Annotated in this window: 95 protein-coding genes and 2 tRNA genes; 52 read left to right on the top strand and 45 right to left on the bottom strand. The window is 68.5% G+C overall.

Annotated elements, in window-relative coordinates; translation table 11 throughout:
• The first annotated feature begins 363 nt into the window (after positions 1-363).
• Positions 364-702 (top strand): CBS domain-containing protein, encoded by a 339-nt coding sequence (locus AB0395_RS24635; protein ID WP_366284203.1) that lies wholly within the window; start codon positions 364-366, stop codon positions 700-702.
• Positions 703-809: 107 nt separating this feature from the next.
• Positions 810-2519 carry a GAF domain-containing sensor histidine kinase gene (locus tag AB0395_RS24630; RefSeq protein ID WP_366284201.1) on the top strand — a complete coding sequence of 570 codons (1710 nt, stop codon included), beginning with the start codon at positions 810-812 and terminating at the stop codon, positions 2517-2519.
• Positions 2520-2536: 17 nt separating this feature from the next.
• On the opposite strand, the gene AB0395_RS24625 is transcribed toward AB0395_RS24630, so the two are convergent.
• Positions 2537-2944 (bottom strand): pyridoxamine 5'-phosphate oxidase family protein, encoded by a 408-nt coding sequence (locus tag AB0395_RS24625; RefSeq protein WP_366284199.1) that lies wholly within the window; start codon positions 2942-2944, stop codon positions 2537-2539.
• A 52-nt stretch (positions 2945-2996) separates the two neighbouring features.
• The gene (locus tag AB0395_RS24620; RefSeq protein WP_366284196.1) at positions 2997-4124 is read right to left on the bottom strand and encodes a hypothetical protein; all 1128 of its coding nucleotides are present in this window, start codon (positions 4122-4124) and stop codon (positions 2997-2999) included.
• A gap of 311 nt (positions 4125-4435) precedes the next feature.
• On the opposite strand from AB0395_RS24620, the gene AB0395_RS24615 reads away from it, so the two are divergent.
• Positions 4436-5425 carry a nitroreductase family protein gene (locus AB0395_RS24615; protein WP_366284193.1) on the top strand — a complete coding sequence of 330 codons (990 nt, stop codon included), beginning with the start codon at positions 4436-4438 and terminating at the stop codon, positions 5423-5425.
• Between the two features lie 6 nt (positions 5426-5431).
• On the opposite strand, the gene AB0395_RS24610 is transcribed toward AB0395_RS24615, so the two are convergent.
• Complete coding sequence (locus tag AB0395_RS24610) at positions 5432-6187, bottom strand: DUF2127 domain-containing protein (protein ID WP_366284190.1); 756 nt, start codon at positions 6185-6187, stop codon at positions 5432-5434.
• A gap of 186 nt (positions 6188-6373) precedes the next feature.
• Between AB0395_RS24610 and AB0395_RS24605 the strand changes: the two genes are divergently transcribed.
• Positions 6374-7915 (top strand): NAD(P)-binding domain-containing protein, encoded by a 1542-nt coding sequence (locus tag AB0395_RS24605; RefSeq protein ID WP_366284187.1) that lies wholly within the window; start codon positions 6374-6376, stop codon positions 7913-7915.
• Positions 7916-7924: 9 nt separating this feature from the next.
• Here the strand turns inward: AB0395_RS24605 and AB0395_RS24600 are convergent, their stop codons facing one another.
• Entirely contained in the window at positions 7925-9112 is a 1188-nt protein-coding gene (locus tag AB0395_RS24600) for a glutamate--cysteine ligase (RefSeq protein ID WP_366284184.1), read from the bottom strand.
• A gap of 93 nt (positions 9113-9205) precedes the next feature.
• On the bottom strand, positions 9206-10336 hold the full coding sequence (locus AB0395_RS24595; RefSeq protein WP_366284182.1) for a M20 family metallopeptidase: 1131 nt from the start codon (positions 10334-10336) through the stop codon (positions 9206-9208).
• A gap of 338 nt (positions 10337-10674) precedes the next feature.
• Here AB0395_RS24595 and AB0395_RS24590 point away from each other — a divergent pair, with 338 nt between their 5' ends.
• From AB0395_RS24590 to AB0395_RS24570, 5 genes are all read left to right on the top strand, one after another.
• A complete protein-coding gene (locus AB0395_RS24590; RefSeq protein ID WP_366284179.1) occupies positions 10675-11940 on the top strand; it encodes an MFS transporter in 1266 nt (421 codons plus the stop codon).
• A 131-nt stretch (positions 11941-12071) separates the two neighbouring features.
• Positions 12072-13181, top strand: a complete 1110-nt coding sequence (locus AB0395_RS24585; RefSeq protein ID WP_366284177.1) for a ferritin-like domain-containing protein — start codon at positions 12072-12074, stop codon at positions 13179-13181.
• A gap of 246 nt (positions 13182-13427) precedes the next feature.
• Positions 13428-13553 carry a hypothetical protein gene (locus AB0395_RS24580; protein WP_366284175.1) on the top strand — a complete coding sequence of 42 codons (126 nt, stop codon included), beginning with the start codon at positions 13428-13430 and terminating at the stop codon, positions 13551-13553.
• Positions 13550-14242 (top strand): HAD family hydrolase, encoded by a 693-nt coding sequence (locus tag AB0395_RS24575; RefSeq protein WP_366284172.1) that lies wholly within the window; start codon positions 13550-13552, stop codon positions 14240-14242. The genes AB0395_RS24580 and AB0395_RS24575 overlap by 4 nt, the downstream gene beginning before the upstream one ends.
• 79 nt (positions 14243-14321) lie before the next feature.
• Complete coding sequence (locus AB0395_RS24570; RefSeq protein WP_366284170.1) at positions 14322-14858, top strand: NUDIX domain-containing protein; 537 nt, start codon at positions 14322-14324, stop codon at positions 14856-14858.
• A gap of 2 nt (positions 14859-14860) precedes the next feature.
• On the opposite strand, the gene AB0395_RS24565 is transcribed toward AB0395_RS24570, so the two are convergent.
• The 3 genes from AB0395_RS24565 to AB0395_RS24555 form a co-directional block, all read right to left on the bottom strand.
• Positions 14861-15934 (bottom strand): polysaccharide deacetylase family protein, encoded by a 1074-nt coding sequence (locus AB0395_RS24565; RefSeq protein WP_366284168.1) that lies wholly within the window; start codon positions 15932-15934, stop codon positions 14861-14863.
• A 138-nt stretch (positions 15935-16072) separates the two neighbouring features.
• Entirely contained in the window at positions 16073-16471 is a 399-nt protein-coding gene (locus AB0395_RS24560) for an ATP-binding protein (RefSeq protein ID WP_366284167.1), read from the bottom strand.
• A gap of 226 nt (positions 16472-16697) precedes the next feature.
• The gene (locus AB0395_RS24555; RefSeq protein ID WP_366284165.1) at positions 16698-17072 is read right to left on the bottom strand and encodes an STAS domain-containing protein; all 375 of its coding nucleotides are present in this window, start codon (positions 17070-17072) and stop codon (positions 16698-16700) included.
• A 479-nt stretch (positions 17073-17551) separates the two neighbouring features.
• Here AB0395_RS24555 and AB0395_RS24550 point away from each other — a divergent pair, with 479 nt between their 5' ends.
• From AB0395_RS24550 to AB0395_RS24535, 4 genes are all read left to right on the top strand, one after another.
• Complete coding sequence (locus tag AB0395_RS24550; RefSeq protein ID WP_366284163.1) at positions 17552-17836, top strand: GNAT family N-acetyltransferase; 285 nt, start codon at positions 17552-17554, stop codon at positions 17834-17836.
• A 68-nt stretch (positions 17837-17904) separates the two neighbouring features.
• Complete coding sequence (locus tag AB0395_RS24545) at positions 17905-19614, top strand: pentapeptide repeat-containing protein (RefSeq protein WP_366284213.1); 1710 nt, start codon at positions 17905-17907, stop codon at positions 19612-19614.
• Positions 19615-20303: 689 nt separating this feature from the next.
• Positions 20304-20423 (top strand): DLW-39 family protein, encoded by a 120-nt coding sequence (locus AB0395_RS24540; protein ID WP_013130296.1) that lies wholly within the window; start codon positions 20304-20306, stop codon positions 20421-20423.
• Between the two features lie 29 nt (positions 20424-20452).
• Positions 20453-21193, top strand: a complete 741-nt coding sequence (locus AB0395_RS24535) for an HAD-IA family hydrolase (protein ID WP_366284161.1) — start codon at positions 20453-20455, stop codon at positions 21191-21193.
• A gap of 243 nt (positions 21194-21436) precedes the next feature.
• Here the strand turns inward: AB0395_RS24535 and AB0395_RS24530 are convergent, their stop codons facing one another.
• Positions 21437-21634 carry an excalibur calcium-binding domain-containing protein gene (locus AB0395_RS24530; RefSeq protein ID WP_366284160.1) on the bottom strand — a complete coding sequence of 66 codons (198 nt, stop codon included), beginning with the start codon at positions 21632-21634 and terminating at the stop codon, positions 21437-21439.
• Positions 21635-21988: 354 nt separating this feature from the next.
• On the opposite strand from AB0395_RS24530, the gene AB0395_RS24525 reads away from it, so the two are divergent.
• The 4 genes from AB0395_RS24525 (at position 21989) to AB0395_RS24510 (ending at position 23793) form a co-directional block, all read left to right on the top strand.
• A tRNA-Ala gene (locus tag AB0395_RS24525) sits at positions 21989-22064 on the top strand.
• Between the two features lie 239 nt (positions 22065-22303).
• Positions 22304-22636 carry a DUF6247 family protein gene (locus AB0395_RS24520; protein ID WP_366284157.1) on the top strand — a complete coding sequence of 111 codons (333 nt, stop codon included), beginning with the start codon at positions 22304-22306 and terminating at the stop codon, positions 22634-22636.
• Positions 22637-22882 carry a hypothetical protein gene (locus AB0395_RS24515; RefSeq protein ID WP_366284154.1) on the top strand — a complete coding sequence of 82 codons (246 nt, stop codon included), beginning with the start codon at positions 22637-22639 and terminating at the stop codon, positions 22880-22882.
• 554 nt (positions 22883-23436) lie between these two features.
• The gene (locus AB0395_RS24510) at positions 23437-23793 is read left to right on the top strand and encodes a helix-turn-helix transcriptional regulator (RefSeq protein ID WP_366284151.1); all 357 of its coding nucleotides are present in this window, start codon (positions 23437-23439) and stop codon (positions 23791-23793) included.
• 27 nt (positions 23794-23820) lie between these two features.
• On the opposite strand, the gene AB0395_RS24505 is transcribed toward AB0395_RS24510, so the two are convergent.
• From AB0395_RS24505 to AB0395_RS24495, 3 genes are all read right to left on the bottom strand, one after another.
• Positions 23821-24411 carry an ATP-dependent Clp protease proteolytic subunit gene (locus AB0395_RS24505; protein WP_366284149.1) on the bottom strand — a complete coding sequence of 197 codons (591 nt, stop codon included), beginning with the start codon at positions 24409-24411 and terminating at the stop codon, positions 23821-23823.
• On the bottom strand, positions 24408-25034 hold the full coding sequence (locus AB0395_RS24500) for an ATP-dependent Clp protease proteolytic subunit (RefSeq protein WP_366284146.1): 627 nt from the start codon (positions 25032-25034) through the stop codon (positions 24408-24410). The genes AB0395_RS24505 and AB0395_RS24500 overlap by 4 nt, the downstream gene beginning before the upstream one ends.
• A 361-nt stretch (positions 25035-25395) precedes the next feature.
• Positions 25396-25647, bottom strand: coding sequence for a tyrosine-type recombinase/integrase (locus AB0395_RS24495; protein WP_366284144.1), 252 nt, complete (start codon positions 25645-25647; stop codon positions 25396-25398).
• A gap of 27 nt (positions 25648-25674) precedes the next feature.
• On the opposite strand from AB0395_RS24495, the gene AB0395_RS24490 reads away from it, so the two are divergent.
• A complete protein-coding gene (locus AB0395_RS24490) occupies positions 25675-25959 on the top strand; it encodes a hypothetical protein (RefSeq protein ID WP_366284141.1) in 285 nt (94 codons plus the stop codon).
• Between the two features lie 299 nt (positions 25960-26258).
• Here the strand turns inward: AB0395_RS24490 and AB0395_RS24485 are convergent, their stop codons facing one another.
• Entirely contained in the window at positions 26259-27071 is an 813-nt protein-coding gene (locus AB0395_RS24485) for a TetR/AcrR family transcriptional regulator (RefSeq protein WP_366284139.1), read from the bottom strand.
• 70 nt (positions 27072-27141) lie between these two features.
• Here AB0395_RS24485 and AB0395_RS24480 point away from each other — a divergent pair, with 70 nt between their 5' ends.
• Positions 27142-27873, top strand: coding sequence for a hypothetical protein (locus AB0395_RS24480; RefSeq protein WP_366284136.1), 732 nt, complete (start codon positions 27142-27144; stop codon positions 27871-27873).
• A 312-nt stretch (positions 27874-28185) separates the two neighbouring features.
• Here AB0395_RS24480 and AB0395_RS24475 read toward each other — a convergent pair whose 3' ends face one another.
• Positions 28186-29076, bottom strand: coding sequence for an aminoglycoside phosphotransferase family protein (locus tag AB0395_RS24475; protein ID WP_366284211.1), 891 nt, complete (start codon positions 29074-29076; stop codon positions 28186-28188).
• A 372-nt stretch (positions 29077-29448) separates the two neighbouring features.
• Complete coding sequence (locus AB0395_RS24470) at positions 29449-29877, bottom strand: MerR family transcriptional regulator (protein WP_366284134.1); 429 nt, start codon at positions 29875-29877, stop codon at positions 29449-29451.
• 22 nt (positions 29878-29899) lie between these two features.
• On the opposite strand from AB0395_RS24470, the gene AB0395_RS24465 reads away from it, so the two are divergent.
• Both AB0395_RS24465 and AB0395_RS24460 read left to right on the top strand, forming a co-directional pair.
• On the top strand, positions 29900-30610 hold the full coding sequence (locus AB0395_RS24465) for an SDR family oxidoreductase (protein WP_366284132.1): 711 nt from the start codon (positions 29900-29902) through the stop codon (positions 30608-30610).
• Positions 30611-31214: 604 nt separating this feature from the next.
• A complete protein-coding gene (locus tag AB0395_RS24460; protein WP_366284129.1) occupies positions 31215-31427 on the top strand; it encodes a hypothetical protein in 213 nt (70 codons plus the stop codon).
• Between the two features lie 25 nt (positions 31428-31452).
• Here the strand turns inward: AB0395_RS24460 and AB0395_RS24455 are convergent, their stop codons facing one another.
• Positions 31453-31767: a hypothetical protein gene (locus AB0395_RS24455; protein ID WP_366284128.1), complete on the bottom strand. Its 315-nt coding sequence runs from the start codon at positions 31765-31767 to the stop codon at positions 31453-31455.
• 634 nt (positions 31768-32401) lie between these two features.
• Between AB0395_RS24455 and AB0395_RS24450 the strand changes: the two genes are divergently transcribed.
• Positions 32402-33178, top strand: a complete 777-nt coding sequence (locus AB0395_RS24450) for a hypothetical protein (protein ID WP_366284125.1) — start codon at positions 32402-32404, stop codon at positions 33176-33178.
• A 69-nt stretch (positions 33179-33247) separates the two neighbouring features.
• On the opposite strand, the gene AB0395_RS24445 is transcribed toward AB0395_RS24450, so the two are convergent.
• Both AB0395_RS24445 and AB0395_RS24440 read right to left on the bottom strand, forming a co-directional pair.
• Positions 33248-33850, bottom strand: a complete 603-nt coding sequence (locus AB0395_RS24445) for a response regulator transcription factor (RefSeq protein WP_366284123.1) — start codon at positions 33848-33850, stop codon at positions 33248-33250.
• A complete protein-coding gene (locus AB0395_RS24440; protein WP_366284120.1) occupies positions 33847-35112 on the bottom strand; it encodes a histidine kinase in 1266 nt (421 codons plus the stop codon). Before AB0395_RS24440 ends, AB0395_RS24445 begins: the two co-directional genes overlap by 4 nt.
• Before the next feature lie 189 nt (positions 35113-35301).
• Between AB0395_RS24440 and AB0395_RS24435 the strand changes: the two genes are divergently transcribed.
• A complete protein-coding gene (locus AB0395_RS24435; RefSeq protein WP_366284117.1) occupies positions 35302-35877 on the top strand; it encodes a hypothetical protein in 576 nt (191 codons plus the stop codon).
• A 159-nt stretch (positions 35878-36036) separates the two neighbouring features.
• Here AB0395_RS24435 and AB0395_RS24430 read toward each other — a convergent pair whose 3' ends face one another.
• Positions 36037-36381 (bottom strand): GNAT family N-acetyltransferase, encoded by a 345-nt coding sequence (locus AB0395_RS24430; protein WP_366284115.1) that lies wholly within the window; start codon positions 36379-36381, stop codon positions 36037-36039.
• 179 nt (positions 36382-36560) lie between these two features.
• Here AB0395_RS24430 and AB0395_RS24425 point away from each other — a divergent pair, with 179 nt between their 5' ends.
• The 3 genes from AB0395_RS24425 to AB0395_RS24415 all read left to right on the top strand — a co-directional run bounded on the left by AB0395_RS24425 (position 36561) and on the right by AB0395_RS24415 (position 39373).
• Positions 36561-36968 (top strand): hypothetical protein, encoded by a 408-nt coding sequence (locus AB0395_RS24425; protein ID WP_366284112.1) that lies wholly within the window; start codon positions 36561-36563, stop codon positions 36966-36968.
• Positions 36969-37068: 100 nt separating this feature from the next.
• A complete protein-coding gene (locus AB0395_RS24420; protein ID WP_366284109.1) occupies positions 37069-37875 on the top strand; it encodes an SAM-dependent methyltransferase in 807 nt (268 codons plus the stop codon).
• Positions 37876-38410: 535 nt separating this feature from the next.
• A complete protein-coding gene (locus AB0395_RS24415; protein ID WP_366284107.1) occupies positions 38411-39373 on the top strand; it encodes a helix-turn-helix domain-containing protein in 963 nt (320 codons plus the stop codon).
• Between the two features lie 3 nt (positions 39374-39376).
• On the opposite strand, the gene AB0395_RS24410 is transcribed toward AB0395_RS24415, so the two are convergent.
• On the bottom strand, positions 39377-42781 hold the full coding sequence (locus AB0395_RS24410; protein WP_366284104.1) for a S8 family serine peptidase: 3405 nt from the start codon (positions 42779-42781) through the stop codon (positions 39377-39379).
• A 483-nt stretch (positions 42782-43264) separates the two neighbouring features.
• On the opposite strand from AB0395_RS24410, the gene AB0395_RS24405 reads away from it, so the two are divergent.
• On the top strand, positions 43265-43984 hold the full coding sequence (locus AB0395_RS24405; protein ID WP_366284101.1) for a hypothetical protein: 720 nt from the start codon (positions 43265-43267) through the stop codon (positions 43982-43984).
• 2 nt (positions 43985-43986) lie between these two features.
• Positions 43987-45099, top strand: a complete 1113-nt coding sequence (locus AB0395_RS24400; protein WP_366284209.1) for a CapA family protein — start codon at positions 43987-43989, stop codon at positions 45097-45099.
• Positions 45100-45120: 21 nt separating this feature from the next.
• On the opposite strand, the gene AB0395_RS24395 is transcribed toward AB0395_RS24400, so the two are convergent.
• Both AB0395_RS24395 and AB0395_RS24390 read right to left on the bottom strand, forming a co-directional pair.
• Positions 45121-45378 (bottom strand): cell division protein SepF, encoded by a 258-nt coding sequence (locus AB0395_RS24395; protein WP_366284098.1) that lies wholly within the window; start codon positions 45376-45378, stop codon positions 45121-45123.
• An 83-nt stretch (positions 45379-45461) separates the two neighbouring features.
• Positions 45462-45896: a nuclear transport factor 2 family protein gene (locus AB0395_RS24390; protein ID WP_366284097.1), complete on the bottom strand. Its 435-nt coding sequence runs from the start codon at positions 45894-45896 to the stop codon at positions 45462-45464.
• A 145-nt stretch (positions 45897-46041) separates the two neighbouring features.
• Between AB0395_RS24390 and AB0395_RS24385 the strand changes: the two genes are divergently transcribed.
• Positions 46042-46893, top strand: a complete 852-nt coding sequence (locus AB0395_RS24385; RefSeq protein WP_366284095.1) for a DUF72 domain-containing protein — start codon at positions 46042-46044, stop codon at positions 46891-46893.
• Between the two features lie 172 nt (positions 46894-47065).
• Here the strand turns inward: AB0395_RS24385 and AB0395_RS24380 are convergent, their stop codons facing one another.
• The 3 genes from AB0395_RS24380 to AB0395_RS24370 form a co-directional block, all read right to left on the bottom strand.
• Complete coding sequence (locus tag AB0395_RS24380; RefSeq protein WP_366284092.1) at positions 47066-47950, bottom strand: cation:proton antiporter; 885 nt, start codon at positions 47948-47950, stop codon at positions 47066-47068.
• 463 nt (positions 47951-48413) lie between these two features.
• On the bottom strand, positions 48414-49076 hold the full coding sequence (locus AB0395_RS24375; protein ID WP_366284090.1) for a response regulator transcription factor: 663 nt from the start codon (positions 49074-49076) through the stop codon (positions 48414-48416).
• The gene (locus AB0395_RS24370; protein ID WP_366284088.1) at positions 49073-50272 is read right to left on the bottom strand and encodes a sensor histidine kinase; all 1200 of its coding nucleotides are present in this window, start codon (positions 50270-50272) and stop codon (positions 49073-49075) included. The genes AB0395_RS24375 and AB0395_RS24370 overlap by 4 nt, the downstream gene beginning before the upstream one ends.
• A gap of 854 nt (positions 50273-51126) precedes the next feature.
• On the opposite strand from AB0395_RS24370, the gene AB0395_RS24365 reads away from it, so the two are divergent.
• Positions 51127-52719, top strand: a complete 1593-nt coding sequence (locus AB0395_RS24365; RefSeq protein WP_366284086.1) for an alpha/beta hydrolase — start codon at positions 51127-51129, stop codon at positions 52717-52719.
• A gap of 295 nt (positions 52720-53014) precedes the next feature.
• Positions 53015-53626 (top strand): hypothetical protein, encoded by a 612-nt coding sequence (locus tag AB0395_RS24360; RefSeq protein ID WP_366284085.1) that lies wholly within the window; start codon positions 53015-53017, stop codon positions 53624-53626.
• 66 nt (positions 53627-53692) lie between these two features.
• Here the strand turns inward: AB0395_RS24360 and AB0395_RS24355 are convergent, their stop codons facing one another.
• The 3 genes from AB0395_RS24355 to AB0395_RS24345 are packed head-to-tail and all read right to left on the bottom strand — an operon-like array spanning position 53693 to position 56334.
• Positions 53693-54328 carry a GNAT family protein gene (locus AB0395_RS24355; protein ID WP_366284082.1) on the bottom strand — a complete coding sequence of 212 codons (636 nt, stop codon included), beginning with the start codon at positions 54326-54328 and terminating at the stop codon, positions 53693-53695.
• Positions 54329-54358: 30 nt separating this feature from the next.
• Entirely contained in the window at positions 54359-55645 is a 1287-nt protein-coding gene (locus tag AB0395_RS24350; protein WP_366284079.1) for a HAMP domain-containing sensor histidine kinase, read from the bottom strand.
• A gap of 35 nt (positions 55646-55680) precedes the next feature.
• On the bottom strand, positions 55681-56334 hold the full coding sequence (locus tag AB0395_RS24345; RefSeq protein ID WP_366284076.1) for a response regulator transcription factor: 654 nt from the start codon (positions 56332-56334) through the stop codon (positions 55681-55683).
• A 166-nt stretch (positions 56335-56500) separates the two neighbouring features.
• On the opposite strand from AB0395_RS24345, the gene AB0395_RS24340 reads away from it, so the two are divergent.
• From AB0395_RS24340 to AB0395_RS24305, 8 genes are all read left to right on the top strand, one after another.
• A complete protein-coding gene (locus AB0395_RS24340; protein ID WP_366284073.1) occupies positions 56501-57049 on the top strand; it encodes a hypothetical protein in 549 nt (182 codons plus the stop codon).
• Positions 57046-58107 carry a peptidoglycan-binding protein gene (locus AB0395_RS24335; RefSeq protein WP_366284071.1) on the top strand — a complete coding sequence of 354 codons (1062 nt, stop codon included), beginning with the start codon at positions 57046-57048 and terminating at the stop codon, positions 58105-58107. The genes AB0395_RS24340 and AB0395_RS24335 overlap by 4 nt, the downstream gene beginning before the upstream one ends.
• Positions 58104-58967: an ABC transporter ATP-binding protein gene (locus tag AB0395_RS24330; RefSeq protein WP_366284069.1), complete on the top strand. Its 864-nt coding sequence runs from the start codon at positions 58104-58106 to the stop codon at positions 58965-58967. The genes AB0395_RS24335 and AB0395_RS24330 overlap by 4 nt, the downstream gene beginning before the upstream one ends.
• Positions 58964-60163, top strand: coding sequence for an ABC transporter permease (locus tag AB0395_RS24325; RefSeq protein WP_366284066.1), 1200 nt, complete (start codon positions 58964-58966; stop codon positions 60161-60163). Before AB0395_RS24330 ends, AB0395_RS24325 begins: the two co-directional genes overlap by 4 nt.
• Before the next feature lie 248 nt (positions 60164-60411).
• A complete protein-coding gene (locus tag AB0395_RS24320) occupies positions 60412-61692 on the top strand; it encodes a lysozyme (RefSeq protein ID WP_366284064.1) in 1281 nt (426 codons plus the stop codon).
• Positions 61693-61825: 133 nt separating this feature from the next.
• On the top strand, positions 61826-62437 hold the full coding sequence (locus AB0395_RS24315; RefSeq protein WP_366284061.1) for a PadR family transcriptional regulator: 612 nt from the start codon (positions 61826-61828) through the stop codon (positions 62435-62437).
• Positions 62415-62855 carry a hypothetical protein gene (locus AB0395_RS24310; protein WP_366284059.1) on the top strand — a complete coding sequence of 147 codons (441 nt, stop codon included), beginning with the start codon at positions 62415-62417 and terminating at the stop codon, positions 62853-62855. The genes AB0395_RS24315 and AB0395_RS24310 overlap by 23 nt, the downstream gene beginning before the upstream one ends.
• A gap of 71 nt (positions 62856-62926) precedes the next feature.
• On the top strand, positions 62927-63895 hold the full coding sequence (locus tag AB0395_RS24305; protein WP_366284057.1) for a GNAT family N-acetyltransferase: 969 nt from the start codon (positions 62927-62929) through the stop codon (positions 63893-63895).
• Here AB0395_RS24305 and AB0395_RS24300 read toward each other — a convergent pair.
• Genes AB0395_RS24300 through AB0395_RS24290 form a run of 3 tightly spaced genes read right to left on the bottom strand, consistent with a single transcriptional unit; the run spans position 63879 to position 66496 of the window.
• Complete coding sequence (locus AB0395_RS24300) at positions 63879-64286, bottom strand: Rieske (2Fe-2S) protein (protein WP_366284055.1); 408 nt, start codon at positions 64284-64286, stop codon at positions 63879-63881. The two genes, AB0395_RS24305 and AB0395_RS24300, sit on opposite strands and share 17 nt — an antisense overlap.
• A 46-nt stretch (positions 64287-64332) precedes the next feature.
• Positions 64333-65826: an ATP-binding protein gene (locus AB0395_RS24295; protein ID WP_366284052.1), complete on the bottom strand. Its 1494-nt coding sequence runs from the start codon at positions 65824-65826 to the stop codon at positions 64333-64335.
• A gap of 1 nt (position 65827) precedes the next feature.
• Positions 65828-66496, bottom strand: a complete 669-nt coding sequence (locus AB0395_RS24290) for a response regulator transcription factor (protein ID WP_366284050.1) — start codon at positions 66494-66496, stop codon at positions 65828-65830.
• Between the two features lie 127 nt (positions 66497-66623).
• On the opposite strand from AB0395_RS24290, the gene AB0395_RS24285 reads away from it, so the two are divergent.
• Complete coding sequence (locus AB0395_RS24285) at positions 66624-67478, top strand: hypothetical protein (RefSeq protein WP_366284049.1); 855 nt, start codon at positions 66624-66626, stop codon at positions 67476-67478.
• Positions 67479-67931: 453 nt separating this feature from the next.
• Here AB0395_RS24285 and AB0395_RS24280 read toward each other — a convergent pair whose 3' ends face one another.
• Entirely contained in the window at positions 67932-68471 is a 540-nt protein-coding gene (locus AB0395_RS24280) for a hypothetical protein (RefSeq protein ID WP_366284047.1), read from the bottom strand.
• Positions 68472-68722: 251 nt separating this feature from the next.
• Between AB0395_RS24280 and AB0395_RS24275 the strand changes: the two genes are divergently transcribed.
• Both AB0395_RS24275 and AB0395_RS24270 read left to right on the top strand, forming a co-directional pair.
• On the top strand, positions 68723-69247 hold the full coding sequence (locus AB0395_RS24275; protein ID WP_366284206.1) for a peptidylprolyl isomerase: 525 nt from the start codon (positions 68723-68725) through the stop codon (positions 69245-69247).
• A gap of 299 nt (positions 69248-69546) precedes the next feature.
• Positions 69547-70302, top strand: a complete 756-nt coding sequence (locus tag AB0395_RS24270; protein ID WP_366284045.1) for a rhomboid family intramembrane serine protease — start codon at positions 69547-69549, stop codon at positions 70300-70302.
• Positions 70303-70360: 58 nt separating this feature from the next.
• Here AB0395_RS24270 and AB0395_RS24265 read toward each other — a convergent pair whose 3' ends face one another.
• Positions 70361-70606, bottom strand: a complete 246-nt coding sequence (locus AB0395_RS24265; protein WP_366284043.1) for a cell division protein CrgA — start codon at positions 70604-70606, stop codon at positions 70361-70363.
• Positions 70607-70812: 206 nt separating this feature from the next.
• Here AB0395_RS24265 and AB0395_RS24260 point away from each other — a divergent pair, with 206 nt between their 5' ends.
• The 3 genes from AB0395_RS24260 to AB0395_RS24250 are packed head-to-tail and all read left to right on the top strand — an operon-like array spanning position 70813 to position 72187.
• Entirely contained in the window at positions 70813-71448 is a 636-nt protein-coding gene (locus AB0395_RS24260; protein ID WP_366284040.1) for a class E sortase, read from the top strand.
• A complete protein-coding gene (locus AB0395_RS24255; protein ID WP_366284038.1) occupies positions 71445-71618 on the top strand; it encodes a hypothetical protein in 174 nt (57 codons plus the stop codon). Before AB0395_RS24260 ends, AB0395_RS24255 begins: the two co-directional genes overlap by 4 nt.
• Positions 71615-72187 carry a gamma-glutamyl-gamma-aminobutyrate hydrolase family protein gene (locus AB0395_RS24250; protein ID WP_366284036.1) on the top strand — a complete coding sequence of 191 codons (573 nt, stop codon included), beginning with the start codon at positions 71615-71617 and terminating at the stop codon, positions 72185-72187. The genes AB0395_RS24255 and AB0395_RS24250 overlap by 4 nt, the downstream gene beginning before the upstream one ends.
• 129 nt (positions 72188-72316) lie before the next feature.
• On the opposite strand, the gene groL is transcribed toward AB0395_RS24250, so the two are convergent.
• Positions 72317-73942: a chaperonin GroEL gene (groL, locus tag AB0395_RS24245; protein WP_366284034.1), complete on the bottom strand. Its 1626-nt coding sequence runs from the start codon at positions 73940-73942 to the stop codon at positions 72317-72319.
• Between the two features lie 232 nt (positions 73943-74174).
• On the opposite strand from groL, the gene AB0395_RS24240 reads away from it, so the two are divergent.
• The gene (locus tag AB0395_RS24240) at positions 74175-74786 is read left to right on the top strand and encodes a TetR/AcrR family transcriptional regulator (protein WP_366284032.1); all 612 of its coding nucleotides are present in this window, start codon (positions 74175-74177) and stop codon (positions 74784-74786) included.
• Between the two features lie 134 nt (positions 74787-74920).
• Here AB0395_RS24240 and pknB read toward each other — a convergent pair whose 3' ends face one another.
• The 7 genes from pknB to AB0395_RS24205 form a co-directional block, all read right to left on the bottom strand.
• Complete coding sequence (gene pknB / locus AB0395_RS24235; RefSeq protein WP_366284031.1) at positions 74921-76789, bottom strand: Stk1 family PASTA domain-containing Ser/Thr kinase; 1869 nt, start codon at positions 76787-76789, stop codon at positions 74921-74923.
• Between the two features lie 82 nt (positions 76790-76871).
• Entirely contained in the window at positions 76872-78329 is a 1458-nt protein-coding gene (locus AB0395_RS24230; protein ID WP_366284029.1) for a serine/threonine-protein kinase, read from the bottom strand.
• Positions 78326-79783, bottom strand: a complete 1458-nt coding sequence (locus tag AB0395_RS24225; protein WP_366284027.1) for a penicillin-binding protein 2 — start codon at positions 79781-79783, stop codon at positions 78326-78328. Before AB0395_RS24225 ends, AB0395_RS24230 begins: the two co-directional genes overlap by 4 nt.
• Positions 79780-81156, bottom strand: a complete 1377-nt coding sequence (locus tag AB0395_RS24220) for an FtsW/RodA/SpoVE family cell cycle protein (protein WP_366284025.1) — start codon at positions 81154-81156, stop codon at positions 79780-79782. Before AB0395_RS24220 ends, AB0395_RS24225 begins: the two co-directional genes overlap by 4 nt.
• Positions 81157-81160: 4 nt before the next feature.
• Complete coding sequence (locus tag AB0395_RS24215) at positions 81161-82492, bottom strand: Stp1/IreP family PP2C-type Ser/Thr phosphatase (protein ID WP_366284024.1); 1332 nt, start codon at positions 82490-82492, stop codon at positions 81161-81163.
• Positions 82489-82956, bottom strand: a complete 468-nt coding sequence (locus AB0395_RS24210; RefSeq protein ID WP_366284022.1) for an FHA domain-containing protein — start codon at positions 82954-82956, stop codon at positions 82489-82491. Before AB0395_RS24210 ends, AB0395_RS24215 begins: the two co-directional genes overlap by 4 nt.
• 17 nt (positions 82957-82973) lie before the next feature.
• Positions 82974-83714, bottom strand: coding sequence for a DUF3662 and FHA domain-containing protein (locus tag AB0395_RS24205; RefSeq protein WP_366284020.1), 741 nt, complete (start codon positions 83712-83714; stop codon positions 82974-82976).
• A gap of 155 nt (positions 83715-83869) precedes the next feature.
• Between AB0395_RS24205 and AB0395_RS24200 the strand changes: the two genes are divergently transcribed.
• A tRNA-Leu gene (locus AB0395_RS24200) sits at positions 83870-83952 on the top strand.
• Between the two features lie 427 nt (positions 83953-84379).
• Here AB0395_RS24200 and AB0395_RS24195 read toward each other — a convergent pair.
• A complete protein-coding gene (locus AB0395_RS24195; protein WP_366284018.1) occupies positions 84380-85414 on the bottom strand; it encodes a hemolysin family protein in 1035 nt (344 codons plus the stop codon).
• Complete coding sequence (locus AB0395_RS24190) at positions 85411-87039, bottom strand: hemolysin family protein (protein WP_366284015.1); 1629 nt, start codon at positions 87037-87039, stop codon at positions 85411-85413. The genes AB0395_RS24195 and AB0395_RS24190 overlap by 4 nt, the downstream gene beginning before the upstream one ends.
• A 295-nt stretch (positions 87040-87334) precedes the next feature.
• Between AB0395_RS24190 and AB0395_RS24185 the strand changes: the two genes are divergently transcribed.
• Complete coding sequence (locus tag AB0395_RS24185; protein ID WP_366284014.1) at positions 87335-88609, top strand: LCP family protein; 1275 nt, start codon at positions 87335-87337, stop codon at positions 88607-88609.
• Positions 88610-88725: 116 nt separating this feature from the next.
• Here AB0395_RS24185 and AB0395_RS24180 read toward each other — a convergent pair whose 3' ends face one another.
• Entirely contained in the window at positions 88726-89379 is a 654-nt protein-coding gene (locus AB0395_RS24180; RefSeq protein WP_366284012.1) for a GPP34 family phosphoprotein, read from the bottom strand.
• Between the two features lie 120 nt (positions 89380-89499).
• Between AB0395_RS24180 and AB0395_RS24175 the strand changes: the two genes are divergently transcribed.
• The 3 genes from AB0395_RS24175 to AB0395_RS24165 all read left to right on the top strand — a co-directional run bounded on the left by AB0395_RS24175 (position 89500) and on the right by AB0395_RS24165 (position 92010).
• Positions 89500-90093, top strand: coding sequence for a DM13 domain-containing protein (locus tag AB0395_RS24175; protein ID WP_366284010.1), 594 nt, complete (start codon positions 89500-89502; stop codon positions 90091-90093).
• Positions 90094-90507: 414 nt separating this feature from the next.
• Positions 90508-91113 carry a transcriptional regulator gene (locus AB0395_RS24170; RefSeq protein ID WP_366284009.1) on the top strand — a complete coding sequence of 202 codons (606 nt, stop codon included), beginning with the start codon at positions 90508-90510 and terminating at the stop codon, positions 91111-91113.
• 15 nt (positions 91114-91128) lie between these two features.
• Complete coding sequence (locus AB0395_RS24165) at positions 91129-92010, top strand: DNA-formamidopyrimidine glycosylase family protein (protein WP_366284006.1); 882 nt, start codon at positions 91129-91131, stop codon at positions 92008-92010.
• On the opposite strand, the gene AB0395_RS24160 is transcribed toward AB0395_RS24165, so the two are convergent.
• Positions 92011-92385, bottom strand: a complete 375-nt coding sequence (locus AB0395_RS24160) for a cupin domain-containing protein (RefSeq protein ID WP_366284004.1) — start codon at positions 92383-92385, stop codon at positions 92011-92013.
• 223 nt (positions 92386-92608) lie between these two features.
• Here AB0395_RS24160 and AB0395_RS24155 point away from each other — a divergent pair, with 223 nt between their 5' ends.
• Positions 92609-92932, top strand: a complete 324-nt coding sequence (locus tag AB0395_RS24155) for a rhodanese-like domain-containing protein (protein ID WP_366284001.1) — start codon at positions 92609-92611, stop codon at positions 92930-92932.
• Positions 92933-93681 lie beyond the last annotated feature (749 nt).

Here is a 93681-nt window from a genome sequence, read left to right as displayed (position 1 = left end):
GCAGACGGCGAGGGCCGCCGCACCGGATCCGGTGCGGCGGCCCTCGCCGTCTGCGGGTCTCCCCGGGTCAACCGTGGCGCTCTCGCCTCCCGGCACCCCGGAGTCCCACCCGGTCCGAGATCGTTCGGCAGGTCGCGGGCGGTCCTCATCTTGCGCGACGTGCTCGAGTGGTCGGCCTTCCGCCCGTTTAGCCCGCGTCCCGCTGAGGGGGAGAAAGGCCCCACGCCGGTGGGACCTTTCGCCCTGCCGCCGCGTCGTGCCGCCGCCGAGCATGGAGACGGGGGTGAGAACGACGTCCGGGTTCCGTGACCTCCGGCATGCAGGAGGCACGGGCGCGGGCGGGGGGAAGAGAGGAGACGGGCCATGACGCTGCAGGTGAAGGATGTCATGGGGCTTGTGGCCATCGCGGTCCGCCCTGAGGCGACGTTCGCCGAGCTGGTGACGACGATGCGCCGCTACAAGGTGGGCGCCGTCGCGGTGATCGACGAGGAGGGACGCCCGATCGGGATGGTCTCCGAGGACGACCTGCTGCTGATCGCGGTCGACGCCGGGGTGGTCCGCGTCAGGGGGAGGCTGGCCAGGCGCTCGCAAATCGCCCGGCTCGTCGAGGCGGGACGCCGGATAGAGGGGGTCATCGAGGTCGAGGTCGACATCGCCTACGAGCAGGACGACCTGGCCAAAACCCCGCCACTTCGCGTCTGATCTGCGAGTGTCTGGCTGATGAATGTCCGGCCCGTGGGCCGCCGTCCGGCGAAGACAGGCACTCCCCGTCTTACGAGGCGAGATCTTCGGATGCGAGACTTCGCTGTATGGGGAGGATCGAGCCCGGCGGGCTGCTGCCGCATCTGCGGCTGGATGAGCTGTTGTCGGAGCTGCAGGTGCGACTGGAGGCGGTGCTGGCCACCCGGGACCGGGTGCACGCGCTGCTGGACGCGGTCGTGTCGGTCGGCAGCGACCTGGACCTGGAGACGGTGCTGCGCCGGATCGTGGAGACCGCGACCACCCTGGTCGAGGCCAGCTACGGCGCGCTTGGCGCGATCGGCGAGCAGAACACCCTGATTCAGTTCATCCCGGTCGGGCTGAGCGAGGAGGAGATCGCCCGCATCGAGCACTGGCCGCACGGCCTCGGTCTGCTCGGTCTGCTGATCAAGGAACCCCGGCCGCTGCGCCTGGCCCACATCTCCGACCACCCCGAGTCCTACGGCTTCCCGCCCGGCCACCCGCCGATGGGGTCCTTCCTCGGCGTGCCGATCCGGGTCCGGGAGGAGGTCTTCGGCAACCTCTACCTCACCGAGAAGCGCGGTGGCGGCGCCTTCGACGAGGAGGACGAGGCGATCGTGGTCGCGCTGGCCACCGCGGCCGGGGTGGCCATCGAGAATGCCCGGCTGTACGAGGACAGCCGCAGGCGGGAGGTGTGGCTGCAGGCCTCCTCCGAGGTGACCACCAGCCTGCTGTCGGGAGCCGATCCCGGTCAGGTGCTCACCTTGATCGCCAGGCGGGCACGACAGATGGCCGGTGCCGACCTGGTGGCGGTCCTGCTGCCCGACGGCGCCGGGCAACAGGACCTACGAGTGATCATCGCCGACGGGGCGGAGGGCGAGCAGAGGACCGCGGTTCTCCAGGCAGAGGCCGCGATCGGCGACTCCTTGGAGGGACAGGCCTTCAGCAGCGGCCGGCCGCTGATGGTCACCACTCCCGCCGAGTTGCCGACTCCGGTCGCGATCGCCGAGTACGTGTCGTTCGGTCCGGTGGCCGCCGTGCCGATCGGTCCTGCGGGCGCTGCGCGCGGGGTGCTTTCGCTGGGCAAACGCTCGGGCCGCATCCCGTTCAGTCAGGCCGAGCTGCACACGTTGCACGCTTTCGCCGGGCAGGCCGCGATCGCGCTCGAACTGGCCGAGAGCAGGATGGACGCCGAACGGCTCGGCCTGCTCGAAGACCGTGACCGGATCGCCCGTGACCTGCACGACGTGGTGATCCAGCGGCTGTTCGCCGTGGCCATGACACTGATGAGCACTGTCCGGCTGGTCGAGCGGCCCGAGGCCTCCTCCCGGCTGCAGAACGCGATCGACGAGCTCGACGCGACCATCAGGCAGATCCGCTCGACCATCTTCGCCCTGCAGACCCCCCAGCACGACGCGGAGGCCGGGCTGCGGGCGCAGATCGTCGGGCTGGTCGAGGGGGCACGCGGTCATCTGGGGTTCATGCCGGGCCTGCAGATGGAGGGACGGCTGGAGCACGAGGTGCCACCGGAGGTGGCCGAGCATCTGCTGGCCGTACTGCGTGAGGCGCTGTCCAACATCGTGCGCCATGCCAAGGCCTCGCAGGCCGACGTACGCGCCGAGACGACCGGTGACCGGCTCACGCTGGTGGTGACCGACAACGGCACGGGACTGCCCCAGGACGGCAGGCGCAGCGGGCTGCGCAACCTCGCCGAGCGTGCCGAACAGCTCGGCGGCTCCTTCAGCCTCGACTCACCGCCGCAGGGCGGTACCCGGCTGGAGTGGAGCGTGCCCCTCTGAGACCCCGGGTGCCCGGGTCAGCGTCTGATGCGGCGCCCCGAGACCTGCTCGGCACGTACCACGATGAAGTGGTTGCGTTCCCCGGGGGCCCAGGCCGTCAGCGGCAGCCGTGACAGCCGGGCGATCTGCCCCGGGTCGGATACGGCGTGTGCGCGGCCGACGGCGGTGACCGACCAGCCGGTGCGGGCGGGCAGGTCGAAGTCGTCGATCTCGAACGCCACCACGGTGTGGCGGGTGGCGGCGGCCAGCTTGGAGCCGGTGCCGGTGCGGATGACGATGTCCTCGCCATCGAGGCAGAAGGTGACGGGCTGCACCGCGGGAAGGGCGTGGTCGGTGAAGACGATCCGCCCGATCGTGGCCGAGGAGAGCAGGGCCAGGCACTCCTGGCGGGAGAGCACGTCCAGTCCGGCCGAATCGACGTTCATGCCTGTCAGCTTCGCCCGGTGATCGGGTCGCTGGGCAGAGGCGAAGGTCCTCTCATCCGGCACGATCGGCCCTCACCAAGGTGGCGGGGAGTTCGGGGGTGCGGGTGGGGCCGAGTCCGTCGTGGAAGTCGACCGGGACGGCCGTCTCCGCGGCGCACGGGGAGACCGCCTGCAACCGGTGGAACACGTACAGGTTGAGGACCTGCTGCGCCCTGGGGTCCTCCGCGGGCAGGTGCTCCCGGTGCCACAGGCGTTCCCAGGCTCGGACGTGCCGCTTCGCCAGTGCCTCGAAGGAACCGGCGCGCACCACCGCGGACCTGGCCCTGGCCTCGCTCTCGGCGGCGGCCCGGTCCGCCGAGGTGTACAGGGCCACGATCTTCTCCACGGTCACCTCCTCGCCCTCCCGTACCTCGACGGCCCGGTCGTCGCTCACCCGGCCCTCCTCGACCCCCCGCTCGGCACCCTGCTCGGCACCCTGCTCGGCACAGCCCCCGGCGTCTTCCCCGATGCTTGTACGGCACAGCCCACCCGCCAGCGTGGTGCGGGCGGCAAGCGCGATCTCCACACCCGAGGTCGCGGTGCGCGTCAGCAGTTCGATCACCCCGTGGGCGGCGTGCGCGCAGATCGGGACGAGGTGCCGGTCGGCCTGTTCCGGGTCGTGGGCGAGGTGGGAACCGGTGACACGCCCGTCGAGCATCGAGCGGACCTCCAGCGTGCCGCTCCAGTTCTCCGGGACGATCGTCACGGACAGGGCGGCCAGGTGCCGGTCGGCCATCGAGACCAGACGCCGCTGTTCCACCCGGGTGACCCGGCCGAGGGGGTCACGGACCCGCAGCAGCCGGCTCAGCATTCCCCGGCGCATGTCGAGAGTGTGGTGACACCGCAGCATCTCGGCGTTGTCCGGGCTGAGCCAGTCGCCGTCTCCGGCGCGGAAGGTGAGGGGCAGCCAGTTCGGCACGTTGACGAGGTCCTCGTCCTCGACGGGGCGGTTCGCGGCCTGTGCGGGAGGCAGGTCGTGGCAGCCGGAGACGTAGGTGGCGGGATGGTGCACGCCGTCCGCGCGTGCCTCGGGCACGGTGCCCCGGGTGGCGAAGTAGCCGTTGCCGAGCGTCGTCAGCATCTCTCTCAGCCCCTCGTGGGCGGGATCGAAACCGTCGTGGGTGAGGAGCCAGGGGTTCACGTCTTCTCCCGTCGAGTCGTGCTTCCACCAGGGCGCCGGACGAATCGGGCCGGCCTGCCCGGGACCGCGTGGCACGGTGTCGCGACTGTCCGCATTCCACTACGGGAAAGGCGTGGTGACGAGGGCCGGAAGTCCCTGACAACCAGGTCTTTCGGCCACCGTGAACACCGCTCCCTCCCACGGACTGACCCGTCGGCCCCGGAGAGAGCGCAGAAGAGCGGACATAGGTCCCGCGCATCAAGGACCTTCGCCGCTGACGCCGCCTGGGCCGCCCGAGGGATGGTCGTGGAGAGGGAGAGGAGGGGGTAGTCATGCGGGTCGAAGATGCCATGGAGACGATCAACGCGGCGGTCCAGGCCGCGGTGTGGGCGCCGTCGGTGCACAACACCCAGCCTTGGTCGTTCGCCGTCGACGGCGAGGAGATCGCCCTGCGGGCCGACAGTGACAGGAAGCTGCGGCTCGGCGACGTCATGGGCAGGGAGCAGCTGGTCAGCTGCGGTGCCGCCCTGATGAACGTACGGCTTGCGCTGCGCGCGCTCGGCCGTGAGGCGCAGGTGCGGGTGCTGCCCGACCCCGACCGTCCCGCTCTGCTGGCCACCGTACGGCTCGGCGGGGCCGTCGAAGCCGACGAGCACACCCGGCTGCTGCACGCCCAGATCGAACGCCGCCGCACCCACCGTGCCGGATTCACCGACGAGCCGGTTCCCGGCCACCTCGTCGAGGAACTCGTCTACCAGGCCGCCGCGGAGGGGGCACGGCTGACGCCGATCCGCGACGAGGCCGCGGTGCGGGTGCTGGCCGCGCTCACCGACGCCGCCCAGGAGGTGCAGTCCCAGGACAGACTGTTCACCCTGGAGGTGATCCGCTGGGGCAGGCCTCCGGGAAGCACCCGTGCCGACGGGGTTCCGGCCGAGAGCTACCCTCGCGAGCCGAGGAGGACCCGCCCGCACTTCGCCCAGCGCGACTACGCCCACGGCCATCCGTGGGGTGGCGAGAGCGACCAGTTCGCCGCGACCTCGACCGGGCTCGTCGCGGTGTTGACCACTCAGGCAGACTCCCGCGAGGACTGGATCGCGGCCGGTCAGGCGCTGCAGCGCGTCCTGCTGCACGCCTGCGCCCACGGGGTCCGCGTGGCCTTCCACACCCAGGCACTGGAGATGTTCCACCTGCGGGAGTTCATGCGCCAGGAGCTGCTGTCCGGGGAGAACGCTCAGATGATCATGCGCCTCGGCTTCACCGGGGACGAGGGCGTGGGGGTCAGACGCCCGGTCGGCGAGGTGCTGGAGGACAGGGGGATCTGACGGCGCTCATGTCTTCGCCGGGCCGGTCATGGCGGCGCGCTCGATCTCGATGAGCGAGCTGTTCCTGCGGTCCGCCTCATAGGCGGCCCGGCCGCCTCGCAGCCCGAACAGTCGTTTCGTCCAGGCCAGGTAGACGAGCAGGGCCAGGTTGACCAGGAATGCGCCGAGCCTGAGCAGGGTGACCCGCTGGATCAGCTCGTGGATCTCCAGCGGCAGGAAGATCCCGGTGGCGACGAACGCGAAGTACTCGCCCCAGCGTTTGAGCAGCCACAGCCCCACCGCCTCGACCAGTTCGATCGCGGCGTAGCCGAGCAGCGCGGCGGTGATCCAGCCGAGCGTCGCCTGGCTCGCGCCCAGCGCCTCCTGGATCCAGGACAGGATCCTGGAGTGCTGGACGTCGAGCCCGGCCTCGCCGAGGATCGGCAGCTCCTTCTCGAAGATCTGCTGTAGCGACCCCCTGCTCCCCCTGAAGCGCCATACGGCGTAGGCCCCCAGGACCAGCACCACCACCCTGATCAGACGCTCGACCGCGAAGACCCGCAGTACGACGGTGTCGCGCAGGTGACGATCCCTGCTCACGTCCGGCGCCTGGTCCGCGGGCCCGCCGCCGTCCGCCGCGCCGACCGTGAAGTCGGCGCAGCGCAGGCAACGCCACGCCTCACCCGCCGCCGTACGCGCGCGCAGCCGGTCGCGCAGGGCGGGCTCGTCGGGAGCGTAGGTGCGGTGGCCGGTGAAGGCACAGGTCAGCAGCGACCAGTCCATGATCACAACGCTAGGCGTGCCCGCCGGGCCCGGCTACGCGCAACACGCCCGGTTTGAGGTGTCATTACCCCCGCGAGGAGCCGAGGCGTCTGACAAGTCCTGATCCGGCCATCGACCTGTCATTGACAGCCGGTTGGCCGTCGCCCATGGTCGGTAGGGATCGCTTGCCATGGTGTGGGGGAGATCATGTCCGAGGCCGGGACAGAACACCGGTACGTCATCGTCGGTGCGGGGCCCGCCGGACTGCAGCTGAGTTACTTCCTGAAACGGGCGGGCGCCGATTACGTGACGCTGGAGCGCGAGGACGTGCCCGCGCGTTTCTTCCGCGACTACCCGCGCCACCGCAGGCTGATCTCCCTCAACAAGGTGCACACCGTGAGCACCGACCCGGAGATCCGGCTGCGCTGGGACTGGAACTCGTTGCTCAACGACTCCCCCGAGCTGCTGTTCCCCAACTACAGCGGCGACTACCTCCCGCAGGCCGACGACATCGTGCGCTACCTCGCCGACTTCCAGCGGCTGCACGGGCTCGCGGTGCGGTACGGCACCGCGGTCGAGCGGATCGAAAGGACCGGCGACGGCTTCCTCGTGCACACCGCGGAAACCACGCTGCGTTGCCGCTGCGTCATCGTGGCGACCGGCTGGGGCGAGCCGTACGTTCCTCCGATCCGGGGCATCGAGCACGCCGTCGGCTACGAGGAGATGCGGGTCGACCCGGAGGCGTACGCCGGGCAGCGGGTGCTCGTCGTCGGCAAGGGAAACTCGGCGTTCGAGACCGCGAGCGCGATCCTCGGCCACGCCGCGATGGTGCACCTGGCGAGCCGCAGGCCGCTGCGTCTGGCCTGGAACACCAAGCATCCCGGCGACGTGCGGGGACAGTACGGCGCGATCCTGGACAGCTACCAGTTCAAGACGCTGCACTCGGTGCTCGACTGCACCATCGACGAGATCTCTCCGGTCGGAGACCGCTTCGAGGTCCGCATCACCTACACCCACGCCGACGGCGAGCAGGCCGTGCTCGAGTACGACTCGGTCATCAGATGCACCGGCTTCAGGATGGACACCACACTCTTCGACCCGGGGTGCCGTCCCGAGCTGGAACGCGACGACAGGATCCCGGCGCTCCGCCCCGACTGGCAGTCGGCCAACGTGGACGACCTCTACTTCGCGGGCACCATCGCCCAGGCGCGCGACTTCCGCAGGGCGTCCTCCGCCTTCATCGACGGCTTCCGCTACAACCTGCGCACGCTGACCGCCCTGCTGCGCGAGCGCTACGACGGGGTCCCGCTGACCCACGACATGATCCCCGCCGAGCCACAGAAGCTGACGTCGCTGGTGCTGGACCGGGTGAACTGGAGCTCCGCGCTGTGGACCCAGTTCGAGTATCTCTGCGACGTGCTGGTCCTCGACGAGGAGACCGGGCAGGTACGGCACTACACGGACCTGCCGGAGGACTACGCGGTCTCCCGGTTCCAGGACTCACCGCACTACTACACGGTCACGTTGCGCTGGGGCCGCGACGACCACGGCGACGTCTTCGCCATCGAGCGGCACCCCCAGCCGGACCGGGCGCAGGAGAGCGCGTTCATCCATCCGGTCATCCGGCGCTACCGCGGCCCCGAACTCGTCGCGGAACGGCACCTGCTGGAAGACCTGCTCGCCGAGTGGCGTCGCCCCGACCGGCACGTCGTGCCCCTGCTGGCCTTCTTCGAGGAGAACCTGGCCTAACGGCACCGGTCAGATCGGCGTGCTCTCCATGGGGCGCGGGTCGTACGTCGCGGGCGGTGCCGTCCACGCGACGAGGTGGTCCACGACGTCGGCGAGCCCGCCGTCCCCCGTGGCGGCACGTCGCTGCCGGGTGGCCCCGTCACCGCCCTCAAGCAGACGCTTCAGCCAGCCGGTGACGAGGTCCAGGTCGCCGTGCTCCTCAAGCGCGGGACGAGCCGCTTCGAGCAGGCCTACCGTCAGCTCGGCCGCGGGCACCGGTCGTCCCGTGCGCACGTCGATCCCGTGCCCGCCCAGCCCGTCGCGGGCGGCCCGCCAGTAGGCGATCCGCATCAGCTCGGCCGAGACGACGGGCCCGGGGTCGCCCCTGTCGACCGCGCTGAGCGAGGTCACCACCAATGCCCTGACCAGCGCGGCGACCATCGCCGACTCCTCCGCGGTCATCGGCACGTCGGCCGCCCTGATCTCCAGCGTCGGCTGGTGCGCCGACGGCCGGATGTCCCAGAAGACGGTGCCGGCGTCGACCAGGGCGCCGGCCTCCTGGAGGGTCGCGACGAACTCGTCGTACTGGGCGGCCGAGGCGAAGTACGGCGGCGGCCCCGCGACCGGCCAGCGGTTCCATACGAGGGTGCGCCAGCTGGCGTATCCGGTGTCGCGTTCGGCCCAGTACGGCGAGTTCGCCGTGAGCGCGATCAGCACCGGCAGGTGGGGGCGCAGATGGTTGCTCACCAGCACCGCCCGATCCCGCTCGGGCAGCTCAACGTGCACGTGCAGGGCGCAGATGCTCAGCTCGTCGTGCAGTCCCCTGAAGGTCGCCGTGCCAAGGTCCTGCCGGGGCCCCTCGGTCATCGGCGAGGGGACCACGTTCCCCAGCACGGGCGTGCCGCTGGCCATGATCCGCAGTCCTTCCGCGGAGGCCGCCGCGTCGAGCACCGCGCGGCCCTCCGCGAGCTGGCCGTACAGCTCCGTGATGGTACGGCAGGGCGTGGTCCGCGCCTCGAGCTGGAGCTTGGTGATCTCCCCGCACACCCGGGTGCCCAGACGCTCGCCCGCGCGGCGCAGCACCGCCTCCGCCCTGGGCACCGCGGACCTGGTAACCGGGTCCACGACCAGGAACTCCTCCTCGACCCCGAACCGCGGAGGCGTCCGGCCCCGCACTCCGTCCCGCGTGTCGAGCGGTAAACCGTCGTCGTTGTTCATCGTCGCGCTCGCCTTCGCGATAACCCCAACGGCCGCGGGAGGCGCGGCTGATCACAGCGTATTGGGGGTCCACCGTCCGGCGTGGGGCTTCCGTCAAGTCGGTGTCGCCAGCACCTGTTCGATGAGCGCGGCCAGCAGCGCGGCCCGGTCCGGCATCGCCCGCACGTCGACGTACTCGCCGCGGGCGTGCGCGCCGCCGCCGACGGCACCGAGCCCGTCCAGGGTCGGCACGCCGAGCGCGCCGGTGAAGTTGCCGTCCGACGCGCCCGGCGCGTGCGCGCCGGGCGGTGGCGGCAGGCCGATGTCCTTCGCCGCTGCCTGCGCCATCGTCAGCAGCGGCAACGCCACGTCCGGTGTCAGCGGATAGCGGTTGATCCCACCGCCGACGGACAGCACGGCCTCGGGAAGCCGCGTGGCCATCCGGCGGATCCCCAGGTCAACCCTTTCCAGTTCGTCCCGCGTCCACGCGCGGACGTCGACGGCGAGGGTCGCGGCCTCCGGCACCGTGTTCGTCGTCGTGCCGCCCGCGAGCACCGTCGGGGTCACACTCGTCTCCTCGGACGGGGACGCGAGCGCCTGTACGGCGAGTATCTGGTGGGCGATCTCCACGGTGGCGTTGACGCCCCGCTGCGGTTCGACACCGGCGTGCGCGGCCTTGCCGCGGACCGTGAGGCGGTAGACGGACCCGCCCTTGCGCGCGACCTTCAGCCCCCCGGTCGGACTGCTCGCCTCGCAGACCAGCACCGCCCCCGAGCGCAGGGCCTGGCGCTCGATCAGCGTGCGCGAGGTGGCGGAGCCGCTCTCCTCGTCGCAGGTGAGCAGCACGCCGACCCGTGAGGTGTCCGCGACCAGGCCGAGGGCGGTGAACATCTGCACGATGCCCGCCTTCATGTCGTAGACCCCGGGACCCGTCGCCGTCTCACCCGTGACGGCGAACGGCCACTGCCGGATCGTGCCCGCGGGCCACACGGTGTCGAAGTGACCCAGCAGCAACACCCGCTGGTCCCGCGCCGACCAGAGCAGATGGGGGAGCCCGTCCCGGACGACCCGTCGCGCCGGTCTGCCGAGTACGGCCTCACCCCAGCCCGCGACCAGGTCGGCGCAGGCCCTCAGATGGGGAATCGAGCCGGGGGGCGACTCGCACGAGACCAGCTCGCCCAGCCGGTCAACCATCGTCGCGGCGTCCTCGTGCGCCGCCCGGCGCATGGCGCTCAGTGGTCTCATCGGGGGTCTCATCGAGGGTCTCATCGGGCTCCTTCGGCGTGGAGGCCCCGGCCGGGTGCCGGGGAACGCGGAGCGGCGCCGTACTCCCGACAGAGCGCGACGCAACCTCTGGCATGACCTGATGTCACATCAGTTCATCAAGTGTCAGATATTTCACCGCTTGGGGCTTCTTTTCCGTTGCCCACCTCACGCTTGAGCGGGTACGGCGGCCCGCTGGTCCGCCGCGCCCGGCTGCCCGCGACCGGGGGCCGTCGCCCCGAATATTCATGCGACACAGCGCCGGAAAAACGAAAGGATGGGTCCTCTTTCGGTTTTTGGGGTTTTCGGGGAGCCAGCACGTGCACACCTACCGGCGCGATCTCGACATGCTCCGGGAGCGGAGCTTCGCCCTGCTGCTCGTCGCCCGGACCATCTCGGTGCTGGGTACCTCCTTCGCCCCGGTGGCCCTCGCCTTCGGCGTCCTCGCACTGCCGGGGGCGACGGCCACGACGCTCTCCGTCGTCCTCACCGCGGAGTCGCTGCCGATGGTGGTGTTCATGCTCGTCGGCGGGGTGATCGCGGACAGGCTGCCACGTCACCGGGTGATGATGGCCGGTGAGGCGCTCAACGCGGTGGCGTTCTTCTGCCTCGCCGCGATGCTGCTCACCGGCTGGACTCCGCTGCCCGCCCTGGCGACCGCGGCGGCGTTCAGCGGTGTCTCGATGGCGGTCCTCTTCCCCGCGCTGACCGGCATCGTTCCCGACGTCGTCCCGGCCGAGCGGCTGCAGACCGCGAACGCCCTGCTGGGGCTGGGCACCAACATCTCGCGTGTCGCCGGGCTCGTCCTGGGCGGGGCGATGGTGGTCCTGCTCGGCTCCGGCTGGGCACTGGCCCTGAGCGGCGCCATGTTCTCCGTCGCGGGCGTGCTCGTGGCCGCGCTGCGTCTCACCCCCGCGGAGCGTTCCGCGGAGGAGCGGCACTCGGTGCTCGCCGACCTGCGCGGCGGCTGGCGCGAGTTCAGCTCCAGGCAGTGGCTGTGGGTGGTGGTCGCGCAGTTCTCCGTGCTGGTGCTGGCCATCCAGGCCGCGCACGGCGTGCTCGGGCCACTGGTGGCCAAGGAACAACTGGGCGGGGCGTCCGCCTGGTCGGCCGTCCTCGCGGGCGAGGCGGTCGGCATGATCGCGGGCGTCTTCGTCACGCTGCGGCTGCGGCCTCGCAGGCCCATCCTGGTCGCCACGCTCCTGACCCTGCCGAGCGCGTTGCCGTACCTGCTGCTCGGCATCGGGGCTCCGCTGTGGACGATCATCCTCGGGGCCGTGGTGATGGGGGTCTGCTTCGACGTCTTCGGCGTGCTGTGGAACACCACGATGCAGCGTGAGATCCCGGCGGAGTCGCTGTCCCGGGTCAGCTCGTACGACGCCCTCGGGTCCCTGATGTTCGGCCCGATCGGCCTGATGCTGGCCGGTCCCGCGGCGATCGTGATCGGCCCGAGGGGCGCGCTGCTCGGCTGTGCCGCCATTGTCCTGCTCGCCTCGCTGGCCGCGCTGCTCTCTCCCGGAGTGCGTGGGCTGCGCGCTCCCGACCCGGCCGAGGAGGCCGTGGGAACGGCGGTGAGAGAGGGGTGAACCCGGGGAGTTCTTCGCCTTTGCTCTGACATGGGGCCGCCGTTGACACCCCCAGAAGCGCATGAAACCGTACGTACGGTGTACGTTCGCGTGCGTTCTCGTCCGTGCGCGCCCCTGGAAGAGGAGTCACCGTGTCGACTCACCGGCTCTACACCACTCCCGTCGACAAGGCCACCTGGGACGTGCCGATGGCCGGTGACGCCCGTTTCACCTGGGAGTACGACGAGGGCAGGGAGAAGCTGCTGACCCTGTACCAGAAGGGCAAGGACAAGCAGTGGGACTCGGTCAAGCGCATCGACTGGGACCTGGAGGTCGACCCCTACGACGCGCTCGGCATCCCTGACCAGTCACTGGCCGTCTACGGGACCAGGCACTGGGAGAAGATGAACGACCGGCAGCGCCGGGAGGTGCGCCGTCACGCGGCGTCCTGGCAGTTCTCCCAGTTCCTGCACGGCGAGCAGGGGGCGATGATCACCGGGGCCAGGATCGTCGAGACCGTGCCGGACCTGGACGCCAAGCTCTACTCGGCGACCCAGACCATGGACGAGGCCCGGCACGTCGAGATCTTCTCCCGGTTTCTGCACGAGAAGATCGGGATGGTCTACCCGATCAACGGCAAGCTGCAGGACCTGCTCGGCGAGACGCTCAGTGACTCGCGCTGGGACATGCCCTACCTCGGCATGCAGGTCCTCATCGAAGGTCTCGCGCTGGCCGCCTTCGGCGTCATCCGCGACGTCAGCACCAAGCCGCTGCCCAAGCAGATCCTGGCCTACGTCATGCAGGATGAGGCACGGCACGTCGCCTTCGGCCGCCTGGCGCTGCGCGACTACTACGGACAGCTGTCGTCGGCCGAGCTGCGCGAGCGTGAGGACTTCGTCATCGAGGGGTGCTACCTGATGCGCGACCGCCTTCGCGGGGTCGAGATCTGGGAGAACTTCGGGATCGCCCATGACGAGGCCCTGGAGATGCTCAAGGACTCGCCGTACCTCAGGATGTTCCAGAGCCTGCTGTTCAGCCGTATCGTCCCGTGCGTCAAGGACATCGGCCTGTGGAGCGACCGCATCCGCCAGGCCTACGACGACATGGGCGTGCTGGAGATGTCCAAGGGAGATCTCGACGCCCTCATGAGGCAGGACGAGGAGATCGCGGATCGGATCGACGTCGAGCGCTTCGCCGCCGAGGAGGCCGTACGCCGGCAGGAGGTCGACGCGGTCATCGCGGAGGCGGCTGCCTCGTCCTGAGGCGGTCCGGGTGTCATGCGATTCGGGCGTCATGTGGTCCGGGCGTCATGCGATTCGGGCGGAGCGGGTCCCGGAGGGTCCGGACGGCTCGGAGGAGGCCGGGTGAATGTCCGGAGGGTTCCGGTTCTCCCGGTGAAAACCCTTGGCGGCTCTCTGGTGACCCCTGGTAATACTTGGTACGGCTCCGCGCGCGCCAGAGCGCCCCGGGGCCGCAGGCGCTTCGTGGCCGAGAGGAAGAGTAGACGCGTGTACCCGACAGTTCCCCTCGGGAAGGAACCGCGCCGGGGTCCCGCGGCCCTCGCCGCCACGACCCCGAAGGGGCGGCACACGGTGGAGGCCGTCTCCGCGACGTTCGCGGAGGTGCAGGCGTGAGGCTCACGAACCAGGTGCTCATCTTCGACGCCGACGACACGCTCTGGGAGAACAACGTCCTCTTCGAGCGGGTCATCGACGATTTCCTTGACTGGCTCGAGCACCCGACCCTCGACAGGACCGAGATCCGCGCCATCCTCGACGACATCGAGGCGGCCAACGCGGTGGTCCACGGGTACGGCAGCAAGGTGTTCCTGCGCAGTCTCGGCGAGTGCCTCGAGCGGCTGTACGAGCGGCCCGCGACGGAGGAGGAACGGCGCCGGATCGACGAGCTGGTCGTGGCGCTCGTCGAGCACCGCGTCGAGCTGGTTCCCGGCGTCGCGGAGACGCTCCTCGACCTCGGCTCCCGGCACCGGTTGCTCCTGCTCACCAAGGGTGACCCGGAGGAACAGCGGCGCAAACTGGACGCCTCAGAGCTGGCGCACCACTTCAGCGACATCCACATCGTCGCGGAGAAGGGCGTCGAGGTGTACCTCAGGCTGGCCGAGGAACACGAGCTGACGCCCGTGAACACCTGGATGATCGGCAACTCCCCGAAGTCGGACATCCTTCCCGCCCGCCAGGCGGGGATGAACGCGGTCTTCATCCCGAACGACAACACCTGGGTGCTCGAACAGACCGACCTCGACCCCGGGGACGAGCGGGTGCTCAGGCTGCGGACGTTCCCCGAGCTGCTGAACCACTTCTGAGTCCGGTGGCCGCGGAACCGGCCGTTTCCCTGCCGGGCGGGGCAGGCCCGGCCATCCGCGAGTACGAGGAGGATTCCCCATGAGTGCAGACCGGTCCAGGGACGCCGCGGGCGACCGGTCCCGGTCCGTGCCTGAGCAGGCGGCGGGACAGGCGGAGCCGGTGACCGGGCGGGCGCGCAGGACGCCCGCCGTCTCCTGCGTGTTCGTCTGCCACGACGGGCACGGCCGGGTGCTGCTCGCCCGGCGAGGTACGGCCGCGCGGGACGAGCCGGGGACCTGGGACTGCGGCGCCGGGGCGCTGGAGTACGGCGAGTCGTTCGAGGCGGCCGTCGCGCGCGAGGTCCGCGAGGAGTATTCGGCGGGCGTGCTGGAGACCGAGACGATCGGCGTCCGCAACGTCCTCCGCGAGGAGCCCTCCTCCCACTGGGTCGCGGTGGTCTTCGCGGTCAGGGTCGACCCCGCCGAGGTCGCGATCGGAGAGCCCCACAAGTTCGACGAGCTGGACTGGTTCGCCCCGGACGCGCTGCCCGGCCCGCTGCACTCGCAGCTCACCGAGACCCTCACCCTTTTCCGCACCTGGCGGGAGCAGGCCCCGCCCTCGCCGAGAGAGGCCTGAGGTCAGTACGGCAGGACCCGGTCGTTGAACTTCTTCATCACGAAGGGCGCCTTGAACTTCGGGAAGGCGACGGTGTTCACATCGCCGTCCGAGGTGTACCGCTCGTCGCTGTGAGCCTGCAGCCAGTCGAGCCAGGCGGTCGAGCAGAACTTCGCGCAGTCGCCGGTCTTGTCCATCGAGCGGATCCTCGGGATGCCGACCGGATCGAACTTCTTGCTGAACGGCGACTCGGCCGGGGTGTATCCGGCCAGGAACACCCCGCCGTAGTCGTAGGAGACGCTCCCCGAGGTCCCCTTGAGGCCCCACGCCTTGGTGTTCGGCTGGTTGCCGTACGGCAGTGCCAGCGTGACCGGACCGGTGCTGATCAGATCGGTGATGAGCTTGTGGCCCGCGGCGACCTCCGCCGCCACCTGCCCCTGCGGCTTTCCTCGCAGGCTCTTGTGGTCCCGGGTGTGGTTGCCGATGTCGAAGCCCTTGTCGTGGAGCCACGTCAGCATCTGGGCGCCTTCTTCGGGCGTTGCCTTGCCGAACATGTCACGTGTCACATAGAGCGTGGCGACGGGCCGGAACCCCGGGTTCCGCTTGGCGACGTCCTCGAGGATGGCGACGGCGGTTCCCTGCTTGGGGACGCCCATCCCGTCCAGATCGAACTGCGAGGGGGACGAGTCGTCGAAGGTGAGGACGACCGGATGCCGTCCCGCCGGGATGTCGATACGCCCGCTGACGTATTCGGCCGCCGTGATCGGGACGTAGTTCTCCTTGGCCAGCCGTTCCAGCTCGGTGCGGAACTGCTTGGGGGTGCGGTCGTCCTGGGTGGTGGGCTTGTCCACGACCCGGTGGTACATGAAGACGGGAATCTGTCCCAGCTCGTTGGCGTGGACCTGCGCCGCCGCCGCTGCCTTGTTCTTGAGCAGGGCCGCCTTCTTCGCCGCCGCCGAGGCGGCGGACGCCTTGGCGGCGGCGGCGACCACGGCGGGATCCTTGTCCTGCGCCTCGTCCTGCCCCATGCATCCGGCCAGTGCGGCACCCGTCGCCGCGGTCACCACAACGATGCCGATCACCCTGAGACAGCCCATCGAATCCCCCTCGCGCGAGCTGACGATAGGCTGGTGATCCCCATCTGACCTGCGGATCGATCCCCGTATGAAGCAAAGGCTTCGTACCCGGGCGAGGAATGCCGGTGGAGGACCCCGGCGACCGGCGGCGAGATCCCGCTACAGAGCGGGGATGGGGGTCAGGCACATCACCAGGCGCACCCGCGACTCGCCGGTGCTCTGGTGGATGGTGAGCTCGTCGCACAACTGGCTCATCAACCACAGGCCGAAGCCCCGCACGGCGTCGGCGGGTCGTTGCGGCGGGATGTCGCGAGGGGCGAGCCTGCCCGCGGTGTCCACGACGTCGACGGTGATGGAGGCGTCGTCGTGCCAGACACTCACCGTGCCCTGGCCTCCGCCGTGCTCGAGAACGTTGATGACGGCCTCGTTGACGGCGATCAGCAGGTCGTCCAGGCGCTCGCCCCGCATCCCCGCCAGGGTTCCCTGCTGAAGGAGGCGGTCACGCAGAGCGCTGAGATCGTCGTCGATCGGCCAGTGTTGCCCCTGGTCGCCGGTCACGACAACCCCCCTTGACGTCGCCTCGTCTGGCAGTCGCCGGGGGCGAGCCGACTCGCTCCGAAACAGGGCGTTGCTGACGAGTTCCATGATGCTAGACATCTGCCCGGTCCCTGCCAACTTACGACCGTACCGGCCGGGAGATCTACGCCGATCGCCACCCACGCCCTGACGCTTGCCCGTTCACTGACACCACCCGTGCTCTGACGCTTTGCCCGTGCCCGCGGCTCTACAACGGCGACCGGCGGACCCTCAGGGACTCGACCGCTTCCGTGACGGTCGGCTGGATGCCGAAGGCGTGGATGAGTCCGGTCAGGTGGAAGAGCCTTTTCAGGCGCTGGTGCGGGTTGGCCAGTGAGATCCCGCACCCCCGGTCCTGGATGAGCCTGCGGACGCCGAGGAAGACCTGAATGCCGGTCGAGTCGCAGAAGCTCAGGTCCGTCAGGTCGATGACCAGATCGCGTGGCTCCGAGCCGATGGCTTCATGGAGATCGTGCCGGAACCGTTCGGCGTTGGTGTAGTCGAGCTCCCCGGCGAGGGCGAGGAGGGACACCTGCTCCAGGGTGTCGTTGGGGACGACGGTGACACGGACGGCGGTGGTCACGGGGTTACCTCTGCAGACGGTACGGGCGGGGGGAAGGGGCGGTGCGCCGCCTCGGAGACCGAAGCGCTCTGCTGAATGTGAGTGCCGACGTCGTTCACCCGCAATCTCGAGTCCTTCGCGAGGGCGACGGCCGTTTCGTGATGCGCCGATGACCGGCATCGCCGTGACCGCCTCAGTTTACCGACCCACTGAAATCCCGTTGAGTACCTTTTAAGCGTGTGTTCAAGAGCGGCCGGTCAAGCGTGTGTTCGTGAGCGGCCGATCACGGCCTGTCCGGGCGCGCCGCCGGTCCAGGTTCGCCCCGATGTGTCCCCGGTCACGGGCGCCCGGGCGCGTCGTCGGTTCCGGGCACGCCATGGTTCCCGGCACGCCATGGTGCCGGGCACACCATGGTTCCGGGCACGCATGGGGAATGAATTCCCCCGAGGATCGGCTGACCGGTACGCCGCACTTCCGGCGGCCCCGACCGAGGAGGACCCGTGCACATCGACGTCAAACTCTCACCCACCGGTGACTTCTACGAGGCGGAGGTGGACGGCAAATACGCGGGAAAACTGGAGTTCGTCCGGCGCGACGGGGTCATCATCTACACCCACACCGAGGTCGGCGAGGAGTTCGAGGGCAAGGGAGTGGGCGGGTCACTCGCCCGTACGGCCCTGGACGCGGCCCGTGCCGAGGGAGCGCAGATCGTCCCGCGCTGCCCGTTCGTGGGGGGATGGATCAGACGGCACCCCGAATACGCCGATCTCATCAAGGACGCCTGACTCACTCCTGTCCCGCATCCCGCTTCCCGATATAATTCCAGGCATCTCGGGGGAGATAGCGAGTGGAGATGCCTGTCCTTTCCCGCCTGCTCGCCTCGGTGGTGATCCTGACGGCCGTGGTGCAGGCTCCCCCGACACCGGCCGAGGCCGCGTGCACCCCGGGAAGCGGTCTGAAACTGGCCGGGAAGGATCTCACCCGGGTCGTCCTGCCCGCCGATCTGACCTGCGCTGACCTGCACGGCGCCACGCTCGACGGCGTGCGGGTGCGCAGCACTCTCACCAGGGCTGATCTCAGGGGAGCCTCCCTCAAGGGGGCGGACCTGGGCGACGTGGAGATGGCGGGCGCCGACCTGCGCCAGGCCGACCTCACCGAGGCGTCCTTCCCCAACGCCGACGCACGCGGCGCGGACCTGCGTGAGGCGATCCTCGACGACGCCATGTTCGCGTACTCCCACCTGGAGGGGGCCGACCTCGGCGAGGCCACGATGGTCAGGGCCAAGGCGTACAACGTCCAGTTCGACGACGCGAAGCTCGTGGGCGCCGACCTGCGCGAGGCCGACGTCTACTACGCGGACCTGCGCCGGGCCGACCTCACCCGGGTGAAGGCGGCCAAGGCCCGGCTCTACAACTCGATCCTGATCAAGACGGTGTTCCGGGACGCCGACCTGGCCGGGGCCGAGATCTACTCGACGGCCGCCGACGGGGCGACCTTCGAGGGAACCGACGTCGCCGAGGCGAATCTGCGCGACGCCACCGGCCTTGACCTCTCCGGCAGCACGGGCGTGCCCAAGGAACTGCCCGCTCCCGGCGCCGAGTGTGAGCCGGGCAGCGGCCAGAAGTACTCCGGCCGGGACCTCACCAAGGTCAGGGAGTTCCCCGACGACCTGAGCTGCGCCGACCTGAGCGGCGCCAAGCTCGACGGAGTCGATCTGAGCTCCGTACGGCTCGACCGCGCGATCCTGCGCAAGGCCTCGCTCACCGGGGCCAGGCTCCGCTACCTCAAGGGCGCGAACCTGCGGGGCGCCCGTCTCGGCGGCGCCGACTTCAGTGGCGCGGAGCTGGGCGGCGCCGACCTCGGCTCCGCCTCCCTGCCCAGGGCGAACTTCAGCAGCGCGGACGTCAGGGGAGCCACGTTCACGGGAGCCGACCTCCGCGACACCCGTTTCGGCAGTGCCAAGGGCGACCAGGCCGACTTCACCCGGGCCAAGATGGATTACGCCGACCTGAGCAGCGGCCAGTTCTTCGACGCGGTTTTTCACGACACCACGCTGATCGGCGCGAACCTGTCCTACACCCATCTCCAGGGCGCGACCTTCACGGGCGCCGACGTCACCGACATGGCGACCGATGATGTCGAGGACGTCGACCTATCGGGTTCGACGAGCAAGATGCCGGTCGGCTGGGTCGTCGTCCTCTGGCTGCTCGGCCTGGCCGTCGCCGCCGTCGCCGTCAGGGTGATGCTGAAGGTTCTGCGCCGCAGGCGGGCCGCCAGGCGCTCCGCGGCAGAATCGCGGGCCCGGTTCGAGACCTCCAGGCTGAAGGCGGAGGAGGAGGTGACCTCACTTGGTGAGGAGATCGACCTCCTGGACCAGGAGGGGACGGAGGCGGAAACGACCGACTGGCACGAGGCTCTGGACGCCTACGACGCGGCGAAGGCGGCTCTCGCGGACGCGAAGAACGACACGGACCTGAGGGCGGTCAGGGACATCGTGCACAGGGGACGCGACGCGCTGACCCGCCCTCGGAGGCGGACGGGCCGAGAGCGACCGAAGCCATAGCGCGGTCATCCGAACGGCGTTCCGAGATCCCGGGTGCCGATGGCCAAATGGGTCTGATCGAGCACGGAGGGTCGAGTGCGCCTGGTTGAGCATGCCTGGTTGAGCGCTGTGATCAGGGCCGGGTGATCAGGAACGGGTGACCTGGACTGGACGATCGGGGACGGATGACGTGGGGCGAATGATCAGGGACAGTGACCTGAGGCGGACGATCTGGACCAAATGATCAGGGATGGACGCTCCAGACGGATGATCACACACCCTCCTGGTGTATCCACCCACAGCACCTGTCCAGGCACATAGATCCTTTCCGCCACTTCTGCACCTTCACTCCGTTCGGCCTTCCGCGTAATCATGCCGAAATAGACATATGCGCTGATCAGGGCACTGTCGAGCGTGCATGGGCGCCGGCCCTCGCCGATCCGTCCGCCAAGGCGGGCGCCGCCGGTCCTTTTCGAGGGTTATCGTGAAGCGAGGACGGCTGCAAAGCCCGACTCGTCGCGAATTGCGGCCGTTTGGATGCGAGCCGTAGGGCGTGATGATTAGAATCACCCGGTTGGTGGTGATTGGCCGCTTCGGCTTGTCGCCCGGACCGGATCATGGCCCGATCCCTTGCTAGGCTGCAGGGAAACGTTGGAACCGGGCGTTGTCTCACCCCGGCAGGTGAGACCGTCAAGAAGTGGGGTCACACCGTGAAGAAGCTGCTCGTTCTCGCGCTCGTCGCGCTTGGGGGACTGCTGATCTGGCGCAAGGTGCAGGCGGACCGCGCCGAGCTCGACCTGTGGACTGAGGCCACTGGTAGCGAGAACTGAACAACGCGGCTACCGATTCGGGTGCTTTCATGGTCCTTGCCCAAGGTGGGGGAACAATCCCCATCAGGCTTGCCTGTCTGGATCTGGCGGGCACCACAATCGGTGATATCGCCATGGTTGAACGGGCGTTCGCCGAGGCGATCGCCACGCAGGGCATCGTGCCCGGGACCGGCGCGTACGCGCGTGCCATGGTGCACGTTCACCGGTCCCGGGGCTGCCCCACGATCGACGTCTTCCGGGGAATCTTCCCCGACAACGAGGCACAGGCCCAGGCAGCCAACCTGACCTTCGAGCGCTCGTACGAGGGCGCCATCGGACGTTCCGGCCTCATCCCGGTGCCCGGAACCGTCGAGACGCTGGACAAGCTCCGCGACGGCGGCGTCAAGATCTGCCTGATCACAGGGTTCAGCCGAACCGCGCTCAGCCGCGTGCTGGCCGCCCTGAGCTGGTCCGACAGGATCGATCTCGCGCTCTGCCCCGAAGACGCGGGCCGTGGCCGTCCGATGCCCGACATGGTGCTGACCGCGGTCCTGCGTCTCGGCATCCAGGACGTCCGCCAGGTCGCGGTGGCCGGAGACTCGGAGAGCGACATGCTCTGCGGGCGCCGCGCGGGCGCCTCGGTCGTCGCCGGGATCATGACCGGAGTCCACAGCAGGGAACGCCTCCTCAAGGGCGGTGCGACCCACATCCTGGACTTCATCACGGATCTGCCCGCCCTGGTGCTGGACAACCAACTCGTGGAAACCCCCGTAGGCGCCTCCGCCCACTGAGGGCCGTCTCCGAGAATCCACATCGCTCATCGCCCCACCCCAAGGTGGTCACGCATCCCCACGGTGGCCACCGCATCCCCACGGGGTGATCGCGCATCGTTCCCGCGAGGCCACGCACCTTCTCCGGGGGACTATGCGCCCCACAGGGTCATACACTTCCCCGGTGGTGATCACACACCGTCCCCACGAGGGCCACGCATCTCCCAGGAGGTGACCACGCACCTTTCCATGGGGAAGGTCTTTTCAGCGCCGGTATGGCGAGTGGTGACGCGGACCTGATCGGCGCCCATGAGCGGTGCGTAACCCGGCGAACGCCGGTGGCCCGTTCCGCCGGCGCTCGCAGTCCCAGCCATCCTTGTGGCGGTCCTCATACCAGTCGTATTCGGGGTCGACCCCGCGCTGGTAGGGCCCAGGAGCTACGGCGTTGGCCTCTGGGCACATTAGATAAGTTGATCGATGTCCCCGCCGCCCGGCCGTTCTCCATGTCCCTGTTCGGCTCCTGTTTCCGCTGGATACGGAGGGTCGGTGCCGGACTCGAACGCGGCTTCGGCATGCCGGTGGGAGTCGAAGTCAGGGTTGGCGTTAGCCTTTCTACCGGCAATTCCCTGGATATGAAATATGCGCACTAAATAGCAATAACGGCGGGCATATAACGCCCCTCGGGTCTCTCGTGTCGGCACTCCTTGACCGTCGTGCCGGGAGGTCAAGTGGCGCGAGAGGGGGTCCTGTTGCTACGGTGTACGACTGAAGCAGGTCGCGGGCACGGCTCTCTGTGCAGGTCGGCGACTTGATCTCGGGGCCTTAGCTCAGTTGGCAGAGCGCCTGCTTTGCAAGCAGGATGTCAGGAGTTCGAATCTCCTAGGCTCCACCAGCTCCCCTGAAGCGAGAAAGCCCAGGTCAGGCGCTACGGTCGTCACCTGGGCTTTGATCCTTGTTCGGTACAGTCGCGGCTCTGTGCCTGTTGCATGCCCGATTCCTATATGTGACCGACGTGCTGCAGGTGTGGTCACAGTGCGTCAGCTTCATCTTCCGCGCACTCGTGTGATGGGATTCCTGAGCGGTTCCGGCCGGAGTCTGTAGGCTCTGTAAGCAGGGAGAGGAGATTCCAGCATGACCGCGCAGCCGTATGACTTCGTGCCGTCCGGTTCGTCGATGCCTGAGAAGAACCTGCGGGCCATCCGCGCTGCTTTAAGCGTGCCGCAGGACCGAGAGGCGTTCGATGCGGGGCTCAAGGCGGTGCTCGATGAGGTTCGAGTCAGCTTGGATCTCGGTGCGTTGAACGCTTTCGTCCATCGCTGGTGGATCTCCGCGTGCGACTCGGTGAGAGACCCGGAAGGCCGCCGCCGAATGCATGCCAAGGCCGAGCAGGTCTTGGCCGGTGGCCCGATCCCCTCAGGAAGGTCATGGCGTGAGGTGCTTGGTGACCGCGGGGTCGACCTGTAGGTGTACCAGGTCACGCTTGATCCCCTCGCCGAGGAGCAGGCCGCCGCGATTCCGGCGGAAGCGCTACGTCCACTAGCCGAACTGTTTGCCCTGCTGGAGGTCGCGCCTTGGAGCGGCCAGCCGTACAACCCGGCCAATCCAAAGGCCAACATGCTTACGCATACATTTGGTGAGCGGGGCCTCGCGACGTACATGGTCCTGGACGAGCAACGCGAGGTGTATCTCATACGCGTTGAGTGGCCATGATCCCGCGCGAGGCGGCAGGGACGCGCGGCCATCTGACAGACGCTGGACGGTTAGCGGTTGGGATCTTCCAAGGGGCAGTTCCCCGAGTGACCAACTGAGTGACAACCGCCCCGGGCGCCCATGGACGACGGTGGATCACCATGGACTGTTTTCTCCGATGGGAGCGGGTATCCGCCGAGGTCCCGCCCCAGCCCGAGGTGCTTTGCAAGCAGGATGTCAGGAGTTCGAATCTCCTAGGCTCCACCTAACGAAAAGCCCAGGTCGGGGACGCTTCCCCAGTCTGGGCTTCGGTCGTTCTATGGGCACTCCAAGGTCCGTACGGCACGGAAGTACAGCACGGCCATGCATCTAGCCGATTACCGGGCGTTTCGACTGTCTCGCGCTCATCCGCTGTCCCAACGCGGCCGAGTGACCGGCATCACCGAATGATCTCCGCTACGGTGACCACTCGGTGAGCGCGTGATTCGCCCTCAGACAGTCTGGAGGAGACGGGGACGATTCCGCTCTGCGCGGATCCGGCCGAACTCGAACGCACCATCTACCTAAGGTGAGGCATGGCCTCTTCTATCCCGCCGCTACGTCCAGCGATCGATCGGACCAACTCCAGGCCGTCTCCGGCTCGCGAGCCGCTGTGGCGGCATGCGCTCGGTGAGTGTCTCAGAGGTCTTCGTCACGAGCGGGGCGAGAAGTTGAGCGAGACGGCACGTCGCGCCGGAGTCTCGCCGCAGTATCTCTCCGAGATGGAACGAGGCGTCAAAGAGCCGTCGAGCGAAATGATCGCTGCGGTCGCCGGCGCGCTGGATGTGACCCTGGTCGATCTGACCCTTGCCGTCGCCGAGAGCTTGCGGTCTGCTCAGAGCAGCACATCGAGAGGTGCTACCTGCTCGGCGGCGTATGCTCTGGCCGCGTAGCGTGGCTTGCCGGGATTATCCACTGGCCTATGAACGCTCCTCGATGATCTGATCGAGGAGTCCGTACTCCAAGGCCGCGGTCGCGGTGAAGACACGATCGTGATCGGTGTCGGCGCGTAGGGTCTCGATCGTCTGGCCGGTGTGTCGTGACAGTATGCGCTCGATGTCTGCTCGGACACGGACGACCTCATCGGCTTGCAGGATGAGATCGGGGATCGTTCCGCGCCCCTGAGCAGCTGGTTGGTGCAGGATCACTCGTGCGTGCGGGAGAGCGGCACGTTTTCCTTCGGCACCCGCGGCGAGAAGGACGGCACCCACCGCGACGGCCTGTCCAACGCAGGTTGTCGAAACCCGCGGACGGATATAGCGCATGGTGTCATATATCGCGAGCATCGCGCTCGGATCCCCGCCTTCGCAGTTGATATAGAACTGTATTTCGGCATCGGGGTTGTCCGACTCTAGAAAAATCAGCTGCGCGATGAGCGCGTTCGCGACGCCCGCATCGATTGCGGTGCCCAGATAGATGATTCGCTCGGTGAGCAGGTGCGAGTAGACATCCATGATCCGCTCGCCACGAGAATTCTGAGTGATGACGTTCGGAATCATATATGTGGTCACTGGTCGACCCCTTCGATGACGCCGAATCCGAGCCGTGGGCGATTACGCGGCGCGATTTCGTCGAAATTTTGTACGATTGCATCTATGAAGCCGTAGTCCAGCGCCTCTTGCGCTGTGTACCAACGATCGTGCAGAGAATCCTCGAATATGCGCTCGACGGGCTGCCCGGTGTCCTCGGCGATAAGACCGAGCACCGTGTCGCGAGTATGCCGAAGGTCGCCGGCCTGCAGTTCGATGTCGACTGCGGTGCCACCGATTCCCGCTGAGCCCTGGTGCATCAGGACACGTGCGTGCGGCAGGGCGCGACGCTTCCCTCGGGCCCCCGATGACAGCAAGAATTGCCCGGCGCTGTAAGCAATGCCCAGCACGAGGGTCGACACGTCACAGGGAATGAGCCGAATGATGTCGCGGATCGCGAGCATCGAGGGAACCGACCCGCCCGGCGAGTGAATCCACAATGCGATATCCGTCGACGCGTCCTGCGTGGCGAGTGCTATCAGTTGCGTGGTCAGCAGTGTCCCGTTGTCATCATCGAGAGGGCCGTCGAGAACGAGAACACGCTGATCGTAGAGCTCGCGCCTTACCTGCGTATTGAACAGTGGAAGATTCGATTCTCCGCTCATGCGTCCATCATGTGAGGCGATCCGGATCGGCGTCGACACGATCCGCTTGGGGCAGATCTGCTCTGAGCAGATGGAATTCGGTCTCCGGCTCGGTTCGTAGCATTGCGGTCGGGAGTCGAGTGGGGCGAGCGCGCCGGCGAGAGCCTCGGCCTCGATCCCGTCATGATCAACGGCGCGCGCAGCCCGTTCGATCCAGTCGACAGGCGTCAGTTCATGTCGGCGTGCGTTTTCGTGAAGGAAGCTCTGGAGACGAGGCGATATCAAGCGGCCAGTTCGTATGTGCACGCCTCGACGTAAAGTCCCCGAGCCTGCACAGGGCAGGATCGGGGACCTACGGTTGTCACCTGGGCTTTGATCTTTATCAGGCCCCGTTTCGCTTCCGTGCCCGTTGCGTGCCCGATCCTCCTTGAGGGGCCCCACGGGCGAGGCCGTCGATCTTCCTCGCCATCTCCCGTTGCCGCTCGTCGGTGGGGTGCTGATAGATCATCGCCACGCGGGTGCTGGAGTGTCCCATACGCTCCATCAGCTCTCGAATCGACGCCCCGGCGTTCGCGGCGAGGGTGTTGCCGGTGTATCGCAGGTCGTGGAAATGGATCTTCGGACAGGTGTTCACCTCGATGAGGGAGCAGAGCCGCCCCGTATGACCATCGATGCCCGCGCGTTCCTGTCGATCGCCGAGCAGGCCGTCGCCATCGCCGCCGAGATCGTCAAGACGCATCTGCCCGGGGCCGTTACCACCAAGGGGGACGGGGACATGGCCACCGACTACGCCGACGGCAGCCCGCACACCATGAACGCCCACGCCGTCATCGTCGCCAGCCCCAAAATCCTGACCGACCTGGTCGAGCTCATCGCTGAGGCGGACAAGGACGCCAGACACAGCGCGTTGTGCCAGCCGCGCGAGATCCTTACCATCTCTGCGTAGCCTCCGCGGCAGCTCACCCGGCGCCTGCAATCGATCCCGCGGCTCATCCACACCGAGGGTTCTGCAATCCGCGCAGGTTGCCGCGACCCTGCCGATGCGTTGTCTTCCATGCCTTGAACGCTAATCACCCAGACCTGCATCATGGCCGATCGTCTATGCATGCCTGCTGCTTCACTGATGACCGGCGCGCGGGTCGACGCCCAAAAGTCACGGCTGGCCGGGGCGACTGGTCTAACGCGAGGTGATGGCACTCCCGCATCGGTGACTTCCCGCCCGACAGGCCAACTGTTGTGACATTCTCACCGCTGCACATATGCCTCGATGCCGTCGAGAATCCTCGCAAGGCCGAATTCGAAGCCATCGAGCGGGGGTTCGTCGGCGAGAAACATCGGATCCTCCATCGCGTCCGCGACGGCATTCAGGTTGCGGGAGCGGAGTTGGCTGTCCAGGAACACGCGGACCGCACGCACCGCCTGTTGCTGGTCAGGATTCGCACGGCGTAACGCGGCCGGTGTTGGAGTGTTGCGCCGTAGGTTGGCGCCGTACCGGGCGTGGCTGTCGAGGAGGTATGCACAGTTCAGCATCTGCTGCGCCTCCATACCGGTCGATCCGAGCACGGTGATCAGAGCATCCAACCAGGCCGCGTTGTGTGGAGTCAGGGAGACAGTCGTCGGCACGTCCAGCAGCCATGGGCGGGAGAGGAAGCGTTCGAACAGCTGGCGTGACCACAGCGCAGCCGCCTCTCGCCAATCGCCGTCTGGCAGCGTGGGCGGGTCGCCCCAGGCGCGATCAGCCAGGAGCACGATGAGCTCATCCTTGGAGCTGACGTAGCGATACAGCGCGTTGGTGGTCACGCCGATCCGGCCGGCCACCTTCGGCAGCGAGGCGGCAGCGATGCCTTCCTCGTCGGCCAATTCCGTCGCGACCGCGATGATCTTCTCGACGCTGTGCGCTGGCTTAGGGCCGCGCCGCCCTCCGGTGTCGACAACGCCCCAGGCCGCAGCCAGGCCTGGCGGCAGCGCTTCGAGGTCGGCGTCATTGGTGTGCGCGCGATCCGATGCGATCTCGCGATCTGGCGCGGGGTCGCGTCCGGAGCTCTTGCGTGGGGTCATAGCCGGCATCCTCTCGAAGATCTGAGTGAAATAGTAGACGGCTTACACAGTTGTTGTTACTGTGCATGCCATGAACACTTCATTGCTTACACAGATTCAACTTCCGGTCGCGGCCCGCCGCTGGATCGGCCTGGCCGCGATCCTCGGCGCCGTCTTCGCGATGGCCGAACTTCCTCTCTACTTCGTGGTACCTGCATGTGACCCCCCGCTCTGCAGTGTCGAGACCGGCAGTCTCATGCCGGACTGGCTGATCCTCACCCGTACGCTCTTCAACTTCCTCGCGCTCACGCTGTTCCTGGTATTCATGACGAGCGTCCGGTTTCTGATCGCGCGGGCCGACGCCCGGTCCGAATGGCTCGGTGCAGTCGCCGGTACCGCTGGCGTGGCATGGACGATCATCGACATGGTCGCCAAGGGGATCGAAGGCAGCAGTGCCATCAAGGCCACCGAGTTGATCGACCCGACCCGCACCGTACCCACCTACCTGCTCTACGGCTCCATCAGCCACCTGATGCTGGTTGTCTTCGGTGTCGCCTTCGGGTGCGCGGTGCTGCGCTCCCACGCTCTTCCTCGGTGGGTCGGCTGGTCGTCATTCGGCATCGCCGTACTGCACCTGGCCGGAGTGCCGTCGATGTTCTTCGGCTTCAATTCGTCGGAGTTCTACGCCTCCAATGGCTGGGGTGCGGTCGCGACGTTCAATGGCATCGCCGCCATCTGGGTGGCGGCCGTCGGCGTCGCAACGCTGAAGAAGAAGACTTCGCCGGTGTCGACACTCGGTACTCGGTTGACCGCCAACGCATAGGCGCGTATGCGTGGCGAGTTCGGCGGGTCGGATTCCGCTGAACTCGCCACCGATGCGCCTGCCTCGCTCTGCCGCCTCAGGAGCGGGCCGACCGGCCGCGGTCTTCAGTCCAGCGGCACATGACGACCTGCTTACGGAACAGCTCAGGAGCCGTCTGGCGCGAATGGGAACTTGTTCGTGAGACCGTTTGCTCCATGGATCAGCACCGGCGGTCTCTGACCCTCCCCTCATATCGTGGAGATCTGACCTAGGGGGGCGGTCTCCACGATATGAGGGTAGGGTCAACGGCTCCGCCTTTCACCGAAGTCTGATCTAGCCGATGAGGGCCTCGGTGATCTGACGGGTGGTCTGCGCGGCGACCCTCGGGTTGACAGCGGCATAGGTGGTGTAGGCGTTCAGACCGGTGGCAAGGGCACAGCCGCGACCCCGGGTCCAGGTGGCGTCGTCTACATCGAGCACGGCGCGGAAGGCGGCCCGGCTGTCGGCCGACATCAGGGTAAAAGCGATGATCAGATCACAGGCCGGATCGCCGATGCCGAGCCCGCCGAAGTCGATGACCGCGCTGAGACGGCCGTCGACGGTCAGCAGGTTGCCGGTGTGGAAGTCGCCGTGGAACCAGACCGGAAGGCGACTCCAGCCGGGGGCGCTCACGGCCGCGTTCCACAGTTCGGTCATGGCGGTGGTGTCGAACACGCCGTCGGCCTCTGCGATGGCGGTCCGCGTCGCGCGATCCCGGCCCGCCAACGGCTGGTCGGCGAGATCCTCGCGGGCCTCCATGGCCTGAACGTCCTCGGGCATGAACTGCTGAAGGGCGGCTAGGAATTCCGCCAGTTGGACGGCGGCCGCGGACGAGTCGGCCAGTGTCTCGATGGTCGCCACCTCGCCCTCCAGCCAGCGGGACACCGCCCACCGCCACGGATAGCCGAGGTCGGGCTCACCCACTCCCATCGGTACCGGGATGGCCAGGGGCAGTCGCGGGGCGAGCTGGGGCAGCCATTCGAATTCCTTCTCGGCCTGTCCGATGGCGCCGTCGTGGCGGGGCAGCCGGACGGATAGCTGCTCGCCCAGCCGGTAGATCACATGGTCCGAGCTGGCCGGATCGAGCAGTTTCAGAGGCAACGCGGCCCACTGTGGGAACTGCGTATCGACCAGCCTCCTGACCAGTGCGGCATTGATCGTGGGGCGGGTGTCCGCGGTTCTCATGGTTGCCAAGAGCAACTCCTGCGATCGGCCCGCTCCGTGCGGCAGGGGCTGGACCATCACAGTGCACTGTGGCTTGCCTTGTCGACCGGATTTCCCCCGGCCGGACTGGCTGGCCACCAAGGCCACGTCCCATGGAAATGGCCTTGGCGGTACGTCAGAGCTTAGAAACCGGGGCGCTGCCCCAAGCGTTTAAGCGCCCTGCGTTTCTCCTCTGAGGAGCTGTTCATGGTCACCGCGATCTGTGAGTGGCGAAGGATCTGCATGGCCACCCGCGGGTGGACGTTGAAGGCGACGAGCAAGGACGCGCAGGCCTTGCGGGTCGCGTGATTGTTTCCGACCTGGCGGGATCTTGTGGGTAGTCGAGGTCGGCGCTCAGGGAGTTGGCGCCCATAGTTGATCGGCGTCACCGGTGGCCAGGCGGCTTCGATATACGTCGATCTTGTGGTTGATGAGCTTGAGGTTTTCCTGGATTTCGGTGAGCTCGGCGGTCACGTCGGCACGGTGGGCCTCCAAGAGGGCCAGGCGTTCCTCCTCGTTTCCGCGCCCGGCGGAGACGAGTTCCGCGTAGCGACGGATGGTCCTGATAGGCATGCCGGTGGCGCGCAGCCTGGTGCAGATGATGACCCAGTCGAGGTCGAGCTGGCGGTAGCGGCGACGGCCGCCCGCGGTGCGGTCGACGGGGGTGACAACCAGGCCCGCGCGTTCGTAGTAGCGGAGGGTGTGTGCGCTGACTCCGGTACGGCGAGCGGCTTCGGCGATGCTCAGGCCTGACCGGGGAACTGGCGGATTGACTTCGAGCACGCTCTAAATTTTACGCTGAGGTATGACGACGACATTGATCACTGGAGCGAACAAAGGTCTCGGTTTCGAGACCGCCCGCCGGCTTGTGGCTGCGGGCCACACGGTTTACATCGGAAGCCGGGACGCCGAGCGCGGGCACCGGGCCGCTGAAGAACTGGGCGCGCGGATGGTTCAGCTCGACGTTACCGACGACGTGTCTGTGGAGGCTGCGGTGAAGGTCATCGCGGCCGGCGGAGGGCTGGACGTACTGGTCAACAACGCTGGCGTCCAGGCGGAGATGAGCGATGGCGACGTCGTGGTCGGTGCTGCGGAGCTGACCGCCGAGGTTATGCGGGAGACGTTCGAGACGAATGTCTTCGGCACAGTGCGTGTCCTGCATGCGTTTCTCCCGCTGCTGCGGCTTTCCGCCGCCCCGGTGGTGGTCAATGTCAGCAGCGGCACTGCCTCGCTGACTCGGGCCACCACCCCGGGGGACCCTGTACATGCCTATCGGGGGGTGGCCTACCCGGCGTCCAAGAGCGCGGTCAACATGATCACCGTAAAGTACGCGAAGGCGTTCCCGAATATGCGGATCAACGCGGTTGAGCCCGGCTACACCGCGACCGATCTGAACGGGAAGGCCGGCACGCAGACCGTTGAGGAGGGGGCAGAGATTATTGTGCGCCTGGCACAGGTGGGCCCTGACGGTCCCACCGGAGGCTATTTCGCCAAGGAAGGAACCCTACCCTGGTGATCATGCTCGCCTGTGGAGCAGGGTATGACGCCGTAGATCCGGGGTGACTCTTGGGGTGCCCGGCCGGGCGCAACGTCTCAGGGCCCATAGCACCGACACGAGTGGAGGGCACTCCACGTTGATCTGCTCCTCGTTGATGGCGGAGCAGCAGCTATCGAGGAATGGCAGGGACTGGTTTCGACCTCCCGGACACACAGCGCGGTGGTGCCCAAACTCGTCGACATGGCCCCGGCCTCTAGCTCCGGGACGACATCAGTGACCAATGTCTGGTGCTCGTTCTCATCGATATGGCCAGCGCTGTATATAGCAGCGAGATACAGCAACATCGCCTACACGATCACACGTCACCAACCCGCATCTGCCACGTGACCAGGCCAGGAGCCCTCGCTGACGGAACCTCTGCAACTCTCACGACCGCCTTGCTGTGGTTAGCCGCCCTACGTGGTTGGGGGCGATCGAAGGTCTGGGACTTCGTTCCTAATGACGGCTCATTGGGCATGGTGGGGGCTATGAGTGCCCAGGTGGTTCACGTGCTGGGCGATGTGACGATATGAGATCATGAAGCTGCGTCAGCTTCCTCTGACGGTCAACCAGAGTGGGGGCAATGATCTTCAGGTACGAGTTCGCCGTCGTCGAATGGTTGTGGGACCAGCAGACCATCCGGGTCAACACTCCCGGAGGTAACGAGCACATGGTCTCTGGCAGTTACGACCAGGTGGTCGCGGTGCTTTCTGAACTCGGCGGTCAGGGCTGGGACGTGGCCACGTGCGCGGCCACCGGCAACTGGCTGTTTTGGACCCTGCGACGCCAGCACTGACCTCGAGCGGTACGAGGTGCTCTGTTCACCAGAACCTCCGAGTGGCCGAGCGGTGCTCGCCATGGCGTAGCAGGGCGGCGTGCGTCCGCCGGTAACCGTAAGTTTCGTACGAGCCGGCGGAGGTCTTGGCAAGCAGTCGGGTGAGCAGCGCCCGGCGTTGCGCAGTGGCCGGGGCCGGCCGCTCGTGCCACTCGTAGTAGCCCGAGCGCGACACGTTCAGCCAGGCGCACATCTTGACGATCGCATGGTGGGCCTTCTCCACGTCGATCAGCTCGTACTTGGCGAGCATCATCGATGCTCGGCCGGGAAGAAGGCGGCCGCTGACGGGAAAATCACTCACCTCAGCCGGGTAGGCGGCGGCGAACCCCAACTGGTGTTCGTCAGGTCGAATCTCCTAGGCTCCACCTGCTGAAACACCCCTCACCCGATCTTTTCCGGTCCCCGGGGTCGTTGACCCACCAGAATAGGAACACCCGCGCAGCCGTCGTCCCGGTCCTTCCTCCACTCGGCTTCCACACGTACGCTCAACGCGTCGGCGATCTTCTGATCCGCATCTTGTGTGGCGGGCTGGCAGGTCAGTGTGGTCCGGTCGTTGTCGTGCCTGGTCCGCCCGTTTCGGCTCCTGTAACCGGCGCGCTGCCGCCCCCGCGGGCATCAACAAGCCAGAGGAAGCGGCTCAGGCGGCTTCTCGCATGCTTGGCATGTCCGTCAACCTCACCGGTCCCGTCGCCCGCTCTCGTGCGATGGCGATCACGTTGCCGGTGTGACGGAGGTTGCGGACATGGAGGTTCGGTACGCGGATGGACTGACGGCTTCGAGCCTGCGGGCCGTTTTGACGTTGCTTCGCGCATGAGTCCGCGCTTCGGGTCGGGGAGAACGAGTGCGTCGGGTTTCTGGCTTGACGTAGCTCTGCGGATCTTTCTGTGACCGGAGTGAATCGGGAGAATGCTGTGCAGGTTGCATCTGGAGGCAGCATGAAACGACTGGTCGTCGTACTGGTGGCAGCCCTGTTGGGGCTGAGCGCGCCCCCCGCTGTGGCTGGGGTTGTTGCCGACCCGGTATCGGCTTTGAAAGCCCAGTTCGCCAAGAACCGTGGGGTTACGGTCGTCGAGCGGGCGACGGACATCGACCAGAAGATCGTTATTGCGCGAGCGAAGATCATCGTGCAGTTCGGCGGGTCAGGTCCGATCGCATCCGCCAGAACGATCATGACCCTCAATCATGACGAACCGAAGTACATGAGGGACATCTACGTCGAGGGCCGTGTCTACATTCAGGGCACGATCTTCAATGAGCTGCCGCTCGAGTTGCCGGCGGGCAAGCAGTGGTTCCTGGGGTATGGGAAAAGCAGACCGGCTGTGGGTTTCCAGCAGATGGTGAACGTTCTCGAGCCCGCGACTCTTGGCGTTCTGCTCAAGTCGGCGCCTGCCAAAGGTCGCGACGGAACGGAGACCCTGTACACCGGGACGATCTCCATCGCCAAGCTGCACGAGGTCTCTCCCTCACTCCGTGAGCTCTTCGGCGTTCTTGGTGGGGGACCGGACCTCCCGGAGCCCTTCGCGAAGGCCACGTTGAACTGGCGGCTCTGGGTTGACGGTAAGGGGCTGGTCCGTCGGCTGGTGACATGGGAGAAGGGCAGTCTGATATCACGTGGCGTCAGGTTCGACACGCGCTTCGCCGACTGGCGTTCCGGGGTCGTGGTCAAGGCCCCACCGGCCGATGAAGTCGCCAAGGCCGACGAACTTGAGTAGGACGAGGCGAAGTGAGCAAACCCGGGAAGTGAAGCGCTCCGGGGGACGCACCGGCGCACCGAGTGATCCTTAGATCCAGCCTTCCTCCCAGGCGCGGTGGGCGGCGGCATGACGGGAACTGACGCCGAGTTTGGCCATGGCCGCCGACAGGTAGTTGCGCACCGTGCCCGGCGCAAGGTGCACCTGGGCGGCTATCTCCCTGATTGAAGCCCCGGTCCGGGACATCCGCAGCACCTCCAGTTCCCGGTCGCTGAGCGGGCAGTCGTCCTCGGTCAGGGCCGAGGCGGCGATGTCGGGATCGACATAGCGCCGTCCGGCGGCGACGTCACGGATAATCTCCGCCAGCCTCGTCGCGGGGGTGGTCTTGGGAACGAACCCGCTCACACCCACCGACAACGCGCGGCGCAGTACTCCCGGGCGGGCGTGCCGCGTCACCAGGATGATCTTGATGGAGGGTTCCGTCCTGATCTCTTCGGCGGCACGCAGGCCGTCGGTCGGTGGCATCTCCAGATCCAGTATGGCGATGTCGGGCTTGTGCTCGCGGGCCATGCGCACCGCATCGGTGGAGGTGGCCGCCTCAGAGGTGACGGTCAGGTCCTCCTCCAGCTCCAGCAGCGCCGCCAGGGCACCCCTGATCAAGTCCTCGTCGTCGGCGATCAACAGTCGGATCATCGCGCCTCCGGTTCGGTGGCCGCCGCGGCAACCCGGGTATTCGAGGATTTCTGGCCGGGCGTCTCCACCGGCAGGGAGGCCGCCACGACGAAGTGGTCGCCGTCGTGCCGCCAGGTCAGCTCGCCCCCGGTAGCCTGCAGCCGCTCAGCGAGTGTCCGCAGGCCGGTACCCGGAGCGGCCTCTCTTCCCGTGCCGGGATGCTCGGACGCGCCATCGTTGGCGACCGTGAGACGGGCCAGGCCGCCGGTGATTCGGTAGCCGACCTCGGCATACCGGGCACGGCTGTGGCGTAGCACGTTGGTGGTGGCCTCCCGCATCACCAGCCCCAGAAGGCGTCGGCCCGGATCGGGGAGGAGATCGGGGGCGGCGGGGTCGAGCTCCATCCGGGCGTCGATGCCGGCCGCGGCAAGCACTCTGGTCGCGTTCGCGATCTCCTCCTTCAGCGTGACGCGGCGATATCCCCGGACGACGGCACGAGTGTCTCGCAACGCGTCCGTGGCCAGCCGCCGCACCTCTTTCATCTCCGCGGCCGCCCGCGCGGGGTCGGCCTCCGCCAGCCGCGCCGCCAGCTCGCTCTTGAGCGCGATCACCTGCAGGTGGTGGCCCTGGATGTCGTGCAGATCGGCGGCGAAACGCAGCCGCTCATCCTTGACCGCCAGCTCCGCCGACAACTGGCGGGCTGCGTTCAGCCGTTCGGCGACGTCCCACGCCCACAACATCCCGAGCGTGACCCAGCCGGTGAAAACCACCAGTCCGGCCGGGAACGCCGCCGCGAACACCGATCCCTGCCCCGACACCGCAGCCGTGATCCCGCCGAGAACGGCCGCGCCCGCCGCCGTGGCGGCGATCAGTAGCCATCGGCGCCGAGCGGGCAAGAACGTCGCGATGATCGAGACCATCATGGCCGGGCCGAACGACCAGAGCCCATAGTCCCGCAGGGCGAGCAGGACCACGCCCAGCACCACCGCGCCCGAACCTCCGGCCACCAGCCATCTCACCGGCGGTGGTCCGCTCGGGTCGGTGCCCGGCGACTCGAGGGGGATACGTGGGAGCCGGCGGCTGATGGACACCGCGATGGCCACCACTGTCAGCACCAAGGCGGCCACGGCGGCGAGCCGGACCACGACCGGCACCGCCGCGTCCATGATCCGGCTTCTGACGCTGAAGACCAGGAAGAACGCGGTGACGCTGATGAGACTCCACCAGGTGTAGCGGCGGAAGTTCGTCAGCCCTGCCCCAGGGGCGACCGGCACGTCACGCACGCGGCCATTGTCGCAGCAATCCACCGCGTCGGCCCTTTGTGCTTCGCCTCGGCTTAATGATGATAAAAGTCACGTGATCATGTGACATGCCCATCCTTTGACATGCGGTTTCGGCGCTACCGAGAAGACGCCCGTGTCGGCGACCCTGGAGGCCGTCCATACCTCACCCCCGTATTGAGGAGACCTCCGATGCAAGCCGCGAACACCGCACCCACCCCCAAGCGCTGGATCGACGTACTAAAGGGTCGCTGGCCGACCGCCATCGCCATCGGCCTGGCGTTCCTCACGGTGAGCGGTGGCGACCTGAGTGGCGAGGTGAGGAGCCTCGCGCAGATCCTGCCTGTCCTGCCGCTGCTCTATCTCGTCGTCGCCAAGCTGGGCCGACCCGCACTGTCGTGGCCGCTGCTCGGCGTCGCCACGGTGATCATCATCGGGGCACGGCTGCTGGATCTGGTCGCGTCGTCCACCGTTCTGCTCACTCTGGCACTGGTCGTGCTGGTCTGGGGCTTGATCGACGGGTACTCGCGCCGGTCCGGCGAATTCAGGATCCAGGCGATCGGCATGATCGGGTTCGCCGCGTTGGCGCTGGCCGGGCTGACCCTCGACCCGGAGGTCGGCCGATACCTGGTGGGGGCCGGATGGTTGCTGCACGGCGTCTGGGATTTCGTGCACCTGCGGCGTGGCAAGGTCGTAACCCGCTCCTACGCCGAGTGGTGTGGCGTGTTCGACGTGCTGATCGGACTCGAGTTGATCTTCTTGGTGTGACGCGTCAGGGGGCCGTCCGGCACTCGTCTACTCGGGGTGCCGCAGAGCTACGAGTGACCTTGCCAAATTGTTCTCATGGATTATCAAGCGGCGGCACGCCGCGCCGCCGTACCCGGCCTCCGCCGCCCGCCGCCGGTACCGCGCCACCGTCAACCCTAGTCAGAGCTCAAGCACCATCAGGATTTCATCTCGATCATCACCAGGCGCAAGCCGTAGCGCGCCGGGCCACCGGCCGATCTCTTTCCAGCCCGGTCGTCCGTAGAAGCTTTCGAGTCCCACACCACCCCGGGCAGCGAGGTGGAGCTGTTCGAGTCCCATTTCTTCGCGGGCCGGATAGCGCACATGGCGCATCAGCGCGGCGCCGATACCTCTACCGCGAAAGTCGGTGTGTGTCTGAACGTGATGAACTGTGACCCAGCACTCGATCAACTCCCGTCGCAGGTTCGGCGACATTTCGTGTTGAGCGGTGATCTGCAGAAACTCCGAAGCCCCCTCATGCGCCATGTTCACAGCCTGACAGACGTCTCCGACAAGACGGGAAAAACGACCGCCTCCAGTGGACACTCCGGCTCCGGAATGATCGTCAAGGGCGGACTCGTCACCGCAGGCCTGCTGGTGGCAGACGGGGTGAGCTGGTGCGCGAAGGCTTGTGCAGGTGCCCCCAGCTAGGAAACCCTGCGATCATGCCCACCGTACGGCAGCTTCTCGACTACCTCGAAGGTCTACCCGACGACACTCCCGTGGTCATCGACGTTCGCCCAGGTGATGAGTACGTACAGGTCGAAGGCATCACCATCACCACGAGCGAGGACGCTGCGGGAGACGGATATACGCCGACAGGCGCCCAGCTCGCGACACGCAAAGTTCTACGAGATGCCGTCCAGCGAGAGCTTGGTGAACTGCGCGCAGCGCTCTGTCACACCCTCGGGAAGTACCACAGGGAACCAGACCCGCCGAGAGCGTCAATGTCGAGGAGACGGTCCAGTCGATCCGACTCCTCGCTCGCAGGAGGTGATCCAACCCGGGTAACCTCCGAGCGAACCACCCGAATCGACTGGTTCTTCGGGCATCGGGACGAGGGTGCGATATGAAGGAACTGGCGGCATAACGCTCGATTCGCACACTAAGGTCGATCTTGAGTGCGTGACCGTGACATCACGGCAGGAGCAAACGGAAGGCAGTGGTCAAAAGATGTCAGACGCCCCCCAAGACCGGATCGCCGCAGTCGACCTGCAGACCAACCGGCCGCACTCGGCCCGGGTCTACGACTACATCATGGGTGGCAAAGACAACTTCGCCGCTGACCGAGACACCGCGGCCCAGGTGCTGACCGACTGGCCAGGGCTGCGTACCTCGATGCTGGCCAACCGGGCCTGCATGCACCGGATGGCACGCCATCTCACCGGCCTGGGAGTGCGGCAGTTCATCGATGTCGGCACTGGCATTCCCTCATCGCCGAACCTGCACGAGGTGATTCAGAAGAGCGCGCCCGACGCGCACATCGTCTACGTCGACAACGACCCCATCGTGCTGGTGCACGCGCGCGCCCTGCTGACCGGCACGCCCCAGGGGCACATCGCCTATATCCAGGCCGACATGCGCACCCCCGAGGCGCTTCTCGGCGACTCCACGCTCCACCAGGTGATCGACTTCTCCCAGCCGGTCGCGCTCACGGTGATAGCGATGCTCCAGTTCGTGGAGGACGCCCAGGCAGTGGTGGAGTCGCTCCTCGAACCGCTCCCCTCGGGCAGCTACCTCGCCATCACCATCCCGACCAACGAACTCGCCCCCGAATCGGAGCGTCTCGCCCGCGAGTACACCAACAGGGGCATCCCCATGTACCTGCGCAGCCGCGCCGAGGTAGAACGCCTGTTCACCGGCCTGGAACTGCTTGATCCGGGGGTTGTCCCGATGCCTCGCTGGCACCCCGCCCCCGACGATCAGCCTCTCCCGGACACCGCCACCAACATGTACGCCGCAGTGGGCCGCAAACCGTAGGGAAGTCGACGACGGCGCCGTGCCAGGGCTGGCCGCAGGCGAGAACGTGCCCGGACGCCGGCGAACAGTGTCATCGCCACGGTGAAGTACACGACCGGTTTAGCTACGGTGCCACGTTGAGAAGTGACCGACGCTTGGGCTTGCCGGCTCGGCGGAATCCGCCCCGGGCGAGGTCGTCGAGCTCGCGTGCCACCTTCCACCGCGGCTCGTCGGTTGAGTGCTGACAGAGAAACGTCGTAGTCGTATCTCCGGGGTTGCGACTGCTCATTGTGTTTCCCCAGGGGGAAACACAATGAGCAGGCCCTCTCGTCGAGGTTGCAAGCCTGCTGAACCGGCACCGTTCTCCCTACAATGACCGCGTGAACCATGTATTCGGGGTAGATGGTTTCAAGCCACGATGTGGCGGTGTGAAGTGGGCTAACGCGGGCCTAGGCGTGCTTCCTGCCTGGATCGCCGAAATGGATTTCTCTGGGCGAATGTTCGCCGCCTCGGCTCTCATCACGGTGGAGATCCTCGCCAGGGTCTCCCGAATGACGTGCTGAGCGCCGCGGGGCTGAGCGCCGAGGAGGAGGCCGCCTATCGGCTCCTGGTCAGAGCCGTCGGAGTCGAGCCTGCCGAGCTGGCAGCAGAACTCGGCGTCGAGAGCGAGGCGGCGCGGCGGACGCTCGGCTTTCTGCTCGCCAAGGGGCTGGCGCGAGCCGTACCGGGGGAGTCTGACAGGTTCACCGCCGTCGCGCCCGACGTGGCGCTCGTGGCCCGGCTGCACAGACGGCAGGAGGAGGTGGACCGGGCCAGACAGGCCGTGGAGCAGCTCACCGGGGAGTACCTGGCCCATGCGCGCCGTCGTGAGGCGGCCCAGCTGATCGAGGTGATCACCAGCAGGACGGCGCTGCGCGAGCAGCTGCGCCTGCTGCAGGACAACGCCCGCCACGAGGTCGTCAGCCTCTGCCGGGCCGGGCATGTGGTGATGACCTCGCAGGAGAACACCGAGGAGTTGGCCGCGCTGCGACGCGGGGTCGGCTACCGCGCCCTGTACGAACGCGCCCTGCTTGAGGAGCCAGGCATGCTGGTCAACCTCGCCGACGGAATCAAGCTGGGTGAGCGGGCGCGTGCCCTGCCCGCCCTGCCGGTACGGATGATCATCGCGGATGGTGAGCTGGGTGTGCTCCCGCTGGTTCAGCACACCGGCGGGCTGACCCAGCTCACCGCGGCGCTGATCAGGCCGAGCAGTCTGCTGGAGGCGCTCAAGGCGCTGTTCGAGAGCCTCTGGGAGCGGGCCACCCCCGTCAGCCTCACCGCGTCATGCAGCCCGCTCGACTCCGACCATCTCTACCTGCTGTCGCTGCTGGTGGCGGGTGTGTCCGACAAGTCGATCGCCACGCAGCTGAAGGTGTCGCATCGAACCGTCCAGCGCCGGATCACCCACCTGATGGAGCAGGCAGGCGCCCAGACCAGAATGCAGCTGGCCTGGTACGCCGCCCGCGAGAACTGGTTGTGACGGTCAGTACGCCCTGATCACCGTCTGCCTGACCTGGTTGCCGCCGGAGTCGGTTGCGGTGACGCGAAGCGACGGATTCGGGCGAAGAACGAGCGCACTGTAGCGACCGTTACCGAGTGGGAGAACCGGCTGCCTGAGCCAGGTCGCGCCGTCGTCATAGGACAGCTCCAGCTGCAGGTCCCTGGCGGTCAGTCCACTGACGCCCTGCTGGTGCCGTACGGCGAAGCCGAGCAGGCCGGGCCGTACGTCGTAGTCGACCTGCAGCAGCGGCAGCACCTGCTGGCCCTGCTTCGACCTGAACGTCCAGGCCGTCTCGGTCGCGATCGCCCGCGTCCATTGCTCGGAGGTCCGCTTGGTGGACAGCTCGAGGCGGTACTCGGCCTCCTGCGGTACGGCGGGGAAAGCGCCCCAGGCATCCTTGCGTTCCGCCACGAGCGTGCCGTCCCTCAGGAACCTGGCCGAGGTGCTGTCGTTGTCGACCCCCGCGCGGGCGACGTGGCCGGAAGAGTCGACGAACTCGGGGATGTGGATCTCCAGGGTGTCGCCCGTGCGGGTGGAGGGAGCCAGCCAGTCGGGGATGGCGGGCCGCACGACGGGCGCGTGCCAGCTCTCGCTGACCCGCTGACCGGGCTCGTAGGTGCGGTACTGCTCGGTCATCCCGTCCTGCAGGCGGTTCATGTCGTCCCAGACGAACTGGTGGTTGACGAGGTGTTGCCAGAGGGAGCCGTTCGCGCTGATGTACTCGATTCGCCGCGACGGCGTCTTCACGATCCGCTGTGTCTCCATCTGGTCGCCCAGGGAGTAGGCCTGCCAGGGGCGCCAGCCGAACCGCTGCTCCTTGGCCCACCCGAACACGCCCGTGTTCTGATATTTCGTATCCACACGTGCGGTGTTGCGGTCGCTCACCTCGTGCACGATCTCGTCCGGCACCTGTCCATCGGAGACCTGCATGACGTCATAGAGGTACGGCGACGCCATCGTCCCGCTGATGTCCAGCAGGGTCTGCCCCTTTCTGACCTGTTCGAGCAGCCGCTGTCCGTGATCGTTGGCGATCAGCATGACCGGTATGGGCAGCGTTACCTTGGCCGGGTTCCATCCACGCCCGAGCGCGTCGTCAGGAGTCATCACGATGATCGCGGCGACCGCTCCCGCATTCACCGCCGCCTTGGCGGCGTCTCCCAACTGCACTGACGGGTCGCTCATCACGGCGACCTTGCCCTGAGCGCCGTCGGCCCCCTCCGTGAGCTGCCACAGACGGCGGCCCTCCACGCCGGGCGAGCCACCCAGAAAGCCCATCGGATACGCGGAGTCCGCCACCCGCGCGGAGATCTTTGGAGCGATCAGCTGCCAGCGTGAGGCGAATTCGAACGTGCCCTCGCTGACCGGCTGGGTCGGCGAGACGTTGAGCCCTTCGACGACGTCGAAGTTCATGATGCCTTGGGAGATCTTGCGCGAGCCGAAGGTGCGGTGGGTGAAGTAGGTGAAGATCCCCACCTGTTCCACCGGCTCGCTCGCCTTGATGGTGACGGGGGTGGTCTTGCGGTAGTCGAGGAGCACCTCCAGGTCGCGGTCGACCTTGAGCTCCGGAATGACGATGAGCCCGTCGCGCGGGTGCATGCGGCCCCACGCGTCCGCCAGGTTGATCGCCTGCGTCATGTAGGTGCCCTCGGAGACCTCCACGGTCAGACCCTGTTCAGGCACCCAGGTCAAGACGTCGTCCCGCCGCGACCCGCCGAACATCGTCAGGGTGCCGGTGCTGCTGGGCTTGCCCGCCGCGTCCACGGCGGTGAAGTGGACTTTGTGCTTGGGCCCCCTCCAGGTGAGCGCCAGCGTGGTGTGCACGCTCTCGGTTCCCGCGGTCGCGGTGACCTGCCCGTTGTATCTGCCGAAGGGCAGCGTGGTCAGGTCCACGCGGACCTGGACCTCGGCGGTGCCGCCGGCCGCGACGGTGACGCTCTGCGCGCTGAGCACGGCGCCCTTGAGGGTGCTGGAGAGCTCCAGTGTGACCGGCGCCGCCGTGCCGTTGGTGTAGGTGATCGTACCCTCGGCCGTGTCCGCCCCCTCACCCTTCTGGTGCATGCCGAGGTTGACCACGCCTGTGGCCGTCACGCCCTGTCGCAGGGCACGCGCCACGTCGAGCCTGCCCGCACCCACGTCGTCGGCCTGCTGGTCGGCCAGCGTCTTGGCCGAGTCCATCAGGGCGTCCTTGATCTGCCCCGCCCTCCACTCAGGGTGGCGCTGCTTGAGGATCGCGGCGGCCCCTGCCACGTGCGGGGTGGCCATGGAGGTCCCCGACTCGGCCGTGTAGTGCTCGTCGACGGGCTGGCCCATGCCGGTGCCCCTCGCCCTGGCCGCGACGATGCCTACGCCTGGCGCCATGAGGTCCGGTTTGGGCGCGTCGTCCAGGCGCGGGCCCCTGCTGGAGAAGGTCGCGATGGCGTCCTTGCCGTCGACGGCGCCGACGGTCAGCGCGGAGGTGGCCGCTCCCGGGTTGTTCACGGAGTAGGGTTTGCCGTCGTTGCCCGCGGCGACCACGAAGAGCGCACCGGTCCGCTCGGTGAGATTGTCGACGGCGACGCTGAGCGGGTCGGTGCCGTCGGTGACGTCGCCGCCGAGGCTCATGTTGACCACCGATGCTCCCTCGGCGACCGCCCATTCCATGCCCTCGATGACGCCGGACATGGGGCCGGACCCGTCGGCGCCGAGCACCTTGCCGATGATCAGATCTGCGCCCGGGGCCACGCCCTTCTTACCGACCCCGCCCGCGATGGTGGCGGCCACGTGGGTGCCGTGCCCGTGGGTGTCGTTCACGTCCTGGTCGCCGTTGAACACCTTGGTCTGCTTCACCCGGCCCGCGAGATCCTGGTGGGTCGCGTCGACTCCGGTGTCGAGGACGGCGACCTTGACGCCCTTGCCGTCGAACCCGGCCTGCCACGCCTCAGGAGCTCCTACCTGTGGCACGCTGTGATCAAGTGAGACCTTGACCTTGGCGTCGAGCCAGATCTTTGTCACGCCCTGGGACAGGCTCGCCTGCTCCTCGGCCAGAGACTTCCACAGCTGGCCGATCGTGCGCTTGTCCGCGGATACGGCCCGCCCGTTGATGCTCTCCAGCGGAGTCGCGGTCTTGGCGGTCTTGGCGGCCATGGCGTCGTAGACGAACAGCAGCGGTAGCTTGTCCGCCGACGCGTCGTCGTAGCCCTGCTCGATCAGGTCGGTCACGGAGAACAGGCTCGGGTCCAGCCGCTTGGCCGCCAGGTAGGGCACCATGTCAGCCGGCAGGACCCGCAGCTCGCCATCCTCCTCGGTGGTCTGGAAGCCCATCCGGTCCCGGCCGGGTCCCGGCTTTACCTCCACCGCTCGCCTGCCCTGCCCCGCTTCCCTGACGGTCACCACGTCGCCGGTGATCAAGGTGACGCGGTGGACGACAGAAGCGGCAGGCAGCGCCGCTGCCGGCGATGGAGAACTCAGGAGGGCGGCGGTGGATATTCCCACCGCCGCCACATGTACGGACCAGTGCATGGGGGTTGACCCTCTCGTGTCAATGAATGGTGATCACGAGAGTGAGTGCTGGCAGACCCCGCTCGCCAGCGTTCAGAGCTGCCGTTTGTCTGCCATGTCGTTAATGCGACAGCGGAGTCGGTTCCGGTTGAAGTATGCGGTGTGGATGACAAAGCAGAAAAAGGGGATAAAAGTAATGAAGAGGGTTAAATATAAGCGGTCACCCGGGGCGGGGCTGTATGTGGGGCGGCGCCCGTTGTGTCCGGTACGGGCCATGCCCGATGGTCGGGACGGGCGGGCCATGCCCGGTGGTCGAGACGGGCCGCGCGGTGGCCACCGGAGGCACGTGGGTCAGCAGCCGCCGGGCGCCCGCGAGGGGAGAAAGGGGGAGTCATGGCGAGAGCGGCGCAGACGACGGAGGACTCCCGGCAGGAGGCTCTGGCCGGCCGGCTCGTCGAGACTCTGGGCGGCCGGTTCTCACGTGAGATGGGCATCGACGTCGACCGCGGAGAGCGCGAGGTCGAGCGCTGGTCGCTCGCGGCGACGCTGTTCGGCACCCGCATCTCGGCCGCGATCGCGGTGCGCACCTACCGTCTCATGGCGCGGGCCGGTGTGCGCGCGCCCGCCGACGTCGACAGGTACAGCTGGGACGACCTCGTCGACCTCCTGGACCGTGGCGGGTACGTCCGCTACGACTACCGTACGGCGACGCGGCTGCAGAGGCTGGCCGCGGTGCTGGGCCGAGGCGGGGTCGGCGCCCTGCGCAAGGACCGCATGACCGACACCCGCGCCGCGCTCGATGCGCTGCCCGGCTGGGGACCGATGACGGTCACGCTGTTCCTGCGCGAGCTGCGCGGTGTCTGGCCGGGTGTCGATCCGCCGGTCGATGATCGCGCCGCGGAGGCCGCCCGCCACGTTGGCCTGCTCGGCGAGGACGACCAGCCGCTGGAGCAGCTGAGGGAGGTCGCCACCCGGGCCGGGCTGGACCTGCGGGATCTGGAGGCCTCCCTTGTCCGCCTGTGGCTGGCGCACCACCGCGAGTTCCAGCGATGCCCGGGCGGGCCTCGCTGCTCCGGGGGGCCGAACGCCCGCCGGGGAAAGCCAGGTGGGTGACCATGCGGGCAGGCCTGCTGACGGTGTTCCTCAGCGGGGACGTCATGCTCGGCCGCGGCGTCGACCAGATCCTTCCGCACCCGGGAGACCCGGCACTGCGCGAGCGATATGTCGGCGACGCCCGGAGCTATGTCGAGCTGGCGGAGGCGGTCAGCGGCCGGATCCCCTGTCCGGTGGATTTCTCCTGGCCATGGGGGGACGCCCTGCGGGTGCTGGACGAGGCCGCACCGGACGTACGGGTGATCAATCTGGAGACGAGCATTACCCGGAGCGACGAGTTCGCGCCGGGCAAGGCCGTGCACTATCGGATGAGCCCGGCCAACATCCCCAGCCTGACGGCGATCCGGCCGGATGTCTGCGCGCTGGCGAACAACCACGTCCTGGACTTCGGCGCCACGGGGCTGCGGGAGACCCTGGACACCCTGGCCGCGGCCGGGCTGCGGGCCGCGGGGGCAGGACGGGACATCGGCGAGGCGAGGCATCCGGCGACCGTCGCGGTCCACGGAGTCGGACGGGTGCTGGTCCTGTCCTTCGGGACGGCCTCAAGCGGCATTCCCCCGGAGTGGGCGGCGACCCGGGACCAGGCCGGGGTCGACGTCGTCTCCGAGAGCTCGGACATCCGAGCAGCCGAGATCACCGATCTGGTGCGCCGGGTGAAGGAGGCGGGAGACATCGTGATCGCCTCCGTCCACTGGGGCTCCAACTGGGGGTACGGCGTCTCCCGCGATCAGGTCAGATTCGCGCACCAGCTGGTCAATGGCGATGTCGACGTGGTGCACGGGCACTCCTCACACCATCCCCGGCCCGTGGAGGTCTACCGCGACAAGCTCGTCCTGTACGGCTGTGGTGACTGCGTCGATGACTATGAGGGCATCGGCGGTCACGAGTATTACCGCGATGAACTGCGGATGCTCTATCTGGTGATGCTGGAGGCGGCCTCTGGGAAGCTGATCGGGCTGCGGATGGTGCCCATGCGGGCCCGGCGGATGCGGCTGTGGCGCGCCTCGGCGGAGGACTGCCGGTGGCTCCGGGAGGTCCTCGACCGGATCAGCCGAGGGCACGGAACGCGGGTGGATCTCGAACCGGACGGCACGCTCACCCTGCGTCCCGCCTGACGTCCCGTATGGCCTGTACCGCTAAGGCGCTTCAGCCTTGATCGCGGCTGCGTCCGACGCGGCCAGCCCTGATGGGATCAGCAGGAAGACCTTGGGGCTCAGGCGTTCCATGTCGCCGCGTCGTCCGCAGATGAGGCCTGCGGCGAAGTCCACGAACTGTCTCGCCTCGTCGTCGGCCACGGTCGTGAGATCCATGACGACCGCGATGCCCTCGCGGAAGTACCGTCCCACGTGTCGGACGTCGTTGTAGTCGCGGGGGCGCACTGTCTCAAGTATCACGGAATCAGTCTTCCCGGGCCGACGGGAACATCAAGGGGTTATGACATACACACGGGAAGGGATTCCGCTGAGGAAGCGGTCAATCAGGTCACGTTGAGCTGCTGGGGCAGGAAACCGAGCTGGGCGTACGCCTCCAACTGATCCCAGTAGAGGAGGTGGGTGACGATCAGGCCGGCCTCCAGGGTGAAGATCCAGCAGCATCGCAAATGCACCCGTCGGCCGGTGGGCGAGACGACGGTGCCTCCAGGAAGCAGGAACGGGCCGGTGTGGGTGCCGGTGATCAGGGCTGTCACGGCGACGTCGTCGTCCTGTGCGATCGCCTGCAGGGTGGTGTTGTGCACGTCGGGGAACGCCTCCCAGAACTGCACGTGGTAGGAGAGGATCTCGTCCCGGCTCTCGCCCTGACCGCCAGGTGACACCGAGACCGCGTTCTGGGCGTAGTAACGCGCGAGCGCATCCAGGTCGTGCGCGTTGTACACGGCGAAGAAGTCGTGCACCAGATTTACGACGTCCGTCATGGCAACGGCCTCCCGTTCCTGCTCGTTCACATCACCTACCCGGCCGACGCCTTGATCGACACTGGCGGGCAGCCGGCAGCCCGAACCTGGCAGGTGCCCGGCTTCGGTGTCCTTTCCGCTGTCAACCTTGGATAACGTCAAGGTCATGCGGCTTCATGTGGGATGCGCGATGTGGACGAACACGTCATGGCAGGGGCGTTTTCTGCCTCATCCGCTTCCTCCCGGAGAACGCCTGAGGTCGTATGCGACGTGGTGCAACGCGGTGGAAGGCAACACGACGTTCTACGCGACACCGACGAGGAGCACGGTTGAGTCGTGGGCACGGCAGACCGCCCCCGACTTCCGTTTCGTGGTCAAGCTGCCCAAGTCGATCACGCATGAGCGTCGCCTCACCGGTGCCGACGAGGAGCTTCGATCGTTCCTTGAGGCGATCGAACCACTCGGGCCGAGAGCCCATGCCCTCTGGATCCAGTTGCCGGGATCATTCACGCCGACCGATCTCGGCACCCTGGCGGGCTTCCTTCACCGGCTCCCCGACTCGCACAGATACGCCGTCGAAGTCCGTCACCGAGCGTTCTTCGATGACGCGCGATCCGGGCGGCTCCTCGAAGGGGTTCTCGCCAGAGTCGGTGCGGAATGGGTTCCCTTCGACACCGCCACCCTCTTCCAGAGCCCTCCGACCAGTGACGCGGAACGAGACGCGTGGGCGAAGAAACCGCGCATGCCACGCTGGTCGTCGGCTCTCACCGACCGTCCGATCATTCGCTACCTCGGCCGGGACGATACGGCGCGCACGGTGGAGGGCTGGCAGCAGTGGGTCGGTACGGTCACCGGATGGTTGCGTGAAGGCCGCTCGCCGACCGTGTTCATCCATACCCCGGACAATGCCGACGCGCCGATGCTCGCCCGTCGTTTTCATGAGGAGGTGCGGGCCGGGTTGCCCGAGATCGATCCACTGCCCGAGCCCATACCGACCGAGCCGCTGACCCTGTTCTGAGCGACCCTGTGCTGAGCGCCGAACTCCCCTCATGCATCGGTTGGCGGGCTTATTAGGGAAGGCGACGAGTATGCCCTGACCACCCCCGGCAGGTTTCCCGAATCCGCTGACCACCGAGGAGACAGCCGGTCCCGGAGACCGGCTGTCATGATCGTCGGACGGGGTTCGCGGGTTACAGGATCGGTTCGGCCCCGCCCACCGGCTGCCTGGTCCAGGCCTGGTGCTCCGACTCCCGGAGCTCCTCCTCGGCGGTCTGCTCGACTCTGGCCATGGCGATCCGGAGGATCGGGGGAGCCATCAGCGAGGTCACGATCGCGACGAGCACCACGATGGTGTACGCCTCGACGCTGAGGATGCCCAGCCGCAGGCCGACCATGGCGACCACGACCTCGATCACGCCGCGGGCGTTGAGCCCGGCGCCGAGCGCGACGAACGCGCCGAAGACCGCCTCGAGACCCAGCGCCTGGGTCCCGGCCGAGGCGAGCAGGATGAGCACGGCCGCGGTGGCGACGGTCGGTCCGGGTTCGTCCGACTTGTCGGTGAGTCGCATCGCGGTCCTGACCAGCGGGCGGCCGAGTGTGAGCGCGAACACGACGATGGCGGCCAGATAGGCGAACGAGGTCAGCACGGTGCCGGTGGACACCGCGTTCACGGCCATCGCGCTCACGATCGACAGCATGAACCAGCCGAAGGCGTCGTCGATCATGCCGGCGGTCAGCGTGAGCTGGCCGATGTTACGGTGCAGCAGCTTCATGTCCATGAGGGTCTTGGCGATGACCGGGATGGCGCTGACACACATCGCCACGCCCATGAACAGCGCGAAGACGGTGGTGTCCGTGCCGTTGGGGATCAGCGTCCCGGGCAGCAGGAAACCGGCGCCGATGCCGAAGCCGAGCGGGACGATGAGGCCGCCGACACTGACTCCGGCGGCTGTGGCGCCGCGCCGCCGTACCAGGCCCATGTCCATGTGGATGCCGGTGAGGCCGACCAGTAGCAGCACGCCGATCTGGCCGACGGCGTCGAGCAGGTGGAACTGTTCGGGGTTCGCGGGGAACAACCAGCCCTGTAGTCCTGGCGCGACGTGCGCCAGGAAGGAGGACCGAGGATCACACCGACGAACAGTTCACCGACGACGGCAGGCATGCCGAATCGGGTGGCGAGCCGGCCGAGGGTCAGTGCCAGCATGAGCAGCAGGCCGACTTGGAGGAGGAAGACAAGTAGGTTGTGTGCGGCGATCGGCGCTATGGGAGCACCTGACGAGGCGAGCATCGTCCCCCCTAAAGGGTAAGTGGTTCGCAAAAGATCTACTCGTGCTCACTTGGAGGTGAATCATCAATCAGCCGCAGAAGCGGTTGCCTTCAGTACTCCTTTTGTGTGCTGGATAAACGTCGGGACATGCGATATCGGACGCTCCGAATGCCTCAATGCGGAGCGCGCGGAATGATCGTGATTGAATCCGCGGGTCCGGGCGGACCGCGAAAAACGTTCGAATGGCGTTCTGGTCGTTGGGAACCGTGCCCTCACACCGGGCGGATCAGCCGGGTCTCGTAGGCGAAGACCACGGCCTGCACCCGGTCGCGCAGCTCCAGCTTGAGCAGGATCCGGCTCAGATGCGTCTTCACGGTGGCTTCCGCGAGGTGCAGACCGGCGGCGATCTCGGTGTTGGACAGGCCGCGGGCCACCTCGATGAGCACCTCCCGCTCACGGGCGGTGAGCCGTTGCAGCCGGTCGTCCCCCACGGAATCGCCGCCGGTGGGGAGCTGGTCGGCGAAGTTCTCCAGCAGGCGGCGGGTGATTCGTGGGGAGACCACCGCGTCGCCCGCGGCGACGCTCCTGATCGCCCCGAGCAGTTCCTCGGGCAGGGCGTTCTTGAGGAGGAAGCCGGACGCCCCGGCCTTCAGCCCGGCGAAGGCGTACTCGTCGAGGTCGAAGGTGGTCAGAATGAGCACCCGGGTCTGCGGGGAGTCCCTGATGATCCGGCGGGTCGCCTCGATCCCGTCGATGCCGGGCATGCGTACGTCCATCAGCACGACGTCGGGGCGCAGCCGCCGCGCGAGACGTATGGCCTCGGCGCCGTCCCCGGCCTCGCCGACCGGCTCCATGTCCGGCTGGGCCTCGAGAACCATGGTGAACGCCATGCGGAGCAGTGACTCGTCGTCGACGAGCAGGACGCGGATCGTCATGCGGCCCCCTTTCCCGCCGTGCCGTCTCCGGTTGCGCGGAGGTCGAGCCTGGCCGAGACCCGCCAGCCGCCGCCCGGGAGTGGGCCCGCCTCGAGGGTTCCGCCGTACGTGGCCGCGCGCTCGCGCATACCGGGGATGCCGTGCCCGGACGAAGGACCGGGGACCCGCGTGGCGGGGCCGTCGTCGGTGACGTCGACGGTGACGGCCTCGGGAGAGCAGCTCACCCGCACCTTGGCGTGGGTACCGCGCGGTGTGTGCTTGAAGGTGTTGGTCAAGGCTTCCTGTACCAGACGGTAGACGGTGAGCTGGGCGGCGGTGGGGACGGAGGCGGGGTCGCCTTCCAGATCGAGGCGGACCGGCAGTCCGGCCGCGCGCATCTGGTCGGCGAGGGGTTCCAGCTGCGCGATGCCGGGCATCGGGTGGCGCGACGCGTCCGGCTCGTCGGCCCGCAGTACGCCGAGGGAGCGCCGCATGTCGGTGAGGGCCTGCCGCCCGGTGCCGGAGATCTGGTGCATGGCGGCGGTCGCCTTGTCGGGCGAGCGGCGCTGCGCGAAGACCGCGGCGTCGGCGAGCGCGACCATGACGGACAGGTTGTGCGTGACGATGTCGTGCATCTCGCGGGCGATGCGGGTCCGTTCGTCCGCCGCCGCGAGCTGGGCCCGCTGGTCGCGCTCACGTTCGAGGCGGACCGCGCGGTCCTCCAGGGACACCAGGTAAGCATGCCTGATCCGGGTGTTCGTGCCGGTGACGGCGACGGTGGTGGCCACGGCGGTCAGGAAGCCGGCCGAGCTGAGGAACATGTCCTGGGGAGCCGCCCAGCGCGCGGCGGCCAGCAGGATGCCGGCCTCGAGTACGGCTCCCGCCACGAGCGTGCGGCGCCAGGTGGAACGCGAGGCCACCGTGTACAGGGCGACCAGCAGTGTCACGTCGGTCAGTGACTGGATGTCGGCGAACCACTGGACGAGCGCCGCGGCGGCCACCACGCAGAACACCGTCAGGGGCGCGCGACGCCGCCACACCAGGGGAAGAGACAGCGCCACATAGAGGATCAGGGGGCCAGGGGGACCCTGGTAGACCTGGCTGTTGAGGCCGATGCTCCCGAAGAGGAGCACGGCCGCCAGCAACGCGTCGGCCGCCGTCGGCGGCAGCCGGGCACCCGTCCGCAGCAGGGCTCGTACCGGTGGCAAGGTGCGCACGGGCCACATCGGCCGCCTGGAGGCGGAGGCGGCGTGTCTCATGAACGGTCGCCCACTCCGTGCCGATCGGCGGGCCGGCCCGCCACGTCGTGCGAGGGGACGGCGCGCGGGTACGGCACGGCGCCTCCTGCGTGGGAAACCGCCACGGAGGTCCTTTCCCCGTGGCGTTCGGCGAGCGCGCGGGTTTCGATCATCGGGTGGTCCCCTTCGGGCAGGGCCGTTCGAGTGACAGCATGTTATGGTCCGGGACCCGGTGAGCACCTGAGCCCATCGGCTGACGACGCCGTGGAGGAACTGCGCCTCCAGGTGGAACGCCCCTACATCCAGGGTCGTAGAGGCGGTGCGCGGTGAGGGTCTCCGGCCGCGCGGCGCGGCTCGGGCTCGATGAGCGTCCATGGATGTGCCGGTGGTGCGGTACGGCTCGGGCCCGACGACCGCCCGCGGACGTGACGACGGCGGGGCGGAGCCGTACCGGGTCAGCCTGGAGTCGTACCCGGGCTGTTCGAGCGAGGCGCTCGATGTGATCTTCCTTGGAAGAAATCGCTGGCCAGAGCGTAGATGGCCGCCTGTGGCACGGGATGGCGCCGGGAGCGCCGGAGGGCACGGGAAACCAGACCGGAAGCTGACGCGCCGGTCAGGTCGCGCGGCCTAGCTTCTTGTCCGTGCCGGTACGGCCGTGATCGCCGTGGATGTTCCCGTGATTCCCACGGGTGTTCGTGACCCCCCAGGGCCTTCTCGTGATCCCCCGCGGTTGGGGCGTTCTCGTGATCCCCGCGGGGGTGTTCAGGCAGTCGGGAGGCGGTCCGTGCGCCGTGACCGGCCATGTTCGAGACAGGATGCAGGAGGAGAACCTGATGCGTGGACGAAAGATAACCGTGACAGGAGCCGTGGTCGCGGCCCTGGCGGGTGCCGCCCTGGTCGGCGTGCCGCCGGTGACGGGAGTGGGGGCGGGGGCGGCCTGGGCGGACGCCGCAGGCCACAGCTCGGATGCGGGGCTGGCCCGGTTCCAGCATCAGAAGATCGACTGGCACCGCTGCCAGACCGGCCCCGACGACGCGGCCGGTAAGGAACTGGACGAGGCGAAGGCCCAGTGCGCCGAGGTCACCGTGCCGCTGGACTACAGTCGCCCGAACGGGCGGACCATCAAGGTCGCGATGTCGCGGCTGAAGGCGACCGACCCCGGGCGCAGGCGAGGGACGCTGCTGTACAACCCCGGCGGTCCAGGCGTTCCCGTGACGTATCTCGCGCTCATGGTCAAGCAGGCCGAACCAGAGGTCGCGGCCCGCTACGACCTGATCGGGATGGACCCCCGGTTCGTCGGGCGCAGCACCCCGCTGAACTGCAAGTGGCCCACCACCATCCTCGGTTCCGCGGGACCCGACCGGCGCACCTTCGATCAGAGCGTGACCCTGGCCAAGGACCTGGCGGCTCGCTGCGCCGCCTACCGGGACGTGCTGCCCCACGTCTCGACCCGCAACACCGCGCGGGACATGGACGTGATCAGGGCCGCCCTCGGCGAGTCGAAGCTGTCCTACCTCGGCTCGTCGTACGGCACCTACCTGGGTGCGGTCTACCTGCAGATGTTCCCCCGCCGGGTCGACCGGGCCGTCCTCGACAGCACCTTGGACACCGACCTCTTCGGCCCCGACCTGACGAGCACGCAGGGCCCCGCCCTGGACGGGGTCATGAAGGACTGGGCGGCCTGGGCTGCTCGCCATCACGACCGCTACCGTCTGGGTGACACGACCGCCGAGGTCCTGGCCACCGTGAACCGGATCAACCAGGTCACCAACCGCGGCCCGCTGAAAGTCGGCCGCTTCCAGGTCGACAGCCGCCTGCTGCCGATGATCCTGTTCAACGTCACCGCCGGGGACAGTGACGAGGGGTACGGCAACTTCGCCGCCACCATCCAGGTCCTGAACAACGCGGCCCGTGGCGCCGAGGCCACCCCGACCCCGTTGCTGGAACAGGTCCTGACCGGTATGTCCTCTCCGGACGCCGACGGAGCCGCCAGCGTCCAGAGCGCGATCTTCTGCGCGGACCGGGCGGCGTCCCGCGACCCCGAGACCTACTACCGCGACATCCAGGCCCACCGCGCCGACGAGCCCCTGTTCGGCCCGCTGATCCGCAACTTCACCCCCTGCTCGTTCTGGCCCGCCGCCCCCGCCGAGCCTCCCACCCGGGTTCGCAACAACGTCCCGGTTCTGATGGTCGGCGCGACCGGTGACCCGGGAGCCCCCTACTCGGGCCAGCTGGCCACGCACCGGGCCCTGACCGGATCTCGCCTGGTCACACTGCGCGGCGCCTTCCGCCACACCGTGTACGCGGGACTCTTCGCCCCCCAGAACGCCTGCATCGACAAGGTCGTCAACGGGTACCTGGTCGACGGCGTCATGCCCGCCGCCGACACCACCTGCGCTGACACCCCGTCCACCGGCAAGAACTGACCGGCTCCGGCCGCCCTGCCCGGCCCCTCTCCCGGCTGGGCGCCGGGCGGCGGGAGCCGGGTTCACGGGTGGCCGGGCGGGTGGCCGGTTCGTGGGTGGTCGGTTCACGGAGCCGGGCGGCACGGGGCGACGCACAGCGGGAGGCGCCTGAACATTAATGGATCATTGAAACGAATTTTCCACCTTGATCCTATTGATATCCCTCGTTTGTTTGGCTGGGGATGCCTGTCCAGCTGATCCTGATATTTGATTTAATGCCAATGCTTTTGGGCGAGATTGAAGGAACCGCTGGCCAATGGCGATGAACGGAACCGACGCCTACCGAGGCCTTGAGCTTTCTCCGCTCGTGGCCCGCGCGGTCGAGCTCGCGGAGAGACACGAGTTCCCCTTCTCCTGTCGTCCCGAGCAGGGGCGTCTTCTGCGGGTTCTCGCGGGTGCCGCCCTGTCCTCGATCGCGGAGACGGGCACGGGATGCGGGGTCGGGCTCGCCTGGCTCGTCACCGGGGCGCCGCCGCAGGTTGACATCATCAGCGTGGAACGCGAGCCCGGCAGGGCGAAGGCGGCGGCCGAGCTTTTCGCGGACGTTCCCAACGTCACCGTGATCTGCGGCGACTGGACCGTGATCTACGACCACGCGCCCTACGACCTGGTCGTTCTCGACGGCGGTGGAGGCAAGGACGGTGCCGTCGCCGATCCGTCCCGCCTGCTCCCACCCGGCGGAACGCTCGTGGTCGACGACTTCACCCCCGCGCTGACGTGGCCGCCCCTGCACGAGGGCGAACCCGACCTGGCCCGTCTGCACTGGCTGGAGCATCCCCTGCTCAACGCGGTTGAGATGCGCCTGGCCGCAGACCTGGCCGCCGTCGTCGCCGTCCGCACGCTCCTGCCCGGCACCGTGACCGTCTGACATCGTGACTGCCCGGCACCGTGACCGCCCGGCACCGTGACCTTCTGACGGCGACAGCGATCCGGGTCATCGGTTCAGCCGAGCCTCGAGGTGGGTCCGGACCTGAGGCCATTCCTCGACGAGGATGGAGTAGTAAGCCGTGTCCCGGATCGAGCCGTCGACGGTTCTCGCGTGAGCCCGCCGTACCCCTTCGAATAGGCCTCCGATGTTCTCGATCGCCCTGCGGGACCGCTGGTTGCGGGCATCGGTCTTCAGGGTGACCCGCAGGACCGCCCAGACGTCAAAGGCGTGGCCGAGCATCAGGAGCTTCGCCTCGGTGTTGCACCCGGTCCTCTGGGCGGAGGCGGCCAGCCAGGTGCTGCCGATCTCGGCCACGGTGGGAACCGCGTCCGGACGGGGAGTCGTGCGCCCCGGGGGCCAGGACGGAGGCCAGGACCAGTAGTCCAGGTCGAGGAAGCGGGTCGAGCCGATCACCTTTCCCGACCGGAGGTCCCGGATGGCGAAGGGAAGCGCCCAGCCCGTTCGCCGGTCGTCGAGGGCCGCCTGGACGTACCGGTCCATCGACACCGTGTCCGGCGGGACCAGTGTGAAGTCGTAGGCGTCGCGGGACTCGGTCGCGGCCTCGACGAGGCCGTCGACATGCTCGGCGCCAAGCGGTTCCAGGCACACACGCTTACCCCGCAGGGTCACAGGATCGGGCACGTTCTCACTCTAGGAAACCGCCGGGGCCGGTCAACCGGAAAAGGCCGTAGACCCGATCACGCCTTTCCGTCCGTCGGCGGTCCCGGGGCGAACGGCGTCCTCGGACGGCGGGTCCGGTTCCGAGCTTCGGGGAAGGCGCACGGTGACGGTGAGACCGCCCTCCTGACGGGCCCTCGCGGTGACGGTGCCGCCGTGGGCGTCGGCGATGGCACGCACGATCGACAGGCCGAGCCCGGCCCCGCGCGCCGAGCGGACGCGTTCGCCGTGCCGCCTGCGGAACGGCTGGAACAGCTCGTCGACCTCGTACGGCGGCACCACGGGACCCGTGTTCTCCACCGTGACGATCGCGGCGGTGTCGTCCTGACAGGTGGCCACCCAGATGTCGCCGTCGCGGACGTTGTACTTGATCGCGTTCTCCAGGAGGTTGAACACGCAGCGTTCCAGGAAGAGCGGGTCGCCGTCGGCGGGTGCGGGACGCCGGTCCTGGTGGACGGTCACCCGCCGTCTGCGGGGTTCGAGGGCGAGCTGTTCCAGCACGGTGTGGACGACCTGGCGCAGGTCGACGGTCTTGCGGACGGTGAGTTCCTGCTCGGACTGCGCGAGCAGCAGCAGGCCCTCGATCAGCCGCTCGTACCTGGCGTTCGTGCCGAGGAGCGCGCGAGCCAGCGCCTTGAGGTCCTCGGAGGCCGCCGGCTCCTCCAGCGAGACCTCCAGAATGGTGCGGTTGATCGTCAATGGGGTGCGCAGCTCGTGGGAGGCATCTGCCACGAAGCGGCGCTGGGCGTCGAACACCCGGTGCAGGCGGTCGAGCATCGCGTCGAAGGTGTCGGCGAGCCGCTTGACCTCGTCCTGCGGGCCCTGAAGTGAGATCCGCTCGTGCAGGGTGCTTTCCGAGAGCCGCTGCGCGGTCTCCGTCATCCGGTCGAGGGGCCTGAGCGCGCGGTCGGCCACCAGGTAACCGACGACCACCGCGACGATCCCGACCAGGATCATGACGACCAGCGAGGAGCGCAGCATCTCCTCGAGCACGCTGGTCGTCCGCTGCCCGACCTCCTGTTTCAGCTGCTGGGTCGCCTGATCGGCGGGTGTGCCATCGATGACGGTCCTGGAAAAAGGGTCGGTGGGTGAGCCGCTGGGCAGTGTCACCTTGCCGAGCTTCACGACGAACTGCTGGTTCAGCGCCCTGGCGGTCAGCAGATAGGTGAGCCAGAGCAGCACCGATCCCGCGGCGAAGAACAGCCCGCCGTACAGCAGGGTGAGCCGCGTGCGCAGGCCCAGCCTGTTCCAGCGGGGGGTGGCCGCGATGGCCCGTCTCATCGAGGTCCCTTTCCCACGGGACGGGTTCGAGGCCGTCAAAACCGGTACCCCTTGCCCGGCACGTTGTCGATCACCTGGGGGACACCGAGTTTCCTGCGCAGCGAGGTGATGGTGACGCGCAGCACGCCCGTCCCCGCGTCCGCGTACTCGTCCCAGACGCTCCTGCGCAGCTCGGCCGAGGTGACGAGGTTCCCGTCCGCGCGCAGGAGCACGCTCAGGACGTCGAACTCCTTGCGGTTCAGCGTGACCTCCCGTCCGTCCCGGGTGACCGTACGGCGGGCGGGATCGAGCCTGATCCCGGCCCGCTCAAGCGCCGACGGCGCGGACCTGGGAGAACGGCGGGCCAGCGTCCTTATCCTGGCCACCAGCTCGGCGAACGCGAACGGCTTCGTCAGATAGTCGTCCGCGCCGATGGACAGCCCGTCGACCCGGTCGCGGATCTGTCCCGCGGCGGTCAGCATGAGGATTCTGCCGGGCTCCTCCCCGGCTGTCAGCTCGCGGCAGACGTCGTCCCCGTGGACCTCGGGAAGGTCGCGGTCGAGGACGACGACGTCGTAGTCGACGTAGGCGGCCATCTCCAGCGCCTCCTGGCCGTCGTGGACCACGTCGACGGCGATGGCGTGCAGCCGCAGACCACGCGCGATGGCGTCGGCCAGCTCCTCCTCGTCCTCGACGACAAGCACTCGCATTCCGCCTCCCTGTCCGGCACCGGGTCCAGCACCGAGGGTGGCCGAGAGGGTGTTAGCCGGGAGTAAGGCGATTGCTGAGATCTCCGGCTTATCCGTGTTTAGCACCGTGCCCGGTGAAGTGAGGCCGCGCCCCGGGCGAGTGACCCGTGGCGCGAAGGAGTGAGCCATGAACGTTCGACCGTTGCTGGCCGTTGCCCCGCTGGTCTTAGCGCTGGCCGCGTGCGGTGCCGGATCCGCGTCGGGGGCCGGGGCGGGGGCCGACGGCATCGCCGGGGCGAGCGGCGGTACGGCCAAGCCGTCCGCCTCCGCCTCCGGATCGGCCCCGGCCGACCGGCGGGACGCGCAGCTGAAGTTCGCCCAGTGCATGCGGGAGCACGGCGTGGACGTCCCCGACCCGGAAGCCGACGGCAGGATGATCATCAGGCAACCGAAGGGCGGCGACGAGGCCAAGACAGAGAAGGCCATGCAGGAGTGCCAGCACTTCATGAAGGACGCGGTCGGAGGCAAGGGGGGGCCGGCGAGCGACCCGAAGGCTCGTGACCAGATGCTGAAGTACGCCCAGTGCATGCGGGAGCACGGCGTCGACATGCCCGACCCGGATGCCAACGGCCGGTTCAGGGTTCACCTGCCCGGCGGCGGTGACGGGGAGCAGAAGGTCAAAAAGGCGCAGGAGGCGTGCAAGGAGTTCGCGCCCGGCCTGAAGGGGCAGCAGTGAGGAAGGGCCTCACCGTTGTCGCGGGTCTCCTCGTGCTCGCCGCGGGCTGGACGGCGGTCGCCATCCTCGGCGACGGCGGCGCGGGTGCCGCGGCGCCGAGCAAGCCACCCGTCCCGCCCACCGCGTCGATCACCCGGCAGGACCTGGTGGACACCAAGACCGTGGACGGCTCGCTCACCTACGCCGGTGAACGGCAGCTCGCCACGGAGGCCGCGGGCACCGTGACGTGGGTGGCGGCGGAGGGGGCGGTGGTCCGCAGAGGCCGCCCGCTGCTCAAGGTCGATCGGAAGCCGCTCGTCGTGATGTACGGCTCGCTGCCGCTCTACCGCCCGTTGCGGCAGGGGATGTCCGACGGGCCAGACGTCGAGCAGCTCGAGCGCAACCTCAGGGCACTCGGCTACGGCGACTACCTGACGGTTGACGACCACTTCAGCTACGCGACGTACCTGGCCGTCAAGGAGTGGCAGGACGACGCGGGCCTGCCGGAGACCGGGCAGGTGGACGCGACCCAGGCGGTCTTCCTGCCCGCCGCGGTCCGGGTGACCGACGCGAAGGTCTCGGTCGGCGACAGGTTCGCTCCCGGCAGGCCGTTCATGACGGTCAGCGGCATCCGGCGGCTGGTGCACGTGGACCTCGACACCGGTGACCAGACACTGGCCAGGAAGGGCGCGAAGGTCACCGTCGAACTGCCCGGCGGCGAGCGGAAAAGCGGCAGGATCAGCGCGGTCGGCACGGTCGCCGAGCCCGTCAGGTCGGGCCAGGGAAACGACGACGGCACGACCATCGACGTCGACATCACGCTCGACAAGGTGCCGAAGGCCAGGCTGGACCGGGCCCCGGTCGAGGTCGAGCTGGTCAGCGAGCGGCGAAAGGACGTCCTGACGGTGCCCGTCGAGGCGTTGCTGGCGCTGCGCGAGGGCGGGTTCGGGGTCGAGGTCGTCGAGGGGGGCGCGACCCGCGTCGTGGCCGTGGAGACCGGTGCCTTCGGCAGCGGCCTGGTGGAGATCACCGGCACCGGGCTCTCCGAGGGCATGAAGGTCGGGGTGCCCGCCTCATGATCGCAGCCGTACACGATGGAGACGAGGAGCCGCACGTGGCGGGCATGAGCGAGCCGTACGCGGTGGACGCGGTGGAGGCACGCGTGGCCGGTCAGGGCGGGCCGTACGCGGTGGACGCGGAGGCACGCGTGAGCGGTCAGGGCGGGCCGTACGTGGTGGAGCTGCGCGATGTGACCAAGGTCTACAACGGGCACGTGCGGGCCCTGCGCGGGGTCGACCTCACGGTCGGGAACGGCGAGCTGCTGGCCATCATCGGTCCTTCCGGCTCGGGAAAGTCCACCCTGCTTCACATGATCGGAACCCTGGACCGGCCCACCAGCGGGATCGTGCGCATCGCGGGCCGTCACGTGGCCGAGCTCTCCGACCGTGAGCTGTCCGCGCTGCGCGCACGCCACCTGGGATTCGTGTTCCAGCAGTTCCACCTGTCCCCGGGGGTGAGCGCGCTGGACAACGTGGCCGACGGGCTCCTCTACACCGGCATCGCGCTGCGGGCCAGGCGGGAGCGGGCCGCCGCCGCGCTGGAACGGGTGGGCCTCGGCCATCGGCTGGGACACAGGCCGAACCAGCTCTCCGGAGGAGAGCAGCAGCGGGTCGCGGTGGCCCGCGCGGTTGCCGGAGACCCGCCGTTGCTGCTCGCCGACGAGCCGACCGGAAACCTGGACTCCGTGGCGGGGGCCGAGGTGCTGCGGGTCCTGCGCGACCTGCACGCCGCGGGAACCACGATCGCGGTCATCACGCACGACGCGGAGATCGCCGAGTGGTGCCCGCGGCAGGTCCGGGTCCGCGACGGCCAGATCATCGCCGACCTCGGCGACGGGCGCAAGCCTCCGGCGGAGATCACGAAGGGAGACCAGGCGTGAGCCGCGCGGAGCGGCTGGCGCCCGCCAGGCTGAGTCCCTCCGACGTCCTGCGGGTGGGCGCGGCGGGGCTCCGTACCCGCCCGACCCGGGTGATCCTGTCCGCGCTGGGGATCGCCATCGGCATCGCCACCATGATCGCAGTGATCGGCATCTCCTCGTCCTCCCAGGAGCAGCTGCTGCGCCAGCTCGACCGGCTCGGCACCAACCTCCTCAGCGTCTCGGCGGGCCAGACCCTCTTCGGGGAGGAGGCCAAGCTGCCCACGGGGGCGGTCGGCATGGTCAAGCGCGTCGGCCCGGTCCTCACGGCCTCCGCGACCGGAGCCGTCGAGGCGACCGTCCGGCGTACCGACCACATCGCCAAGGCGGTGACCGGGGGCATCGCCGTACAGGCGGCGACCACCGAGCTGCTCACCACGCTTGAGGGGAGCGTCGTGAAGGGGGCCTGGCTGAACGCCGCGACCGAGCGGCAGCCCGCCGTCGTCCTGGGGGCGAAGGCCGCAGAACGGCTCGGCATCACCAGGACCGGCGTACGGGTGTGGATGGGGAATCGGTGGTTCACCGTCATCGGGCTCCTCGGGCCGATGCCGCTCGCCCCGGAGATCGAACGCTCCGCGCTCGTCGGGTTTCCGGCCGCGGAGGAACACCTGGGTTTCGACGGGCACCCCACGACGATCTACGAGCGGTCGACCGAGGAGGCGGTCGAGGCGGTCAGGGCGGTGCTGCCCCGCACGGTCAATCCGGAGAACCCGGAGGAGGTGAACGTCAGCAGGCCCTCGGACGCGCTGGCCGCTCGGGCGGCCGCCGCGGGCGCGTTCACCAACCTGTTGCTCGGGCTCGGCGCGGTCGCGCTGCTGGTCGGCGGGGTCGGAGTGGCGAACACCATGGTGATCTCGGTGCTGGAGCGTCGTAAGGAGATCGGCCTGCGCCGCTCGTTCGGCGCGACCCGGGGGCAGGTGCGCCTGCAGTTCCTCGCGGAGTCCCTGCTGCTGTCCGCGCTCGGCGGGATCGTGGGGGCGGTGCTCGGCGCCCTCGCGACCATTGGATACGCGCTGTCGCGTGACTGGCCTCCGATCGTGCCGCCGTGGGCGATCGGTGGCGCGGTCGCCGCGACGCTTGTCATCGGCACCGTCGCCGGTCTCTACCCGGCCATGCGCGCGGCCCGTCTGTCCCCGACGGTCGCCCTGGCGACCACCTGATCCGGACGTGCCCCGCCGTGCCGCCTCGGGGCCGCTGCGCGTCGTGGTGGCCACGCTCGCCCGATCGTACGGCGGTGCGCCACGGTGTGGTTCTCCATCGAGCGTCGCCCGGGATCCGACGATCCGATCGGGCGACATTCTCCTAGGAACCACCCCAACCCTCGTGGCGATTGCCCACGGTCCTTGCAGGTCGTGATGGGCATCGGCCAGGATCTTGCCCGATGCCACGCGAGGGCGGAGGGATTCACGTGAAACGTACGTCTCTGCTGGTCGCGCTGGTTGTGATGGGGGCGTTCCTTCCCGAAACAGCCCATGCCACGGAGGTGGGGGACGCCGGGACCGAGGGGATTCGCGGGATCGACGTCAGCAACTGGACAGGGGAGATCGACTGGGAGGCCGTCGCGGGTGGCGGTGGCACGTTCGCCTTCGTGTACGCCTCTGAGGGAGTGAACTACCGCAATCCCCTGTTCGAGACGCAGGAGGAGGGCGCGGCTGCGGCGGGCCTGATCCGGGGCGCCTACCACTTCGCTCAGCCGCACGAGTCGGACGGCGCGACCCAGGCCGACTTCTTCGTCGGCAACGGCGGCGGCTGGGTCGCGGACGGCCGGACCCTGCCGGGAGTGCTGGACGTGGAGGACAACCCCTACGGCGGCAGGAACGGCCTCGACACCTGCTACGGCCTGGATCAGCCGCAGACGGTCGCCTGGCTGAGGGACTTCATCTCACGCTACTGGCAGCGGACCGGCCGGGACGCGATCATCTACACCACTACGAGCTGGTGGCAGACCTGCACGGGAGACTCCACGGCCTTCGGCCGTAATCCCCTGTGGCTGGCCCGGTGGGGCGCGGAGCCCGGGATGCTCCCGGCAGGCTGGCCGCGTCACACTTTCTGGCAGGTCGCGGACAGGGGAACGCTCCCCGGTGGGCAGAACGTCTTCAACGGCCCCCTCTCGGCGCTGAGGACGCTCGCCCAGCCCCCGGCCGAGCTGGCCGCCGCGGGCAGGCCGGTGGGGAGGCACGCCTACGACGTCACGGTTCTCAACACCGGACCGATTCCCGCGACCAGGGTCTCCGTGATCGGCCGGACCTTCGGCGGGCAGCGGATCGTCAGGGCGAGTCGCGGGTGCCGGTTCAGTGCCACGGCGGTGCGTTGCACGATCGCGAAGCTGGATCCGGAGCACAAGGCCAGACTGCGCTTCACCACCAGGTCGAAGGACCGGGGCGAGCCTGAGGGGAGCTGGGGCGGGCCAGGGGGGAGCCGGGGCAAGTCCGAGGGGAATCGAAGCAGGCCGGGTGATCGAAGCAGGCCGGGTGGGAGCCGAGGCGGGCCGGGGGGTACGGGAAGACCCGCCAAAGCCAACGCCGCCAAAGCCAACGCCGATAAAGCCAACAGGGACGTCAGGGGCGGCAAGGCCGGTACGTCCGGTGAGCGGGGCAGGGCCGTTGACACGGAGCGGAACGGTTATCGGCGAGGGGTGAAGATCACCATGGGCACGGTGATGCTCACCATCGGATCCGCCCGGGGATGACGCCGCCTCCTCGGAGATGACGCCGGTTCTCGTCGGTCGGCGGCTTCGGCCGGACAAGATCCCTCCCTTGTCCCCGCTCGTAGCGCCTTCGCATAATGCATACTGCAATAAAGAAGTGTGCATGGGAGGTGTGATGCCACGAGGACCCGATCTCGTCGGGCTGACCGTGCTCGCGCTGCTCTCGGTCAAGCCGAGCCATCCCTACGAGATGCACCGGCTGATCCTGGACACGCACAAGGACTACGTGACGGGGCTGCCGCGCAGCCTCTACCACGCGGTCGACCGGCTGGCCGGAGACGAGCTGATCGTTCCCGTCGAGACCAGCAGGCAGGGCCGCAGGCCGGAGCGGACGGTCTACCGGCTCAGCGAGGAGGGCAGGGCGGAGCTGGCGACCCGGCTCCGGCGGTTGCTCGAGGAGCCGGGACCGGACATGCGGAACTTTCACGCCGCGCTCTCCCTCATCGGATGCCTGCCGGTGCGCGAGGCCGAACGGGCGCTGCTGACCCGCGCCGCGACCCTGGAGAGCAGGATCTTCGCCTGTGACGCGCACATGAGAAGCCTTGAGGAGAGCGGGCTGCCCCGGCTGCTGGTGCTGGAGCTCGAATACGAGCGCGCGTTGCGCGGTGCCGAGCTCGACTGGGTGCGGAGCGTCCTGGACCGGCTCGGGACCGGAGAACTGACCTGGCAGGACCGTCTCGATTTCGATGTGTTTGGAGGACCGGATGAAGAAGACCCTGCTGTATGAGGTGGCGGGAGTCGTCGAGACCTCGCGGGAACGGGTCGAGCGGCTGATCCTCACGGTGCATCCGGGGCCGGTCGGCCCCGACAACGTCTGGCTGTTCTCCTCCTCCGGTGGCACGGTCGAGGGCGGCCCGGGGCGCTTCACCCTGCGGATGCCGGCCCACTCGATGACCGTCGAGGTGACCGAGGGGACCCTGGCCGCCCAGGGCGGGTGGTGGTATCGGGGGGAGTACACCGTCGAGCCGCATCCCGAGGGCACGCTTGTCACCCACCGTGTCTTCAACGTCGCGTCCTCCGGCCGCTGGGGTGTTTCGCTGGCCAACCGGCTCTTCATCGGCTTCGGCAGGAATACCAAGGACGGCTTCGCCGCGGGGCTCCAGCGGATCGGCCAGGAGCTGGACTGCGGGACGCGCCTGCTCTGAGGCCGCCGTGACTCGCCCGGCCCGGGAAAATCTCTCGCGATGGGGACAGGGGCGGTCATAAGCTCCGCGCCATGACATTCGAGTGGACTCCACTGGCTGTGAAAGACGTGGGCAAGTGGGCGGAGCTGCTCGCGGCGGTGGAGGCCGAGGACCGGACCGGGGACAACTACAGCCAGGACGACCTCGCGGACGACCTCGGCCTTCCGGCGCTAGACCTCGCCGAGGGCACCGGCGCCGTGTGGGACGGGGACAGGCTGGTGGCCTTCGGCGCCGTCTACGCCAGGCCTGTGGCGGAACCGGCCCACCGCATGCGTCTGTGGTGCGCGGTGCATCCGGAATACCGGCACCGTGGCCTCGGCGGGCAGCTCATGAGCTGGGCGGCCCGGGCCGCCAGGACCGTGCACGAACGCCGCTTTCCCGGCTTTCCCCTTGAGCTCCACACCCAGGTGGACGATCACAACGAGTGGGCCAAAGCCGCGGTGACCGCGGCCGGTCTGATGCCGAGGCGGTCGTTCTACGGTATGCGCCGCGACCTGGGCAGGCCTCTGCCCACGAGCGTCATGCCCGGTGGCCTGAAGGTCGTCCCCTACACGGAGGATCTCGACGAGGTGGCCGTCGAGGTGCGCAACGCGGCTTTCACCGACCACTGGGGCAGCGTGCCGCACACTCAGGAGAGCTGGCGGGACCTCATCATCGGGACGAGCTTCAGCCGGGAGGACTCCTTCGTCGTCCAGGAGGAGTCGGGCAGGAGCGTCGGGCTGCTGATCACCCATTACTACGAGGCCGACAGCGAGGTCACCGGCATCCGTGAGGCGTGGATCCAGATCATCGCCACCCTGCGCGACTGGCGGGGCAGGGGCGTGGCGAGCGGGCTGCTCGCCCACGCCCTCGCCGAGTTTCGTGCCAGGGGCTACCAGAGGGCCGGTCTCGGGGTCGACGCGGACAACTCGACCGGCGCGCTCGGGGTCTACGTCCGCGCGGGATTCGAGGTCGACCGCAGCGCGACGGCCTATGTCGCCGAGCTCAGCCCAGGCGGATGACGCCCTTGGAGACCTTGATCCGCTGACTCGGCAGCGCCCGGGAGGCAGGTCCCCTGGCCACGGCGCCGTCGGAGATGCCGAACTTGCTGCCGTGGCAGGGGCAGTTGATGGTGCCGCCGCTCACGCTCGCGACCGTGCACCCCTGGTGGGTGCACTTCGCGCTGAAAGCCCGGAAGGTGCCCTTCTTCGGCTGGGTGACCACCCACTTACCCTGAATGATCTTCCCGCCGCCCACCGGGATGCTCTTGGTCTTGGCCAGGATGGTGGTCGACTCGGCGTCCGTCTCGGTGGCCTCCGCGGGGCGCGCCCACGCGACAGCCGATGCGACCAGGGCGGTCACGCCGCCGGTCAGGGTCCGGAAGATCATCACTCTGCGAGTGGGGAACGGCATGACGGGCCTCCTGGGGGTGAGGGCTCCTCAACGAACCACGTGTGATTCATATCACGGGAAACCGTGCGCGCAGCCACGCTCCCGGGGTTTCCTCGACGAGGTCGAGGCTGCCGCCGTGCCGTACCGCGATGTCCCTGGCGATGGCGAGTCCGAGCCCCGAGCCGCCCGCGTCCCTGTCCCTCGCCTCGTCGAGCCGGGTGAAGCGGTCGAAGACCGCCACCCGGTGCTCGGCGGGGATCCCCGGCCCGTCGTCGCGCACGTCGAGTACGGCCTGGCCCCCGTCCAGGGTCAGCCGCAGGGTGACCGTTGAGGCCGCGTGCCGTACCGCGTTGTCCATCAGGTTGGCCACCAGGCGGCGTAGCTGGTCGGCCGAGCCGCGGACCACGGCGTCGACGGCCACGTCGAGCCTCACCCGGACCTCGGGCCTCGGGCGGGGCCTGGCCGCCTCCTCGGCGGCGACCTGGCCGAGCTCGACCTCCTCGTGACAGGCGGGTTCCCCGGCGTCGAGACGAGCTAGCAACAGCAGGTCCGAGGTGAGCTTCTGGATCCGTTCCACGTCGGTCAGCGTCTCGGCGACCAGTGGTTCCCGCGGGGCGAGTTCCAGGCGGGTGCGCAGGATGGCCAGCGGGCTGCGCAGCTCGTGGGCCGCGTCGGCGACGAAGCGCTTGTGCCGGTTGACGGCGTGCTCCAGCCGGTCGAGCGCGCTGTTCATCGTCTCGGCGAGCCTGGCGATCTCGTCGCGCGAGCGTGGCACGGGAACCCTGCGGTGCAGGTCGCTGGCGGTGATGTCGGCCATCTCCTCGCGGATGGCGGACACCGGCGCGAGCGCCCTGCCGACCACCAGCCAGGTCAGCGCCGCGACGAGCAGAAGGAGCGCCGGGATGCCGGGAAGCAGCAGGCTCTGCAGCGTGTTCAGGGCGTTCTTCGTGGGCTCGAGGGAGGCCCTGGCCTGCACCAGCAGCGGCCCCTGCTCCGTGGGGACCTGCGTGGTGGCGACGGTGAAGGATCCGAGGGACGTCCACTCGCCCGCGGGGGAGATGACCGAGTACTCCCTGGGGGAAAGCTCGGCGTACTTCACGGAGGGGAGGTCCGCTTTCGCGTCGGGAGGCAGGGCCGGGGAAACATCGGAGACCACGGTTCCTCCGGAGCCCACGAGCAGGGACTTCAGAGCGGAGGCGGGGAGGACGCCTGAACGGTCCTTCTCGATGCCCTTCTCCGGGAGAGGCTGCTCGGGGACGGTTCCCGGGGAGTCGGGGGCGACGGGGGCGTCCTCGGAGGTGTCGGCCGGGAAGGACTTGTGGAGGATCATGATGTCCGGGTCGATGACCTGCCCGGCGACCAGGTCAGATTTGTCGACCTTCGTCTGGGCGGCGAGCACGTCCGCGGTGGCGTCTGCCCGTCGGGTGGCCTCGGCGGACGCGCTCTCCACCAGGCTGCCCATGAGCACGCCGACGAGTACGGCCGCCGCGACCCCCAGCGCGACCGCGACGATCGCGGTCGCCGCCAGGGTGGCTCTGACCCGGACGGAAAGGCGTGACATCTCAGGCCTCCAGCCGGTAGCCGGCACCGCGTACGGTCACCAGGGACGAGCGGCCGAACGGAGAGTCGATCTTACGGCGCAGTGCGCTGATGTAGACCTCGACGATGTTCGGGTCGCCGTCGTAGGAGAAGTCCCATGCCTGGGCGAGCAGCTCCCCCTTGGAGACGACCTCTCCCTGCCTGCGGGCCAGGCCGTGCAGGACCGCGAACTCCTTCGGGGTGAGGGAGATCTCCACCTCCCCCCTGCGGCAGCGGAGCCCCGCCGGGTCGATGGCCAGGTCGCCGACCACGATGGAGACGGGCCTCGCCCCGCCTCCCCTGCGGGTCAGTGCGCGCAACCGGGCCAGCAGCACCACGTAGGAGAAGGGCTTGGACAGGAAGTCGTCGGCGCCGGTGTCCAGGGCCTCGGCCTCATCGTGCACCCCGTCCTTCGCGGTGAGCATCAGGATCGGCGTCCAGTTCTCGGCCGCGCGGAGCCTGGCGCAGACGGTGTAGCCGTTCATCCTGGGAAGCATGACGTCGAGCACGATCACGTCGTAGGCGTTCTCGCTCGCCATCCACAGCCCGTCACGACCGTCGTGGGCGACGTCGACGGCGAACCCCTCTGAGGCCAGGCCGCTTCTCAGCAGGTCGGCCAGGCGCTTCTCGTCCTCAACCAGCAGCATGCGCATGACGTCCAGCCTGCCGCAGTCCGCCTAAAGCCAGCCTGAAGACGATTTCTGCCGCCTTCAGGCTGGGTTCAGCATGCGGACGCGAGCCTGTCAGCCCAGACCACCGATCCGACAGGGAGAGACGCGCATGCGTATTCGTATTCTCGCGGCCGCCGTGATGACGACCGGGGCCCTGATGACCACGCTGACCGGCGCGGCCAGCGCCGACACTCCGAGCCCTGTGCCCAGTACCGAGACCTCGGATCCGGCAGCCATCCTCGCCTCTCCGAGCCAGGGCCTTGTCGTCGACCCGCAGAGTCCCGGCCTCGGAGGAGGCGTCTACGCCATCCGATGCGAGGGGGGAAAGCTGAGCGTGAGGTCGTACAAGATCACCGAGGAGGAGCTCAAGAAGTTCGACACGCTGAAGGAAGACATGAAGCTCAAGGAAGGGGGCTTGAAGGCGGTTCCCGATGGGCCCATCCTCAAGCAGGCTCCTGACGGGTCCGTCTTCAAGGTGGCTCCCGACGAGCAGGGTTCCGACCCGGCGAGGCCGGGTGTGGAGAAGAGGGTGGAGGAGTGGAAGGTGGCCCCTGACGGGTCCGTTCTCAAGGAGGGTCCTGACGGGTCCGTCTTCAAGGTGGCTCCCGACGAGCAGGACTCCGACCCGGCGAGGCCGGGTGTGGCGGAGAAGGACGGCACGTTGCAGGACCACGTCGGGAGCGCGCTGTCGCCCAGCATTCCTTCCGAAGTGCCCACCGCCGTCCCCGCCCCCCGCCTGGACGAGGTCACTCCCGACGCGTCCTCGGGAGCCACGGCGGAGGTGCCCGCAGCGCCGCTGCCCGAGCTTTCCGGCAAGATCGGACCGGGGGGTGGCGTGATCCTGGAGTCGAAGGACGGGGAGGTCACGATCACCAAGATGATGGGCGCCGATGAGAAGGGCGTGACCTCGCCCGAGGGGGACCTCCTGCTCACCTGCTCGTCGATCTCGCCGGAGAAGCACTGACCCTCACGCGATCCGCACCGCACGGGGGATCGGTACGGGTTCGTTGGCTAAGGCCCGGATCGCCGCCGGCCGTACCGGAGCCGTGGAAGGTCTCGAACACGGCGAAGGCGCACGGCCGCCACACCCAGCACCCGAGAGAGGCGGCCTGAGAGAGGTCGGCGGCGAGGGGTGGAGACGCGGTCGAAGCGCGGGGGACGCGCGGGGAACCGCGATCCAGGAAAACCGGGGCCCGGGGAGAACGGGGGTTCAGGAAGAACCGGGCCCCGGAGCCGGGGGCGTCCACCGGGAGGGGCTCCGAGAGGCGTCCGGCGGGGAAGAATCCGGCGGGTGTCCGGCTGAGAAGGATTCGGCGGTGTCCGGCGGGGAGGAGAGGGCTCCGGCGGGTGTCGCTGCGGAGCCCGCACATGCGGATACGGCCCGTACCCTTGTGGTCCGGGCCGTATCCGCAGTGGATCAGGGCAGCTTCTTCGAAGCCTGGTCCGCCTTGTGCTCGGCCTTGTTACCGAGCCGGTCGGCCTTGGCGCCGACCTTCGATGTGGTCTCCCCCGTCACGTCGGAGACCTTCTCCGAGGTGGACCGCGCCTTCTCCGACGCCCACTGGGAGGCGTCAGAGGCGTTCTCCTTCATCGCGTCGGTCCACTTGTCGGCGCTTCTGCGGTACAGCGCGAAGCCGACCGCGCCGATCGCGACCCCCGTGAGCAGCAGAAGCACCGGCCATTTACGGGACTTGACGGGCGGTGTGGGATCAACCTTGTTCGCCGCCTGCAACAGCAACGCGCTGACCCTCGGCGCGATCTGCTCCTCGACCGAGTGAGCCGCGGCGTCCAGCTTGGGCGCCGCCCATTCCCTGGCCACATAGATCCTGTCGTTGGCCGCGCCACGAGCATGAGTGGCCGCCTCACGGGCGTGGCCGGCCGCCTCACGCGCCTGAACGGCCACCGGGCTGACCCGCTCTGAGGCGAGGTCGGCGGCACGGGACACCTGGGCCTTCATCTGATTCAGGCGTGTGTCCGGAACCACGATCGTGTGGCGCTTTCCAAATAGTGCAAGAGGCACGTTAACCTCCCCAGTTGTCGGGGCCCCGTTGCCTCCCCTTCCCGCTCGAAGGCGGCTCAATCATTACCGGCCGTGGGAGGATGCTAGGGGGACCGGCTACGGCCGCAGCCACCAAAACACCATGAAACAGCACGTTACAGAGGCTTTAGCCAACTACATGAAGGGGGAGCCCGATCGTGGCTGAGAACTTGATCGCAAACCTGAACACCAATCGTGGCACCGTGAAGGTTCGGCTCTTCCCGAACCACGCGCCCAAGACCGTGCGCAACTTCGTCGAGCTGGCAGAGGGCACCCGCGAGTGGGTGCACCCGGAGACCGGGCAGAAGACGAACGCCAAGCTTTACGATGGCACGGTTTTCCACCGGGTCATCGACAGTTTCATGATCCAGGGTGGTGACCCGCTGGGCCAGGGCACCGGCGGCCCGGGCTACAAGTTCGACGACGAGATCCACCCGGACCTGTTCTTCGGTCGCCCCTACCTGCTCGCCATGGCCAACGCGGGCACCATCGGGGGACGCGGCACCAACGGCTCGCAGTTCTTCATCACCGTGGTGCCCACGCCGCACCTGAACGGCAAGCACACCATCTTCGGTGAGGTCATCGAGGGCCAGGACGTCGTCGACGCGATCGTCAAGACCGAGACCGACGCCCGTGACCGTCCGACCGACCCGGTGGTCCTGGAGTCGGTCACGATCGACCGCGTCCAGGGCTAGTCACCTGGGGCGGCGGCCTCGCGCCGCGACCGCCGCCCCACGGCCCGGCACGGTCCCGATGGTCGTGCCGGTGAGCTTCACCACATTGGTGTGCCCGCTCACTGGTGCGTGTGCTCGGGATCATGAATAGGCTGGCAGTCTGTGGATAACAGCACGGTCGAAGGGGCCAGCGACACGCCATGACCACCCAGCCACCCAGCGAGTCAGAAACCGCTGCCGTTCCCACGTGTTATCGGCATCCCGGTCGTGAGACCTACGTGCGCTGTCAGCGCTGTGACCGGCCCATCTGCCCGGACTGCATGCGTGAGGCCTCGGTCGGCTTCCAGTGCCCCGAGTGCGTGGCCGAGGGCAACAGGACGGTACGGCAGGCGCAGTCGGTCTTTGGCGGCAGAGCGGTCGCCACCCCCAGGGTCACCTGGACGCTGCTCGTCGTCAACGTTCTGGCCTACGCCGCGGAGACCCTCAGCCCCGGTCCTGTGCTGAACGGTTTCGCGATGAACTCCGGCGCCGTCGCCTACGGTGAATGGTGGCGCCTGCTCACCGGGGCGTTCCTGCACGCGCCGCTGGCCGGCGGCGTTTACATGATCACCCACATCGTGTTCAACATGTGGGCGCTCTACGCCATCGGCCCCGAGCTGGAGCGGCGCCTGGGCTCACTGCGCTTCCTGGCGCTCTACCTGCTGTCCGCGCTCGGCGGGTCCGTCGCGATCTACCTGTTCGGCATCGCCGCGGTCGGTGCTTCAGGCGCGATCTACGGCATGTTCGGCGCGTTGTTCGTGGTCGCCAGAAGGCTGGGCTACGACGCCCGCGGCGTGCTCTGGCTGATCGGCATCAACGCGGTGCTCACCTTCATGATCCCCAACATCAGCTGGCAGGGGCACCTCGGCGGCCTGATCACCGGCGCCGTGGTCGGCGGGATCTTCGCCTACGCCCCGGCGAAGAGCCGGAACGTGTTCCAGTGGGCGGGGTGTGCGGCGGTGTTCGTCGCGCTCGTCGCGCTGGTCCTGCTGCTGCCGCCGTACGTCTACCAGATACAGATCGGTCTTCCCGGCTGACCCGCCTGATCCACACCCTGGTGCTTCCCCAGGGTGTGGATAAACACTGTGGAAAAAACTAACGCCAGCGCGTGGACAGCACCACACCGAAGATGATGAAAGCGAACCCGATCAGCAGGTTCCAGTTCTGCAGGGCGCCGATGCCGGGTGCGTGCGGTGCGATGTAGTAGACGGCGATCCACAGGATTCCGATGATCCAGGAAGCCACCATGACCGGCGCAAGCCAGCGCGGGCTCATTTTGACCTGCTGGGACGTCTGCGGCGGTGTGTAAACCGCCTTCTTGCGAGTCTTAGGCTTGGGCACTGGGGTTCTCCTGCGTCAACCCTGCGCGGTCGGATCGTGCGCAGGCCATGTCAGCTAGCGTAATCGCTGGTGGCGAAGACTCGAGTAAGAATAGTCGGCGCACCCATGACATGGCGATCCCATAGGGGTCCATCGACGCGCAAACCTTGGTTCAACGGTGCGATCCCCGCCGTGTCGTAATGATTCATCGTCATTAACGTGAGCGCATGAGGGCCGCGCTGAGGGCGTTCGGAGAGTTGAGCACGACCGCGGGGCTGGTCGTCCTGTTCTTCTGCACCTACCTCCTGTGCGGAACCGGTTCCTACACCGCGCGGCAGCAGGCGATGCTGCGCGAGCGGTTCCTCGGCGACCGCGACGGGCTCCCGGCGAGGGATCCGGCGGCGGGATCCGGTGGCGTCCGGCTGGGCGGAGCGCTGGCGCTGCTCAGGATCCCCAGACTCGGCGACGACTACGAGTACGCCGTCGTCGAGGGTGTCGGCTGGGAGCAGCTACGGATGGGGCCCGGTCACTACCCCGGTACCGCCCTGCCCGGAGAGATAGGAAATTTCGTGCTTTCTGGGCATCGAACGACCTACGCTGCCCCCTTCAACCGGCTCGGAGAGCTCCGCCAGGGCGACGAGATCGTGGTCGACGCCAGGGACGCCCGGTACACCTACCGGGTCACCGGAGAGCGCGTCGTCGACCCCGGCGAGACGGCCGTCATCGCCCCCGTGCCCGGACTGCCGGGCCGCAGGCCGACCACGGCCATGATCACACTGTCCACCTGCCACCCGGAGTACTCCGCCGCCCAGCGGCTCGTCGTCTCCGGCGAGCTGGAGCGGCGTGAGGAACGCCGCAGATGAGGAGTCCCGATATGTACGGCTGGATCTGGCGGTTGCTCCCCGGCCCCTTCGTGGCCAAGGCGCTCGTCGCGGTCGTGCTCGCCGGGGTCGCGGCGGCCGTACTGTGGTATGTCGTGTTTCCCTGGATCGAACCCCGTGTCCCGCTCGACCACGCCACCGTGGGCCGATGACCCGCGTCCTGGTCGTGGACAACCATGACAGCTTCGTGCACACCATCGTGCAGTACCTCCGCGTGCTCGGCGCGACCTGCGACGTGCGTCCGCGGGACCACGTCGTGCCGCAGGACGCGGCCGGTTTCGACGGGGTTCTGATCAGTCCGGGGCCGGGCAGCCCCGAGGACGCCGGGGTGAGCGTCCCGCTCGTCGGCTACTGCGAGGCGCATGACCTGCCGCTGCTCGGCGTCTGCCTCGGCCACCAGGCCATCGCGGTCGCCCACGGGGCCACCGTGGCGCGGGCTCCCGAGCTGATGCACGGCCGTACCAGCCTGATCATCCATGACGGGCGCGGTGTCTTTGCCGGGGTGCCGTCCCCGGTGACCATGACGCGCTACCACTCGCTGGCCGTCGTGCCCGGGACGGTCCCGGAGACCCTCGAGGTGACCGCGACCACCGGTGATGGCGTGATCATGGGACTGCGCCACCGCGCCGCGCGTGTTGAGGGCGTGCAATTCCATCCCGAGTCGGTGATCTCCGAACACGGCCATCTGCTGCTCGGAAACTGGCTCGCCGGGATCCTGTAACACGTCGTTCGTGCTGAACGACTAACCAGTGAGCCCTTCCGCCATCGCCCCCGAGTGGCGGAAGGGCTCTTTTTCGTCCGTACCCCGTCCGGCTCGGGCCGGGTAGGACCACACGATGGTGTGGCGGCCCTAGAAGTCCATGTCGCCGCCACCCGGCATGGCCGGAACGGCTGAGGCCCTCTCGGGCTTCTCAGCGATGACGGCCTCGGTGGTGAGAAACAGCGCCGCGATGGAGGCGGCGTTCCGCAGCGCGGAGCGCGTCACCTTGGCCGGGTCGATGATGCCCGAGTCGAACATGTTGACGTACTCGCCGGTGGCGGCGTTGAGACCCTCGCCCGGGGGCAGGCCGCGGACCCGCTCGACCACGACGCCACCCTCGAGGCCGGCGTTGACCGCGATCTGCTTCAGCGGCTCCTCAAGGGCCTTCCTCACGATCGCGGCACCGGTGGCCTCGTCGCCCGCCAGCTCGAGCTTGCCGAAGGCCTTGGCGCCGGCCTGCAGCAGCGCGACACCACCGCCGGGCACGACGCCCTCCTCGACGGCTGCCTTGGCGTTGCGGACGGCGTCCTCGATGCGGTGCTTGCGCTCCTTGAGCTCGACCTCGGTCGCGGCGCCCGCCTTGATGACGGCCACGCCGCCGGCCAGCTTGGCCAGGCGCTCCTGGAGCTTCTCGCGGTCGTAGTCGGAGTCGGTGCGCTCGATCTCGGCGCGGATCTCGTTGACCCGGCCCGCGATCTGGCCCGCGTCACCGGCGCCGTCCACGACGGTGGTCTCGTCCTTGGTCACGACGACCTTGCGGGCACGGCCCAGCAGATCGAGGGTGGCGGTCTCGAGTTTGAGGCCGACCTCCTCGGCGATGACCTGGCCACCGGTCAGGATGGCGATATCGCCCAGCATGGCCCTGCGGCGGTCGCCGAAGCCCGGGGCCTTCACCGCGACCGACCGGAAGACGCCCTTCATCTTGTTGACGATCAGGGTGGCCAGGGCCTCGCCCTCGACGTCCTCGGCGATGACCAGCAGCGGCTTGCCTGCCTGGACGACCTTGTCGAGCAGGGGCACCACGTCCCTGTTGGCGGAGACCTTGCCGCTCACGATCAGGACGTATGGATCGTCCAGGACCGCTTCGAGCCGGTCGGAGTCGGTAATGAAGAGCGGGGCGATATACCCCTTGTCGAAGCGCATGCCCTCGGTGAGTTCGAGCTCCAGGCCGAAGGCGTTGCTCTCCTCGACGGTGATGACACCTTCCCTGCCGACCTTGTCCATCGCCTCGGCGATGAGCGCGCCGATCTCCGGGTCGGCGGCGGAGATGGAAGCGGTCGAGGCGATCTGCGCCTTCGTCTCCACGTCCCTGGCCAGCGCGGACAACTCCTCACTGACCCGTTCGACGGCGGCCTCGATGCCCCTCTTGAGGGACATCGGGTTGGCGCCCGCGGCGACGTTGCGCAGGCCCTCGCGGACCAGCGCCTGGGCCAGCACGGTGGCGGTCGTGGTGCCGTCACCCGCGACGTCGTCGGTCTTCTTGGCGACTTCCTTGACGAGCTCGGCCCCGATCTTCTCCCACGGGTCCTCGAGCTCGATCTCCTTGGCGATGGAGACACCGTCGTTGGTGATCGTGGGGGCGCCCCACTTCTTCTCCAGAACGACGTTACGGCCCCTGGGGCCGAGGGTCACCTTGACGGCGTCCGCGAGCTGGTTCATGCCGCGCTCGAGACCACGCCGGGCGTCCTCGTCGAACACGATCATTTTCGAGGCCATTACTGCTCCTGCTCTTGAAGGGGGCTTCGGGACGGCGCCCGCGACGGACGGTCCGCCGGTAGGTGAACCACCTGTCGGCGGACCTCGCCGTCCCGGCATACGCCCTGCGGTTGGCACTCTCCGGGTGTGAGTGCCAGGCGTCCCTCGCACTCTACCCACAACTTGCGTGACACGCATATAGTGCGCGGTGCGTACATAGTGCGTGATGCGTAGCATCGGATAGAGTTGACCCATGAACGACGACGCCATGGATCTCCGGGCGCGCAACAGACAGGCCACCCGAGAGGCGATCGGTCACGCCGCGCTGCGCCTGGCCATCGAGCAGGGCCCCAACGGGCTGGCCCTGGTGCGCGTCCACGACATCGCCACGGCCGCGGGTGTCTCGTCCCGGACCTACAACAACTACTTCTCCAGCAGGGCGGAGGCGATCTGCGCCCTGCAGGCCGACCAGTCCAGGAGTGTGGGGGAGACGCTGCGTTCCCGGCCCGCCGACGAGCCGCTCGACCAGGCCGTCATCGCGGCCGTGATCGAGCTTTACACCAACCCCGAGCCCGACAGGGCGGGTCTGAGCATGATCATGTCGACGCCTGAGCTTGAGGGGGAGGCGCTGAGGGCGTTCACCATGGCGGAGGGCCCGCTCGCCGAGGCGATCGCGGCACGCACCGGCACCGACGCAGGACGCGACCTGTTCCCCACCGTCACGGCCGCCGCGGTGGCCGGCGCCATCCGCGTGGCGGGACGGCACTGGCTCACGCCCGGTAACACCGCGCCCTTCGCCACCATCCTGCGCAGCGCCCTGTCCTGCGTCGTTCCCGCCGCGCCACCAAACCAGACGCCCCCGTGAGCTAGGGCACAGAACGGGTGAGGACCCCCGCCGGGCGGCGGGGGTCCTCACATTTTCCAGGTCTCGGACCGCGGAGAGGCCCGGGTGCTCCTCGGGCCCGGGAAGCCGTCGAGGGCTTCCCGGGAGCCGAAGGCTCAGCCCAGTTCGCCTCCGTCGCCGGGCGGGGTGTCGAAGATCGACCCGTCGTCGGTCTCCGTCGGCTCCGGCTCCGGCTGCTGGGGATCATCGGTCGGCTGCTCGGTCGGATACGTGGGCTGCTCGGTCGGCTGCGGGGCCTGCCCGCTGGAGACGATCAGCGTGATCGTGGTGCCGGGGGTGAGCTTGGCGCCGGGCTCGGGAGCCTGGCTGAGAACGGTGCCCTCGGGCAGGTCGCTCTCCTGCTTGACCACCTTGACCTTGAAGCCCGCCTCCCTGAGCATCCTGGTGGCGTCCTCGACCGTGAGGTTGGCCACACCCGGCACCTCGACGGCCTCCTTGGGAACGTAGATCCGGACCGTGCTCTCCTTGGCCGCCTTCTTGCCCGCCTCGGGGTCGGTCTGGAACACCTTGCCCTGCGGACGGCTGGACACCTTGGTCTGCACGCTCACCTTGAAGCCCTTGGCCTCGAGCGCGGAGGTCGCCTCCTCGACGGTCATGTCGAGCACGTTGGGCACCTCGACCTTCTCGATGCCCTTGGAGACCTTCAGAGTGACCACGCTGTTCTTCGCCACCTCGGTGTCGGCGGCCGGGTCGGTGTCGATGACCGTGTCCTTCGGCAGCTTTTCGTCGAACACCTCCTCGACCTTGACCTGCAGCCCGAGATCGGTCAGCGTCTTGCTCGCCGTCTGGACGGTCTGCGTGGCCAGCGTCGGGATCTTCACCTTGCCCGTGGCCGAGCTGCCGCCGGGCGCGCTCAGGAACATGTAGCCGACGCCGATGAAGGCGCCGATGATCAGCAGCGGGACCAGGATCCACGCCGCCGTCTTGACCGCGGTGTTGCCGCTGCTCTGCTGGCGGCGTCGGCCGCGCTCGCCCCGCCCACCCTCCTGCGTGCCGTACTCGTAGGCGGGGACGGCGGTTGTGCGCTGCGTCGCGGGCCCGCCGGGAGCGGGGGGCTGCTGCTGCATGGTGCGGGTGGCCGAGCCGTAGTTGTTGGCCAGGGCCATCGTCTGGGCATCCGTCGGCATGCCCGACATCGCACGCTGGATGTCGGCGCGCATCTCCGCCGCGCTCTGGTAGCGCTGCGCCGGGTCCTTTGCCATCGACTTCAGCACGATGGCGTCGGCCCACGCGGGGATGTCGGGGTCGATCTGCGACGGCGGGATCGGGTCCTCGCGCACGTGCTGGTAGGCGATCGCGACGGGGGAGTCACCGGTGAACGGCGGCTGCCCGGTCAGCAGCTCGTACAGCACGCAGCCGGTGGAGTAGATGTCGCTGCGGGCGTCGACCCGCTCACCCCTGGCCTGCTCCGGCGACAGGTACTGCGCGGTGCCGATGACCTGCGCGGTCTGCGTCATGGTCGCGGCGGAGTCAGCCATCGCGCGGGCGATGCCGAAGTCCATGACCTTGACGTCGCCGTTACGGGTGATCATGATATTCGCCGGCTTGATGTCCCGGTGAACGATGCCGCCGCGGTGGCTGTAGTCCAGCGCCCGCAGGATTCCGTCGACCAGCTCGGCCGCGCGCTCGGGCAGCAGCCGCCGGTCGGCACGCAGCAGGTCGCGCAGCGTGCGGCCGTCGACGTACTCCATCACGATGTACGGCACCGGCGCACCGTCCGTCACGTCCTCGCCCGTGTCGTAGACCGCGACGATGGACGGGTGGTTCAGTGACGCGGCGGACTGCGCCTCCCGGCGGAAACGGGCCTGGAAGATGTGGTCTCTCGCCAGGTCCGCGCGGAGGGTTTTGATGGCGACGATCCGATCCAGCCGGATGTCTCGTGCGCGATAGACCTCGGCCATGCCGCCACGCCCGACGACGCCGTCAAGCTCGTAGCGATCGCCGAGGCGTCGGGGCTGAGTCATTTCCTGCACTGTCCCTTACCGTTCATCTTGGGTGCCGGTGACCTCTTGGGCCACCGGTGTCCATCATCAACCCGTTGCCGCATCACGTCTCCCCGTTCGGCTGGTTTGTGTCGCCGGGAGTAGGGGTGGCGCTCGGGGTGAGGCTCGGGGTCGCCGGCGGGGTGGTGGGCGTCGGGGTCGGGGTGGTCGGACTGGGGCTGGGCGATGGTGACTGCGTCGGCTGGACGCTGGGCGTGGCCGATGTGCTTACCGTAGCCGAAGGCGTGGGTATAGGTCTGAGCGACTTCGGCGGCGCCACCGGCGGTCTGGTCGTCACCGGCTTCGTCTTGCTCGGTCTGGCCGACGGCGTTCTGGTCGCCGAGGCCGTCGGGACGGCCGGTTTGGTGGGGCCGTTGTCGCCAGGCCGGGTCGTCAGGTCCCGGACCACCAGGGTGCCCAGTCCCAGGGCGGCGCACCCGGCGACCGCGGCGACGATCACCGTCGTCCGCCTCAGTCTTCCGCGCCGCACGGGGACGCGCGCGGTGCCGGAGAGCGGTCCCTCAGGGGACGTCCCGGAGGCGGAGGAATCAGCCGGGATCGCGCCGGGGACGGGCTCCCCCGGGGTGACCAGGGCGGGAGCGACCTCCCTCGGCCACTCGCCGGCAGGCTCGGCGCGCCAGCCCGCGGGATCGGTGAGCAGGGCCAGGTCAGTGGCCCCCGCGGCCCCCGCGGCCCCCGCGGCTTCCGCGGTTGCCACCGAGCCGCGCAGCGCGTTCGCCCGCTCGGCCAGCTCCCCGGCGTCGGCGGGGCGCAGCCCGGGGTCCTTCGACAGACAGGCCATGACCAGGTTGCGCACCGGGAGTGGCACGCTCTCCGGCAGCGGGCGCGGGCTCTCGTTGATGTGCATGAGGGCGATCGCCACCTGCGTCTCGGCGACGAACGGCGGCTTGCCCGCCAGGCACTCGTAGGCGACGACGCCCAGGGAGTAGATGTCGGTCGCGAAGGTCAGCGGTGCGCCGGAGGCCTGCTCGGGGCTGAGGTACTGCGCGGTGCCGAGCACGGTGCCCGTCTGGGTCACCGGTGCCATCTCCAGCGCCCTGGCGATACCGAAGTCTGTGATCTTGATCACACCGGTTCCGGTGACGAGCAGGTTGCCCGGTTTGATGTCGCGGTGGATGATCCCCGCGCCATGCGCGGCCCGCAGGCCCTTGGCGGTCTGGTGGACCACCTCGAGGGTGACCTCGGAGCCCAGGGCGCCGTCGCGGGCCAGGATGCTCGCCAACGACTCGCCGGGGACCAGCTCCATGACGAGGTAGGCGACGTCGTCGGCCTCGCCGTAGTCGAAGACCTGAGCGATGCGGGGGTCGGCCAGCCGCGCCGCGATCCTGGCCTCCATCCTGAACCGATCGCGGAACGCCGGATCCGTGGCCACGTGCCTGCGCAGCAGCTTGACCGCGACCTCGCGGCCGAGCAACTCGTCCTTCGCCCGCCAGACCTCGCCCATGCCGCCCGTAGCGATCCGCCCCAACGGACGGTATCTGCCTCCGAGCAGGGCGGTCATTTGCCCAGCACCGCTTCCATCACGCTCTTGGCGATCGGCGCGGCGGTGTGGCCACCGGAGGCGTCGTCGCCCGCGCTGCCCGACTCGACGATGAGAGCCAAGGCGATCTTGGGGTCCTCCGCGGGGGCGAAGGAGATGAACCACGCGTGCGGAGCCTTGCCCTGCGAGGTCTCGGCGGTGCCGGTCTTGCCCGCGACGGTCACCCCCGGGATCTGCGCGGCGGTCGCGGTGCCGTTGTTGACGACGTTGACCATCATCTCCCGGAGCTTGTGCGCGCTCTCCTCGCTCATCGCGGTGGACAGCTCCGCCGGGCTGGCGCTGTCGATCTCGCCGCCCTCGGCATCCGCGATCTTGTTCACCAGGTACGGCTTCATGACCACGCCGTTGTTGGCGATGCCCGCGGCGACCATGGCCATCTGCAGCGGCGTCATCTGGTTGCTGCGCTGGCCGATCGAGGTCTGGGCGAGCGCGGCCAGGTCCTCCTCGGGGCCGATCCCGCTGCCCGCGACCGGAAGCGGGATCTCCAGCGGGTCGCCGCCGATGCCGAACTTCAGGGCCTGCTCGCGCAGGGCGTCGTAGCCCAGGCTCATTGCGATCTTGGCGAACGGGGTGTTGCAGGAGCGCTCAAGCGCGAATGACAGCGTCACTCGCCCGGAGCCGCACGCCGCGCCGCCGTAGTTGGGCAGGTCGGCGGTGGTGTTGGGCAGGTCGAGCCGCTGCGGGGCGTCCACCTCCGTCTGCGGGCCGACGGTGTCGTCGCTCTCCAGGTAGGCCGCCAGGGTGACCACCTTGAAGGTCGAGCCCGGCGGGTAGCTGCGCTCGATCGCCCGGTCGACCAGCGGCTGGTCCTCGTCCTTGGCGAGCTTGTTGTAGGCCGCGTTGACCTGGGCCTTGTCCGGCTTGGACAGCGGGTTGGGGTCGTAGGTGGGGATCGAGACCATGGCGAGGATCGCCCCGGTCTTCGGCTCGATCGCGACCAGGGCGCCCTTCTTGCCGCTGGCGCCCAGCGCCTTGTAGGCGGCCTCCTGCGCCTTGGGGTTGATGGTCAGGTCGACGTTGGCACCCTTCGACCGCTTGGCGGTGAACAGGTCGATGCTGCGCCGGATCAGCAGGTCGGCGCTGGTGCCGTCGAGCAGGCGGTTCTCCGCCCCCTCCATGTCGCGCGCGCTCTCCGGAGCGAAGAACCCGGTGATGGGCGCGTAGATCTTGCCCTCGGGGTAGCGCCGCTGGAAGCGGTACCGGCTGCTGCCGGTGTCCACGGACTCGGCGAGGACCTTGTCGCCCGCGGTGATCCGGCCGCGCTCGATCTCGTAGCGGGCGTAGAAGTTGCGGACGTTGCGCGAGTCGGAGCGCAATCCCTCGGCTCGCACGGCCTGCAGGTAGTTCACATTGATCATGAGCAGGCCGAACATCAGCAGGCAGGCCAGGGCCGCGCGCTTGAGGGGACCGTTCATCGCTGGAACACCTGCGTCATTCCTTCGTCCTGGATGGCCTGGGGCGGCGGCTTCCTGGCCGCGTCTGACATGCGTACCAGCAGCGCGATAAGAATCCAGTTAGCCAGCAGCGCCGAACCGCCCTGGGACATGAACGGGGTGACCAGACCGGTCAGCGGGATCAGGTTGGTCACGCCGCCGACGATGATGAAGACCTGCCAGGCCAGGATGAACGACAGGCCGCCCGCCAGCAGCTTGGAGAACGGGTCGCGGGCCGCAATCGAGGTGCGCAGTCCGCGCTCGACGATCAGGGCGTAGACCATCAGCAGGGCCATCAGGCCGGTCAGGCCGAGTTCCTCGCCGGTGGCGGGGAAGATGAAGTCGGAGAAGGCCAGCGGGATCAGGTCGGGGTGCCCCTGGCCGAGACCGGTGCCGATCACGCCGCCCTGACCCATGCCGAACAGGCCCTGCAGGAGCTGGAAGCTGCCGCCGATCTTGTTGTAGAGGTCGGGGTCCTCGGGGTTGAGGTAGACCGTGAAGCGGTCCTGCACGTGGGTGAACAGCATCCCGGCGAGGATCGCGCCGCCAACGAAGAGCAGAATGCCGATCAGCACCCACGAGGTGCGCTGGGTGGCGATGTAGAGCATCGCGACGAACGTGCCGAAGATCAGCAGCGAGGAGCCGAGGTCCTTCTGCACGACCAGCACGGCCAGGCTGAAACCCCAGGTGATCAGGACCGGGCCGAGGTCGCGGGCGCGGGGCAGGTCGATGAACAGCAGCCGCCGCCCGGCGAGCGCGAGCACGTCACGCTTGGCGACGAGATAGCCGGCGAAGAAGACGACCAGCGAGAGCTTGGCGAACTCGGCCGGCTGGAGGGTCGCGCCGCCGACGCCGATCCAGATGCGGGCGCCGTTGATCTCCTTGCCGAGGAACGGGATGAGCGGGGAGACCAGCAGGATCAGGCCCGCCGCGCCCGCGGTGTAGGTCAGACGTTGCAGTGCGCGGTGGTCGCGCAGCACGATCAGCGTCACGGAGAACAGCACGACCCCGACTCCGGTCCACACGAGCTGGTTGGTCGCGGAGGCTCCCGGCATTTTCGCCGACTCGAGGCGGTAGATCATCACCAGGCCGAGGCCGTTGACCAGCGTCACCAGAGGCAGGATCAGCGGGTCGGCCCACGGGGCGAACTTCGCCAGCACGAGGTAGGCGGCCAGCATGAACCCGCCGAGGCCGAGGCCGTAGGTGAGCATGCCTGCGGGAACCTGCTTGTCGATCGCCAGCCCCACGTTGGCGTACGCGCCCATCACGATCACGACCGCGAAGGCGAGCATCGCCAGCTGGGCCACCCGCCGCTTGGCGGGCAGGAGGACAGGCTCGACGCTTGGGGTGCTCATGTATCTACTTTGTCGGTTCCGGGGTGGGAGTGCCGCTCGGCTGGGGGGGCTGCTTGTCTTTTCCGTCGGGTTTCTGGGTGGCCTGCGGTTTCTGCGTGGCCTGAGGCTTCTCCGGAGACGCCGAGGTGGAGGTCTTCAGCTCGGCTATCTTCTTCAGGCCCGCGTCGACGCTGGTGACGGGGATGCCGTCGCGGACCTGGCCCTGCTGGAACGCGCCAAGGGTCGAAACCAACTCCGTGGTGCTCCGAGCGACGTCGAAGAGCTCGAACGGGCCGAGATTGGTTTTCACGCCCTGGAAAACCACTATCTCGTCACCTTTCGCTCCCACAAAATACTGATCATCAAGCCACTGGTTCCCGAAGTACAACCCTAGGCCGCCGCCGACGAGAACGACGCCTCCCACCGAGACCAGAAGCGGCCACAGACGGCGACGCCTCGCCGGCCGCCCCGTGGCCCTGGCGACCGGTTCGTCGAGCTCGTCGTCCGTGATGACGGGCTGTGGCATGGTGACCGCGCTGGCGCGGCCCGCCGGGGTGTCCGGCGGCTGGGAGCGCTGCCTGGTCGACCCCGCGGCGCCGACGACGGCCGCCTCTGCGGGCAGGGAGACCCCCTCGTCGACCTCCAGCACGTCGGCGAGCACGCAGGTGATGTTGTCGGGCCCGCCGCCCCGGTTGGCCAGGTCGATGAGCGCGCGGACCACCGTCTCGGGGTCGTCGATCGTGGAGAGCGTCTGGTGCAGGGTCTCCGCGGTCACCACCCCCGAGAGCCCGTCGGAGCACAGCAGGTAGCGGTCACCGATCTGGGCCTCGCGCAGGGACAGGTCGGGCTCGACCTCGCCGCTGCCATCGAGCGCCCGCAGCAGGATCGACCGCTGGGGGTGGGTGGCGGCCTCCTCCTGCGTGATCCGGCCGTCGTCCACGAGCGACTGCACGAGGGTGTGGTCGTGGGTGATCTGGTACAGCTCCCCGGAGCGCAGCAGGTAGGCGCGGGAGTCGCCGACGTGGACCAGCGCGACCCTCGTCCCGGACCACAGCATGGCGGTCAGGGTCGTGCCCATGCCCTTGAGGCTCGGGTCGCGCCCGACCATCTGGTGCAGCCTGCGGTTGGCGTCCCTGACCGCCGCCTCGATGGAGCTGAGCAGGTCGGGTCCCTGGGTGTCCTCGTCGAGGGAGGACATCGCGGCGATGGCGACCGAGCTGGCCACCTCGCCGTGTGCGTGACCGCCCATGCCGTCCGCGACGGCGAGCAGTCGGCCGCTTGCGTACGCCGAGTCCTCGTTGCCTTCGCGGAGGAGGCCGACGTCGGAGCGGGCGGCGTAACGGAGTGCGATGGTCATTTGCGCAATTCGATGACGGTCTTACCGATGCGGATCGGAACACCGAGCGGCACCGGAGTCGGACGGGTGACTTTAGAGCGGTCGAGGTATGTTCCGTTGGTAGAACCGAGATCTTCCACGATCCACTGACCGTCCTGGGGGAAGAGCCGGGCGTGCCGGCTGGATGCGTAGTCGTCGGTGACTACCAGCGTGGCGTCGTTCGCCCGGCCAATGGTGATGGGTGTCTCCGAGAGGGTGATGGTGGTGCCCTGAAGGGGACCGCCGGTGACCACCATCTGCCGTGGCTCCCCCTTCTTGGATTTCGCGACGGGTTTGACGGCCTTCGGCGCCTTGCGCGCGGGGATCGCCGGGGTGGTGCGTGATCCGAACAAGTCTGTCCGGATCACGCCGACCGCGGCGATCACGAAGAACCACAGCACCGCTAGGAACGCGAGGCGGATCAGTAGCAGCGTGAGCTCGGACATGGACCGTCTGTTTACCTTTAATCGCGCCGGAAAACCAGAGTCGTCCGCCCCAGCGTCACGCGAGTGCCGTTCTGGAGCTCGACCCGGCGAACCGGCTGGCCGTTGACGAAGGTGCCGTTCGTGGAGCCCAGGTCGACGAGCACGACCTGCGGCCCCTCGACCCGGAGCTCGGCGTGGTGCCGGGAAACTCCTGGGTCGACCAACCGTAGATCACAATCGGTTCCCCTGCCGAGCAGTGTCACCGGTGTGGTCAGGTCGTAGGAACGCTGCCCCTGCGGGTCGTCCTGGGTCGAGACCAGCAGACGGGGGCGCCCTCCGAAGGCATGCGGCTTGGCCGCGGGCACGTCGCTCACCGGCTGGCGGATCTCGTCCTGCTCGACCGTCGCCCCGCGGATCACGCCGGAGCGGATGCGGAACAGGCCGACCGCCAGGTCGTCCGCGGTCTCGAAACGCACGCGCACCGGTCCGACGAAGGAGTAACCCTGCTCCTTGGCGTACTCCCTGGCGAGGTTGGCCAGCTCGTGGCTGATGCTGTCCGCGTAGACCTCGAGGCGCTCGCTGTCGGTCATCGACAGCTCGACCACGAAGTCGTTCGGCACGAGCGTGCGTCCCTGTGCGACGATCGCCGCCCGCTCGTCCATCTCCCGCTGAACCGCGCTGGCGACCTCGACCGGTTGAAGGTCGGATTTGAACGCCCGCGCAAAGGCCCCCTCAACCAGACCTTCGAGCCTCCGCTCGAAGCGCTGAAGGACTCCCACCGGGTCCCTCCCTTCTTCCGTCTATGTGGTCACGGCCGCTTGGGGCTTGTTCCTCGCTCTCTCGCACCCAGCTACTCCGCTCGCGTCTAGGAGGATCGTATCCGGGTTCGTGGGTATCGGCTGATCCGTGCTAATGTTTCAGCGCACCCAAACAAGGGCGGGTGGCGGAACGGCAGACGCGCACGGTTCAGGTCCGTGTGTCCGAAAGGACGTGAGGGTTCAAATCCCTCCTCGCCCACTTAAACGAGGCCCCGGTCGCGCGAGAGCGCACCGGGGCCTCGTCGTTGTCTCGAAAACTGCGCGCTCATCGGGACCGTCCGTGATTCTGGCGGTTGCGGGTCGATTGCCGATCAAGTTAGTCGCTCGCTCCGTCGTAGAGAAGTCCTGGCGCTCGCCGTCTTCTCCGGGCTTTCCAGTCGGCGCGGTCCGCCTGCACGGTTATAGGCGTCTGCCCTTGCCGATCACTTTCGAACCGCTTGCATGAGGCGGGACGCCGAAGCAATTACGCTGACAGAGAAAATGGGCCGGGGAAGATTCTTTTCCCCGGCCCACACGTTCCAGCCGTCATGTGCCCGGCTCCGCGTCCCGCCTGGCCGGCGGGGGAAAACCCGCGGATGGGCGGCGCTGAGGCCCTGTGACGCGGGCCCTGCCTGCCTAACGCCTGCCTAACGCGTGGCGGCGAGGACCCGCACGTCCAGAAGCTCGCCGAGCAGGTCGGTGAGGCTCACCATGCCGACGACCTCGCCGCCGTCGGTCACAAGGCCCACGTGGGCGTGGGCCTCCTGCAGGGCGGAGACGGCCTCGGGGATCGTGGTGTCCTTCTCCAGGCGCGGCACGGGACGGGCCAGCTCGGCGGGCGGCACCCCGGGACGGACCAGCGCGTCCCTGACGTGCAGCACCCCCAGGACGTCGCTCGGCCTGCCCGAGTTGACCAGCAGGCGCAGGTGCCCGCTGTCGGCCGCGGCCCTGCGCACCTGGGCGTCGGTGGCGTCCCCGGTCACGCAGGTCGCCTCGGCGATGGGCAGCGTCAGCCGCTCGATCGGCTGCTGGTGCACCCGCAGCGCCCGGGTGAGCAGGTCGTGCTCGGCACGGTCGAGCAGGCCCATCCGGCCCGACTCACCGACGAGCATCGCCAGCTGGACCGGGGTCCTGGTGGTCGCCAGCTCGTCCTTCGGACGCACCCCGAACAGCCCGAGCACCCCGTTGGTCAGGCCGTTGAGCCCGGCCAGCACGGGGCGGACCACCCGGGTGAAGCCGCGGAACGGCAGGGCGAGGCCCATCGCCGCGATCTCGGGGTGGGTCAGCGCCCACGACTTGGGAGCCATCTCACCGACCACCATGTGCAGGAAGGTGATCAGCGCCAGCGCGATCACCAGGGAGATGGGCACCCGCAGAGACTCGGGAACGCCGACCGCCCCGAAGACCGGTTCGAGCAGGTGCTCGACGGCGGGTTCCGTCACCATGCCCAGGCCCAGCGAGCACAGCGTGATGCCGAGCTGGGCCCCGGCCAGCATCAGGGACAGCTCCCTGCCACCCCGTACGGCGGCGCGGGCGGCGATCCGGGTCAGCCTGCCGCCCCTGCCCGCGAGCTCCTCGAGGCGGTGCCTGCGGGCCGAGATGACCGCGAACTCGGCGGCGACGAAGAAGGCGTTGCCGATCAGCAGGGCGACACCGAGTAGCAGGGCTCCGGTCGTGCTCATCGCTCGTCCACCGCGCTTCTTCCCGTGTGCCGTCGTCCTGTCGTCCGTGACGTGGCGGCCATCGCGGGCTCGCCGTCGTTCTTCTCGCCCTCGCCCTCGCCCTCGCCGTCGCCCCGGCGTCCGCTCCCGTCCGCGCCCCTGTCCCCGGCGCCGTCGGTGTTCTCGATGTTCTCGGCGTTCTCGGCGTTCTCGGTGTTCTCCGGGTCGTTCCTGGAGGTCCCGGTCCCGGTCCCGGTCTCGTCCATGGCCGCGGCCTCGACCTCCGGTCCGTCCCCGGTCTCCGCCTCGGTCGCGGGGAACGCCAGCCGTACCCACTCGGGAACCCTGCGGTGCACGGAGAGCACGGTGAGCACCGCGTCTGTCTCCTCCTCGCCGTCGTCCTCGAGCAGGTCGGTCTCCAGGGTCAGGGTGACGGTGACCTGGTCGCCGGGTTCTGCCATCCTGCCGAGGGTGGCCAGGACCAGGCCCGCGATGGTGTCGTAGTCGTCGCTCTCCGGCAGTGACAGCTTCGTCGCGCGCTCAACCTCGTCGAGCCTGAGCGTGCCGGGGAGGTTCCATGTGCCGTCGTCGTTCGCGACGACCCCGGCGGGCTCGGGGTCGTTCTCGTCGACCAGCTCGCCGACGAGCTCCTCCGCGAGGTCCTCGACCGTGACCACGCCCGCGAGCCCGCCGTACTCGTCGATGACGCACGCCAGGTCGTCCCGGGCGGCGCGCATGCGCTCAAGCACGATGGGCAGCGGCAGCGAGTCGGGGACCAGCAGCGCCGAGCGGGTGATCTGCTCGAGCGGGCCCTCTGTCAGACCGGATTTCAACAGCTCCCGCACGCCGGTCACGCCGACCACGTCCTCGCCGTTCTCGCTGCAGAGCACCGGGTAGCGGGAGTGGCCGTGCTCGCCGACGGCGTCGAGCAGGTCGGAGATCGGCCGCTCCGCGCGCAGCAACACCACACGGGGTCGCGGCACCATGACGTCCTCGGCGGTGCGGTCGCCGAACTCCAGCGCCCGCTCCAGCAGGTCGGAGAGCCGCGGCGGCAGGTCACCGGCCGTCGCAGAGTCGGAGATGATCCTGGACAGCTCCTCGGGGCTCGCGCCGTGCTCGACCTCCTCGACGGGCTCGACACCCACCCGGCGCAGCAGGCCGGTCGCGGCGGAGTCGAACAGCCGGATGACCGGACCGGCGATCTTGAGGTAGAGGATCGTCGAGCGGGCCAGGAACTTGGCGACCGGCTCCGGCCTGGCGATGCCCAGGTTCTTCGGGGCCAGCTCGCCGAACACCATCTGCACGACGGTCGCGATCGCGACGGCCAGTGCGACCGCGATGCCCGGCACCGCAGCCGCCGGCACCCCGGCCGTCTCGAGCAGGGGGCGGACCACGGTGGCGATGGAGGGTTCGGCGATGAAGCCGACGAGCAGGGCGGTGACGGTGATACCGAGCTGCGCGCCCGACAGCATGAACGACAGGCGTCCGGTCACCTCGAGCACGCGCTCGGCCGCCGCGTCACCGGCGTCGGCCTGCTCACGTAGCACGCCGCGGTCCGCGGCGACGAAGGCGAACTCCTGGGCGACGAAGTAACCGGTCGCGAGAGTGAGGAGCAGTACGGCCAGCAGGCCGAGAACCGTGTTCACCGGGCGGCTCTCCCGGTTGGGTCAGTGGTTCCCGTGCGTTCGCACGGGCAGGTACTCCACGGGTCCGGAGTGGACACGATCTTCCTTTCGAGCAGAGGTCGTCCTCTACCGTAACGATCCGCGCGGGGGTCGATGTTTCCAGATCGGCCAACGATCACATTGTTGGTTGATAAGCACCCTTTTATGTACTTTTCCATAAGGAAAGCTTGGCGACGCGTCTGCGTGCGACGGGGTCACGACGTAGCGTCGATAATGACGGTCTCATCGTGAGTTCGAGAGGTGGCGGGAATACGACGTGGGCGACTGGACGGAAGACGACGACCGCACCCGCGCGTTGCGGTCGCCAACGCCGGGGCCGTCGCGAGCCGCGGGCCAGCCCGCCTACCCGGTGCAGGGGCAGGGGTACCCCGAACCCGGCGGGCGCGACGAGGCGAAGCCGCAGGACGACAGGCCGCGGGGGACCTCCCGGGTCTACGGCAAGCCCAGGGAGGGCTCAAGGCCGGTCAAGCCCCTGCCGGGCTCGCAGCCTCCGGGGCCTCCCGGCGATCCCTCAGGAGCCTCAGGGGCCTCGGGGAAGGGGGGCGGGCTCAGGGCGTCCGGCTTCTCCTGGCGGCCGAAGCGGCCAGGGAGGCGGGCACTGCAGATCCTGGCCGGGCTGGTCGTCATCCTGCTGGTGGTCGCCGTCGGCGGATACTTCATGATCAACTCACGGATGAAGCGAGTCGACGCGCTCAGCGACTACGAGGGCCGCCCCGCCGACACCCCCGGCACCAACTGGCTGCTGGTCGGCTCCGACAGCCGGGAGGGCCTGAGCAAGACCCAGCGGAAGAAGTTCGCCACCGGTTCGGCCATCGGGCGCAGGACCGACACGATGATGCTCCTGCACATCCCCGACACCGGGGACCGGCCGACCTTGGTCAGCCTCCCGCGCGACTCCTACGTGCCGATCGACGGCCACGGCCGCGGCAAGCTGAACTCGGCCTACGCCTTCGAGGGCGGCCAGAAGCTGTTGCCCAAGACCGTCGAGCAGGTGACCGGCCTCCGGATCGACCACTACATGGAGATCGGCTTCGGCGGCTTCGTGGGCATCGTCGACGCGATCGGCGGGGTCGAGATCGACGTCAAGCAGGACATCAAGGACCGCAAGGCCGGGATCAACCTGAAGAAGGGCCGCCAGGTGCTGGACGGCGGCACCGCCCTCGGCTACGTCCGTACCCGCGCGACCGGCGCCATCCCCGACTTCGAGCGGACCCAGCGTCAGCGCCAGTTCTTCTCCGCTGTGGTGAAGAAGGCCGCGAGCCCCGGGGTTCTGCTCAACCCCTTCACCTCCGTACCGCTCGCCCTGAGCGCGGCCGACTCGGTCACGGTCGGCCAGGAGACCGGCGCGTTCAACCTGCTCTCCCTCGGCCTGGCCATGGGTGGCAACCCGATCACCACCGTCGTCCCGATCGGCTCCCTGCCGACCATCAACGGCGAGGCCGTCGTCCAGTGGGACCGGGCCAAGGCCTTGCGCATGTTCCAGGCCCTGGCCCAGGACAAGCCGGTGCCCAAGGACGTCCTCGGCAAGTAGCGCCTCCCGGCGGTCCGTGAGCCTCACGGGCCGCCGGGGAGAGGCCCGACGATCTGGTCGGACATGCCCTCGGTCACCGCGGGTTTCAGCCGGGCGTGCCCTCGGTCACCGAGGTTTCAGCCGGACGTGCCCGCCGTGGCCGCGACGGTTCCCGCGATCACCGCGGCCATGATGGCGGCGTTGACGGCGGCGATGGTCTTGGCCACCGCCTCGCCCGCCCAGTTGCCCTCGGTGATCTCCTTGATGCGCTTCTTGTCGGCACCGGGGAACGCCTTACGGTCGATCTTGGCGGCATGCAGGACGGCGATCAGCACGGCGACCCGCTGGTCCGGCTCTGCCCCGGCGAGCACGCTCTCGATCCGCTTGCGTATCTCCTGCTCGACGCTCGGGTCGCGCTCCGGGTAACGGGTGCTGGGGAAGATGCCGAGGATCTTGCGCTGCTCCTCGTTCAGCACACCCCGCTCGGCCAGGCCGGACAGCAACCGCTTGCGGAGCTTGTACGAGTTCAGCCTCTGAACCCACCACTCGGGCTTGCGCTCCTTGGGCTCCGCGGCGATCCGGGCCAGCGTCGCGTCGAGCTCCTCGTCGCCGAGGGGCGTGGGGTCCAGGACGGTGACCTTCTTCTGCGCCAGGTCGATCCGGCCGTTGACGGCCAGCTCCGCCAGGAGGGAACCGCCGAGCGCGGCGTCCAGCTCCGACGAGCCGACCAGTTGCTTGCCCTCGGCCTCGCCGTAGGCGAGCAGAAGGACCTCCTCAGCGATGATCGTCATTCATAGAGCCTACGTCGTAAGCACTCTGTAAGCGCCGATGCCGCACCTGGCGGATATTTTCGGCACATGGCCCGAGAGGGGGAAGGCGCGCTCTCCGCGCCGGGGCCGGGAGGAGACATCATGAGGATCAAGAGACTGCTGCGTCATCCCGTCACCTGGGCGGTTCTGGCGGTCGGGGCCGTCGCGTTCGGCGTCGCCCTGTACCTCTTCCAGCCGTGGCGCCTGTTCACGACGGTCGAGGTAAACGAGGCAGCGCCGGTCGCCGCGTCCCCGGCGCTCCAGGGCACGCGGAGCGTGGGTCCTCCGGCAGCCGGGGAGGCCGCGAGGAACGGCGCGAGCTCAGGGACCTCGGGAAAGGCCGCGGGCCCCGAGGTCCTGGCCAAGGGAACGTTCGTCTCGCACGAGCATGACACCGCGGGCAGGGCCGTACTGCTGCGCCTCGCGGACGGGAGCCGAGTGCTCAGGATCGAGAACCTGGCCACCTCCGACGGTCCCGACCTGCGGGTCTGGCTGAGCGACCAGCCGGTCGTGAAGGGCAGCGCGGGGTGGTTCAACCTGGACGACGGCAGGCACCTCGACCTTGGAGCCCTCAAGGGCAACAAGGGCGACGCCAACTACGCCGTTCCCGCGGGGGCGGACCTGACCGGGCTGAAGACCGTCACCGTCTGGTGCAGGCGGTTCTCCGTCTCCTTCGGCGCCGCGGCCCTGACCTGAGCCGGTACCAGGACTGTCCGGCCCGAGACAGAGCCGGGCCTGCTTGACCCGAGAGGGCCAGGCCTGCCTGATCGGGACAGCGCCTGGCCCGAGGCGGAGCCCGGCTCACCTGGCCTGAGACAATGCTCGGCTTTTGACCTCCTCCCCTCCCCGAGGGGAGGGGATTCCCGCGGTCGCCCGCGGGGTTTCCTGTTTCACCGCCGGCCGCCCGCCCGAAAAGGATCTTTCGTTAGGGTCTTACACCGGCTCCGCAGGCGTTTCACCTCTCCGCCAGCCCGGCGGCGAGGGTGGAGCCGATCGTGCGGGTGACGGCTTGGTCATCGCCGCCACCGAACACATTACCGAAACCTGCGACGTCGTGCCGCGTTTCCTCCCGGCCCTGAAGGACCGGGTCTCCACGCTTAAGGAGTTTTGATGAGCATCTCCGAGGAACTCCACGTCATCGGCCGTCCCTTCGTCGACGCCCAGCTCGCCCATCCGACGGTCGTGGGAATCGCGAGGGGGGACCTGCCCGAGCCGGTTTTCCGGTCGTGGCTCGAGCAGGACTACCTGTTCCTGCTCGACTACGTGCGGGTGTTCTCCCGGCTGGCCTGGCAGGCCCCCGACGGTCACCTGGGCGACCTGGTCGACCTGGCGCACGCCACTTTCCACGAGGAGCTCGACCTGCACCGCTCGCTGTCGGCCGAGTTCGGCGCCGACCTCGAGGGGGCGAGGAAGGGGCCCGCCTGCGCCGCGTACACCTCGTTCCTGCTCGAGTCGGCGGCGGACTACGCCAACGGCTTGGCCGCGCTCTACCCCTGCATGTGGGGCTACTCCACCCTCGGACGAGTCCTGGCGGAGAACCCCCCGGCCGAGCCCCGCTATCGGGCCTGGGTCGATACCTACGCCGCCCCCGGTTTCGCCGAGCTGACCAGGCGGGTCGCCGTGATGATCGACGAGGCCGCCCCCGACCCCGGCAGGGCTGGAGAACTTTTCACCGAGGGGATGCGCCACGAGATCGCCTTCTGGGACGTGCCGTGAACTAGCCTGGCAGGCATGCCGGAGCTTCCCGAGGTGGAGTCGCTCGCCGAGTTCCTGCGCGAGCACGCGGTTGGCAGGCGGGTCATGGCCGTCGACGTGTTCGCCTTCCAGGCGCTGAAGACCGTCGATCCGCCGGTCACCGCTCTGCGCGGGCTGACCGTGACAGACGTGGCCAGGCACGGCAAGTTCCTGGACCTCGACTGCGGCGGGCTGCGTTTCGTCACGCATCTGGCCCGTGCCGGCTGGCTGCGCTGGCACGACGACTTCTCGGGCGCGAAGCCGGTCAGGCCCGGTAAGGGGCCTCTGGCCGTCCGGGTACGGCTGGCGCCGTACGAGGAGGGTGGTGCGGAGCCGGGCTTCGAGCTGACCGAGGCCGGGACGCAGAAACGCCTGGCCGTCTACGTGGTGAAGGACCCGCTGGAGGTGCCCGGCATCGCCAGGCTCGGCCCCGACCCGCTCTCTGCCGGCTTCACCGTCGAGACCCTCAGGGAGATCGTGGGCGGCAGCCGTGCCCAGATCAAGGGCCTCCTCCGCGACCAGCAGGTGATCGCCGGGATCGGCAACGCCTACTCGGACGAAGTCCTGCACGCCGCCAGGACATCCCCCTTCAAGGTCGCAGGCAGTCTGACCGACGAGCAGGTCGCGGCCCTGTACGAGGCCATCGTCACAACCTTGCGCACCGCGCTCGACCGGGCGCGCGGCCTGGCGGCCAAGGACCTCAAGGCGGAGAAGAAGTCCGGCCTGCGAGTGCACGGCAGGACCGGGCAGCCCTGCGAGGTGTGCGGGGACACGATCCGCGAGGTCTCGTTCGCCGACTCCTCCCTGCAGTACTGCCCGGCCTGCCAGACCGGCGGCAAGCCACTGGCCGACCGCCGCCTCTCCCGCCTGCTCAAATGATCACTGGGCCCACGGCGGCAGGATGGTCTGGCCGTTGAGGGTGGCCTTGATTCCGGCCGAGGTGCACACGGTGCCGGTGGCCCGCTCGGTCTGAGAGTCGTTGCGGAGCGAGAACGGGATGTTCGGCGCGACGATCAGCGCGTCTCCCGCCTCGATCACGTGCTCGACACCGCCGAGGACGCCGACGATCCGCCCTGACTGGGCGACGAACACCTCCTCGCGGTCCACGGTGTGCTCGGCTCCCGCCGCGCCGGGTGCCATGTCGAATGACCAGATGGCCAGCTCCGACGAGCCCCGCGACGGGACGGCGAGCGAGCGCATGGTGATGCCCCCGTTGTCAAAGACCGGGGCGTCCAGCAGGTTCGCGATGGTCATGGGTTCTCCAATCGGTAAACCTCGTTGTCTTTATTTCCAGGAAAAAGGTAAACCATGTTGTCTATCTCGTCAACGGGCGGGGTGCGGAGGGGGCGGCCGGGAGCCGGATGACAAGGAGCGACAAAAGAGGAAGGCGGGACGATCCATGGCCGCTTGTGGCCGGGATGGGGGCGGTCGGGCTGCTTTGTGCCCCGCAGGCCTGCGGACTTGGAACAATGGGGGCATGACTGTTCCTGAGGTCGATGTGCAGGCGGTGCCGGACGGCGCCTTCCTGCTTGACGTGCGCGAGAACGACGAGTGGCAGGCCGGGCACGCGCCGACGGCCGTTCACATCCCGCTGGGCGAGCTGCAGGCTCGGGTCGAGGAGGTGCCGAAGGACGCGCCCGTCTACGTGGTCTGCCGGGTCGGGGGTCGTTCGGCGAACGCCGCCGCCTGGCTCAACCACGTCGGCTGGGACGCGATCAACGTCGGCGGCGGCATGCAGTCCTGGAGCTTCGCGGGCCGTCCCATGGTCAGCGAGAGCGGCCAGGAGCCGTTCGTCGCCTGAGGTGCCCCTTGCCAAGGCCTGGGACGCCCCTTGCCAAGAAAGGAATGAATGACATAATTCGGGGCGAATCATCTACCGCGGGAGCTCGGGCGTAACCGGGCTGAGAGGGCGGAACCACGCTGAGGGCGCAGAGCCCTCCGACGCGCCGCCGACCGCAGAACCTGTCCGGATGGTGCCGTCGCGGCCCATCATGCGGCTCCTGCGCAGGTCAGAGGCCACCTACAGGTGGCGTAGGTGGCCCCTTTGGTGTCCGTGCAGCTACGAAGTACAGCAGTAGCCTTGTCATGCTTCCCAGCAGGGCAGTTCTCACGCAGTGGGTCGCCCTACTGGGGGCGGTCCTGGGCCGTCGGGGTGAAGAACACATGCGGCACCCGCGCTGAGGTCAGGTGCTTGAACTGCGGGTAGGCGGTCCGCTCGATCGACGTCACCGGCGAGCCCTTTCCGGCCGATCATCTCCAGAACCCGCACACCATAGCGACAGATGATCACAGCATGCCCATTGTTCGCCGAATCGTAACCAAGTCGGCGCAAACGGTCACCAATCAAGCATCGATAGGGCCTCTGAGCTGCGGTGTGCCCCTTTCTGGCTTACTTGGTCCCCCCGTCCTGGGCGGTAACAGCCGTGCTCCGGAACCGCGGTCGAATCCCGTCCGCCCATGGCCGGCCGGGCGCGCCAAGGCGGAACCGGGCCGCGCGCCCTCAGAGTGTTTTACCGCCGAGCAACGCGGTAGCGCTACCGGGTGAGAATC

Origin of the sequence: Streptosporangium sp. NPDC051023, assembly GCF_040689595.1 — a bacterium.
Lineage (GTDB): Bacteria > Actinomycetota > Actinomycetes > Streptosporangiales > Streptosporangiaceae > Streptosporangium.
The sequence above is the reverse complement of the archived record's forward strand: the minus strand, read 5'-3'. Positions and strand labels throughout refer to the sequence as shown.

Bases quoted from the DNA above. Each gene is read 5' to 3' on its own strand.
- AB0395_RS24435 (WP_366284117.1), top strand. From the start codon at position 35,302: ATGCAAGCCGCGAACACCGCACCCACCCCCAAGCGCTGGATCGACGTA.
- AB0395_RS24240 (WP_366284032.1), top strand. From the start codon at position 74,175: ATGAACGACGACGCCATGGATCTCCGGGCGCGCAACAGACAGGCCACC.
- AB0395_RS24605 (WP_366284187.1), top strand. From the start codon at position 6,374: ATGTCCGAGGCCGGGACAGAACACCGGTACGTCATCGTCGGTGCGGGG.
- AB0395_RS24170 (WP_366284009.1), top strand. From the start codon at position 90,508: ATGAGCATCTCCGAGGAACTCCACGTCATCGGCCGTCCCTTCGTCGAC.
- AB0395_RS24390 (WP_366284097.1), bottom strand. From the start codon at position 45,896: ATGACGGACGTCGTAAATCTGGTGCACGACTTCTTCGCCGTGTACAAC.
- AB0395_RS24425 (WP_366284112.1), top strand. From the start codon at position 36,561: ATGCCCACCGTACGGCAGCTTCTCGACTACCTCGAAGGTCTACCCGAC.
- AB0395_RS24360 (WP_366284085.1), top strand. From the start codon at position 53,015: ATGGCGATGAACGGAACCGACGCCTACCGAGGCCTTGAGCTTTCTCCG.
- AB0395_RS24420 (WP_366284109.1), top strand. From the start codon at position 37,069: ATGTCAGACGCCCCCCAAGACCGGATCGCCGCAGTCGACCTGCAGACC.
- AB0395_RS24290 (WP_366284050.1), bottom strand. From the start codon at position 66,496: ATGCGCATGCTGCTGGTTGAGGACGAGAAGCGCCTGGCCGACCTGCTG.
- AB0395_RS24635 (WP_366284203.1), top strand. From the start codon at position 364: ATGACGCTGCAGGTGAAGGATGTCATGGGGCTTGTGGCCATCGCGGTC.
- AB0395_RS24180 (WP_366284012.1), bottom strand. From the start codon at position 89,379: ATGACGATCATCGCTGAGGAGGTCCTTCTGCTCGCCTACGGCGAGGCC.
- AB0395_RS24535 (WP_366284161.1), top strand. From the start codon at position 20,453: ATGGTCCTTGCCCAAGGTGGGGGAACAATCCCCATCAGGCTTGCCTGT.
- AB0395_RS24280 (WP_366284047.1), bottom strand. From the start codon at position 68,471: ATGAAGGCCCAGGTGTCCCGTGCCGCCGACCTCGCCTCAGAGCGGGTC.
- AB0395_RS24625 (WP_366284199.1), bottom strand. From the start codon at position 2,944: ATGAACGTCGATTCGGCCGGACTGGACGTGCTCTCCCGCCAGGAGTGC.
- AB0395_RS24450 (WP_366284125.1), top strand. From the start codon at position 32,402: ATGAAACGACTGGTCGTCGTACTGGTGGCAGCCCTGTTGGGGCTGAGC.
- AB0395_RS24365 (WP_366284086.1), top strand. From the start codon at position 51,127: ATGCGTGGACGAAAGATAACCGTGACAGGAGCCGTGGTCGCGGCCCTG.
- AB0395_RS24630 (WP_366284201.1), top strand. From the start codon at position 810: ATGGGGAGGATCGAGCCCGGCGGGCTGCTGCCGCATCTGCGGCTGGAT.
- AB0395_RS24490 (WP_366284141.1), top strand. From the start codon at position 25,675: ATGACCATCGATGCCCGCGCGTTCCTGTCGATCGCCGAGCAGGCCGTC.
- AB0395_RS24215 (WP_366284024.1), bottom strand. From the start codon at position 82,492: ATGACCATCGCACTCCGTTACGCCGCCCGCTCCGACGTCGGCCTCCTC.
- AB0395_RS24530 (WP_366284160.1), bottom strand. From the start codon at position 21,634: ATGTGCCCAGAGGCCAACGCCGTAGCTCCTGGGCCCTACCAGCGCGGG.
- AB0395_RS24270 (WP_366284045.1), top strand. From the start codon at position 69,547: ATGCGTGAGGCCTCGGTCGGCTTCCAGTGCCCCGAGTGCGTGGCCGAG.
- pknB (WP_366284031.1), bottom strand. From the start codon at position 76,789: ATGACTCAGCCCCGACGCCTCGGCGATCGCTACGAGCTTGACGGCGTC.
- AB0395_RS24600 (WP_366284184.1), bottom strand. From the start codon at position 9,112: ATGAACAACGACGACGGTTTACCGCTCGACACGCGGGACGGAGTGCGG.
- AB0395_RS24545 (WP_366284213.1), top strand. From the start codon at position 17,905: ATGCCTGTCCTTTCCCGCCTGCTCGCCTCGGTGGTGATCCTGACGGCC.
- AB0395_RS24195 (WP_366284018.1), bottom strand. From the start codon at position 85,414: ATGAGCACGACCGGAGCCCTGCTACTCGGTGTCGCCCTGCTGATCGGC.
- AB0395_RS24330 (WP_366284069.1), top strand. From the start codon at position 58,104: ATGATCGCAGCCGTACACGATGGAGACGAGGAGCCGCACGTGGCGGGC.
- AB0395_RS24175 (WP_366284010.1), top strand. From the start codon at position 89,500: ATGAGGATCAAGAGACTGCTGCGTCATCCCGTCACCTGGGCGGTTCTG.
- groL (WP_366284034.1), bottom strand. From the start codon at position 73,942: ATGGCCTCGAAAATGATCGTGTTCGACGAGGACGCCCGGCGTGGTCTC.
- AB0395_RS24250 (WP_366284036.1), top strand. From the start codon at position 71,615: ATGACCCGCGTCCTGGTCGTGGACAACCATGACAGCTTCGTGCACACC.
- AB0395_RS24310 (WP_366284059.1), top strand. From the start codon at position 62,415: ATGAAGAAGACCCTGCTGTATGAGGTGGCGGGAGTCGTCGAGACCTCG.
- AB0395_RS24345 (WP_366284076.1), bottom strand. From the start codon at position 56,334: ATGCGAGTGCTTGTCGTCGAGGACGAGGAGGAGCTGGCCGACGCCATC.
- AB0395_RS24220 (WP_366284025.1), bottom strand. From the start codon at position 81,156: ATGAGCACCCCAAGCGTCGAGCCTGTCCTCCTGCCCGCCAAGCGGCGG.
- AB0395_RS24315 (WP_366284061.1), top strand. From the start codon at position 61,826: ATGCCACGAGGACCCGATCTCGTCGGGCTGACCGTGCTCGCGCTGCTC.
- AB0395_RS24475 (WP_366284211.1), bottom strand. From the start codon at position 29,076: ATGAGAACCGCGGACACCCGCCCCACGATCAATGCCGCACTGGTCAGG.
- AB0395_RS24510 (WP_366284151.1), top strand. From the start codon at position 23,437: ATGGCCTCTTCTATCCCGCCGCTACGTCCAGCGATCGATCGGACCAAC.
- AB0395_RS24300 (WP_366284055.1), bottom strand. From the start codon at position 64,286: ATGCCGTTCCCCACTCGCAGAGTGATGATCTTCCGGACCCTGACCGGC.
- AB0395_RS24350 (WP_366284079.1), bottom strand. From the start codon at position 55,645: ATGAGACGGGCCATCGCGGCCACCCCCCGCTGGAACAGGCTGGGCCTG.
- AB0395_RS24155 (WP_366284001.1), top strand. From the start codon at position 92,609: ATGACTGTTCCTGAGGTCGATGTGCAGGCGGTGCCGGACGGCGCCTTC.
- AB0395_RS24160 (WP_366284004.1), bottom strand. From the start codon at position 92,385: ATGACCATCGCGAACCTGCTGGACGCCCCGGTCTTTGACAACGGGGGC.
- AB0395_RS24210 (WP_366284022.1), bottom strand. From the start codon at position 82,956: ATGTCCGAGCTCACGCTGCTACTGATCCGCCTCGCGTTCCTAGCGGTG.
- AB0395_RS24260 (WP_366284040.1), top strand. From the start codon at position 70,813: ATGAGGGCCGCGCTGAGGGCGTTCGGAGAGTTGAGCACGACCGCGGGG.
- AB0395_RS24500 (WP_366284146.1), bottom strand. From the start codon at position 25,034: ATGAGCGGAGAATCGAATCTTCCACTGTTCAATACGCAGGTAAGGCGC.
- AB0395_RS24615 (WP_366284193.1), top strand. From the start codon at position 4,436: ATGCGGGTCGAAGATGCCATGGAGACGATCAACGCGGCGGTCCAGGCC.
- AB0395_RS24520 (WP_366284157.1), top strand. From the start codon at position 22,304: ATGACCGCGCAGCCGTATGACTTCGTGCCGTCCGGTTCGTCGATGCCT.
- AB0395_RS24400 (WP_366284209.1), top strand. From the start codon at position 43,987: ATGCGGGCAGGCCTGCTGACGGTGTTCCTCAGCGGGGACGTCATGCTC.
- AB0395_RS24165 (WP_366284006.1), top strand. From the start codon at position 91,129: ATGCCGGAGCTTCCCGAGGTGGAGTCGCTCGCCGAGTTCCTGCGCGAG.
- AB0395_RS24305 (WP_366284057.1), top strand. From the start codon at position 62,927: ATGACATTCGAGTGGACTCCACTGGCTGTGAAAGACGTGGGCAAGTGG.
- AB0395_RS24430 (WP_366284115.1), bottom strand. From the start codon at position 36,381: ATGGCGCATGAGGGGGCTTCGGAGTTTCTGCAGATCACCGCTCAACAC.
- AB0395_RS24375 (WP_366284090.1), bottom strand. From the start codon at position 49,076: ATGACGATCCGCGTCCTGCTCGTCGACGACGAGTCACTGCTCCGCATG.
- AB0395_RS24255 (WP_366284038.1), top strand. From the start codon at position 71,445: ATGAGGAGTCCCGATATGTACGGCTGGATCTGGCGGTTGCTCCCCGGC.
- AB0395_RS24285 (WP_366284049.1), top strand. From the start codon at position 66,624: ATGCGTATTCGTATTCTCGCGGCCGCCGTGATGACGACCGGGGCCCTG.
- AB0395_RS24340 (WP_366284073.1), top strand. From the start codon at position 56,501: ATGAACGTTCGACCGTTGCTGGCCGTTGCCCCGCTGGTCTTAGCGCTG.
- AB0395_RS24445 (WP_366284123.1), bottom strand. From the start codon at position 33,850: ATGATCCGACTGTTGATCGCCGACGACGAGGACTTGATCAGGGGTGCC.
- AB0395_RS24485 (WP_366284139.1), bottom strand. From the start codon at position 27,071: ATGACCCCACGCAAGAGCTCCGGACGCGACCCCGCGCCAGATCGCGAG.
- AB0395_RS24385 (WP_366284095.1), top strand. From the start codon at position 46,042: ATGCGGCTTCATGTGGGATGCGCGATGTGGACGAACACGTCATGGCAG.
- AB0395_RS24295 (WP_366284052.1), bottom strand. From the start codon at position 65,826: ATGTCACGCCTTTCCGTCCGGGTCAGAGCCACCCTGGCGGCGACCGCG.
- AB0395_RS24595 (WP_366284182.1), bottom strand. From the start codon at position 10,336: ATGAGACCACTGAGCGCCATGCGCCGGGCGGCGCACGAGGACGCCGCG.
- AB0395_RS24610 (WP_366284190.1), bottom strand. From the start codon at position 6,187: ATGGACTGGTCGCTGCTGACCTGTGCCTTCACCGGCCACCGCACCTAC.
- AB0395_RS24480 (WP_366284136.1), top strand. From the start codon at position 27,142: ATGAACACTTCATTGCTTACACAGATTCAACTTCCGGTCGCGGCCCGC.
- AB0395_RS24460 (WP_366284129.1), top strand. From the start codon at position 31,215: ATGATCTTCAGGTACGAGTTCGCCGTCGTCGAATGGTTGTGGGACCAG.
- AB0395_RS24465 (WP_366284132.1), top strand. From the start codon at position 29,900: ATGACGACGACATTGATCACTGGAGCGAACAAAGGTCTCGGTTTCGAG.
- AB0395_RS24565 (WP_366284168.1), bottom strand. From the start codon at position 15,934: ATGGGCTGTCTCAGGGTGATCGGCATCGTTGTGGTGACCGCGGCGACG.
- AB0395_RS24405 (WP_366284101.1), top strand. From the start codon at position 43,265: ATGGCGAGAGCGGCGCAGACGACGGAGGACTCCCGGCAGGAGGCTCTG.
- AB0395_RS24225 (WP_366284027.1), bottom strand. From the start codon at position 79,783: ATGAACGGTCCCCTCAAGCGCGCGGCCCTGGCCTGCCTGCTGATGTTC.
- AB0395_RS24230 (WP_366284029.1), bottom strand. From the start codon at position 78,329: ATGACCGCCCTGCTCGGAGGCAGATACCGTCCGTTGGGGCGGATCGCT.
- AB0395_RS24570 (WP_366284170.1), top strand. From the start codon at position 14,322: ATGAGTGCAGACCGGTCCAGGGACGCCGCGGGCGACCGGTCCCGGTCC.